The 108,412-nt window shown below is 47.2% G+C and carries 86 protein-coding genes, 1 tRNA gene and 4 pseudogenes; 46 read left to right on the top strand and 45 right to left on the bottom strand.

The features are described from left to right. Positions 1-441: 441 nt before the first annotated feature. Positions 442-1,713 carry an ATP-binding protein gene (locus tag CIK93_RS12975; RefSeq protein WP_094447593.1) on the top strand — a complete coding sequence of 424 codons (1,272 nt, stop codon included), beginning with the start codon at positions 442-444 and terminating at the stop codon, positions 1,711-1,713. Positions 1,714-2,143: 430 nt separating this feature from the next. On the opposite strand, the gene CIK93_RS12970 is transcribed toward CIK93_RS12975, so the two are convergent. From CIK93_RS12970 to CIK93_RS12900, 15 genes are all read right to left on the bottom strand, one after another. Further along, positions 2,144-7,510: a T9SS type A sorting domain-containing protein gene (locus CIK93_RS12970; RefSeq protein WP_144007588.1), complete on the bottom strand. Its 5,367-nt coding sequence runs from the start codon at positions 7,508-7,510 to the stop codon at positions 2,144-2,146. A 16-nt stretch (positions 7,511-7,526) separates the two neighbouring features. Next, on the bottom strand, positions 7,527-8,873 hold the full coding sequence (locus tag CIK93_RS12965; RefSeq protein ID WP_094447591.1) for a DUF4906 domain-containing protein: 1,347 nt from the start codon (positions 8,871-8,873) through the stop codon (positions 7,527-7,529). Positions 8,874-8,878: 5 nt separating this feature from the next. Further along, entirely contained in the window at positions 8,879-9,865 is a 987-nt protein-coding gene (locus CIK93_RS12960; RefSeq protein ID WP_094447590.1) for a FimB/Mfa2 family fimbrial subunit, read from the bottom strand. 106 nt (positions 9,866-9,971) lie between these two features. Continuing rightward, entirely contained in the window at positions 9,972-10,955 is a 984-nt protein-coding gene (locus CIK93_RS12955; RefSeq protein WP_158215526.1) for a FimB/Mfa2 family fimbrial subunit, read from the bottom strand. A 125-nt stretch (positions 10,956-11,080) separates the two neighbouring features. Next, positions 11,081-12,805: an Mfa1 family fimbria major subunit gene (locus tag CIK93_RS12950; protein ID WP_094447588.1), complete on the bottom strand. Its 1,725-nt coding sequence runs from the start codon at positions 12,803-12,805 to the stop codon at positions 11,081-11,083. Between the two features lie 34 nt (positions 12,806-12,839). Then, positions 12,840-14,162: a DUF3868 domain-containing protein gene (locus CIK93_RS12945; protein ID WP_158215525.1), complete on the bottom strand. Its 1,323-nt coding sequence runs from the start codon at positions 14,160-14,162 to the stop codon at positions 12,840-12,842. Between the two features lie 19 nt (positions 14,163-14,181). Continuing rightward, positions 14,182-14,757, bottom strand: a complete 576-nt coding sequence (locus CIK93_RS12940) for a DUF3575 domain-containing protein (RefSeq protein ID WP_094390240.1) — start codon at positions 14,755-14,757, stop codon at positions 14,182-14,184. 1,454 nt (positions 14,758-16,211) lie between these two features. Continuing rightward, positions 16,212-16,282 (bottom strand) — tRNA-Gln (locus CIK93_RS12935). A gap of 70 nt (positions 16,283-16,352) precedes the next feature. Beyond that, entirely contained in the window at positions 16,353-17,648 is a 1,296-nt protein-coding gene (gene tyrS, locus CIK93_RS12930) for a tyrosine--tRNA ligase (RefSeq protein WP_094447586.1), read from the bottom strand. Between the two features lie 53 nt (positions 17,649-17,701). Continuing rightward, on the bottom strand, positions 17,702-17,953 hold the full coding sequence (yidD, locus tag CIK93_RS12925) for a membrane protein insertion efficiency factor YidD (protein WP_094391030.1): 252 nt from the start codon (positions 17,951-17,953) through the stop codon (positions 17,702-17,704). A gap of 2 nt (positions 17,954-17,955) precedes the next feature. Continuing rightward, a complete protein-coding gene (locus CIK93_RS12920) occupies positions 17,956-18,348 on the bottom strand; it encodes a ribonuclease P protein component (RefSeq protein ID WP_094390947.1) in 393 nt (130 codons plus the stop codon). Positions 18,349-18,441: 93 nt separating this feature from the next. Further along, positions 18,442-19,191, bottom strand: a complete 750-nt coding sequence (locus tag CIK93_RS12915; protein ID WP_094447585.1) for a uroporphyrinogen-III synthase — start codon at positions 19,189-19,191, stop codon at positions 18,442-18,444. 7 nt (positions 19,192-19,198) lie between these two features. Next, entirely contained in the window at positions 19,199-20,227 is a 1,029-nt protein-coding gene (locus CIK93_RS12910) for a DUF4271 domain-containing protein (RefSeq protein WP_094447584.1), read from the bottom strand. A 9-nt stretch (positions 20,228-20,236) separates the two neighbouring features. Beyond that, the gene (gene metK / locus CIK93_RS12905; RefSeq protein WP_094447583.1) at positions 20,237-21,496 is read right to left on the bottom strand and encodes a methionine adenosyltransferase; all 1,260 of its coding nucleotides are present in this window, start codon (positions 21,494-21,496) and stop codon (positions 20,237-20,239) included. Between the two features lie 94 nt (positions 21,497-21,590). After that, entirely contained in the window at positions 21,591-22,511 is a 921-nt protein-coding gene (locus tag CIK93_RS12900; protein WP_094434997.1) for a site-specific tyrosine recombinase, read from the bottom strand. A 114-nt stretch (positions 22,512-22,625) separates the two neighbouring features. Between CIK93_RS12900 and CIK93_RS12895 the strand changes: the two genes are divergently transcribed. The 5 genes from CIK93_RS12895 (at position 22,626) to CIK93_RS12875 (ending at position 29,986) form a co-directional block, all read left to right on the top strand. Continuing rightward, the gene (locus tag CIK93_RS12895) at positions 22,626-24,476 is read left to right on the top strand and encodes a 2-oxoacid:acceptor oxidoreductase subunit alpha (RefSeq protein ID WP_094447582.1); all 1,851 of its coding nucleotides are present in this window, start codon (positions 22,626-22,628) and stop codon (positions 24,474-24,476) included. A gap of 6 nt (positions 24,477-24,482) precedes the next feature. After that, a complete protein-coding gene (locus tag CIK93_RS12890) occupies positions 24,483-25,490 on the top strand; it encodes a 2-oxoacid:ferredoxin oxidoreductase subunit beta (RefSeq protein WP_094390953.1) in 1,008 nt (335 codons plus the stop codon). A 690-nt stretch (positions 25,491-26,180) separates the two neighbouring features. Next, the gene (gene ychF, locus CIK93_RS12885) at positions 26,181-27,281 is read left to right on the top strand and encodes a redox-regulated ATPase YchF (RefSeq protein ID WP_094390954.1); all 1,101 of its coding nucleotides are present in this window, start codon (positions 26,181-26,183) and stop codon (positions 27,279-27,281) included. Between the two features lie 75 nt (positions 27,282-27,356). Further along, positions 27,357-28,175: a prolipoprotein diacylglyceryl transferase gene (gene lgt / locus CIK93_RS12880; RefSeq protein WP_094390955.1), complete on the top strand. Its 819-nt coding sequence runs from the start codon at positions 27,357-27,359 to the stop codon at positions 28,173-28,175. A 5-nt stretch (positions 28,176-28,180) separates the two neighbouring features. After that, positions 28,181-29,986: a HAMP domain-containing sensor histidine kinase gene (locus CIK93_RS12875; RefSeq protein ID WP_094447581.1), complete on the top strand. Its 1,806-nt coding sequence runs from the start codon at positions 28,181-28,183 to the stop codon at positions 29,984-29,986. Between the two features lie 63 nt (positions 29,987-30,049). On the opposite strand, the gene mutS is transcribed toward CIK93_RS12875, so the two are convergent. The 3 genes from mutS to CIK93_RS12860 are packed head-to-tail and all read right to left on the bottom strand — an operon-like array spanning position 30,050 to position 34,391. Further along, positions 30,050-32,671: a DNA mismatch repair protein MutS gene (gene mutS, locus CIK93_RS12870; protein ID WP_094447596.1), complete on the bottom strand. Its 2,622-nt coding sequence runs from the start codon at positions 32,669-32,671 to the stop codon at positions 30,050-30,052. 22 nt (positions 32,672-32,693) lie between these two features. Next, complete coding sequence (locus tag CIK93_RS12865; protein ID WP_094434989.1) at positions 32,694-33,119, bottom strand: SufE family protein; 426 nt, start codon at positions 33,117-33,119, stop codon at positions 32,694-32,696. Positions 33,120-33,140: 21 nt separating this feature from the next. Continuing rightward, on the bottom strand, positions 33,141-34,391 hold the full coding sequence (locus CIK93_RS12860) for a peptidase U32 family protein (RefSeq protein WP_094390958.1): 1,251 nt from the start codon (positions 34,389-34,391) through the stop codon (positions 33,141-33,143). 331 nt (positions 34,392-34,722) lie between these two features. On the opposite strand from CIK93_RS12860, the gene CIK93_RS12855 reads away from it, so the two are divergent. Both CIK93_RS12855 and CIK93_RS14120 read left to right on the top strand, forming a co-directional pair. After that, the gene (locus CIK93_RS12855; RefSeq protein ID WP_094390959.1) at positions 34,723-36,270 is read left to right on the top strand and encodes a YifB family Mg chelatase-like AAA ATPase; all 1,548 of its coding nucleotides are present in this window, start codon (positions 34,723-34,725) and stop codon (positions 36,268-36,270) included. A gap of 6 nt (positions 36,271-36,276) precedes the next feature. Further along, the gene (locus CIK93_RS14120; protein WP_094447580.1) at positions 36,277-36,672 is read left to right on the top strand and encodes a group II intron maturase-specific domain-containing protein; all 396 of its coding nucleotides are present in this window, start codon (positions 36,277-36,279) and stop codon (positions 36,670-36,672) included. A gap of 116 nt (positions 36,673-36,788) precedes the next feature. Here the strand turns inward: CIK93_RS14120 and CIK93_RS12845 are convergent, their stop codons facing one another. The 3 genes from CIK93_RS12845 to CIK93_RS12835 all read right to left on the bottom strand — a co-directional run bounded on the left by CIK93_RS12845 (position 36,789) and on the right by CIK93_RS12835 (position 40,214). Further along, the gene (locus CIK93_RS12845) at positions 36,789-37,184 is read right to left on the bottom strand and encodes a hypothetical protein (protein WP_216820899.1); all 396 of its coding nucleotides are present in this window, start codon (positions 37,182-37,184) and stop codon (positions 36,789-36,791) included. A gap of 39 nt (positions 37,185-37,223) precedes the next feature. Continuing rightward, positions 37,224-39,632 (bottom strand): TonB-dependent receptor, encoded by a 2,409-nt coding sequence (locus CIK93_RS12840; RefSeq protein ID WP_094447579.1) that lies wholly within the window; start codon positions 39,630-39,632, stop codon positions 37,224-37,226. A 282-nt stretch (positions 39,633-39,914) separates the two neighbouring features. Continuing rightward, positions 39,915-40,214 carry an integrase core domain-containing protein gene (locus CIK93_RS12835; protein WP_158215524.1) on the bottom strand — a complete coding sequence of 100 codons (300 nt, stop codon included), beginning with the start codon at positions 40,212-40,214 and terminating at the stop codon, positions 39,915-39,917. Between the two features lie 75 nt (positions 40,215-40,289). Between CIK93_RS12835 and CIK93_RS14115 the strand changes: the two are divergent. After that, a pseudogene (locus CIK93_RS14115) lies at positions 40,290-40,438 on the top strand (xylose isomerase); the annotation flags it as partial. Between the two features lie 23 nt (positions 40,439-40,461). On the opposite strand, the pseudogene CIK93_RS13505 reads toward CIK93_RS14115, so the two are convergent. Beyond that, positions 40,462-40,644: pseudogene (locus CIK93_RS13505) on the bottom strand (IS5/IS1182 family transposase); the annotation flags it as partial. Positions 40,645-40,719: 75 nt separating this feature from the next. On the opposite strand from CIK93_RS13505, the gene CIK93_RS13965 reads away from it, so the two are divergent. Next, a complete protein-coding gene (locus CIK93_RS13965) occupies positions 40,720-40,983 on the top strand; it encodes a tyrosine-type recombinase/integrase (protein WP_256387587.1) in 264 nt (87 codons plus the stop codon). 85 nt (positions 40,984-41,068) lie between these two features. Here the strand turns inward: CIK93_RS13965 and CIK93_RS12825 are convergent, their stop codons facing one another. Further along, entirely contained in the window at positions 41,069-41,635 is a 567-nt protein-coding gene (locus CIK93_RS12825) for a 6-carboxytetrahydropterin synthase (RefSeq protein ID WP_094380541.1), read from the bottom strand. 5 nt (positions 41,636-41,640) lie between these two features. Further along, complete coding sequence (locus tag CIK93_RS12820) at positions 41,641-42,057, bottom strand: Fur family transcriptional regulator (RefSeq protein WP_094447577.1); 417 nt, start codon at positions 42,055-42,057, stop codon at positions 41,641-41,643. Positions 42,058-42,238: 181 nt separating this feature from the next. Between CIK93_RS12820 and CIK93_RS12815 the strand changes: the two genes are divergently transcribed. Next, on the top strand, positions 42,239-42,559 hold the full coding sequence (locus CIK93_RS12815) for a hypothetical protein (protein ID WP_094447576.1): 321 nt from the start codon (positions 42,239-42,241) through the stop codon (positions 42,557-42,559). 61 nt (positions 42,560-42,620) lie between these two features. Here the strand turns inward: CIK93_RS12815 and CIK93_RS12810 are convergent, their stop codons facing one another. The 3 genes from CIK93_RS12810 to CIK93_RS12800 all read right to left on the bottom strand — a co-directional run bounded on the left by CIK93_RS12810 (position 42,621) and on the right by CIK93_RS12800 (position 45,169). After that, positions 42,621-43,364, bottom strand: coding sequence for a hypothetical protein (locus tag CIK93_RS12810; protein ID WP_144007586.1), 744 nt, complete (start codon positions 43,362-43,364; stop codon positions 42,621-42,623). A gap of 28 nt (positions 43,365-43,392) precedes the next feature. Next, positions 43,393-44,625 (bottom strand): C45 family peptidase, encoded by a 1,233-nt coding sequence (locus CIK93_RS12805; protein WP_094434973.1) that lies wholly within the window; start codon positions 44,623-44,625, stop codon positions 43,393-43,395. A gap of 289 nt (positions 44,626-44,914) precedes the next feature. Beyond that, positions 44,915-45,169: a Fur family transcriptional regulator gene (locus tag CIK93_RS12800; protein ID WP_254046808.1), complete on the bottom strand. Its 255-nt coding sequence runs from the start codon at positions 45,167-45,169 to the stop codon at positions 44,915-44,917. A 181-nt stretch (positions 45,170-45,350) separates the two neighbouring features. Here CIK93_RS12800 and CIK93_RS12795 point away from each other — a divergent pair, with 181 nt between their 5' ends. The 3 genes and pseudogenes from CIK93_RS12795 (at position 45,351) to CIK93_RS12785 (ending at position 47,278) form a co-directional block, all read left to right on the top strand. After that, on the top strand, positions 45,351-45,671 hold the full coding sequence (locus CIK93_RS12795; protein WP_094447576.1) for a hypothetical protein: 321 nt from the start codon (positions 45,351-45,353) through the stop codon (positions 45,669-45,671). A gap of 14 nt (positions 45,672-45,685) precedes the next feature. Next, positions 45,686-45,853 (top strand): annotated as a pseudogene (locus CIK93_RS12790) (magnesium chelatase); the annotation flags it as partial. Between the two features lie 102 nt (positions 45,854-45,955). After that, positions 45,956-47,278, top strand: coding sequence for an alpha-L-fucosidase (locus tag CIK93_RS12785; RefSeq protein WP_094440601.1), 1,323 nt, complete (start codon positions 45,956-45,958; stop codon positions 47,276-47,278). A gap of 736 nt (positions 47,279-48,014) precedes the next feature. Here CIK93_RS12785 and CIK93_RS12780 read toward each other — a convergent pair. Both CIK93_RS12780 and CIK93_RS12775 read right to left on the bottom strand, forming a co-directional pair. Further along, positions 48,015-49,388: an ATP-binding protein gene (locus tag CIK93_RS12780; RefSeq protein ID WP_094390965.1), complete on the bottom strand. Its 1,374-nt coding sequence runs from the start codon at positions 49,386-49,388 to the stop codon at positions 48,015-48,017. 558 nt (positions 49,389-49,946) lie between these two features. Next, a complete protein-coding gene (locus CIK93_RS12775) occupies positions 49,947-51,608 on the bottom strand; it encodes a nucleoside kinase (RefSeq protein ID WP_094435056.1) in 1,662 nt (553 codons plus the stop codon). 86 nt (positions 51,609-51,694) lie between these two features. Between CIK93_RS12775 and CIK93_RS12770 the strand changes: the two genes are divergently transcribed. The 7 genes from CIK93_RS12770 to ispG all read left to right on the top strand — a co-directional run bounded on the left by CIK93_RS12770 (position 51,695) and on the right by ispG (position 58,604). After that, positions 51,695-53,416, top strand: coding sequence for a Na/Pi cotransporter family protein (locus CIK93_RS12770; protein WP_094447574.1), 1,722 nt, complete (start codon positions 51,695-51,697; stop codon positions 53,414-53,416). Between the two features lie 72 nt (positions 53,417-53,488). After that, entirely contained in the window at positions 53,489-53,620 is a 132-nt protein-coding gene (locus CIK93_RS14040) for a hypothetical protein (protein WP_256387586.1), read from the top strand. A gap of 218 nt (positions 53,621-53,838) precedes the next feature. Next, positions 53,839-54,486, top strand: a complete 648-nt coding sequence (locus CIK93_RS12765; protein WP_094447573.1) for a hypothetical protein — start codon at positions 53,839-53,841, stop codon at positions 54,484-54,486. After that, a complete protein-coding gene (gene rpoN, locus CIK93_RS12760) occupies positions 54,483-56,000 on the top strand; it encodes an RNA polymerase factor sigma-54 (RefSeq protein WP_094447572.1) in 1,518 nt (505 codons plus the stop codon). Before CIK93_RS12765 ends, rpoN begins: the two co-directional genes overlap by 4 nt. Then, positions 55,997-56,617, top strand: coding sequence for a phosphatase PAP2 family protein (locus CIK93_RS12755; RefSeq protein WP_094390971.1), 621 nt, complete (start codon positions 55,997-55,999; stop codon positions 56,615-56,617). Before rpoN ends, CIK93_RS12755 begins: the two co-directional genes overlap by 4 nt. Positions 56,618-56,687: 70 nt before the next feature. Then, on the top strand, positions 56,688-57,194 hold the full coding sequence (gene purE / locus CIK93_RS12750; RefSeq protein WP_094447571.1) for a 5-(carboxyamino)imidazole ribonucleotide mutase: 507 nt from the start codon (positions 56,688-56,690) through the stop codon (positions 57,192-57,194). Between the two features lie 27 nt (positions 57,195-57,221). Next, the gene (gene ispG / locus CIK93_RS12745) at positions 57,222-58,604 is read left to right on the top strand and encodes a (E)-4-hydroxy-3-methylbut-2-enyl-diphosphate synthase (RefSeq protein ID WP_094447570.1); all 1,383 of its coding nucleotides are present in this window, start codon (positions 57,222-57,224) and stop codon (positions 58,602-58,604) included. A gap of 187 nt (positions 58,605-58,791) precedes the next feature. Here ispG and rnc read toward each other — a convergent pair whose 3' ends face one another. From rnc to CIK93_RS12725, 4 genes are all read right to left on the bottom strand, one after another. Continuing rightward, positions 58,792-59,832: a ribonuclease III gene (gene rnc, locus CIK93_RS12740; protein WP_094447569.1), complete on the bottom strand. Its 1,041-nt coding sequence runs from the start codon at positions 59,830-59,832 to the stop codon at positions 58,792-58,794. Next, positions 59,822-61,084, bottom strand: coding sequence for a beta-ketoacyl-ACP synthase II (fabF, locus tag CIK93_RS12735; RefSeq protein ID WP_094390975.1), 1,263 nt, complete (start codon positions 61,082-61,084; stop codon positions 59,822-59,824). Before fabF ends, rnc begins: the two co-directional genes overlap by 11 nt. A 110-nt stretch (positions 61,085-61,194) precedes the next feature. Beyond that, positions 61,195-61,431: an acyl carrier protein gene (locus CIK93_RS12730; protein ID WP_094390976.1), complete on the bottom strand. Its 237-nt coding sequence runs from the start codon at positions 61,429-61,431 to the stop codon at positions 61,195-61,197. 187 nt (positions 61,432-61,618) lie between these two features. Then, positions 61,619-62,617, bottom strand: coding sequence for an NAD(P)-dependent oxidoreductase (locus tag CIK93_RS12725; RefSeq protein WP_094434953.1), 999 nt, complete (start codon positions 62,615-62,617; stop codon positions 61,619-61,621). A gap of 287 nt (positions 62,618-62,904) precedes the next feature. On the opposite strand from CIK93_RS12725, the gene CIK93_RS12715 reads away from it, so the two are divergent. The 7 genes from CIK93_RS12715 to CIK93_RS12685 all read left to right on the top strand — a co-directional run bounded on the left by CIK93_RS12715 (position 62,905) and on the right by CIK93_RS12685 (position 69,747). Then, complete coding sequence (locus CIK93_RS12715; RefSeq protein ID WP_094390978.1) at positions 62,905-63,507, top strand: DUF4254 domain-containing protein; 603 nt, start codon at positions 62,905-62,907, stop codon at positions 63,505-63,507. An 8-nt stretch (positions 63,508-63,515) separates the two neighbouring features. After that, the gene (locus CIK93_RS12710; RefSeq protein ID WP_094447567.1) at positions 63,516-64,568 is read left to right on the top strand and encodes a glycosyltransferase family 9 protein; all 1,053 of its coding nucleotides are present in this window, start codon (positions 63,516-63,518) and stop codon (positions 64,566-64,568) included. 186 nt (positions 64,569-64,754) lie between these two features. Beyond that, positions 64,755-65,360, top strand: coding sequence for an FKBP-type peptidyl-prolyl cis-trans isomerase (locus tag CIK93_RS12705; protein WP_094390979.1), 606 nt, complete (start codon positions 64,755-64,757; stop codon positions 65,358-65,360). A 34-nt stretch (positions 65,361-65,394) separates the two neighbouring features. Further along, entirely contained in the window at positions 65,395-66,264 is an 870-nt protein-coding gene (locus tag CIK93_RS12700) for an FKBP-type peptidyl-prolyl cis-trans isomerase (protein WP_094447566.1), read from the top strand. 176 nt (positions 66,265-66,440) lie between these two features. Continuing rightward, positions 66,441-66,914 carry an Lrp/AsnC family transcriptional regulator gene (locus CIK93_RS12695; protein WP_094390981.1) on the top strand — a complete coding sequence of 158 codons (474 nt, stop codon included), beginning with the start codon at positions 66,441-66,443 and terminating at the stop codon, positions 66,912-66,914. A gap of 19 nt (positions 66,915-66,933) precedes the next feature. After that, positions 66,934-68,703 (top strand): membrane dipeptidase, encoded by a 1,770-nt coding sequence (locus CIK93_RS12690; RefSeq protein ID WP_094447565.1) that lies wholly within the window; start codon positions 66,934-66,936, stop codon positions 68,701-68,703. A 39-nt stretch (positions 68,704-68,742) separates the two neighbouring features. Next, entirely contained in the window at positions 68,743-69,747 is a 1,005-nt protein-coding gene (locus CIK93_RS12685) for a M28 family peptidase (RefSeq protein ID WP_094447564.1), read from the top strand. 266 nt (positions 69,748-70,013) lie between these two features. Here the strand turns inward: CIK93_RS12685 and CIK93_RS12680 are convergent, their stop codons facing one another. After that, positions 70,014-70,673, bottom strand: coding sequence for a DUF4294 domain-containing protein (locus CIK93_RS12680; RefSeq protein WP_094434945.1), 660 nt, complete (start codon positions 70,671-70,673; stop codon positions 70,014-70,016). Positions 70,674-70,679: 6 nt separating this feature from the next. Further along, a complete protein-coding gene (locus CIK93_RS12675) occupies positions 70,680-72,284 on the bottom strand; it encodes a carboxylesterase/lipase family protein (RefSeq protein ID WP_094447563.1) in 1,605 nt (534 codons plus the stop codon). Between the two features lie 463 nt (positions 72,285-72,747). On the opposite strand from CIK93_RS12675, the gene leuS reads away from it, so the two are divergent. From leuS to CIK93_RS12655, 4 genes are read left to right on the top strand one after another with little or no spacing between them, the layout of a single operon-like run. Further along, the gene (gene leuS / locus CIK93_RS12670) at positions 72,748-75,597 is read left to right on the top strand and encodes a leucine--tRNA ligase (RefSeq protein ID WP_094447562.1); all 2,850 of its coding nucleotides are present in this window, start codon (positions 72,748-72,750) and stop codon (positions 75,595-75,597) included. A gap of 16 nt (positions 75,598-75,613) precedes the next feature. After that, the gene (locus CIK93_RS12665; protein ID WP_094390987.1) at positions 75,614-76,570 is read left to right on the top strand and encodes a YitT family protein; all 957 of its coding nucleotides are present in this window, start codon (positions 75,614-75,616) and stop codon (positions 76,568-76,570) included. A gap of 21 nt (positions 76,571-76,591) precedes the next feature. Further along, entirely contained in the window at positions 76,592-77,212 is a 621-nt protein-coding gene (locus tag CIK93_RS12660) for a non-canonical purine NTP diphosphatase (protein ID WP_094447561.1), read from the top strand. Positions 77,213-77,224: 12 nt separating this feature from the next. Next, positions 77,225-79,279 (top strand): two-component regulator propeller domain-containing protein, encoded by a 2,055-nt coding sequence (locus CIK93_RS12655; protein ID WP_094447560.1) that lies wholly within the window; start codon positions 77,225-77,227, stop codon positions 79,277-79,279. A gap of 25 nt (positions 79,280-79,304) precedes the next feature. On the opposite strand, the gene CIK93_RS12650 is transcribed toward CIK93_RS12655, so the two are convergent. Both CIK93_RS12650 and CIK93_RS12645 read right to left on the bottom strand, forming a co-directional pair. Continuing rightward, positions 79,305-80,003: an HAD family hydrolase gene (locus tag CIK93_RS12650; protein WP_094435052.1), complete on the bottom strand. Its 699-nt coding sequence runs from the start codon at positions 80,001-80,003 to the stop codon at positions 79,305-79,307. A gap of 27 nt (positions 80,004-80,030) precedes the next feature. Further along, entirely contained in the window at positions 80,031-80,990 is a 960-nt protein-coding gene (locus CIK93_RS12645; RefSeq protein WP_094447559.1) for a hypothetical protein, read from the bottom strand. Between the two features lie 106 nt (positions 80,991-81,096). Here CIK93_RS12645 and CIK93_RS12640 point away from each other — a divergent pair, with 106 nt between their 5' ends. Further along, on the top strand, positions 81,097-81,933 hold the full coding sequence (locus CIK93_RS12640) for a C1 family peptidase (RefSeq protein ID WP_254046807.1): 837 nt from the start codon (positions 81,097-81,099) through the stop codon (positions 81,931-81,933). A 549-nt stretch (positions 81,934-82,482) separates the two neighbouring features. Here CIK93_RS12640 and cysS read toward each other — a convergent pair. Continuing rightward, positions 82,483-83,973: a cysteine--tRNA ligase gene (gene cysS / locus CIK93_RS12635; RefSeq protein WP_094390991.1), complete on the bottom strand. Its 1,491-nt coding sequence runs from the start codon at positions 83,971-83,973 to the stop codon at positions 82,483-82,485. 141 nt (positions 83,974-84,114) lie between these two features. Between cysS and CIK93_RS12630 the strand changes: the two genes are divergently transcribed. The 8 genes from CIK93_RS12630 to CIK93_RS12595 all read left to right on the top strand — a co-directional run bounded on the left by CIK93_RS12630 (position 84,115) and on the right by CIK93_RS12595 (position 93,737). Then, the gene (locus CIK93_RS12630; RefSeq protein WP_094390992.1) at positions 84,115-85,620 is read left to right on the top strand and encodes a succinate CoA transferase; all 1,506 of its coding nucleotides are present in this window, start codon (positions 84,115-84,117) and stop codon (positions 85,618-85,620) included. Between the two features lie 162 nt (positions 85,621-85,782). Next, positions 85,783-86,967 (top strand): SAM-dependent methyltransferase, encoded by a 1,185-nt coding sequence (locus CIK93_RS12625; RefSeq protein WP_094447558.1) that lies wholly within the window; start codon positions 85,783-85,785, stop codon positions 86,965-86,967. 76 nt (positions 86,968-87,043) lie between these two features. After that, positions 87,044-88,201 carry a GNAT family N-acetyltransferase gene (locus CIK93_RS12620; RefSeq protein ID WP_094434931.1) on the top strand — a complete coding sequence of 386 codons (1,158 nt, stop codon included), beginning with the start codon at positions 87,044-87,046 and terminating at the stop codon, positions 88,199-88,201. Between the two features lie 9 nt (positions 88,202-88,210). After that, positions 88,211-90,157, top strand: a complete 1,947-nt coding sequence (locus CIK93_RS12615) for a DNA topoisomerase IV subunit B (protein WP_094390995.1) — start codon at positions 88,211-88,213, stop codon at positions 90,155-90,157. Positions 90,158-90,167: 10 nt separating this feature from the next. Beyond that, a complete protein-coding gene (locus CIK93_RS12610) occupies positions 90,168-91,745 on the top strand; it encodes a S41 family peptidase (RefSeq protein WP_094447557.1) in 1,578 nt (525 codons plus the stop codon). Positions 91,746-91,766: 21 nt separating this feature from the next. After that, a complete protein-coding gene (gene prmC, locus CIK93_RS12605; protein WP_094440621.1) occupies positions 91,767-92,582 on the top strand; it encodes a peptide chain release factor N(5)-glutamine methyltransferase in 816 nt (271 codons plus the stop codon). Between the two features lie 5 nt (positions 92,583-92,587). Beyond that, positions 92,588-93,061 (top strand): regulatory protein RecX, encoded by a 474-nt coding sequence (locus CIK93_RS12600; protein WP_336410078.1) that lies wholly within the window; start codon positions 92,588-92,590, stop codon positions 93,059-93,061. Continuing rightward, positions 93,033-93,737, top strand: coding sequence for a ComF family protein (locus tag CIK93_RS12595; protein ID WP_094390999.1), 705 nt, complete (start codon positions 93,033-93,035; stop codon positions 93,735-93,737). The genes CIK93_RS12600 and CIK93_RS12595 overlap by 29 nt, the downstream gene beginning before the upstream one ends. Before the next feature lie 35 nt (positions 93,738-93,772). Here the strand turns inward: CIK93_RS12595 and CIK93_RS12590 are convergent, their stop codons facing one another. The 3 genes from CIK93_RS12590 to CIK93_RS12580 form a co-directional block, all read right to left on the bottom strand. Next, the gene (locus CIK93_RS12590; RefSeq protein WP_254046806.1) at positions 93,773-94,477 is read right to left on the bottom strand and encodes a septal ring lytic transglycosylase RlpA family protein; all 705 of its coding nucleotides are present in this window, start codon (positions 94,475-94,477) and stop codon (positions 93,773-93,775) included. A gap of 65 nt (positions 94,478-94,542) precedes the next feature. Further along, the gene (locus CIK93_RS12585) at positions 94,543-95,388 is read right to left on the bottom strand and encodes a dienelactone hydrolase family protein (RefSeq protein WP_254046805.1); all 846 of its coding nucleotides are present in this window, start codon (positions 95,386-95,388) and stop codon (positions 94,543-94,545) included. Positions 95,389-95,397: 9 nt separating this feature from the next. After that, positions 95,398-97,785 (bottom strand): TIM-barrel domain-containing protein, encoded by a 2,388-nt coding sequence (locus CIK93_RS12580; RefSeq protein ID WP_094447555.1) that lies wholly within the window; start codon positions 97,783-97,785, stop codon positions 95,398-95,400. Positions 97,786-98,210: 425 nt separating this feature from the next. Here CIK93_RS12580 and CIK93_RS12575 point away from each other — a divergent pair, with 425 nt between their 5' ends. The 5 genes and pseudogenes from CIK93_RS12575 (at position 98,211) to CIK93_RS12555 (ending at position 104,476) form a co-directional block, all read left to right on the top strand. Continuing rightward, entirely contained in the window at positions 98,211-99,704 is a 1,494-nt protein-coding gene (locus CIK93_RS12575) for a GH3 auxin-responsive promoter family protein (RefSeq protein WP_094434917.1), read from the top strand. Continuing rightward, on the top strand, positions 99,701-101,689 hold the full coding sequence (locus CIK93_RS12570; protein WP_254046655.1) for an Ig-like domain-containing protein: 1,989 nt from the start codon (positions 99,701-99,703) through the stop codon (positions 101,687-101,689). The genes CIK93_RS12575 and CIK93_RS12570 overlap by 4 nt, the downstream gene beginning before the upstream one ends. 9 nt (positions 101,690-101,698) lie before the next feature. Beyond that, entirely contained in the window at positions 101,699-102,541 is an 843-nt protein-coding gene (locus CIK93_RS12565; RefSeq protein WP_094391004.1) for a DUF3108 domain-containing protein, read from the top strand. A 25-nt stretch (positions 102,542-102,566) separates the two neighbouring features. Next, positions 102,567-103,334 (top strand): annotated as a pseudogene (locus tag CIK93_RS12560) (ABC transporter ATP-binding protein); the annotation flags it as partial. A gap of 125 nt (positions 103,335-103,459) precedes the next feature. Beyond that, positions 103,460-104,476: an aminotransferase class I/II-fold pyridoxal phosphate-dependent enzyme gene (locus tag CIK93_RS12555; protein ID WP_094391006.1), complete on the top strand. Its 1,017-nt coding sequence runs from the start codon at positions 103,460-103,462 to the stop codon at positions 104,474-104,476. A gap of 104 nt (positions 104,477-104,580) precedes the next feature. Here the strand turns inward: CIK93_RS12555 and CIK93_RS12550 are convergent, their stop codons facing one another. From CIK93_RS12550 to pyrE, 4 genes are read right to left on the bottom strand one after another with little or no spacing between them, the layout of a single operon-like run. Next, entirely contained in the window at positions 104,581-105,273 is a 693-nt protein-coding gene (locus CIK93_RS12550) for a hypothetical protein (protein WP_144007585.1), read from the bottom strand. Positions 105,274-105,298: 25 nt separating this feature from the next. Then, a complete protein-coding gene (gene argH / locus CIK93_RS12545) occupies positions 105,299-106,639 on the bottom strand; it encodes an argininosuccinate lyase (protein WP_094391008.1) in 1,341 nt (446 codons plus the stop codon). Between the two features lie 51 nt (positions 106,640-106,690). Next, positions 106,691-107,107 carry a polyketide cyclase gene (locus CIK93_RS12540; protein WP_094391009.1) on the bottom strand — a complete coding sequence of 139 codons (417 nt, stop codon included), beginning with the start codon at positions 107,105-107,107 and terminating at the stop codon, positions 106,691-106,693. Continuing rightward, the gene (gene pyrE, locus CIK93_RS12535) at positions 107,104-107,736 is read right to left on the bottom strand and encodes an orotate phosphoribosyltransferase (RefSeq protein ID WP_094391010.1); all 633 of its coding nucleotides are present in this window, start codon (positions 107,734-107,736) and stop codon (positions 107,104-107,106) included. Before pyrE ends, CIK93_RS12540 begins: the two co-directional genes overlap by 4 nt. Positions 107,737-108,412 lie beyond the last annotated feature (676 nt).

Here is a 108,412-nt window from a genome sequence, read left to right as displayed (position 1 = left end):
AACTTTGTCCTCGGTGATCATAGCGATTATTGTTTGTAAACTTTTGATTTTTTAGCACCTTAAAGTTACAACAATTTTCGCTAATCACCAAATTTTTAGACACTTATATTTCGTCGAACTCACGTTAAATATAGATTTCTGGCCATAGGCCATAGATTTTTTCAAAGATTTCCTCCAAGATTTACCTATGGTTTGTTTTGGCGTGACTCAACAGAGTGAACCGAGCTTCCCTCTGTCTTCGCTACTCCAAAACATCTTGCCGTAGGCAACTAACCCCCAATAAAATCTTTAATAGCGACATTATTCCGCCAACTAAGGAAACAAAATACAGCCAACTGAGGAAATAAAATACGGCCAACTGAGGAAACAAAATACGGCCAACCGAGGAAATATCAATAAAAAGTTGTATCTTTGCACACAAAATATCAAATATATGAAACTATGGAATACAAACATAGAATCGCAGATCAAATGCTAACCAAGAAACTGGCAAGCAAGGGAGCTATCTTGATAGAAGGCCCAAAATGGTGTGGAAAGACAACCACTGCAGAACAACAAGCAAACAGTATCTTGTATATGGATAATCCTGCCTCATTGGAAACTAATCTACAAATGGCAGAGATTGACGCTTCTGTTTTGCTGGATGGTGATACACCAAGACTTATTGACGAATGGCAACTGGCACCAAAACTATGGGATGCCATCAGATTTGAGGTTGACCATCGCCATGACGTAGGACAGTTTGTATTGACTGGGTCCGCAGTTCCTGCAGATGAAAAAGACATGCAACATTCTGGAACAGGGCGATTCTGTTGGCTGACTATGCGCCCAATGAGTCTCTATGAGTCTGGCGAATCAAATGGAAAAGTAAGTTTGGCACATTTATTTGAAACACCAGAAAAAATTGTTGCAGTTAACAAACTGAAGATAGACGATCTGGCATATCTGATTTGTCGTGGTGGCTGGCCATTTGCTTGTGGATTACAAGCAGAAGCTGCGTTGGAACAAGCCTTCGACTATGTGGATGCAGTCATCAAAAAAGATATTTCGCGAGTGGATGGAGTAAATCGCAACGCTACAACAACCAGATTGCTATTACGTTCATACGCCAGAAACCAAGGATCACAAGCTACCATCGGAACGATTGTGGCTGATATGATGACAAATGACGAAAATGAAATTAGTGTAAAAACAGCAGGTAACTATCTGGAAATGTTACGTAAGATTTTTGTAATAGAGGACTCTGAAGCCTGGAATCCTAACCTACGCTCCAAGACAGCTATCCGTACAGCGAATACCCGTTACTTCATAGACCCATCTATTGGAACGGCTGTTTTGGGACTTGGCCCTAAAGATCTTATTAATGACCTCAACACGATGGGACTCTTTTTTGAGACTCTATGTGTTCGTGATTTACGAGTTTTTGCTGATGCGCTGGACGGAGAGGTGTATCATTATCGCGACAAAAACGGATTAGAATGTGATGCCGTAGTACATCTGCGCAATGGAAAATATGGACTTATAGAAATTAAGTTAGGGGGTGATAAACTCATCAACGAGGGTGCTGAAAATCTATTAACTCTTGCGGGTAAAATAAATACAGAAAAAATGAATGAACCATCTTTCATGATGGTACTTACAGGAACAGGCGATTTCGCTTATCGAAGAAAAGATGGGGTTTATGTGGTTCCTATCGGATGCCTGAAAGATTAAAACCAAATGAATAAGCAGGAGTAAGATGTTAATTTTTGGGGGTAGCCTACGGCAAGATGTTTTGGAGTAGCGAAGACATAGTAAGAGCGCGCTTTTACTATGCTGAGTCACGACAAAACAAGCCAACTGAGGAAACAAAATACGGCCAATCGAGGAAATATCAATAAAAAGTTGTATCTTATTTTTGACTTTTCTGTATATATAGATACAGATCATTCATAAAGACTGCATGCAAAATGATACTTTCTTACCAAGAGAGCCTAATACCGAAAGGTCAGTCAATATAAATGGACGTTCTGTCCAAGTATTCTTGACTTCGCTTCCATTCGGAATGTACCTATTCAGCGTTGGCTCAACAAACAATGTCAACTTTGGTGCAAATTGATATTGTATTCCGATGTTAGTGTTTACAGCCCACTGCATAGGTGTATTATCTTACACTTAGCTTGAATGTCTTGCTCTGTCCATCCTTAGTTTCAGCCTTTACAATATACAAGCCACAACCAATATTCTTGGTCCAAGATGCTTGATTAATGCCTAAAGCCGATGTTACGAGCAAGCCTTCGAAATTGTATATACGCACATTAGCAATAGCTATATTAGGTGAACTCACCGTTATAGTACCGCTATTAGGCGAGAAACACTTGATATTAGCCTCATCATTATGTTGCTTCAAGTTGTAAGTAGATGTGGTGATGTAGTATCTACCATGCTCATTAGCCATAATGGATATTGGAGCATCGGCAGGAGTGAAAGTTCCCATCTTGGCATCAAACACAAACAGCTTATCAGTAACATAGCGGTTTGCTGATATTTCAACATTAACAGTTGCGCCATTACTCATCACATTTCCATCCACCTTAGCAATGATGCCCAACGGCAGGAAGTTGATGTTTGAGAGTTTGTTAAGAGCAACAGCCTGATTGCCCGCGACAGTATACACTTGCGGAACATCTTCAATATCAGAGTTGTTAAGCAACTCAACATCCTCATCATCAACAAATTCGTCGTCGGCATCATTGCAAACCACAACCTTAGCTGTAGAACACAGATGATCATCATTAACTACATTGATATATACTGCAGCAGGTTCCTGTACAGCAGTACCACCAGATATCCAGCGGTCTGTAGTCATCATCAAAGTAAAGTTAGCTTGACTAACCGTCTCGCCCTCCTTAACCTTAACAAAGAAGCCTTGCATTGGCTCAATGATATAATCTTGACTGCGGTTGTATGTACCCTCTGGCACACTATGTGCCTTAAGAACACCATCTACTAAAGTCCACACCTTACGCTCAAAGCTCGGGTTTCCATTTAGGAATTGATACATACTAAGCGATGCAGTATACGGATTGCCCACTATGTAGTAGCGATTATTGCTATGAGTATTGGATGTGAGCGGCTGAGAGATTTCGCCCAACAAGCCAGGCTCATTAGAGTATGGCACATTTAGCATATACTTTTCAGGCTTTGGCACAGAAACCTTCAAGTCAGAATACCCTCCATCTGGTTCAAAGTATTTATATTCCTCATCCTCCTTAGGCAGACGGAATAGCCATTTTGCCGACAGGGTTTTATATTGGTCGCCAGCCTTTAGAGCAAAGCCCTTGCCTTCAGAATAATTCTCGTTCAGCTTATTGTATACATGGCTCCAATATAGCGACTCTACATTCATCGAAGCATCTGATATGCTTTCTATGCTGATGTTATTGCCATCAAAATCGTGAACCTTATATTGAGTTCCGCCATCCACTACCTGCGTTTCGTTGCTATCCCAATTGCGCTGATACACTGGGGCTGCCACACGATTATCAGAAGTCCCATCGAAGTTCATTGCCGAGAAAGCAGTCTTCGATTCTTCCCTGCCTGTTGTTTTTGGCACAAAGAAGTCGCCAGCATAAATATTCTTCATTGGGGTCGATACGAGATTCCATTTGTTGCTCTCCACTTCCTTCTCCACGAAAGCCTTATTATATATAAGGTATGGCTGATTGAGCAGCTCAGCTTGTGCCTTGAAGAATATCTGGTCGCAGAGATTACCATGGAAAGTCTCACACTTAAACGTTCCGTTGCCGTCTGTAGAATGGTCGTCAGGGTCGGCAGTATTGTCGTTCCATGTCACCACAAAGTCGTATTCAATACCCGATGTAGCCTCCTCGCCCTTAAAGTTTGTCAACTTCGTAGCGATATTGTTACTCACACGATAAACGATATTGCCAAGTCCTGGATATACCAACTTATTTTCAGGTATAACAACCTTCGAGAATTTCATTGGCGTATAAGCCTGTTGTCTTGTCAATTTTGCATTAACCGGATTGCCACAAGTAGCCTCACCATAGTCTTCATAATTTTTGTCGTATAGCTCTGCTGCCGTAGATCTCTTCCAGTTCAGGTCGTTGTTCCAGTTGGCATTAAGCTTGTTTGCAACGGTAGGAAACCATGTAAGATACTCTGGCACCACCTTTAACGTTATGAACAAATCGCCAGGACATGCAGCTGTCGTAGTACTATTATGCAGTTCATACGAGAAGTTCAGCTCATACCAATATCCTTCATGCAGAATATCCAAGACATTATCGTCAAACACCAGTCCCAATGTCTTTTTTCCTGTTGCCAAAGTTTCTTCTTTCAACTTACCAACAATCTGTTTTGTTGAAGTGAAAGTAGGGTCGTTGCTGTCTGAGATAAATACCTTTTGATCATCAAGGAACTTAATCTCAATATTCTCGTCTTTTCCATTATTAAGTTCAACCACCGGCAATATCAGCATGCCATTGTCCGCCTTCTTCAGCATCTCCCTTATTTGTGGCAAACCGATGCGCACGGCACGGTCGTCGGTAGGATAAACCACTTTGTCGAAACCAAGAATAAGCTTCGGACCATCCTCCACAATACGAATAGTGAAGTACATAGGGTCTGAACATATTTCGTAAGTCACAGTTCCCTGCTTTATTGAAGTTGCAATAGGAACAGCCGCTATCTTGTATGTTCCCACCTGTTTAAACTTATACCCCGTAAGACTGTTGCTTACAGCCAATACCAATGTTCCCTCGCCTTCTACGCCAGCGATATATCTTTTAAGCAATGCATAGTCGGCAGGATTAGATGTTTGGAATGCTGCATTAAGAGAAGTTGCAGATTTATAAATAGCGCGATAGTTTCCTAACGCCTGCTGTAAGTCTGTGATAGAAGAAAACTTATTGTCTGCGCCATCTGGAGTTCCCACAAACCAGTCAAACTTCACGTTATTAAGCAAGATAGAGCCACCGCCCACTTTGTCGGCAGTCTCAAGCTTTGCATTAATATCCACATCAGGTGTACTATTGCCGTCGCACGACACTCTCACCGTAGTAACCACACTTCCGTTGGCATCAGATATAACCACCTTCTGCTGCACAATGCTGAACTCATCGCTATATGATGAGCATTCATCAGTAAACTTTCCCCATTCATCGGGATTGCCATCAGCATCAGGATAAGCCACCGAAACATAGAACTTCTTTCCCAAAGGCAAATCGAAGTGCCTGTTGTCAATCACCAATATTACATGTCCCTCAGGGTCTATCTCAAACGCCGAAGAAGAAGCATCATAGTTGGCAGGAATAGTTACCTCGCCATATTCGTCGGCAGTACCGTCGCCATTATAGTCGATGCCCGCAAACGGCTTGCCATCCATATCGGATATACGATAAAACAACTTCGACTCCTTGCCCACACCTGTTATAGCCTGCACATTTTCGTAGTGCGAAGTTATTTTAAGTGTAATCTCGTGGTTTGCTATGCTTCCGCTCTTAGCATCAGGACAAGCAGGCTGATTCTGCAGCACGTCCACCTTTGCATGCTGAATATATAGTCGAATATCGTCAATGGCATAGTCGGCACCATAAGTACTCGCACACATATTGTCGAGCACAATGCGGAAGTCGGAATAGTTTTCCACTCCCATATTCTTTCTCATCACTATTCGGCTATACACCTGAAACCAAGTACCTATCTGTCGTCCCTTTGTGTTAGAGGCAAAGTCGCCTGATGTGAATGATGTCAGCAGTCGCTGATGAGTCACCTTGTCGTTCTCATCCTTTATGATGCCATAGATTTTGAACAGCACCTGAGGTTGTACTGGAGCATTAGGACCTGTAAAGTCAGTAACCGCAGCCGAGAATATAAGACGTGCTCCCGAGCAAAAGTCAGCCTTAAAGTCGATAGAAGCTATCTGTCGGCTTTCGTCTGATGCATCCACATAGAGGAAATATCCATACTGCTTACCGTTAGTAATTGCATGTGTACGGTCATGGAGAACTGCGGAATTCCACCACTTGTACAAAGTCTTTCCTGTAGTTGAAGTTACTGAATTGTCAGAAATACCAGCCAAGTTAGCACTCTTAAACAGTCCATATTCGCCATGTATTAAAGCCTTCCCATTAGGACAAGCATAGTCGCGCAGCTCTGGATATACAAAGCTATATGCACGTCTGTCCCATCTTGAGGCATAATGTGCCATATTGTTCTCTACTGTAGGAGCTACCATGGTAAGCTTGTCGTTATCGTCGTCAAACGATATAGGCTTTGTGACTTGCTTATAATGCGATTCAAAATAGGCAAGTGTACGCTCATTATCGCCATCATCTGTCAGCTGCTTCATCGTCTTGGGATAAGTATTCTGATATAGAATCTCAAAACTGGCTATTGGAGCTTGGATAGAGTTATTATTATAGTAGGCGTAAGCCACAAGATACACTATACTACCGAATGTAATATTTGGTTTCGTAGTAGGAGTACCATCTAAGTTTTTCCAACCACTTCCGTTATTCATTAATGCGTTCATGGAAGTGGAATTGTGCAATTGTACAGTACCACTTGATATCAACACAGTATACTTTGTCTTTGTCTCGTCATAGGCAAGCCATACAAATCCATTGGCATTATAAAGTGTTCTCTTGTCGTAGTCGGCTTGTTTTATGCTATGCGCTTCGTCCGAAGAGAGAAGATGCCTTTGTTTACCATCTTTTGGTTTTAGAGGATAAAAGAAATAATTGCTCGGCTTATAGTTTACACGTACCGACATTTTTGCATTAGCATCCTTTGCACCAAACACAATACGGCGGTTGTCCTCTATCGTCAAGTCAGAGTCTGCGGTGCGAAGGTCGGTAGCTGTTGTTTTTATAATATTCTCTGCCATAGCCTTTGCAGGGCGAATATGGAAGATATAGCGTATCTGCAATGTAGGCTCGTGGGTGAAGTATTGGTCTTTGCCACTTACCATAGGTTCAAAGTCGGTATATTTGCTCACATCACATGCAACATCCTCACCTTTCCATGTAGCGTCATCGGCATCGGTAGGCGCTTTATACTTCACACCAACTTTATTACGGTTTGGACCGGAAGGTTCACTATTTGTCTTATTTTTCCATGCAAACAATCCACGTGCTTTGTCGTTATTGTCATTGACCTCTTTCAAGTTTGTAGTGTTATATACAGAGAGTCGTGGATTAGCCATGTCTGTATTATAGTCGTACCATCTGATGTAGCCTTTAGGCTCGATGTCTGTATCTTTTTCTTGAGTATAATTTTCAAACGGCAATGGTAAGTCTATCTCACGACCTCCCGTTACGTAGTAAGTATACTCATACTCATGCACCTGCTGCATCTCTATACCATATGGATTTCTGATATACGGCATGTCATTCACGCCTTTATAATGCGCAAACACACTCTTCTGGGCACTAACACTTGTGCTGACACAACATGCCAACACCGCTATCAAGCATACATATATATATCTAAACTTCTTTATCATATTATATCAAGCAGATTTATTCTTTTATTATTTCCACTCTGTACGGAATGGCATACTCCAAATCCTTTATGCCTATCAGTATCTGGTGAATGGCATAGCCATTGCGATTGCCCACCACGCCCTCTATGGTCTTTCGTGATGGCACAGCCACAGGCATGCGGTCGTAAATACATACTCCCTCAGCACCATCTGGCACCATCTTCTGCGTTTGCCATTCATCAAACCTCCATCCGTTTTCGCTATCGGTACCCGGAGTTAGCTCTACGCCATCGCTTAAGCGCACAACATAAGGGATAAGATGAAATTCGCCATAGCTCTTAAATCTTATGGTCAGCTTCTCGTCGTTTTGCTCCACTTTGGGCAATACGCCAATAGCTGTAAATTGCTCCACCTTAAATCTCACTCTATAGTTGTTTAGCTTTATAGGTATCTCCAAATAGTCATTGCGTGATATGGTATTCCATTTTGATAGTGCTGCACGTAGGTTCATCGTGGCATGGTCGGTCTTTACGCCCACTACAAAATAGTTTGGATTCTCTGCTACCGACTCGTTCACATAGAATGATATTATCTTCGGAGTCGTAGTCTTTGCCTCCACCACCACCTCAGGGTTGAAATTTATCACGTAGTCCTCCTTCGATGCCGATGGATTTAGATTTGGCTCCACGGCTGTGCCATTATCCCTGCCAGGCAGCAGATACAGATTATTTGCCTCGTTCTTGGTAATATCTGTTAGCGACACACTCCTCAACTTTATTTCGTTTGGCGTGTCGTTTGTTATCTTCAGCTTCACCTTAGCCACCATTCTTATCACTTCGAGATTCAGGTCGGCAGTAGTCTTCTTTATCTCTATGGTCTGCTTATTGCTCATAGGTATTCCCTTCGGAAAGTCGGCTGCCGTAAGCACATTGCCTTTCACGCTATATAGCTTGCTGTCAAAACCTGTAGGTAGAGGAGTGTTGGTGGTGGAATAGTCTATTTTCGAGTCTATTCCCACATCCTCCGGCTTTATATTGGCAAACGAATAAAAAGTAGTCTCGCCTGGATTTATTTTTGCCGTAAGCGTTCCAACCCAGCTTTTCTCCTCAGTATAGTCTTCGCTAACAAGCAGATTCTTGATAATGCCGTCCTGCACGATAATGACGAAGCAATTTTTCATCATCTCTCCCTTGTCGCTATTGTCGTCGGTCCATTCCAGCTCTCCGCTGCCTCGTGACAAAGCTCCGCCTGCAGATGCAAAAATATTTATGCGCACGCTCACAGGCTTGCTCTCCTCTGCCCACTCTTCATTAGTGTCAGCCGAGCAGCCACAAAACATCAAAGTTGCTATGAGTGTCAATATCGAAAGCGAAATATTCTTCATATTCTTTACATTATTATATCTTCGTCGTATATGCGCTTATTCCATTTCCTTACATGCAGGCTAACAATGATTTTTCCGTCCTCTTTGTATATCAAGAATGTATAGTAGTGGTTGCGCTGAATATCGTATGGTGTGCCTGTAGGCTTGCCGTCGGTATCATAATTGCGAAACTCCAGGGTGTAAGTGCCTTCGTGCTTACCATTTCTGTTCAGGTCAACGGTTATTGTCGATGGCGTAGCCCCAGTGCTGGTATTGTCGTATTCTGGTATGTATGTTGCTTTTCCATCCGTCAATCCTATGCTTGCCGCTCGGCTTTCAAGTACGTTTAGCGAATTGTCGAAGCGTAGCTCCTGAGTCTTATTTGCCGAGTTATAGTTCTTTGGCAAACAATATCCTTGAGTGTTATAGTTGTTGATGTGCATGCTACCTATGGAATATCCATACGATGCCATATCCGAGCGCATCTCCACTCTCACCTTCGCCATCGCTCTGAGCAAATATATCTGCTCTGTCATGTCTGTTTGTGTGCCTAATGTAAGTGCTGGCAGCGATGCCACACCCCACATAGGTATATATTTCCTTGTCTCAGTATCTATGTTGTATTTCAAGTCGGGTAGGGCGATTGTGCTTAGTTTCGCAGCATTGCAGTTAGCTACAATCATTATCTTCTTAGCCCTTGCAATATCGTCTTTAGCATTCTTCCATACTCCTGTTATTGCATATTTAGTGCCCGAAGGGTCGCTCATTGGCGTCACCGTTATAGTCTCCACATCTCCAATGATGTTGCCCATACCGTCGCAAATGGCTATACGTAAGTCGTCGGTGTTAATCATATTCTCATCTTCTATGCCTGGTTGCTTAGGGTCGTAGTTGTCCCACCCCTCGTTTGCGGCACGTGTAGATGCAGCGTCGGCAACCATCATTGTGAAGGCGACGCGCACATCGTTCTTGGCGATAGCGCCTACGCCATCGTCGTCCGAACATGCCGTCATTGCCACACACAGCAATGGCACAATAACTGTTCTAATTATAATATTTTTAATATGATAAAACATCAAGTGTCGATATCTTTTTCTATGATAATAAGTATCGTGTTTCTTACATTCCTACATTCTGCAACACCACTCTCCATGAGTTAACGAATATCGAGGCGCTAAGCCAGTTCATGCCGTCGTCTACAAAGAATACGAAGCTATATTCGTCTTGGCGGTCCAAATAGTCTTGGTCGGTCATATCCTTGTTGTAGTTGCCCTTAACGAGCAGCGCATAGTCTACGAGCGGAATGTTGAACACCAGTTTTCCATTTTCGTTGTTATAAACCTTTAGTCGTGGGTTTTTGTTTGCAAACAGTCTGTTCACAGTCATCTCAGCCACCACTGCCGACACCTGTGTTTCGCTCTCTTCTGCGCCCACAATGCCATCGTATTGCGACCATGGGCGATAAGTTATCGAGTCTTCTTTTATATTGTCGTTATAGCAATCAAGCCATGAGTTGTCGTCGTCAATCTCGAAGCTGAAGTCGCTTGCTTTCAACTTTTTGCCCGAGGCATTCTGTATCACCACTTTTATGTTGTTGGTATTCTTAGTCAGCGGCATGGCGAACGTCTTCACCCCGTAGTCGTCCATTCTCAGGTCTACGTTTCCCATCATACCGTGATACAGAGCGTTAAGGTCGTGGTCCACCTTTCTTCCGTCTCTGTTTATCTTGCAGTCCAGGTTTTCAATGCCATCTTCTGCCTTTCCTTTAGTTGAATATTTGTATGATCCGTCATACACGTTTTCGCCCTCTGCCCATACTTGTAGCGAGTATACGCATGGCTTTATGTCGAGAGTAATGTATCCTCCTGCAGCCTCTATGTCGCTTACAGCTTCCGTTTTGTCGAAAACCATTTCTCCGTTCTTGTTGTAAGCATGCAGCGATAGAGTCTTCACCTGTGAGCTGAAGGCATCGGCAAATTTCATATTCTTGTCGTATTTGAACTTCAGCCTTAGTTCTTGCTTACATTCGCCCATGTCTTCGTGCATCATCGAGCACGAGCATGCGATGATGGGCAATAGCATAGCCATAGATGCTACTTTCATTTTGTTCAATATATACGTCAAGTTTATCATAATTCGTTGTTTTGTGGGAGAATTATATAGGAGGTACGGCTCCCCCTCCATGTGTGAGAGCCATACCGCCTAAAAAAAAGAGTTGTTAATATTTACTATTTGCCAAGGCTTACATTCTGGTTTACTACGCGCCATTGCAGTACCTGAACGCGGGCAGCCAAAAATGTATTATCGTAAGAAGGCACAGTTGGGTCAATAACCTTATCAGGATTATATACTGGCGTACCAAAGCCTTTAATACCATTCAAAGTAATCTTGTAGAAGTGGTTGCGCACAACACCATATTCGCCAAGAGTTCCTGCAGTACCAAGGTGCCTTACTGGAACATAGTAGTATGCTTTACCATTTGTTCTGATTTCTGCCTTATCTGCTTCAATGGCTGCCAATACTGTAGCCTTATCTACTTCTGTGAAAGTAGGAGTGGTACCACTTGTTGTCTTGGTGTAATACTTCTTAGTAACACCTGCTGGGTCGGGTGCCAAAGTTGGAGTAACTTGATAATTCTTCATAGAAGTAGTAGGCTCAGCAAAGGTGATGTCGTCTTTAGCAAGCTGAGTATATGTAGAACCATTATCAGTACTTGTATAATACTTCGAGAATGTATTTGCCACCTGCGTCTTCAAGTTGTCTATTCCAAGAAACTCCACACCATTATATCTACATATCTCTGCTAAATGCCAATTGTTATACTCATCTTTGTATTTAAGAGTAGCTGCGACCAAGAATTTTGTCACATTGTTATCATATACATTAGTGATTGTGGCGTCTGGAGTGTTAGGCAATGTGTACAATACGTCATTCATCTTGGCCTTAAAATCGTTATACAAATGATTAACAGGCTGATTGCCGCCAATGCCTGCATCTAATGCTACAGATTGTTCCCAGAAACAACGGTGATAGTCGGATGTTGTCCAAGGGCTAAAGCCTAAATTTCCGTCAGTCCATGATTTGCTTACCTGCTTTTCTATCTCAGCCTTACCGTTCTCGTCAGCCAATCCCCAACCATCGATAACTGCATAAACGTCGTAAGCTCCGATTTTGCCTACAGCTGTTTTTGTACCATATTGGGTAGCATCCCAGTTTGTACCATTACCTTTCTCAAAGACATTAAGATCAACATTGGCAGTAACCTTAGCCACAACACGCTCTACATATAGGTCTACTGGCTTTGTCATGGCAGTTTCTTGCGAAGTTGCTATATGACCTGCAACAAGCGAAGCACAAACATCTTCACCTGTATTTACATATACTGAGTTGCTCATTACAAAGTCAGATAGAGCACCTGTTGACGCATCCTTTTTGTAGAAATTTTGACCTACTGCAGCTTTACGAAGTTCGCTCAATCTCATAGTTGCGCCATTCTTGAGAGTTGCAGGCTCAACAGTCTCTGGATTAACAACAGCCATAATAGCAGCAGGAGCAGCATTCTGTTCACCATTGATTACGAGTACGGTTTGCGTAATCTTCTCTACATTTGCTGATGAGCCAGGAGTAGTGGTATCGTCTCCAGGGGTAGCCTCAAGATAGTTTACGCTTCCACCACCTGTTACTCCTGTAACATTAGGATTCTTGATAAGATAAGGCGAACCATCACCATTGAAGAAGTAGAAACGCACCTTTTTGATTTTGCTTTCCTCCTCAGTTCCATTCTCATACTCTCCGGCACGGGTAGGAGTTGTTCCCACATTCACAATGTTCACAGCGAGATACTGCGGATCACTACCAGGTTTTGTTGCTCCACCTTCGATGTCGTTGTCCGAACTACATGCACTCATCATCAATGCAGCGCATGCCAAAGGGAAAAATTTAAATATCTTCATAATACTTTGAGTTTAATTATCAATGTTAATTATGTTATTTAATCTCTTCGTATACTTTTCGTGCAGCCTTAGCCTCCTCGCTGTCTCCAGCCTTGTCAAGATAAGGCTTTGCACCCTCGGCATCACCTGCGTTAAGACGTGTGCAAGCTGCATTAAGGTTGGCTGTTGGATCGTCAGGATACATACGTACCGCTATCTCCATTATCTCGCCAAACTCCTTTGAGCCAGGCTCGTAGGTTTGTGCCACCATATACATCTCGTTTTGCGATAGCAATTGTGGTCGGGTCTTTACCAAAGCCTTGGCCTCCTCAACATTGAATGGGCGCACCTTATATTTAATATGGTAGTCGGAGTGGCGCAGGGCTGGATAGCATACAGCCAGAAGGAATTTGTACTCGTCTGCAAATGCAGCCTTAATCTTAGCCTCGCGTTCGTCTTCCTTTAGCGATGTGTCGTTGGCAAGGTCAAGTATCTGCTGCTTGTGCTCGATGTTGCTCTCGGCTACAAACTTGCGCAGACCGTCCCAGTCTTCTGCCGTGTGCGACACCGTGAAGATGCCTTCGTCGAGCTGCACCATACGCTGCACATACTGTGTAAGGGTGTGCGCACGCTCCTTGGCAAGGCGGTCGTTGTTGTCGAAGCGTCCCTCTGGCGATGCAAATCCGTGGATATTCACTGCCAACACCGTTAGGTTGTTGTCTTCCTTTAGCGTGTTGATTGTTCGTATTATACTGTCGAGCTGTTCTGGATTGCGACGGTACAGAGGGTTAAGCTCGGTGCGGTTTACTGGGAAGTCGATGTAGGCACGCTTGTCCAGCTCGCGTATCTTCTCTGCCACCACCTCTGGTCTTACAAACTTGGCAGTTGGTCGGCGATATTCCATCAGTTCGTATTGTTTGTTGGCAAGGTTGTCGCCACATCCGCAAAGGTCCTCGTTAATACGCACCTTATAGTCAACAAACTTCTTGTCGTAGGCAACAGAGCGCAGATAGGCTATCTGCTGCGGTTTGCCGTTGGTGCGTTTCACGATGTAGGCATCAGCACCATAATTGTTGTGGCGGTTGCGCTGCTGCATAATGTGCTGTCGGTTGCCGTTAACCACAATCTTAGGCATAGCCACATCGCCATCGGCAGTTGTTATGGATGGAGAAAGAACAAACTGGTTGTTGGTGTGCATCTGCAGCTGGTCGAGGTTGAGGGTCATCGACAACGTAAGCTGCTTGTCGATATGGCTCACCCTTACATTCTCCACCTTTATGCTGCTGTTGGCTATGGATACACCCTTGCACTCTTGCCCTCGGCATGGACTGACGGCAAGTGTTAGAAATGTCAATATGTAAAGAAAGTTCTGTTTCATATCGTTTTTCAGCTTTGTTCTATAATACATATATCAGCGATAGTGCTGCCTTGGTAGGTCCAAAGTAGTTGGTGTGGCTGCTCTTAAGTTTTCTGCCACATGTGCCACATTTATATTTGTCGTACTTTATAAAGTCGTAGCCTATACCAAGTGATGTCTCAAGATTCCAATGTCTTGACAATGGCCATTGGTATCCGCCGCTTACGCCTCCGCCAATGAACCATCCCTCATAGCGGTGATTCTTCTGTGTGGACAGCAATCCAAAGGGAAAGTCTACCCCACTAACGTTAAACTCACCTCCCATGAGATGAGCTCCAACAAACCAACCGTTGAAACTCTGGCAGAACCAGTATCTATACTCGGGCGTAAACGACCAATGACGCAATGTAGAATGGTCGCCTCCCGACTGTTTCCAAGGGTTTAGTCCGAAAAACATTTGTGCTGTATGATTCTTGTCTATCGAAACCTCGGCTCCGATATTAGGTGTGGTAGTAGCCCAGTAAAGGAAGTTTGTCTTTACGGCTAAATTCTGAGCGGACAGTTGCGAGCTTGTCATTGACAATATGACAACAATGAATAATGCCAACTTTTTCATAAATATACATATTCAGGATATGAGTGTCTATGCCTCTATTTTTGTGTTTGTTGGGGTATACTTCAATCCTTAGTTGTTTTGTTTTATCTGTTGTTGTGTTTGGGGTGGTTATTTGTATTTTGTTATTTTATGTCTGAAGTGTGTTATTTATTTTATATTTTGAAGTGTGTTGTTTATTTTATATTTTGTTGTTAAATAAGTTATTATTAAAACTTGTGGCAAAGTTACAAATAATTGTGCAAACAGAAAAGAGTTAGGTCTGTAATTTTATGTTATTTTTCATCTGCCATCTGCCACCTTAAGGCAAATATCGCTGTAACACGATGAATGTCTGTGGGTTATAGGGTGGCAGATAGGGTGGCAGATAAACGAAAAACTTTGTTGTCGTGTAATGAGCTACGAGGAGCGTCGCCGCCTCGGCGACGAATTAGAAAAGGTTCATCCAGAATATGGAGTGACAGAAGTGTAAATTGCAGTTTATCAGGGAGGTTGGCGTGCTAATGTTCGTGTAATGAACGTATAATATATGGTTCGTATAATGGATGTATAATTTTACTTGTAGATATTTGCTTGGAGTTCCCTTGCTTATAGTTCCGTGGATAAAAAAAATTTCGTGTGCGACATAAAAATCACGACATTCATATATCTCAACACTACAAACGGTATATAAGGTAAGATATACATACATTTGACCGCAAATTTCATCCAACACCCAGCCATTTTTCGTTCGCTTCTCGATCACTTCTCGTTCGTCCCTCGTTCGTCTCTCGTTGTGCTTTCGTTCGTTATTCGTTAGCCGATCGAGGACATAACGAATAACGAACGAGAAAACAGCGAAAAAACAACGAAATGACGACGAGAAGACGACGAGAGCCAATCGAAACGGCGACGAGAGGCAAACAAAGCAATCTGCCAACTACAACCTCCAACCATTATGCCTGTTTTCAGCCATTTACAAGGCGCGTGCTGCAAATCAACCCACTGGATGGTACACCGCAAACAAAGACAAAGCAAATGGCTGTAATGACCTCTTTTTACCAATACAAAGTCTGAAACTACTCGCGCGCGTACCTTTTAATATCCGACAAAACCTTTCAAACCCCATCACATGTTGTCACCCCTGAACTGGAACACAACCGGACCATTTTCTCCATGCCACAACATCCAATCCAAACCTTCTGATATGCGCCACAAAGCAATATAACCAATTATATATCAAACACATACAGCACCAAACCACAGCCAACCAACAAGAAGATGATACAAAACCGCAGCAACAAAATTTGATTTACAGCCACAACAGAACAAAAACAACACAAACATTTACAACTCATTCGATTATCCTATCATAAAAGCACATAACCTTTTTTCTGCGAGTTAGAAACAGAAATAATCAATAGCAAAGGGCTGGACTCATTTGTGAGAGTCCAGCCCTTTTGCTATGGCTTGGAATGTTGTCCTAGGCGGATTCGAACCACCACAAACAGAACCAAAACCTGTTGTGCTACCATTACACCATAGGACATACATACCCGTTAGCGGCTGCAAAGGTACGCAAAATTTGGCGTTCCACCAAATTTTTCCTTCAAAAAATATTATTTTACTACCAACAGATAGTAGTTCTTCTTACCTTTCTGTGCCAAAAGATACTTTCCATCGATGAGATCTTCGGCTGTAATAGGACGATTCTGGTCGGTCAGCTTCTCCTTGTTGAGACTTACACCGCCTCCCTGAACCATTTTGCGCATCTCGCCCTTTGAAGGGAATACAGGTGCTGCAGCGGTAAAGAGTTCGATGGCAGGCTGCCCCAACTGGTCTTTGCCAATCTCAAACTGAGGAACTCCGTCGAATACATCGAGGAAGGTTTGTTCGTCGAGACGCTCCAGGCTCTCCTTGGTAGATTTACCGAAAAGGATAGACGAAGCCTCGATAGCGGTGTCAAGCGCCTCCTGCGAGTGAACCATGACAGTAACTTCCTCTGCCAAACGCTTCTGAAGAATACGGCGACCGGGGTCCTGTTTGTGTTCTTCGACCAGTGCATCGATCACCTCCTTCTCCAGTGAAGTGAAGATTTTGATATAGCGTTCCGCATCATCATCGCTCACATTGAGCCAGAACTGATAGAACTTATAAGGTGTGGTGCGCTTAGGATCGAGCCAGATGTTACCACTCTCGGTCTTACCAAACTTCTTACCGTCGCTCTTGGTGATGAGTGGGCAAGTGAGTGCAAAGGTCTCCACATCGTTGCCAAGGGTACGGCGGATGAGCTCGGTACCTGTGGTCATGTTGCCCCATTGGTCGTTACCACCCAACTGAAGTTTCACACCTTTGTGCTGATAGAGGTAGAGGAAGTCGTAGCCCTGAAGCAACTGATAGGTGAATTCGGTGAATGACAGTCCGTCGCGTGCAGTTCCATTGAGACGTTGCTGCACACTTTCCTTAGCCATCATATAGTTAACGGTAATGTGCTTTCCCACCTCTCTTGCGAAATCGAGGAAGGTGAAGTCCTTCATCCAATCGTAGTTGTTGACCATCTCGGCGGCATTTGCTTCTTTAGAATCGAAGTCGAGAAACTTAGCCACCTGTGCTTTGATGCACTCCTGATTGTGATAGAGTGTCTCATTGTTCAGCAGATTGCGCTCCTGACTCTTACCTGAAGGGTCGCCAATCATACCGGTAGCTCCACCCACCAGGATGAATGGTTTGTGGCCGCAACGCTGCAAATGGCGCAACATCATGATACCACAGAGGTGACCGATGTGTAACGAATCGGCAGTAGGGTCAGTACCCAAGTATGCCGAAACCATTTCTTTCTGGAGCAGTTCTTCTGTGCCAGGCATCATCTGTGCCAGCATTCCGCGCCAGCGAAGTTCTTCTACAAAGTTCTTCATATACTATATTGTTTTTAGATTTCCTGTATGTTGTTTCAAGTTGTGGGCATGGTTCACGGCACGGGGTCATAACCCGAACCGCCCCATGGATTGCATCTGAGGATGCGCCAAATGGCAAGTGCAAGTCCTTTGACAGGGCCATGCTTGATGAGTGCCTGACGTGCATATTCGCTGCAAGTGGGTGTGAATCGGCATGACGGCGGTGTATATGGTGTGATAGCCACCTGATAGAAACGGATGGGTAGCAGCAACAACCACACCAATATGCGCGATATAATCTTTATCAGACGACGTACCCACTGCATCATCATAATTTCTCTGCTATGCGGTTCAACAGTTTGTTTATCTTCTCTGCCACCACCTCAGAAGGGAAGAGTTCGTCGGCAAGCCATACAAATCCCACCATCAGTGCACGCCCCGACTGCTGTTCTACAGCCTCAACAATAATTTGCTTATTGAGTCGGTATGCTTCGCGCAACTGTCGTTTGACGCGATTACGCTTGACGGCCCGTTTGAAATGGCGTTTAGATACGCTCATCAGTACCTTGACAGGCGGTTCGCCCTCGTGGCGTTCAGTCTCTCTCCAGACTGCCCTGATAGGGAATGAAGCCACAGAGCGGCTGCCTGCCCTGTCGAAGAGTTGTTCTGTGAGTCGCAATCCACACAACCGCTCTTGCTTGTTGAGCGTATGGGTAGCCATGGTGATATCTGTCTATACCTTATTTATATATAGAGGCTCGGTCATCCACTAACGGATAAGACCTCGCCATTGGGATAGCGCAATGTTGCGCAGTTAGCCTTTGTGCTCTTCCAGATAGTGTTGAAGTGCACCAGTCATTGAGGGATATTGCTTTGAAGGAGCTTCCAAGTCGATGCGCAATCCAGCATCCTGAGCAGCCTTGGCTGTAGCAGGACCGAAGGTTGCGATAGCCACTTTTCCCTGATCGAAGCTGGGAAAATTCTTGGTGAGTGACTCAATTCCCGAAGGACTGAAGAACACCAACATATCGTAATCGAAGTCTTTTGCTTCCTGTTCGGTAAAGTCGTTGCTCACGGTGCGATACATCACGCACTCGCGATGCTGCAGTTTTTTCGACTCCAGCAACTTAGCTACCGATCCACTGTTTACATCACTCATTGGTACAAGATATTTCTCTGTCTTGTGCTTAACCATTGTAGGCAGCAAATCGTCAATCTTTCCAGTATTTCCGAAGAACACTTTGCGCTTGCGATACTGCACGTATTTCTGTATATACAGCGATATTGTCTCTGTCACACAGAAATATTTCATATCTTCAGGAATGGTGATACGCATCTGCTTTGCCAGCGTGAAGAAATTGTCGATGGCGTGACGTGAAGTGAAAACAATTGCCGTAAAATCGAGAATGTTTATTTTCTGCGCACGAAACTCTTTAGGTTCCAGTCCTTCAACCTTGATGAAAGGACGGAATACAAACTCTACGTTATATTTTTCCGCAATATCAAAATATGGCGATTTTTCACTTATTGGTTTCGGTTGCGAAATGAGAATCTTCTTGATCATCGGTGTCCTAAAAATTTATTTGCAGATAATTTCCTATGAATACCGCTATACTCCAAAAAACAAGCAACGGTACTATTTCAAGGGTGCAAAAGTACAAAAAAAATTGCAAATTAACGAGTTTTCTATTGAAAAAGATGGTCAGACACTTACTGAGCGACATGATTTTAACCAAAATGGCCACGACAGCAACGCACGTAATGCTGGTTTCCGGACTTAGACCGAAATAGGCATGCAGCAACACGACAGGGAACAAAAGCACTCCTTCTACCGATAAAAGAAACAAGGAGGACTTTATCCATTGTTCATTTTTTTTCTTTCCAAAGAACACCAGATTGACCCACGTACTAAGGAGGAGCTTACCTGTGAAATATGCCACTGTCAATCCAAAGAAGATGGCTATGAGTTGGTAGTTGGACTGAAGTGTGAAGGTGGTGCCGATAAAGTTTAGCGTATAGAAATAGCACACCAGTGCCACTAACAGGCTGGTGACTAATCCTAAGAAAAACTGGAAGCGCATCTCACTACTTGTCTCCTTCACCTCGGTGATTCCTTCTGCAGGTCGATAGAAGAACGCTTTGAATTGGCGAGCCACGAAACGACGGGCATGGGAGAATGCCACAACGGCAGCCAGGAAACATACCACCAGCATAGAGGTGATGAGGTCATCGTTATGGATGCTGTAGGGCACGGGTGAACCGGCAATACCGATACGTCCACCGGAGAGTTCGGGGTGGAACATGGCATTGTGGGAGAAGAATCCTTCGCGATAATACTGCGGGAGTTCTGCCTTCAACAGATCGTGACCCGCATCATGTCCCGGCAGATGCAGGGTGTCGGGGCGCGTACTCCATCGGATGGGTGCCGGCTTGAAATGGGCTTGAATGGCAGAGTCCTGCTGAGCAGGCGTAGCATTGCGAGGCAACCATCTGAGCACCTGAGCCGGTGTCAGTTGGCGCACGGGTGCAGCACCAGTTGCCAACGCAGTGTCGGCATGTGCCGTATGTTGACTATGCGCAATGCTGTCTGCCTGTTGCACGGAATAGAATTAAAGTGCGAATTCGCGTTTGATATCCTCTACCCGATCGAGCTTTTCCCAAGTGAAGAGCTCTACGTCGATGGTTTTTGTCTCATGATAACGACTGGTAAAGGTTTTCTTCACCACTTCGGGATGACGTCCCATGTGACCATAGGCTGCGGTCTCCAGATACATGGGCTGGCGCAACTTCAACTGGCGCTCGATGGCTTTTGGACGCAGGTCAAACAGTTTCTCGATGCGCTGTGCTATCTCGCTGTCGGTCATATTCACACGTGAACGACCGTAAGTATTGACGTAGATATTCATCGGACGTGCCACACCGATGGCATAGCTCACCTGTACCAACATCTCGTCGGCTACTCCGGCAGCCACCATGTTCTTAGCGATATGGCGTGCGGCATAGGCAGCAGAACGATCGACCTTAGAAGAGTCTTTACCAGAGAAAGCACCGCCACCGTGTGCACCCTTACCTCCGTAAGTATCTACAATGATCTTACGACCGGTAAGTCCGGTATCTCCATGAGGACCACCGATAACAAACTTACCCGTTGGGTTGACGTAGTACTTGATCTGATCGTCGAAGAGCTTGAGCACCTTCTCGCTCTTGATCTGTGCTTTAACGCGTGGTATGAGGATGTTGAGCACATCAGCCTTGATTGTGGCAAGCATGCGCTCGTCGTCATCGTCAAACTCATCGTGCTGGGTTGAAACGACGATGGTATCGATGCGTTCGGGTGTTCCGTCGTCGCTATACTGTACGGTCACCTGACTCTTAGAGTCGGGGCGGAGATAAGTCATCTCCTTTCCTTCGCGACGAATATCAGCCAAAGTGCTTACGATAAGATGTGAGAGGTCGAGCGAAACAGGCATGTAGTTCTCTGTTTCGTTAGTTGCATAGCCAAACATCATGCCTTGGTCGCCGGCGCCTTGGTCTTCGTCATCCTCACGGTCAACACCACGGTTGATGTCGTCGCTCTGTTCGTGGATGGCGGTAAGCACGCCGCAGGAGTCTCCGTCAAACTGATATTCGGCCTTGGTATAGCCGATTTTCTTGATGGTATTGCGGGCAATGGTCTGCAAGTCAATATATTCACTGCTTCTAACCTCACCCATGATAACCACCTGTCCGGTAGTTACAAAGGTTTCGCAAGCCACACGAGCATGCTCGTCGTAAGCCAGAAACTGGTCGAGTATGGCGTCACTGATTTGGTCAGCCACCTTATCGGGATGGCCTTCAGATACTGATTCTGATGAGAAAAGGTATGACATGTTTATCTTCTTATATTTTTGTTTTCGGCTGCAAAGTTACGCAGATTTCGGGATATGACAAAATAAAACGGCGGTGTTCTGCAAGCATTTATACCTATTTAACCTCGTTTTTGACGTTACGCGGATGATGTTCCAATATCTGCTGGCGTAGCGTACTCATATCCACATGGGTATAAATCTCGGTGGTGGCTATGGATTCGTGGCCCATCATCATTTGTATGGCACGCAAATCGGCACCTCCTTCCAGCAATGCCGTAGCAAACGAATGTCGAAGGGTATGGGGAGAGATGGTTTTCTGAATACCGGCAGCCACAGCCTGGCGCTTGATCATGATGAGTATCATGGTTCGGGTGAGATGCGCCCCACGTCGGTTGAGGAACACATAATCTTCCTCGCCGGGCTTGATATTCATCTGCCGACGGTCGGCAAACCAAAATTCAATTTCGTCGAGGGCTTTCTGCGAGATGGGTACGAGACGCTCTTTAGATCCTTTGCCCACCACTCTGATGTAGCGCTCTTGTATGAAGAGGTTGCTGAGCTTGAGTGTGACGAGTTCGCTGACACGCAGTCCGCAGGAAAAGAGCGTTTCGATAATCGCCCTATTGCGCTGCCCTTCCCATTTGGTGAGGTCTATGCTTGCCTTGAGCATATCCACCTCACGGGTGGAGAGTACCTCTGGCAGATGAGTGCCGAGCACCGGACTCTCCAACAGTTCCGACGGATCGTCGTCACGCCAACCGTCGGTCTGCATGAACCGAAAGAAGGATCGCACCCCACAGAGTATGCGACACTGGGAGCGTGGCCCGATGCCGATATCGTGGAGTGTCGCAGCGAAATGTTGCAGGTCGGGCAACTGCACGTCAAACACATCTTTGTTTTCATCGCGCAGATAGCCCAACAACTTCTGCAAATCGCGCTCATAGGCATCGAGCGTATTGTCGGAAAGTCCGCGTTGCAACCTCAGGAAACGCAAGTATGGACGTACGTAGTCTTTGCTATTTTTCTTCATATTCATTCACAAAATTACTGCAAAACGCGCAAAAAACAAAATATATATGCTTTTCTTTTTGTTATTCCGCTTTTAATCGTACCTTTGCAAACACATTTAGCAATTTAGATTTTTATTTTTATGGCTGAAGAATTAGAAATCAAGGAGCTCGACCAGGTAGTCGTACGCTTCTCGGGTGATTCCGGTGACGGTATGCAGTTGGCCGGAAACATCTTTTCTACGGTGAGCGCCACCGTAGGTAATGGTATTTCCACTTTCCCAGATTATCCGGCAGATATCCGTGCCCCACAAGGCTCGCTGACCGGTGTCAGCGGATTCCAGGTTCACATCGGTGCTGGCAAGGTCTATACCCCTGGTGATCAGTGTGACGTGCTTGTAGCCATGAACGCTGCAGCACTGAAGACACAGCTGAAGTATGCCAAGCCCCAAGCCACCATCATCATCGACACCGATTCATTCGGTCCAAAGGACTTGGAGAAAGCACAGTTTGCCACTCCCGACTATCTCGGCGAACTCCATGTAGATCCCGATCGTGTCATCCAGTGCCCGCTCACCACTATGGTGAAAGCGTGTCTGGCAGAAAGTGGCATGGACAACAAAGCCATTCTGAAGTGTCGCAACATGTTTGCGCTGGGTTTGGTTTGCTGGCTCTTCAACCGCGACTTGAACCTCGTTGCCAATTTCTTGCGTGAGAAATTCGCCAAGAAACCTGCCATTGCCGAGAACAACATCAAGGTGGTGCAGGCTGGTTACGACTACGGTCACAATACCCATTCATCCGTACCGGCTACCTATCGCATCGAATCGAAGACCAAGGTGCCCGGACGCTATATGGATATCACGGGTAACAAGGCTACTGCCTACGGTCTTATTGCAGCTGCCGAAAAGGCAGGTCTGCATCTCTTCTTAGGCAGCTACCCCATCACTCCAGCCACAGATATTCTTCACGAACTGTCGAAACACAAGTCATGCGGTGTCATCACCGTACAGTGTGAAGACGAAATCAGCGGATGCGCTTCAGCCATCGGTGCTTCGTTTGCCGGAGCATTGGCTGCTACCAGCACCTCCGGACCTGGTGTATGTCTGAAGAGCGAAGCGATGAACTTGGCAGTGATCGACGAGTTGCCACTGGTTATCATCGATGTACAGCGTGGCGGTCCTTCTACAGGTCTGCCCACCAAGAGTGAGCAAACCGACTTGCTGCAAGCTCTCTTCGGCAGAAACGGTGAGAGTCCAATGCCCGTTATTGCCGCACTGAGCCCCACAGACTGCTTTGACGCCGCCTACGAGGCAGCAAAGATAGCGCTCGAACATCTGACTCCCGTCATCCTGCTCACCGATGCTTTCATCGCCAACGGATCTGCTGCTTGGAAGTTGCCAACCATGGAGGGGCTCCAAGCCATTAAGCCTCACTACGTAACTCCTGAGATGAAGGGCCACTATACCCCATACTTCCGCGACGAAGAAACAAAGGTTCGCTACTGGGCAATCCCCGGACAGGAGGGCTACACCCATATCCTTGGCGGACTGGAGAAGGACGGTAATACCGGTGCCATCTCTACAGATCCTGAAAACCATGACCACATGTGTCGTCTGCGTGCCGAGAAGGTGGCTAAAATCCCCGTTCCCGACTTGCAGGTACTGGGCGACAAAGACGATGCCGATCTGCTCATCGTAGGTTTCGGATCTACTTACGGTCACCTTGTAAGTGCGATGCAGGAACTGCAAGCCAAAGGCTACAAAGTGGCACAAGCCCAGTTCAAATATGTCAACCCACTGCCTAAGAACACGGCAGAGGTACTCTCGAAATATAAGAAAGTGGTCATTGCCGAGCAGAACCTCGGCCAGTTGGCTACTTGGCTGCGTGCCAATGTAGATGGCTTAGTGCCCTACCAGTTCAATCAGGTAAAGGGACAGCCATTTGTAGTGGCAGAGTTGGTAAAGGCATTTGAGGACATTTTAAAGAAGTAAAGCGTTATGAGTGAATATACATTCCAAGACTATAAGAAGGGACAGCCACGTTGGTGTCCGGGTTGCGGCGACCATTTCTTCCTGGCGTCGCTCCATAAAGCCATGGCAGAAGTGGGTGTTGCACCCCACAACATGGCAGTCATATCGGGTATCGGTTGCTCCAGCCGTCTGCCCTATTACGTAAACACCTATGCCATGCAGACCATCCACGGTCGTGCTGCAGCTATTGCTACTGGTGCGAAAGTGGCTAACCCAGACCTCTGCATCTGGCAGGTCAGTGGCGACGGTGACGGTCTTGCCATCGGCGGTAACCACTTCATTCATGCCATGCGTCGTAACATCGACCTCAACATGATTCTGCTCAACAACCGCATCTACGGTTTGACAAAAGGTCAGTACTCGCCCACCTCACCCCGTGGCTTCGTTTCTAAGTCGAGCCCCTATGGCACGGTAGAGGATCCATTCCGCCCCGCTGAACTCTGTTTCGGTGCTCGCGGTCACTTCTTTGCCCGTAGCGTTGCCACTGATGCTGCCGAGACTCAGGACATCCTGAAGGCTGCTTACCAGCACAAGGGTGCTGCCGTTTGCGAGATTCTGCAAAACTGCGTTATCTTCAACGACGGTTGCCACGAGTCGGTATATACCAAGGAAGGCCGCAAGAAGAACGCTATTTATGTGCGCCACGGCGAGAAACTCGTGTTCGGTGAGAACAACGAATTTGGTCTGGTGCAGGAAGGTTTCGGCCTGAAGGTCGTGAAAATCGGCGAAAACGGCTATACTCTCGATGATGTATTGGTACACGATGCCCATTGTGAGGACAACACCCTGCAGTTGAAGTTGGCTATGATGTCCAACGAAAACGGCTTCCCCATCGCCCTCGGTGTTATCCGCGACGTTGACGCACCTACTTACGACGAGTCGGTACACGTACAGCTCGATGAGGTATCGAAGCAGAAGAAGTATCACAACTTTGCCGAACTGCTCGAAACCAACGACATCTGGGAAGTGAAATAAAACGCACTGACACCCTATAACCATCAACGATATGGGGCTGCAACAGCATTCGTGCCTGTTGCAGCCCTTGTTGTTGGACTGCATCCTCCCACCAACTACCGTAAGCACGGCATTTCCCGTGCTCTCCTATGGTGCATCGGTTTTCATCGTCTCTCCACAATCTTCTGCCTCCACATAACACAACAAGGCATAAAACAACCGTTTCCAAGTCATCTTTCAAAAGCCACATAATCTACTAATCACCACCGCTTTGCAACACTACAAAAGGCACATTCCTCAGCAAATCAATTTGAATTGCTCAGCAAATCAATTTGAATTGGTCAGCAAATCAATTTGAATTGGTCAGCAAATCAATTTGAATTGCCATCAAACATAAGTGACATGGGCAGGTAATGATGCCACCACACAGCAGCAATGTATAGGACAAAAACACGTCATGCCCTATTCCTTGCTTGACAGCACAACCTCTTCATGCAGAAAAAGTATTACCAAAACGCTTTATCTTGACATTTTTTAACCAGCATTTTCCAATAATTCCCCTGTTAACTTGAATTCACACCGACATATGACCACCATAATTGCGCCATCTGTTATACTATTTGTGCAAAATTGATAATTATTCCGTTTTTTGTTTGGCAATTAGCCGATTTATTGATAAATTTGCACTAAAATAGAAATAAACGAAGAACTATGTCTTTAAAATGTGGTATAGTGGGACTTCCAAATGTGGGTAAGTCCACGCTTTTCAACTGCCTGTCAAGTGCAAAAGCTCAGGCTGCCAATTTTCCATTCTGCACGATAGAACCCAACGTCGGAGTAATCACAGTACCCGACGAGCGACTCACCAAACTTGCTGAGATAGTACACCCAGGACGCATCGTACCCGCTACTTGTGAAATAGTGGATATTGCAGGACTGGTAAAAGGAGCATCCAAGGGAGAAGGACTCGGTAATAAATTTCTGGGCAACATCCGCGAGACTGATGCCATCATCCACGTGCTCCGCTGCTTTGAAGATGATAACATCACCCACGTAGATGGCACCATCGACCCCATCCGCGACAAAGAAATCATCGACACCGAACTGCAGTTGAAAGACCTGGAGACCATCGAGAGCCGTTTGGCAAAAACCGAAAAGGCTGCCGCTGCAGGCAATAAAGATGCAAAAATAGAGGTGGCTGTGCTCAAAGCCTATAAGGAAGTGCTCGACCAAGGAAAGAACGCACGCATCGTAGAGTTTGAGAGCAAAGACGAACAAGACTGCGCGCGCAACCTCTTCCTGCTGACTGCAAAGCCCGTGCTCTATGTGTGCAACGTCAGCGAATCGGATGCCAAAGAGGGCAACGACTACACCCGACGTGTTGAAGCACTGGCACAGGAGGAAGGTGCCGAAGCCATGGTGATAGCCGCCAAGACCGAGGAAGACATTGCCGAACTGGAATCATACGAGGACAAACAGATGTTCTTGGAAGAACTCGGACTGGAAGAGAGCGGTGTGAACCGACTCATCAAGAAAGCCTACTCCCTGTTGAACCTCGAAACATTCATCACCGCCGGAGAAATGGAAGTCAAGGCATGGACCTACCACAAAGGATGGAAAGCACCACAATGTGCCGGAGTTATCCATACTGACTTTGAGAAAGGATTCATCCGTGCAGAGGTCATCAAATACGACGACTATATCCAGTATGGATCGGAAGCCGCTGTACGCGAAGCCGGAAAAATGGGCATTGAAGGCAAGGAATACATCGTGCAGGATGGTGACATCATGCACTTCCGCTTCAACGTATAAGCCATGGCGCCCCTTTCCATGAAAGGTGGCGCAACGGACACTCACTCATTGATCACTTAAATTCATCTACGAGACATGCTTAACCTTATCAACTTCATTGTCTGGAACCCCAGCATCTCATTCGGACCATTCCGCTGGTATTCCCTATGCTGGCTTCTCGGACTGGCGCTGGCCTATTTCACCGTGCGCCGCCTCTATCGCGAACAGCACATCAAAGACGAGTATTTTGATCCGCTATTCTTTTACTGCTTCGTGGGAATACTTGTCGGAGCACGTCTCGGTCACTGCATCTTCTATCAACCCGACTATTTCCTCACCAGCGGAAAGGGATTCGTAGAGATGTTGCTGCCCATCCATTTCATGGCAGATGGTGGATGGAAGTTCACGGGCTACGAAGGTCTCGCCTCCCACGGAGGTACCCTCGGACTGATGATAGCCCTCTGGCTCTATGTGAAGCGCACCAAACTCAGCATCTGGACCGTACTCGACAATATCGCAATAGCTACGGGTGTGACCGCCTGCTTTATCCGACTCGGCAACTTGATGAACTCCGAAATCATCGGAAAGGTTACCGATGTGCCCTGGGCATTCATCTTTGAGCGTGTCGATTCAGCACCACGCCACCCTGGACAACTCTATGAAGCGATTGCCTACGCCATTCTCTTTGCCATCATGTGGGCACTCCATAAGCGCATGACAAACCGCATCGGAACCGGTTGGTTCTTTGGATTCTGTCTGACATACATATTCACTTTCCGTTTCTTCATAGAATACACGAAAGAAGTGCAAGAGGCTTTCGAAGCTTCGCTACCGCTCGACATGGGACAAATCCTGTCCATCCCCTTCATTATCATCGGCATCTGCTGCATGTTCAGAAAACCTAAAAAGGAATAGCCACTATGCGAAACCTGCTCCTTCTCATCATCCTGTCACTGTGTGGAAGTATCACTACACAAGCGTCACGCCATTCGCAAGATACTGCCTATGTAAAAATGACACTCCACTACTTTGACCTCTACCAAAAAGGCAAAGACGAGAAGGCGTATTACAATGCGGCAAAGCAGATGAAAGACTATCTGCTGGACCACAATGATAAGGAGCTATATTATACCATTCGCAGTCAGGAAGTGATTTTCGATGCCAATCTGGGCAAGACCTACAGAGCCTTGCAGAAGGTGAACACCATTCTGAAAGACATCGAACAGGAGAAAAACAAAGACTCCTATGTACAACTCATCGACTACACGCTCGGCAGCATTTACCACCTGAGAGGCAACTACCGACTGGCAGAATACTACTATAAGAAAGCCAATGAGAAATGCGCACCAACGGATTCACCGTCGCGCATGGACATCTATTCGCAGATGGCAGAACTAAAACTCGTTGGTTCGCCTAAAGAAGCAGACCAGTGGATAGAGAAACTGGGCGATCTCACCCGTGCCAGCCATAATCCAGAATACCACAAAGCCTATCTCATGCTAAAAGGAAAACTATACTTCTATCATAAAGACAGATGGAGCTTTGATAAAATCTATCGGGATTTCTTCAGTATTCAAAGAAAACATCCCGAATTTGACAACGGCGGTGTGGCACTCATGAAAGCCATGGATCTGGCTTTCTCAGGCGACTATCAATCAGCATTGCAGTTGATCAATGCCGAAAACAACGAGATTGAAGCAATCGACAAACCGGGATTGCGCATCCAAATCTACAAGATGATGGATCGCTATGACCTTGCCCTTGATGAATTTCGCAAGATTAAAATGCGTCGCGACTCGCTGGATACCGACATGCTCTTCGACAGTATGAGCGAAATAGATACGCAGATGTCGATCTATAATCGTACCAAACACATGGCAGACAAGAACCGCAAGATGTTGATAGCATCGCTCTTTACCATCTGCGTCATGCTCACTCTGGCACTCATATCCATCATCTACCACCATCTGATGCGCCGCCGCTATCAGAAAACCATCGAGCAAAAGAACCGTGAACTCAGTGTGGCACTGGAGCAAGCCACGGAGTCGGACCGTATGAAGACAGCATTTATCGAACATGTCAGCCATGAGATACGCACACCACTCAATATCATTACAGGATATGTGCAACTCATCGGCAATCCAGAATACGAAATATCGCCCGAAGAACATACGGAGATGGTGAACAGCATCAATGAGAATAGCAACATGATCACCACCATATTCAACGAATTGCTCGATATTGCACAATACAGCAGCAATAAAAAGTTTGTTTGTGAGGATATGGTAAACGTTGGAAGTTTCTTAAAAACCATCATCGGAGATGCTGAAGAAAAGAACAAGGGACGACTGCAACTGATTGCCGAGAACACCGAGCCAGACGACTTCACCATCAAGACCAATAAGATTGCACTGTGTCGTGTGCTCTCACAACTGATGGACAATGCCATCAAATTTACGAAGAGTGGATCGGTAACACTCGGTTTCCATGCCGACAAAGCGTCGAAGACCTTACAGTTTACCGTTACCGATACAGGTATCGGCATACCGTTGGCTCATCAAGAAAAGGTGTTCGAAAGATTCTACAAAGTAGATCTGTTCAAACAGGGATTCGGTCTCGGACTCCCCATTTGCCGCAAAGTCAGCGAACTGCTTGGTGGTACTATTGTGGTTGACAAAGACTACGTTGGCGGTGCACGCTTCATCCTTACACTGCCCATGCTGTAAGGATGAAACGCCACGGCTATGTTTTCAAACAAAGACTTTTCTGATTTTCAGATACGGAATCGTTTATTTCCCAGAAACGATTCTACGGATTTCGTTCAGTTTGTTGAGTGCCTCAACGGGGGTAAGGTTGTTGATGTCCAACCCTAATATCTCATCGCGAATCTGACAAAGCACAGGGTCGTCGAGTTGGAAAAACGACAACTGCATGCCTTCCCTGCTATCGGCAATAGCCGCAGTAGGCTTACCTGCCGTGCCCACTTGCGCATTGTCTGCCTCCAGTTGTTGAAGAATCACGTTGGCACGCTTCACAATGGACTTCGGCATACCGGCTATTTCTGCCACATGGATACCGAATGAATGTTCCGAACCGCCCTTCATCAGTTTGCGCAGGAATATCACTTTGCCATCCTTCTCCTTCACACTCACATTATAGTTGCAGATGCGTTTGAAGTTTTTCTCCATCTCGTTCAACTCGTGATAATGGGTGGCAAAGAGCGTGCGAGCCTGTGCGCGCTGGTTTTCATGCAGATATTCCACAATAGCCCATGCTATTGAGATACCGTCGTAAGTACTCGTTCCACGTCCCAGCTCGTCAAAGAGCACCAGTGACCGTGGTGTAACATTATTCAATATATTAGACGCCTCGGTCATTTCCACCATAAAGGTAGATTCGCCGAGCGACAGATTATCGCTGGCACCGACACGGGTGAATATCTTATCCACCAATCCTATATGTGCACTGTCTGCCGGTACAAAGCTTCCCATCTGTGCCATGAGCACGATAAGGGCGGTCTGGCGGAGCAAAGCCGACTTACCTGCCATATTTGGACCGGTGATAATCATAATCTGTTGACGTTCGCGGTCCAAATGAATATCGTTGGGCACGAAATGTTCGCCTATCGGGAGTTGCTGTTCTATCACAGGGTGACGACCCTGACGGATGTCGATCACATCGGTTTCGTCGATGACCGGTCGCACATAATGGTTTTCCTCAGCCACCTTGGCTGCCGACAACAGGCAGTCGAGATAGGCCACCACCTGTGCATTGGTCTGCAGTTGTGGGATGATATCCTGCAAGGCTGTGACCAGTTCGGCAAAGAGCTGTTGTTCGAGTGAAAGGATTTTATCCTCCGCACCGAGTATCTTCTCTTCGTATTCCTTCAGTTCCTGGGTGATGTAACGTTCGGCTTGCGCCAGCGTTTGCTTGCGAATCCAGGCGGCAGGCACCTTGTCTTTATAGGTGTTGCGCACCTCCAGATAATAGCCAAACACATTGTTATAGCCGATTTTCAACGAAGCAATTCCCGTCAATTCTGTTTCGCGCTCCTGTATCTTCATCAGGTAGTCCTTACCCGAATAAGCAATATTGCGCAAGTCATCGAGTTCGGTATCGACGCCAGAGCGTATCACCCCACCGCGTTGCACCAGTTGTGGCGGATCGTTGTTCACTTCGCGTTCTATTCTATCGCGCAGTTCTTCACACAACTGCAGTTGGCGCCCTACCCGCACAATAGCGTCATTGTCGGCAGACAGACAGGCCTGTTTGATGGGAGCTATGGCTTGCAAAGCAGTTTTCAACTGCACCACTTCGCGAGGTGAAACCTTTCCTGTAGCCACTTTGGAGGCAATGCGCTCCAAGTCGCCGATGCGCTGCAACTGATCATCCACACACAGTCTGAACTCCGGTTGACGGAAGAAATAATCCACCACATCAAGGCGTTCGTTGATGCGCTTAGGATCTTTCAACGGAAAGACGACCCATCTACGCAACTGGCGACCGCCCATCGGCGATACGGTGCGGTCTATCACCGACAGCAATGACTTACCGTCTTCCTGCATCGTGCCCAACAGTTCGAGCGACCGTACGGTAAACTTATCCAAGCGCACATAGCGGTCTTCCTCAATACGGTTGAGCGATGTGATATGTGAGATATGGTTATGGAGGGTCTGTTCCAGATACTGAAGGATGGCACCGGCAGCCACCATGCCGCTTTTCAAATGGTCAACACCGAAGCCTTTCATCGACTTCACATGGAAATGGCGCAGCAGTTTCTGTTGTGCAGCCTGTTCGGTAAACACCCAGTCTTCCATTTCAAAGGTACAAAGCCGCACACCGAAGTTGCGTTCAAATTCTGCTTTGCGGTTGTGGTTATAGAGCACCTCCTTCGGTTGGAAGTTGGACATGAGTTTCTCCACATAGTCGGCAGTGCCTTCACCGGTAAGGAATTCGCCCGTTGAGATATCGAGGAAAGCCACACCGCATAGTCCTTTACCGAAATGTACAGCAGCCAGGAAGTTGTTTTCCTTATAGTTCAGCACATTATCCTGCATGGCAACACCCGGTGTCACCAGTTCGGTAATGCCACGCTTCACCAGTTTTTTGGTCAACTTCGGGTCTTCCAACTGGTCGCAGATAGCCACACGCATACCTGCACGAATGAGTTTCGGCAGATAAGTATCGAGTGCATGATGCGGGAAGCCCGCCATGGCATCGCCTTTGGCGCCTGCACCGTTGTTTCGGTGAGTCAAAGTGATGCCCAACACCTGCGAGGCAGTGATGGCATCGTCGCAATAGGTCTCATAAAAGTCACCGCAACGAAACAGCAAGAGTGCCTCAGGGTGCTTTGCCTTGAGGTCGAAAAACTGTTTCATCATCGGTGTGAGTTCCTTTTCTTTCTTTGCCATCGCCGTCAGTCTTTTATAGTGTTTATCCTTGTTCTTTAGTGCGGAATGCCAATGCATACATACGCATCTGTTTCACCATAGCCAGCAAACCGTTGCTGCGAGTGGGTGACAGATGCTCTTTCAGTCCTATCTGCTCTATGAAATACAGGTCTGCATCGAGTATTTCCTGCGGTGTATGTCCGCTGAGCACACGGATGAGCAATGCCACAATACCTTTCACGATAAGTGCATCGCTCTCTGCCGTAAAGGTAATGATGCCGTCAGCATAGTCAGCCTGTAGCCACACACGGCTTTGACAACCGTCTATCAGGTTGCTTTCCACCTTATAGCGCTCATCGAGGGGTGCTTGTTCGTTGCCCAAGTCGATCAGCAGTTGATATTTGTCCATCCAGTCGTCGAAACCGGAAAACTCATCGATAATCTCGTCTTGAATTTCGTTGATGGTCATAAATATATATTATAGGTGTGTTTAATCTTCGTTGTTTTTGATAATCTTAAAGAGTTTATCGCTAGGGCGCACCTTCTCTGGAACTTTGAACGATACGCGAGTGCCTTTCTGTGCGGTTGTCACGGCATGGGTATCGTCATGGATTTCCTCTACCGTCACATAGAGTGCGCCAGTGGTAGGACCAGTGATGAGCATCTTGTCGCCTACTGAGAACTCGCAAGCCTCGCATGAGAACTCGGCAACACCAAGTTTCGAGAAGTATTTCATGCCCTTGCCCACATACACTTTGCGCTCTGTGGCACACGATCCGTAATGGCTGTTCCACTCTCCAAGGCGCTGTCCTTGATAGTATCCGTCCCAGAAACCGCGGTTGAAAACGGTAGCAAGGCGTTCGTCCCAGTCATCCTTCTTCTCCTCGGTAAATGTTCCGTCGAGGACACTCTGAATGGCTTCCTTATAACATTCCACTACGGTTTTGACATATTCGGGACCGCGGGCACGACCTTCAATCTTAAACACACGGACGCCACTCTTCATCATTCTGTCGATGAAGCGCACGGTCTTCAGGTCTTTCGGACTCATGATATACTTATTGTCTATCTCCAGTTCGATGCCTGTCTCCCGATCGGTCACCAGGTAAGAGCGGCGGCAGATCTGCATACACTCACCGCGATTGGCAGAGCGTCCGGTATTGTCAAGACTCATATAGCACTTGCCGCTGATAGCCATGCACAAGGCGCCATGACAGAACATCTCGATACGGATCTGTTGTCCGCTCGGTCCGCAGATGTGCTGTTCTTCTATCTGCTGATAGATTTCAGCCACCTGGTCGAGGTTCAACTCGCGTGCCAATACCACTACATCGGCAAACTGGGCATAGAATTTCAATGCCTCGATATTCGAAATGTTCAGTTGGGTAGAGAGATGTACCTCTTGCCCGATACGGTTGCAATAGGTCATCACCGCCACATCCGATGCTATCACTGCAGAAATGCCAGCCTCTTTGGCGGCATCCACAATCTCGTGCATGAGCGGAATATCCTCACCATAGATGATGGTATTGACCGTGAGATAGGTCTTTACCCCTTGTGCATTGCATGTTGCAGCGATTTCCCGCAGGTCGTCGATAGTAAATGCCGATGCGCTGTGAGCACGCATATTGAGTTTCTCGATGCCGAAATACACCGAGTCTGCTCCGGCTTTTAGTGCCGCAGCCAGCGAGTCATGGCTACCCACAGGAGCCATGATTTCATAGTCAGCTATCTGGTTCATGGGTGCAAAATTACAATAAAATAGGTGGATAACAAAATGAAAAGTCATTTTTATCCTCAATCGGTCATCAGATTTCAATTCTGACGGAACACACTTACGAAAGAAACGGAAAGATCATATCATCCTGCTATTTCAGCAGAAGGGTAGTTGGATAGGACTGACAAGGTACTTACCTACCACTTCTTGCTGTGTAACAATATTATGTGGGAAGAATATTGTGGATTTGCATAATTTTGCTTAACTTTGTGACCACAATCAGACTGTGCCGGATGATGACCGGCATGGCAACGTACTTTTCAGTACATCAATAACGCTACAAAGAACTATAAATATGTTAGTCAATACCTTTTGTGCCGCCGTCAACGGACTTGAAGTGACCACGGTAAAAGTAGAAGTGAGCATGACTCGCGGAGTGCAATTCCACCTGACGGGACTTGCCGATACTGCTGTGCGTGAGAGCTATGACAGAATCAGGGCGGCACTACAGAACAACGGACTGAAGATGCCGATGATGGACATCACCGCCAATCTATCGCCTGCCGATATCAAAAAGGAGGGTAGCGGCTATGACTTGCCATTGGCTATCGGTATTCTGGCGGCAAGCGGAAAGGTTGACGGGAGTCGGCTGAATGATTACATGATGGTGGGTGAGTTGGGACTTGACGGCAGGTTGCAACCCATACGCGGTGCACTTCCCATAGCCATTCGGGCACGCGCCGAACATTTCAAAGGTCTTATCGTGCCGAAACAGAACATCCGCGAAGCGGCTGTGGTCAACCAAATAGAGGTGTATGGCATGGAAACCCTCATCGATGTCGCCAATTTCTTCAATGGTTCATCGGAGATAGCCCCTACGGTTATCGATACGCGCAAAGAGTTTTATGAACAGCAATCACAGTTTGAACTCGACTTCGCTGATGTGCGCGGACAGGAAAGTGTGAAGCGCGCACTGGAAGTGGCGGCTGCCGGTGGACATAATCTCATCATGATAGGTCCTCCGGGAAGTGGTAAATCGATGATGGCGAAACGCCTGCCAAGTATTCTGCCTCCATTATCACTCAGCGAAAGTTTGGAGACCACACAGATTCATAGTGTGGCAGGTAAACTATCGCGCGACACCAGTCTCATCTCGCAACGACCATTCAGAGCGCCACACCACACCATCTCGCAGGTGGCATTGGTTGGTGGCGGACAGAATCCGCAACCCGGTGAAATCAGTTTGGCACACAATGGTGTGCTGTTCTGCGACGAGTTGCCTGAGTTCAACCGGTCGGTGCTGGAGGTGATGCGCCAGCCTTTGGAGGACCGCTGTATCACCATCAGTCGTGCGAAATACAGCGTGCAGTATCCCTGTTCGTTTATGTTTGTAGCCTCCATGAATCCATGTCCTTGCGGCTATTATGGCGACCCCACTCACAGTTGTGCCTGCACGCCCGGACAGATACAACGGTATATGAACAAGATCAGTGGTCCGTTGCTCGACCGTATCGACATCCATTGCGAGATACAAGCCGTGCCTTTCGCACAACTCTCGCAGATGGCTCCCGGTGAATCGAGCGAAACGATTCGCGCCAGAGTCATTGCCGCTCGCAAAATGCAGGAGGAACGGTTTATGGATTACAAGGGCATCCACTGCAATGCCCAAATGACGGAGCGCATGCTGCATCAGTTTGCCGAACCCGATGCCTCATCCATGGACATGTTGCGCATGGCTATGGAGCGATTGAAACTCTCTGCACGTGCCTATAGCAGGATTCTCAAGGTGGCACGCACCATTGCCGACCTTGATGGCAGTGAGCAGGTGCAACTTCCCCATATTGCAGAAGCCGTGGGCTACCGCAATCTTGACAGAAGCGACTGGTCAGAGAGGGGAATTTAATAATTGATGGAATTTTTAATATTACTGAAATCCATTACCAAGCGCAGTAACGGCAAAGGTTTATCGTGGTTGAAGAACCGCTTGACGGAATACATCCGTGGTTGGATAGGATATTACTATCTGGCAGATATGAAAACATTTCTCCAAAGAACGGAGGAATGGTATCATAGACGCATACGGTGTTATATCTGGAAATGTTGGAAACGAGTCCGTACTCGTTTCACGAACCTCATGAAATGTGGTATTGGCAGATGGAGGGCATGGCAATGGGCCAATACCCGCAAGGGGTATTGGCGCATAGCGACGAGCCCTATTCTAAAGTGTGCCATAACGAACGATGGACTTGTTAGGCAAGGTTATCCCTCACTTCTTGGCATCTATACCAATTTGCATAGCAATTAGAGAACCGCCGTATGCCGAACGGCACGTACGGTGGTGTGAGAGGTCGGAAAACGAAAATAGGAAGAAAACTGCTTCGTTTTCCTCCTACTCGATTTGCATGACGGGCATATCATACATTAGAACTTTATGGAAAGTTCTGCATTTGCCAAGCTGTAATTATGCTTGTCGAGCGTACGGTCGTTGACGAGCGCATACTCTACAGACAGCTTCAAATTCTTCGTGAACAAGTAGTCGGCACCCACTTCATAGAATGTTTTTGCTGCGTTCCATTCCCCATTGCTCCTATACAGATCATACCTTGCCTTTACGTTAATCTTGTTTGCAACGATCGGTGCTATGCCCAATGCATAGAATCCGTCAGCCTTATTGCCGTTTTTCGACAGATTGCAGTCTGTAGCACTTGCTTCATCGGAGTCTGTTAACGTTTTTGCGAAAGCATTGCCGGTGGAGTGGAGACACTCTGCACTCAGAGATAAATCAAAAATCTGACAAAGCGAATTAATAGAACCCATCTAAAGCCTTTTGACGGTGGGAATTAATAGAACCCACCATTAGAAGCTGATGCGGTAGTACACGTTTGGCAGTGAGATGCCTGAGTCGTAAGTTTCCACAGTGTTCTTCTTGTAGTTGTAAGTGTTCTCGTAAGGCACTTTTTTCTGCAAGAGGTTGAGACCTTCGAAGGCTATGGTGTGGTTGCACTTCTTGCCTGTTATCTTATAGCTGATGGTGAAGTCTACGATGCATGCAGGGGCGTACTGCTCAGAGAAAGCCTTTGTCTCGTCGTACACGACATCTGGTCTGCCAGCCTCGTAGTTCAGTTGGCTTGCCGCCACATCGGCAGGAGTGTATCTCTGCCCCCCTTGCAGGGTGACTTTGCCGTTGACACTCAGCACGTTCTGCCTTCTCTTGCCGAGCATCCACTCCTTACCGCCGAGCACCTTGACCATGAATGTGCGGTTGTAGCGTGAGTCGCGCCATATATTGTCGCCACCCTTGTACTCTGACTTGTAGAGCGAACCGTCCACCATCCAGTAGTAACCCTTGTGCATGTATTGCTCCAGTGCGACGTCTATGCCATAGTTGCGTCCCTTGCCTTTGCTCACGAGCTCGCGCTCCTCGTAATAATAGCGGCGGTTGATGGTGCAGTAGCTGCCGTCTTCAGTCACGGGAAGGTCGAAGAGGCTCTGGTAGTATGCCTCCACGCGTAGGTTGAGCTGGTCGTTGAATCGGTGGATGTACGAACCGATGATGTGGTGAGCCTTGCTCAGTTTGAGGTCCTTGTTTACAAAGCCCTCATTTTGGTCATAGACAAAGTATGTGTCCATCTTCTCTGTCTTGCTGTGCATGCCGTAACCCACAGAGAACTGGTTCTTCTCGTCCGGATTCCACTGGAAGGCTGCGCGTGGCTCAACTGACACGTCGTCGTTGAGGCGGAAATACTGGGTATTCAGACCAAAGGTGAAGGTAAGCCAGCGGCTCATGTTCCACGAGTTGGCTATATAGGCGTTGAACAGGCCAGTGTGGCTGTCGGCTGTATAGATTGATTGTGCAGGCATGGCGGCTCCTACCTTTGGGGCCATCTTGAGGTCGATGTCGAAGAAGTACTCTGTGTATGTGGCACCAATCTTGGACTGGAACTTAGGGCTGAAACGCTTCTGCACATTCGTTGTGGCTGTAAACTGCGAGTTGTTCTGGCGCATCCTTATGTAGGGCAGGCAGTTGCCGAGCTTGTTGGCCTGGTTGGGCTGTCCGTCATAGTAGCTCTGGTCTCCGTCGTTCTTGAAGTAGGAGGCTGCTATGGTGCTGTTGATGTTCCAGTTCTTGCCGAGGTACGCCTTGTGGTTGACGCCGCCAACGAGCATTGTCTGATTGCTGACCGTGTACTCCTGGTCATACATGCTCTCCCACTTTGAGGGGTCTTCGAGCTCGAGCCAGTACTTGTCCTTCAGTCCTACTCCGAAGACGGAGAATGTGCCAGCCTTCTTTGTCGGGAAGTTGAGCTTGAAGTTGAAGTCCTGGAAGTCGGCCTGGTCGCCGTCGAGGGAGAGGAGTCCTATCTCACGGGCGATGGTGGTGACGGAGTAGCGGTAGTTGACGAGGTAGGATGATCCTGTTTTCTTGCTTATGGGGCCTTCCGATGTGCCTTCGAGGCCCAGCGTGCCTATCTGGAGCGCATGGTGGTAGCTGTCGTTGTCGCCTGCGCGCATTCTCATGTCAAACACGCCTGAGAGGGCATTGCTGTACTCGGCTGTGAAGGCTCCGAGGTGGAAGTCGGAGTTGTCGAGAACATTGGAGTTGAGTGCGCTGACGAGTCCTGTGCCCATGTTGAAGGCGTCAGTGAAGTGGTTCGGGCTGAAGATCTCCACGCCCTCAAGTCGCCACTGCATGGCCTGCGGCGCATTGCCGTGCACCGACACGCCGTTGTCGTTGCTGTTGCCAGCCACACCGGCAAAGGCTGTGACGAGGCGCGCCGGGTCGCTGTATCCTCCTGCATATCGGCTTGCCTCTTCCATGCTGAGCATCCTCGCCCCGACAAGAGCCATCTTGTTCACAGCGCTTTCCTTGCTGATGCGAGGCTTTACCACTACTTCTCCCAGCTCGTTCAAGCTCTCGCTTATGGGGACGTTGATGACCACCTCCTTGCCCTCCGTAACGAGAATCTCGGGGATGACGGCTGGCTGGTAACCTATGTACGAAGCTTCAATGGTGTAACGGCCTGTTGTGAGACCTGTTATCGAATATTTGCCGTTCATATCTGTCACGACAGCTTTCGATGTCTCCTTCACCTTGATCGTTGCGCCGATGATGGGCTCCCCGTTGTCAGCGTCTGTCACAACGCCTTTGATGGTTTGTGCGTTCGCAGTTGCGACGAAGAGTGCAACAAAGGCCGCAAGCATTGATTTTTTAAGGTGGGTTATATTGATTACCACCTTCATTCGTTGTGTCTTTGAATTTCTCATATCGTTTATTTCTTTTGTATGTGAAATTATAAAATATTGTATTTACTTATTGTTTTTATCTAAAAACGATGTTTTTGTACAAAGTAACATAAATATATGAAGATGGAATGAAACAATAGTCCATTTCTGCTGTACGATATTGTTATTTTTTATAGTACTCCCAAATATTCGACAAGTGGTTGAACATTGGTTGCTGCGCCATCCAGAGCATGCGGACAATCCCGAGCGTTCTCTTGTCTTGGCGTCACAAAGTTAATACTATTAGTTGAATTGTGCAAGAGTTTATCCTACTTTCTTCTCTTTGTTGCCGTAAAATGATGCTGGTGTGAAGTTGTCCAGACTCTGATGAGGACGCTCATAGTCATAAAACTTCACGTAATCAGCAATTCCAGAACGGAGTTCACTAACGTTTTCCGCAGGGTTGAAATATATGTACTCCTGCTTGATGCTGCGCCAGAAGCGTTCTATCCATATATTGTCTTTACAACGACCTCTACCATCCATGCTTACTTGTATGCCATAGCTGGTCAGCAGATCCTGCCAGTCCTTGGTCGTATACTGGCTTCCCTGGTCAGAATTCACTATTAGGCCATAAATTTGTTGCGAATCATTTTTTCTCTATATTTGCAACCATATTTATTACTACAATAAAACAACTTTATTGCACATATCAGGGTATGGATGCCATGGCACGTGCCCTCTTGAATGCTGCTGACATTTTTATTCCCGAAATGCTCCACACGTGTTATGCAAGTTTCGACAGTGGTGCGGGTAAGGAGTTTGAAGAAGGCAAACTCAATCTTGAGCGTCCACGACCGTCCTTTCCCTTATTCCTGTCATCCTCCTCCTTCTTGCTGTCCTCCATGGCAAGATTGATGCGGATGCTTTCCTTGAGGATAAGCTCCACGCCCTCCTCTCCGATACGGTGACGGAAATGTACAAGCTCGGATGAGGCGCAAGGTGCGGATATGCTGAAAGCCTCAAGACCGCAAAAGTACTGATAGTAGGCAGACAGGTAATAATCCCTCTAAACCAATCGGCTTTGCATTGGTTACCTGAGCGAAACGGATGCAAGCCGAGCCAAAAGGTGTTTGAACTGACTATATTGGGAGTATGTAACAGGTATCTTAAAAAAATGGCTGCGGATGCAGGGATTACGAAAAATGTCAGTTTCCATACGAGCCGTCACACATTTGCCGTGCTGACACTGGCTGCCGGAGGTGACTTGTACACAGTAGGCAAGTTGCTCGGACATACTAGCATAAATTCAACACAGGTGTATGCCGATGTGGTTATGGAAACAAAGGTTGAGGCCATTAGCCGAATTTCAAATTATTTTTCTAACTTGTAAAATAAGAGGCTGCGCCGTAAACCTTAATTACGACACAGCCCCATATTTTCATCATTACTTTATTTTATATGCAGCTTTCCGTGGATTATTTTTTCCGATAACCACATTTTGGGCATACTCCATCCGCATTGAGGGCGACACCGCAAAGAGGACAACGGTCGATGTTATTCTTTGTGGTAAACTCGGCAGACGCGGCATTCACACCGCTTGTGAAAGTGATTTTAGCGATGTTCAGTTTGTCTTTCAACAAGTCATATACAATCTTAATCATACCTTCCACTGTCATGGTTTCTTTGGTAACAACCAGACGGGCATCGGGGTAAGCCGTTGCCAATTCTGTCTTGAAGGCCTCTCCTTTCATTTTGTTTTGCGGATGACCGTTTTTGATGCCTTGCTTTTCATACACATCAAGAATGGCAGGAAGCAAAGGGTCATCTTCGCGGAGCACCAAGGCATGGTCAAAATTCTTCAACAGGCTCCATGCCACCTTTTGGATTTCATTACAAGGGTACACCATGTTTACACCTTCTTCAACCGTATCTTCCACCTCAATGGTCAGTGTGCCAGTGTGACCGTGAAGATACTGGGCTTCGCCTTGGAAGCCATAGAACCGATGTGCATACTGCAAATCGAAAGTCGTGATACTTCTCATACTTTTTAATTTTTAGTGTTTAACTTTGGATTATTTATCGTTATCTGCACCTGTATTCGGCTAATGTCAACCGATGCAAAATTCTTTTCTTTCAAATACTGTCGTATCAATTCCGTAAGCTCTTCATCCATATAATCCAAGATGCTCTCGCCCTCGAATATGTGGTGATGCTCTGTCACGGTAATGTCATAATAGTTTTTCCCCACTTCGGGATGGAACACAAGTGACAACAGATTAGCCTTGCAAAACGAATCAAGAATGCGATAGATGGTTGAGATGGTTATCTCATTATCTTTGGATTGCACACACTTGATTATTTCATCAATCGCAGCATGACGCAATTCCATCATAACCTCATAAACCACTTTACGTTGCGGAGTGATTTTTAGGCCTGCGTTCTTTATAATCTCCGTACTTTCCATTCTTCTCGTATTTTGATGCTACAAAGTTAATGAAAATATTTCGCATTTGCAAATTTTTTACCAACAAAATTATTTTTTTTTAAGAAAAAAGCCGCATCACCTATTTATCTGTTCGAAGATAGTGGCATACTGGTGGGGGTTCACATATAATGATGTGGTTCCCGAGTGTTATATTATCACTATGGATGGTCTTGAATCGGAACCTTTCGCCGACGTTGCGTCCTACATTTTTGAGGATATGGGACGCGCCTATGCTGTCGTAAAGAAGCAATACCGCAATACAGACCTCAAAAAACATGTTATCGGACTCAACCTCGTCGAAATACATTCCTTAGATTCTGTCTATCAGAAATTCACCTGGCCCATGTGGGAATGTATAGAGTCTATGCACAATGGAGCAATTCTAATCAAAAAGGCTCGACTAATTAAACAAAAAGTGTTATCTTTGCATCGTGAACATAAACAATGGCCATTCACCTATGTCCTTGATAAATCATCGTAGGCGTAGTGCTAGATGGCATGGAGCGAGCCAAAAAGTGGGACAATCAGCGGCCCCTCTTTTCTTAGACCGAATAGACATCCATTGCGAGATACAAGCCGTGCCTTTCGCACAACTCTCGCAGATGGCTCCCGGTGAATCGTGCGAAACGATTCGCGCCAGAGTCATAGCCCTCATTGCCGTCGGTTTTATTAAAAGCATTGCCGTCCAGAAGGATATCGTCCTCCACCTGCACGTCTTCCCCTGCTCCTCCCTGGTCGGTATAGAGAATCACCGCAGGATGAATGGTGTCGCCTTCCATATACCGTGAGGATATATCCTCTACGAGATTAGAACCTCCGGCGCTAGTCCGTGATTTCGTGGCCTGGTGGTTGACATGCAACTTCGTATCAAAATTGAATTCCGCATCCTCTGGCAACACGTCGGCCAGTGATGCACTCTCGTCAACGGTCAGGATATAGCGGTTGTCCTCCAGGCGCTCAGAAGTGGCGCGCCTGATATATGGCAGACAGTTCACCTTCTGCCATACGGCCAGCGGCCGACCGGCAAAATGAGTGATGCCCAACTTGTCGGCTAAAGCCTTGCTGACAGAAATCCGTGTAGTGTCGGCATCCAGGATAATGACATCGTCAGAAGCAATAAAGTGGTGATAAGTCAGGGAAATGGCCGTCGTATCTGTCATCTCCTGTCCCCCTTGTCCTCCCATGGATGAATCATCATCATCTGAGCATCCCATGTTGAGGAGCAACGAGCAAATCAACATCGGTGCTGCCCATAGTATGGTTTTGACTTTTCTCAGTCGTAGCATTTTACCAAACATTGTTTTCATACCAGGACTATTCTACCTTAAAGTTGTAGATTTTCCCATATTCTCGCAGGATGGCCAGACGAAGTGTCTTTTCGCTGAGGTTGTAGAGGCACGACCATTGAGTCTGTGATGTGATATTTTTCAAGTCCGCTGGCTGTGAGACGTCTTGTAGCAGGGACATGGCTTGTTTGGAATCAAGACAGTAGTTGTTGCGCGCGAGACAGTTTCTTAACGTCCAATAGCGTTCCTTGCCATGCAGGGATCCCCATCCATCGTTTGTACCCACCATCGTGGGTGAGACATAGAAGTTGGTGACGCAGCGCAGGGTGTCATTGCCGGTGAACTTTTCCATTACAGTAGGTATAGTTTCGCCCTTTTCAAGAGTGTATTCCACGATGGCATAGTCTCCTGTGGCATCGGCCATGAAATAGTGGTAGTTGCTGCGTCCACTGCCCTGCATGTCCATATTATAGCCTGCAAGCATTGCCAGGGCTTCCTTGACGGTGGATGCACGGTCGAGCAGCATACGTATGGCTGTCGTTGTACCTATGCGCGGCTTGTTTTTGTCATTCTGTTTCGTCTGATTCTCTCTCAGCGCCAGGACACCAATGGCGAATCCGTCTTCGTTAATGCCGTCAAGGGCAGCGTAGGGCAATCCCATCAGCGGGGAGAGGTCGCTCTTGCCATCGGTATAAAATCCCTGGCCAAAACCTAATTGCATGCCATCCACCATGGAGATTGATTTCTTTCCACCCTCAGGAGCCGTGTGAACTATGATAGCCGCTATCGACTTGTAGCCTTTGCCGTCTTCTGTGGCATGACAGAAGTCGTAGTTGCGCCCCATCAAGAAATTACCGCTTTGCCTGTCGGGTACTGCAAAGGCACTGCATCCGGCATCGAACGAAACCTGTGCCTTTTTGCCGGGGAGGCTGTCGTAAAGTAGATAGGCTACATAGTTGAAGAGTTGGTTGGTTTCTGTGAAACCAGACTTTAACACGTCATCAAGTTTATAGTCGGCCGTATAATTGATTTCATACAACCTTCCGCTGCCATCCACATCTTTCATAGAGCGCAACATGGCCACTTTTTCTGCATCTTTTATAAAAGTAGTGGGATTCTTTTTGGTCACATCGGGTGGAACATTGTCATCATCGCTGCACGAAGCGGACAAAAGGAGGCTTGACACAGAGGCTACTGACACTAAAAAACATGTGGACAGTCTAAGGAACTTTGTTCTGAAAAATTCGTTGTTCTTTCTCATATTTATAAATTTTAGGTAATAGACATGACAAAGTTATAAAAAACGATATTCACTGATAATTTACATAGTAGTAAATCATTGGCTTTTGCCCAGAAAACAAAAACTGGAATACATACAGCAGCGGATACACGCTGTTGCACCTGCTCTTGCGTCCGAACAGTGTATGCTCGTTCATTTTAACTCCCTTTATCACGTTCATTATGGTAAACATTGCACCTTCGGCATTATCATTTTATGCGATATACGCAAGAAATCCTGTGCTTTTTTGTGCCTTAATTTATAGTGCCAACTAACTCCCGAAACTTAAATCATAATAGATTTTCCCCTCTTCGGGATGGAACACAAGTGACAACAGATTAGCCTTGCAAAACGAATCAAGAATGCGATAGATGGTTGAGATGGTTATCTCATTATCTTTGGATTGCACACACTTGATTATTTCATCAATGGCAGCATGACGCAATTCCATCATAACCTCATAAACCACTTTACGTTGCGGAGTGATTTTTAGGCATGCGTTCTTTATAATCTCCGTACTTTCCATTCTTCTCGTATTTTGATGCTACAAATTTAATGAAAATATTTCGCATTTGCAAGTTTTTCATCAACAAAATTGCTATTTTTTTAAGAATAAAGCCGCATCACCTATTTATCTGTTCGAAGATAGTGCATACTGGTGGGGGGTCACATATAATGATGTGGTTCCCGAGTGTTATATTATCACTATGGATGGTCTTGAATCGGAACCTTTCGCCGACGTTGCGTCCTACATTTTTGAGGATATGGGACGCGCCTATGCTGTCGTAAAGAAGCAATACCGCAATACAGACCTCAAAAAACATGTTATCGGACTCAACCTCGTCGAAATACATTCCTTAGATTCTGTCTATCAGAAATTCACCTGGCCCATGTGGGAATGTATAGAGTCTATGCACAATGGAGCAATTCTAATCAAAAAGGCTCGACTAATTAAACAAAAAGTGTTATCTTTGCATCGTGAACATAAACAATGGCCATTCACCTATGTCCTTGATAAATCATCGTAGGCGTAGTGCTAAATGGCATGGAGCGATTGAAACTCTCTGCACGAGCATATAGCAGAATTCTCAAGGTGGCACGCACCATTGCCGACCTTGAAGGATCGGCGCAAGTGCAGCAACAACACATCGCTGAAGCCATCGGTTACCGCAACCTCGACAGAGGTGACTGGGCTGAGCGAGGGATATAAATCACGCCTATAGGGATTTGAAAACCCAAGCAATTATCACACAATAGAAATATGCTGTTCACCAAACAGAACGGTGGAGCATAACAACTAAACAACTTGATGATGAAAAAACTATTCACAACCGTCATGCTGACGCTGGCATTGACATCGACAATGGCACAACAGACAGTGCAACAGTCGGCAGACTACGTACCTACCAAGGAGAACCTTGAGGCACGCAAACATTTTCAAGACGAGAAATTCGGCATCTTCCTCCACTGGGGACTCTATGCCATGCTTGCCACAGGAGAATGGACCATGCACAACGCAGACTTAAACTACAAGGAATATGCCAAACTCGCAGGCGGCTTCTATCCCTCTCGCTTCAATGCCAAAGAGTGGGTAGAGCAGATCAAGGCATCAGGTGCCAAATATATTTGCTTCACTACCCGCCATCACGAAGGCTTCTCCATGTTCGACACCAAATACTCTGACTATAATGTCGTGAAGGCTACACCCTTTAAGCGTGACATCGTGAAAGAACTTGCTGACGAATGTCACCGACAGGGTATTGACATCCACTTCTACTATTCACACATCGACTGGCAACGTGAGGATGCTCCGCTGGGACGTACCGGACACGGCACAGGACGACCCAAGGACAAACAAAATTGGAAGTCGTACTATAAGTTTATGAACAACCAACTCACCGAACTGCTCACCAACTATGGCAAGGTAGGAGCCATCTGGTTTGACGGTTGGTGGGATCAAGATATCAATCCATCATTTGACTGGCAACTGCCCGAACAGTATGCACTCATCCACAGTTTGCAGCCTGCATGCCTCATCGGCAACAACCATCACGTGACTCCATTCCCCGGCGAAGACTTCCAAATGTTTGAGCGCGACCTGCCTGGCGAAAACTCTGCCGGACTCTCCGGACAGTCTATTTCGCAGTTGCCACTTGAAACATGCGAGACAATGAACGGCATGTGGGGCTACAAGATTACCGACCAGAACTACAAATCGACCCATACACTCATTCAATATCTGGTGAAGGCAGCAGGCAAAAATGCTAATCTGCTCATGAATATCGGTCCGCAACCTGATGGTTGTCTGCCCGCTGTTGCGGTGGAACGTCTGAAGGAGATGGGCGACTGGATGAAGGTATATGGCGAAACTATCTATGGCACACGCGGTGGATTTGTTGCACCTCACGACTGGGGAGTGACCACACAGAAGGACAACCGACTGTTTGTGCATATCCTCAACCTGCAAGACAAGGTGCTCTATCTGCCCACTGGCAATAAACAGATGAAGAAGGCTGTAGATTTTGTCAGTCGTAAGGCGGTGAAGATGCAGAAGTGTCAAGGCGGTGTGATACTCACGCTGGACGCTGTGCCTACAGCTGTTGATCAGGTCATCGAAATAGGATTCATCCAGTAAACGGATTGCTGCTATCAGCAGAAACGACAGTTCATCTGAGATGAATGAATCTAATATATAAGGTTTGCGTGCGTACATACACGTGTACGCACGCACACGCGATGTCGTAAAAATCGACCACTCGACCACCGATATGTCATAACACGTTGTAAGATATACGGTTAAATGGGTGGTCGAAAATCTTACAACGGCGTTTTCGACCACACTTCGACCACCCGTGCAACGCCCTGCGGATACCAAACATAAACAATTAACTAACGTCCTGAAAGGACAAAGTAAAGCGTGATCCTATTTCCCTTATAAAATACAATCGTTTATCATCGTTTTTCCAAACCTTGATAATCTTTTTATCCAACGTTGGATAATACTTTTATCAAATATTGGATAATACCTTTACCAAATATTGGATAACACTTTTATCAAATATTGGATAACACTTTTATCAAATATTGGATAACACTTTTATCAAATATTGGATAACATCTTTATCAAACGTTGAAAAGACCTTTTTCAAACGTTAGACATTACTTTTGTCAAACGTTAGGTAATACTTATGCCAAACATTGGAAAAACACCTTTGCCAAACGTTGGGTAATACTTTTGCCAAAGGTTTGGAAACGCCTTGGCAAAATATCGGGCAATATCCCGCACATAGTAGAATTGCGCCTTAGCGTAAATTAAAGGTGGAATCTCGCACGGAGACTCCACCTTTACTGATATCTTACGATGCAGATGCTTATTTGTCTTTCAGTTCCACAACAAAGCGGATGCCATGACGGAACTCGTCGTCGAGACGGAGATGACCGTTGAGTTTATACGCCATCAGACTGCAAGTGGGGAAGGTAAGTCCGTCGTCTTCAGTCAGATCGGCAATCTCGGAGAATGCCTGGAAAAGTGTTTCGCGCTTCTCTTCGGGCAAGGTCATACCCACAGCCGTTACCAAGAAATTACCGGTATGGGGGTTGCGTTTCTTAAACTCAAGGTTGATGCGCTCCACGCCATCGGCCTTTACCACCTCTTCTACGATATTGAGCAATATGGTGCGCAAAGCGTCCTCGTTAGTAGCGAAAGAGATGGGTTGGGCAGTACAAGTCACTTCGGTAGTAGATTTGACCATAGCCTTTACCTCTTGGGTGACTTTCTCGCAGAACTGTCCCATATTGTGACTGGTGAGTTCGTAGTGTTCCTCGCGAGTCTGCTCAAGCATCATATAGTTTTCTATGTGTGCGATATAGTTTTGCAAAGCCTTGACCTGTCGTTTGGTATCGCCTTGCTCCATGGCATCGAGTGACGGGCGGATTTGTGCGCTGATATTATTGAGGAACTTGTTTTTCTGCTCGTTATTGCTATTTGCCAAATCGAGGCTGGTCTTCAAGCGCTTGATTTCTCTAACGTTTTTGAACATGACAAAGAGGAAGAAGAGAAGGCCGGCAGCCAGTCCTACACCAATAACTATAAGGATGACGATAAACGCCCATTGCGCAGTAATGGTAGTAGCCTTGGTGCTTATTTCGTCCTGTGCTTCAGCGTATTGTGCTTTGACAGTTTTCAGTTCGTTGACAGCTCTGATGCCTGCAATAGAGTCGGTCCATTCGTCATACATCTTGTTGATGATGCCCGCCATCAAGTCGTTATTGTCTTGTTTGGCTTTGGCAATAAGGTCTTTGAAGCACTTTTCCTTGCCGTTATCATCCTTGCCTTTTGCATTCATGGTGAAGATCTCCTTATAGCATACAGTAGCCAAAGGTGCGTTGCCAGTAGTACGTGCAAAGGCAGCTTTCTTCATGAGCATGTCTTCAATGACATCTTTTTTCTTGCTGGCACGCGCATAGTTTTCCATCAGCGCCATTTGAGCTTTACGTTCTGCCGACTTGTTCAGACGGGTGTAGAGGCGGAAGCGTTCGTTGCTGACAAGATAATGCAAATCGGGATTGCCGGCTCCAAGCATGGCATCGAGAGCTCTGCATGTGGCAAAAGCCTCTCGCCAGAGATGGTTTTCTGACTGTCGGATGCTGGTCTGTACACCGTTTTCTACGGTTTGTCGCAGGTTTTGTGCGACCGTTGTGAGTGTGCTGCAAGCAACTAGTAGGGCAAGGATTAACTTTTTCATAATCTGACAGGTGTTTAGGTTATCTTATGCAAAGGTAGTAAATGATATTCAAAAACGAAACACATCTGCTGTTTTTTTCGTCTATTTTTCACCTTTTTTCGTTGTTTTCAATAGTTTCTTTGGATTGAAAGACCATGCTCATTTCCGTTGTGTCATACTTGACAGGGCAACAAGGCCCTAAGAGGAAGGCCATAATTCCTTTCCTTAATTATCTTACGCACGCGTACATTATTATATAAGTAGGACGATTCGCTGTGGATGACCGACTGTTGAATGGCATTTCTTTCAAACATCAACAAGACCTTTTACCCAATATTGTATAGAAAAAGAGAGTATATGGCTTCGGGATGCGTTCGGGATGCGTTCGGGATGTGTCTTACTCATATTGGTGGCCGATGGGTGGTCGAAAACGCAGCAATTAAGCCATCGACCACCACCATAATGCCATATCTCTCAAAGGATTACATCATAGTGGTGGTCGTGTGGTCGAAATATTTCTGAAAACTAAATTTTCTGTATGTCAGCTGGTACGCTATCCTACCCGCTGGGAATGATGCATCAGTATTCAAACGAACTGCCGCCAAGAAACTCGCGAAGTAGCGATGTGGGCGGTATCTGGTCTTCCTTGATGGTGTGGATGTAGCGCAGAAACTTCATCAATCTATATGCCTCGGCATACTCTTCGCAGTTTTCAGGCACCTGTTCCAACAAGGGCAACGCCTGATTCTTCAGTACTGCCAGTTCGAAAAGCATGGCAGAATTGAACATGGCATCGGCATTTTCCTGATAAGGGAATATCCAGCGGTTCTCACCCCGGCGTACCGAAGGCCAACGACGGATGGTGTCGCATGCCGATACCCCACGGTATTTATAGTCGCGAACGATACGGCGCAACAGGCGGTTGTCGGTAGTCGGTATATAATTGTGCGTGTCGAGCAGGATGGTGGTCAATGCCGAAGCATAGACACGGAATATCTGATCGTTGGGGATAGATGCTGTCAGTTCGGGATTGAGCGCATGGATTCCTTCCAAGACAAGTACCTCGTTGCCCTGAAGTCGTAGGCGACGACCGCTTTTTTCACTTCTGCCCATCTGGAAATTATAGCGTGGCAGTTCCACCTCTTCGCCTCTGAACAGGGCATTCATCTGCTCGTTGAGCAAAGGAATGTTGAGTGCATGCAGATGTTCGTAGTCGTAGTCGCCAGTCTCATCGCGCGGTGTCTGTTCGCGGTTCACGAAGTAATCGTCGAGCGAAATGCCAATGGGATGGATGCCGTTGACCGCCAGTTGTACCGAAAGGCGCTTGCAGGTGGTGGTCTTACCGCTCGATGAGGGACCGGCTATGAGCACCATCTTCACATTCTTCCGTTTGGCAATCTCATCGGCTATCTGCGCTATCTTCTTCTCTTGCAACGCCTCGCTCAGTTGGATGAGTCCGTTCGACTTCCCCTCTTCCACCGCTTTGTTCAGGTCGCCAATGGTACTGATGCCGAGGATGTCCTGCCAATGGTGGTGCTCCATAAAGATGTCGAACATCTTGTCCTGACGCACCAGTTCGCCCAAGCGTGACGGATCTTGTGGTGACGGCACGCGCAGAAGGATTCCGCCAAAATACGGTTCGACGCCGAAAAGTGTCAGTTGCCCGGTATTGGTGAGCATCGAGCCATAGTAATAATCCGCATAGCCATCTATCTCATAATAGGTGGTATAGAGCGATCCCAACCCTTCAAGGAGCTTCACCTTCGATACGGTTCCCATCTCACGAAACATGCGGATGGCATCTTCGGTTGTTGCTTGATGGCGATGAATGGGGATGGCAGCAGCCACAATCTCCTGCATGCGCTTTCTAATGGCAGCCACATCAGCGTCGGTCACCTGATGCCCGATATGCAAATCGCAATGGTAGCCATTGCTCACAGGCACATTGATAACCACATGTCCCGTGCCGTAAAGGTCGTGGACAGCCTTACAAAGCACAAAAAACAAACTGCGAGTATATGCTCTTAGCGCAGAAGGATGGCGGAGACTGAGAAACTCCACATCCTTACAATTATACACGCGATAGTGCATTCCCTCTATCTTATTGTTAACACGTGCACTTATCGGACCGTACTCCATGGTAAGGCCCGAAAAAGAAAAAATATCAGAAAGTGTACTTCCGATGCTTACATTTAATATTTTTTTATTATTTTTGCAACGGATTTGAACCATTTGTTCCATAGGCATATTGTTTGCATTAGTCGTGGACAAAGTTAGTGAATATATTTAGAATACAATAAGAATTTAAACTTTTTAAACTTCCAAGTATGTCAATTTGGATTCTTTTCAAGCTTTTGGGATCACTTGCCCTGCTGATGTTCGGTATGAAATCAATGAGTGAGGCGCTCCAAAAAATGGCAGGACCGCAATTGCGACATGTCCTCGGTGCCATGACCACCAATCGTTTTATGGGTATGACCACTGGTATGCTTGTCACGGCAAGTGTACAGTCGAGCACCGCTACAACTGTGATGACCGTTTCGTTTGTAAACGCTGGTCTGCTGACTTTGGCACAGGCTATCTCAGTTATTATGGGTGCTAATATTGGAACAACCCTGACGGCGTGGATTATGTCGGCAGGGTTTTCTTTTAATATCACCGACTTCGTCTATCCGGCTTTCTTTTTCGCCATTATCCTCATCTATTCGAAGAAAAAGCGCTTCATAGGCGACTTCGTGTTTGGTATTGCCTTCATGTTCCTCGGTCTCGGCACACTCCGACAGACCGGTATAGACATGCACCTCGGAGAAAACCAAGCCGTGCTCGACTTCTTCGCATCGTTCGATCCCAACGCATTCAGCACCACACTCATCTTCCTGCTCCTTGGAGGTGTGCTTACCTTCTGTGTACAGTCGTCGGCTGCTGTCATGGCTATCACCATGATTCTCTGTTCGAGCGGAGTATTGCCCATCTACCAGGGTATCGCACTCGTCATGGGTGAGAACATCGGTACCACAGTCACCTCAAACTTGGCTGCCATGTCTGCCAACACACAGGCGCGGCGTGCAGCACTTGCACACATGTTCTTCAACGTATTCGGTGTGATATGGATACTCTTCGTATTCCGTCCTTTCGTCGATATGGTCTGCGGACTCGTTGGCTACGATGTGGATATGGACCGCGCCACTACCACAGCCAAGGCTTTTCTTGCCAATTCCGCCAAACTCAGTTTTGTGCTGGCTGCCTTCCACACCTGCTTCAATGTTGTCAATACCGCTATCCTCATCTGGTTTATCCCACAAATCGAACGCTTCGTATGCTGGGTGATCAAGCCTAAGAAAGTGGATGAAGAGGAGGACTTCCGTCTGCACTTCATTACTGCTGGCTTCATGAAGACTCCGGAGCTCTCGGTATTGGAGGCTCAAAAGGAGATACAGCAGTTTGCCATCCGCATACAGCGCATGTTCGGTTTGGTCAAAGAACTGTTGGTGGAGAAAGACGAGAAGACATTTAATAAGATGTACTCGCGTATAGAGAAGTATGAAGGAATATCCGACAACATGGAATTGGAAATTGCACAATACCTCGATGAAGTGTCGGACGCTCATCTCTCTGACGATACCAAAGCTAAAATCCGTGCGATGCTGCGCGAAATATCAGAGATTGAAAGTATCGGCGACGCTTGCTACAACATTGCACGCACCATCTCTCGCAAATATCAGGGCAAGCAAGACCACTTCAATCAAAAGCAGTATGAGCACATTTTCCAAATGATGGAACTCACAGACCAAGCCCTGACGCAGATGAATGCGCTAATGGCTGGCAGAAAAGTATCGTACGATGTCAACCGTTCGTTCAACATCGAGAACGAAATCAATAATTACCGCAATCAGTTGAAATCGCAAAACATCAACGACGTGAACAACCATGCATACACCTATGCCGTGGGCACCATCTATATGGATATCATCAACGAATGTGAGAAATTAGGCGACTATGTGGTCAACGTAGTTGAAGCACGCATGGGTACACGTCAAAAAAATGCATAAAAATGCAATTTTAACATTGGTGTAACATTTGAAGTAATCGCATATCTGACCAACAAGGGTGAAGGCGTTGACGTGAAGATTCCTGAGGAGGCTGAAAGCTGGCTCTCTATCAAGTCTATCAACACCAAGAACGGAACTTCTACCGTTGTGTTCAAGGCTAATGCCAACAAGGGTGGTGCATTCTATTTCGAACCTAAGAAATAATCAGACTATACAAGTCATACATCAAGGGGAACTCCTATCGGGGTTCCCCTTTTTTATTTATCCGCCAATCGGTTCTTTGATAAAGAAATGACCGATTTGTAATTAACAAATATCGCGAAGGTGAATAATATCACGGAAATAACCAAATTGCGAACCGATTATTTTGCACTTTCACCATTATTCGCTAACTTTGCACAAAAAGCAAAAGCTATAAGGCCATGGCAAAGAATCAGAACTGGAAAGACGACTGCTGGGTGTTGCTCATACAACTATACCAAAAGAAGCCGGCAGGGCTCAAACCCCTGTACTGCAAGGCTATGGTGGATCTCAGCCTCGAACTACACGTTCCGCCACAAACACTCCATCAGAAGATGAAGCAACTGGAAAGCCTCGACACGCCCCGTATCCAACAACTATGGCAACACTATGCCAACAACCCACAACGTCTGAACCGAGCAGTAAAGTTGCTGAGACGAATGGCAGGATTCGGCAATAGTGGCGAATTCTACGAAGGGGTGGAACTGCAAGAGTCGTTTGAACACGATTTCAGACCCATTGAAGGTGATAGTCAACTGATGCCTGCCACACTCATCATCATTCTCGACCAGTATTTCAGACTGACACCCATCACCATGGTTCCAGAAACTCCAGAAATACAAGACCTGGCCCGACTAATGCACATGTCTGCAGCAAAGATTGCTGACATCATGGAAGTATATCAACACTGCGACCCCTATCTCAATAGAAATGAGATGCTCTTTAGTCCCATCTTCCCTGCTTGTCAGGATATATGGCAGAGATACGGCAATAGCGATACCGAACAACTGGCTACGCTGGCCGAACAACTCAAGGCGTATTACCGATGAAACAAGAACAGACACAAGAACAACAACTGTCACAATCGCTCCGGCAAACCCAGAGCATCACACAGCAACAGTTGCTCCAAGCGCAACTCACAGAGATGCCTATGGCGCAACTCATGGAACGCATACGCACTGAAATGGACGATAATCCTGCGCTGGAATCATCGGGCACCGATGAAGAGAACGATTGGCACGACGATGAACCATCAGACACCGATACTGATACCAACGAAGACTACGAACAACGCAACGAGCGCGAAGAGCGGAACGATGCGCTCGATGCCGCTTTAGAACGCATTGGACGCGATGATGAAGACCTTCCCGTATATCACAGCGGACCATCTTATGACGAGGAACGCGAAGAGATGGTCTATGGCGAAACTCTCTCTTTCTATGATCAGCTCAAGGAACAAGTGGGGCTCTTGCCACTTGATGAGCGCCAACGATATATCATGGAATACATCATTGGCTCACTCGACGAAGACGGGCTACTGAGAAAAACGCTCGATAGCATAGCCGACGAACTGGCTATCTACCACAACATTGATACCAATGAACACGAATTGCAAAAGCTCTTGGAGATGCTCCAAGACTTTGACCCCGCTGGTATTGGTGCACGCTCATTGCAAGAATGTCTGCTCTTACAAATCAAAAGACGTGAACCATCACGGCTGACCATGCTAATGGAACAAGTGGTCACCAACCACTTCGAAGATTTTACCAAGAAGCACTGGCAACAAATCAGACAAAGCTTGCAATTGACAGAGATGCAAGTCGATACACTCATGGCAGAGATGCGCAAACTCAACCCCAAACCTGGTGCATCAATGGGCGAAGCCGTAGGGCGTTCACTCCAACAAATCACACCCGATTTCATCATCGATACACAGGACGACGGTACCGTGACCTTCCAACTCAATACTGGAGAATTGCCAGAACTGCATGTATCACCATCGTTTTCCGAAACACTCAATCAATATCAGACCAACAAAGAAAATATGAGCCGCCAAATGAAGGAAGCGCTGCTCTATACTAAAAAGAAAGTGAATGCCGCTCATAGTTTCATAGAAGCTATCAAGAGCAGACGCCGCACACTCACCATGACTATGAATGCCATTATACAATGGCAGCATCGCTATTTCGAAGAAGGCGACGAGGCACTGCTACGACCTATGATTCTCAAGGATATTGCGGAAAAGACAGGTCTCAACCTCACCACCATCTCCAGAGCCTGCAACGGTAAATATGCACAAACACGATGGGGTACTTTCCCCCTTCGCCACTTCTTCACCGAAAGCTATACCACTGCTGAAGGTGACCAACTCTCCACTCGGCAACTTAAGATGATTCTGCACGACCTCATAAACAGCGAGGATAAACAACAACCACTGAGCGATGATGCACTCTGCAAACTGCTCGCAAAGAAGGGCTACCCCATAGCACGACGTACCGTGGCAAAATACCGCGAACAACTTGGACTGCCTATAGCACGACTGAGAAAGGAGGAGAAAAAATGAAAAACGAAAAGCGCCTCATCATAGCTGCACGTGCGGTAAGCCTATTCTTCACACCATTCTATTTGCCCATCGTAGGCATGCTTGTACTTTTCACCTTCAGTTTCATGAGCATCTTCCCTACTGCCTACAAATTGCAGGTACTGGCAATGGTCTATTTCTTCACGATTCTGATGCCAACCATATCCATTCGACTCTACCGCAAATACCAAGGATGGACACTCATCGAACTAGGCCAACGTGAACGGCGCATGGTGCCCTATGCTCTATCGATAGCCAGCTATTTCGCTTGTTACTATCTCTTCCTTCGGCTTCACATGCCACATTTCATCGGTTCCATCCTTTTGGCAGCACTCTGCGTACAGATGATATGTGCGCTTATCAATGTAGTATGGAAGATATCTACCCACTCGGCAGCAATCGGAGCCGTAGGCGGTGCACTATTTGCCTTTGCCGAATATCTGGCATTCAATCCCATATGGTGGCTCTGCCTGGTATTCCTTGTCGGAGGAATCGTGGGCACCTGTCGCATGATATTACGACAGCACTCTCTCGGACAGATAGTAGGAGGATTCTGGATTGGCTTCTTCGTAGCAGCCATCATCATTCTCTTCATCTAACGAATCACAATAGATTATAACATACAGACAACAACATCGTTTAACAACAACAAGACATACAAATACGATTATGAAACCAATTGTCAGCATCATCATGGGCAGCACAAGCGATTTGCCCGTTATGGAAAAAGCATGTAAACTACTCGACGAGATGCAAATTCCCTTTGAGGTCAATGCGCTGTCGGCACACCGTACCCCTGACGCAGTAGAGGCATTTGCTGCAGGGGCTAAGGAGCGCGGTCTGAAAGTGATTATCGCAGCTGCCGGAATGGCGGCTGCACTACCGGGCGTCATCGCAGCATCAACCACACTCCCCGTTATCGGAGTGCCCATCAAAGGTATGCTCGACGGACTCGATGCCATGCTCTCCATCATACAGATGCCCCCAGGAATCCCTGTAGCAACAGTAGGTGTCAACGGTGCACAGAACGCAGCTATCTTAGCTGTAGAAATGCTTGCACTCTCCGATGAAACCATTGCCAAGCGCCTGGCAGACTATAAGGCTGGACTGAAAGCCAAGATAGAGAAAGCTAACCGCGATTTGGCCGAAATGAAATACGAATATAAAACCAACTGAAGCACTGCTTCACCAATCCATAAGAAGATGAGTTACAAACGAAGAGTATCATCCATTGCCCACGTAGGACAGCTCGGCATCGGAGGCGATAACCCTATCCGCATCCAGTCGATGGCCACCAAAGACACCAACGATACCGAAGGTTGCGTGGCACAAGCCAAACGCATCATCGATGCAGGAGGTGAGTTGGTGCGCTTCACTACACAGGGAACACGTGAAGCCGAGAATATGAAAAACATATCTCAACGGCTGAAAGCCGATGGCTATACAGCTCCATTGGTAGCTGATGTACATTTCACAGCCCGTGTAGCCGATGTGGCAGCATGTTACTGCGAGAAAGTTCGCATCAATCCCGGCAACTATGTTGACCCTGGCAGAGTCTTCAAACATCTCGAATATACCGATGCAGAATATGCCGATGAACTAAAAAAGATAGAAGCCAAACTAGTGCCGTTCCTCAATATCTGTAAAGAGCACCATACTGCCGTACGCATAGGAGTAAACCATGGTTCGCTCAGCGATCGCATCATGTCGCGCTATGGCGACACTCCCGCAGGTATCGTAGAAAGTTGCATGGAGTTTCTGCGCATCTGCAAACGTGAGAACTTCAACGATGTGGTCATATCCATCAAAGCCAGCAATACTGTGGTCATGGTTACTACGGTACGCCTCTTGGTGGAAACCATGGACCATGAAGACATGCACTATCCACTGCATCTCGGTGTTACCGAAGCTGGAGAAGGCGAAGACGGACGCATCAAGAGTGCCGTAGGTATTGGTGCCTTGCTGACAGAGGGCATTGGCGACACCATCCGTGTATCACTCAGCGAAGAACCAGAATGTGAAATTCCTGTAGCACGCCAACTTGTAGATAACATCGAAGCATGTGCTATTCTGCGTGAGAAAGCCGAGGCTTCCATCGCCGATGATACCATCACCATCACCTTGGATGATGAAGATTGGCAGACCATGCAACTCAAAGTTGCCATGGCAACAGGAGCCTTACTCATCGACCGTAAAGCTCATCAACTTGTCATCAACAATCCCCACTTCTCAGCAGAACGTCTCGTAGGTCTGTCAGATGCTATTCTGCAGGCTGCACGCATTAAGTTTACCAAGACAGAATACATCTCTTGTCCGGGTTGCGGACGCACACTCTACAATCTACAAGACACCATTGCCCGCATTAAAGCAGCAACCAGTCATCTGGTAGGACTAAAGATTGGCATCATGGGATGTATCGTCAATGGTCCTGGTGAAATGGCAGATGCAGACTATGGCTATGTGGGTGCAGGACGTGGAAAGATATCACTCTACCGACAAAAAGAGTGTGTAGCAAAGAATATCCCTGAGGCTGAAGCCGTAGAACACCTATTACAACTGATTGACGATGATCGAAAAAAACAATAATATCAGTTATTCGCATGGTGTGGCAACAATCGGTAAAGCCTACAGACTATTCCTTTTTGTCGTTTGACGATAAGGGCTAAAGAGCCCAATAACATCTAGCAGATGACATACACACCACTTCTATACAAATTGACAAAACCCTGCTTCAAATAATTTGAAGCAGGGCTTTGTCAGATATCAGTATCACTTATTCGGCAAAGGCAGCTTCCTCTGCTTCGGCAATAATCTCCTCACGGCTCTTTTCCCGTGGTGTTGCCGTAATATCATCAAGTGAAAAGTCCATATCATGACGGTCTGCCGACTGGTTATCATTATCCGATACATTCTTCTGCAGCGATTTCTGTGGACGAGGAAAATCTCTTTCTGTAGTTTGAGGCTGCTCCACAATAAAATCACGCTGATCTGCTTCTGGATCAGGTACAGAGAGTATCGGTTCCTCCTCCATCTTTGTACGTTCCGTCTTTGCAGCAAACACGCTGTCTATGAATTGTGGCTCGCGACGCAAACGCTGTAGCGTATCCTTGCAGGCATTCTGCTGACTCTCTTTTTTACTGTATCCTTTACCCGCACAACCTTCTACACCTTCAAGTATCACCTGATAGACAAAGACAGGACTGCTGTTCTCGTCTTTCGTCTGTTCCACTTGTTTAAACTCCAGCCGCACACGGTTTTTCTGACTCCATTCCAACAGTTTCGACTTGAAATTGACCTCCTTATAGGCCACTTTATCGATGTTGATAATCTGGTTGAGGATACGCTTCTGCATGAAACGCATGCAGGCTTCATAGCCGCGGTCGAGATAAATCGCACCGACAAGGGCCTCGAAAGCGTTTCCCCCCATGTAACTGTTATGAACTGTAGAGCGGTCAGACGTAGTGATCAGCCGAGTGATACCCATCTCTTTGGCCAATCGTCCGAGTGTTTCGCGCTGTACGAGTTTAGAGCGAGTATTAGTAAGAAATCCCTCGCGCTTGCCTTCAAAATGACGAAATACGATATCGCCCACCACAGCATCAAGTATGGCATCACCCAAAAATTCGAGGCGCTCATTATTCAAAGGACGTCCTTTCTCATTTCGGCGACGCAGACTCTTGTGTAGAAGAGCCTGCTTATAGAGCTGTATGTTGCGAGGATAAAATCCGAGAATTTTGTATAAAGAAGAATAAAGCTCCTTCTCCTTGCGGAAAGGGAGCCTTATTCTATCTATGAAATTATAATTATTCAGCATACTTCTTGAACACTACACAAGCGTTGTGACCACCAAAACCGAAAGTATTGCTCAGTCCGGCACGCACTTCGCGCTTCTGTGCTTTGTTGAAGGTGAAGTTGAGGTTGTAGTCAATCTCTTCATCGTTATCGCCTTCCTCATGGTTGATAGTGGGAGGAACGATGTCGTTCTTGACAGCCAATACGGTAGCCATAGCCTCTACAGCACCTGCTGCACCAAGGAGGTGACCAGTCATCGACTTGGTACTGCTGATGTTGAGCTTATAAGCAGCATCGCCAAACACTTCCTTGATAGCCTTGGCTTCAGAGATATCACCTACGTGGGTAGATGTTCCGTGTACGTTGATATAATCGATATCTTCAGGATTCAAGCCAGCATCCTCCAATGCGTTGCGCATCACGAGGCATGCACCGAGACCCTCTGGATGAGAGGCGGTGATGTGGTGAGCATCGGCGCTCATTCCTGCACCAACCATTTCTGCATAAATCTTAGCACCACGTGCCTTAGCATGCTCGAGCTCTTCAAGAATCAAGCAACCAGCACCTTCAGCCATGATGAATCCATCGCGACTTGCGCTGAACGGACGGCTTGCCTTTTCAGGTTCATCGTTGCGAGTTGACAGAGCGTGCATCGCATTGAAACCACCAACACCTGTTGCACAGATAGCAGCCTCAGCACCACCACTTACGATAATGTTGGCCTTGCCCAAACGGATAAGGTTGAAAGCATCAGCCAATGCATTGCTTGAAGAAGCACAAGCCGAAGCAGTGATATAGTTTGGTCCGTGGAAACCGTACATAATAGAAATCTGTCCGGCAGCAATATCGGCAATCATCTTCGGAATGAAGAATGGATTGAATTTAGGACCATCAGCCTCGTGAACACCATAGTATTTCACTTCATCCTCGAAGGTCTTAATACCACCGATACCTACTCCATAAACAACGCCAATGCGGTTTTTGTCTTCGGTATCAAGGTCCATTGCACTGTCTTCCACAGCCTGTTTAGCAGCAATAAGAGCCAACTGTGTGTAACGATCCATCTTACGAGCCTCTTTACGATCAAGATAATCATTGATGTTAAGGTTCTTCACTTCGCACGCAAACTTAGTTTTGAAGTTTGTGGTATCGAAGCTGGTAATGGGGGCTGCGCCACTCTTTCCCGCCAGCATGTTCTGCCAGGTCTCCTCAGAAGTGTTGCCCAGTGGCGTGACGGCACCGAGTCCAGTCACTACTACTCTTTTCAATTCCATATTTTAGATTTGGTTGTCTTAGTGATGTCCTATTACTGAATGGGTGTTGAACATTGGCCACCAAAAGGTACGCCAACACCCAACACCCAAAAGTCCATCACAGATGTGATTTATTTTTTGTTCTCCTCGATGTATGCGATAGCATCACCTACAGTGCCAATCTTCTCAGCCTTGTCGTCGGGGATAGAGATACCGAACTCTTTCTCAAATTCCATGATGAGCTCAACGGTATCCAAAGAATCAGCGCCGAGGTCGTTGGTGAAACTTGCTTCGGGCTTTACTTCTGCCTCGTCAACACCGAGCTTGTCAACGATGATTTCCTTTACTTTGCTTTCAATTTCTGACATAATGTTCTTTTTAAAATAGTTTATAATGTATTCTTTTTTTGTGTGCTTACTACCCCATAGGGCACTTAGCGGTTGCAAAGTAACTAATTTTTATTGAGTTACGCAAATAATTTCGGTAAAAAAGCGCTTTTCTTTGCACAAACACCTATAATCTGTGCACTTTTCAGCCCCTTTTCTGCATATTTTTTCAGATTTTTTCACGTCTAAGTGGGTAATTATTGCGCAAAGATTCAAACAGCGAAGGATCGTTTTTAAGTTTTTCACTATCCTTGATGGGGTTGTAAAGCTGTAAAGGATCACCTGTGAAATGAAAACCGTCAGGTAGAGACGGAGGATCTATACGACCGGGATTGGGCAAATGGAAATGATGACAAAGAGCTTGAATTACCATATTATCAGCATTAGTCTTGCCATCTGCAGAGTAGCCTGCAATATGTGGAGTGGCAATAAAAGCCTGTTTCAGGAGTTGGAGATTGATATCAGGTTCACCCTCCCATACATCGATAACCGCATCGCGCACTCGCTTTTCACACAATGCTGTCAACAGAGCGTTATTATCAACCACAGGCCCACGACTTGTATTAATTATATAAGGTACGCGCGAGAGTCTTTGGAAGAACGCTTCATCTGCCATATGCCATGTAGCATAACATCCTTCGCGGGTGAGTGGCACATGGAAAGTGATGACATCTGCCTCCCGCTCTATCACGTCTAACGACACATAGTCTGAGGAGCCCACTGGCGGATCGCATACCAAGACACGCATACCCATGCGTTCAGCTACGTTCTTCACTTTCTGTCCCACATGTCCACATCCCACGATACCGATAGTGGCACTATTGAGTTGAAGTCCTTTCTGTTGTTGAAGCAAAAGAAGTGACGATTCGAGATACTGTGCGACCGAGGCAGCATTGCATCCTGGACAACTGGTCCATGTTATGCCTGCACGCTCCATATAATCGGCATCAATATGATCAAATCCTATGGTTGCAGTAGCAACAAAAGTCACTTTCGAACCAGCCAACAGTTTTTCATCACATCGCGTACGAGTTCTCACTATAAGTGCATCAGCATCTTTCACATCGGCAGACGCTATTTTTGCTCCGGGAATAGCCACCACTTGGTCGGCCAGCATCTGGAGTTTCTCGCGGATATAGGGTATTTTATCGTCAACAACTATTTTCATAATTGGATGCAAAGATAATGAATCGGGATGGAAAAGAGAAAAAAATCACTGTTTTCTTTTGCATTTCACTCACTTATTCTACACCTTTGGCGCCATGCGCCCAAGGTACTCACGTTCGGAAATGCAAAAGAAAACGAGGTTTTCTTTTGTATTTCACTCACTTATTCTACACCTTTGGCGCTATGCGCCCAAGGTACTCACGTTCGGAAATGCAAAAGAAAACGAGGTTTTCTTTTGTATTTCACTCACTTATTCGTACCTTTGCACCAAACAAAAAAATATAGACTATGACATTTACTGAAAAAGCTAACCAAATCTTCAAGCAAGCTATTCGTGACTATCACTTGAAAGATCATGTGGACACGCCCATTTCTAATCCTTACGAGCGCGACTCTATTGAGTATAGCCTGTATCTGAAATGCTGGATTGATACCGTACAGTGGCATCTGGAAGATATCATCCGCGATCCACACATCGACCCAACAGAGGCACTGGCTCTGAAGCGTCGCATCGACCACAGCAATCAAGACCGCACCGATTTGGTAGAGGAAATCGACTCTTACTTCCGTAAGTTGTATAGTGACATCAAGCCTTTGACCGATGCACGACTGAACACAGAGAGTCCAGCATGGGCCATTGACCGTCTTTCCATTCTGGCTTTGAAGATCTGGCACATGCAAGAACAGACCGAACGCAAGGATGCTGACGTTGCCCATGTAGAGAAGTGTCAAGCCAAGCTGCAGGTTCTTCTTGAACAGCAGGTGGATCTCAGCACAGCCATCGACCAGTTGCTCGAAGACATTGAGCAGGGTCGCAAGTACATGAAGGTATATCGCCAGATGAAGATGTACAACGATCCTTCTACCAACCCTATTCTCTACAAGAAATAATTCAATTGGTGAAAAAGGAACATCTTCTCGTCATCCGATTCTCTGCATTAGGCGATGTGGCCATGACAGTGCCCGTCGTCTATGCATTGGCACAGCAGTATCCTGATGTGCGCATTACGGTATTGAGCCGTAACTTTGCACGTCCTTTATTCGATGATCTGCTACCCAACATCAATTTTATGGAGGCTGACCTCAAACGCGAATACCACGGTATCACTGGTTTGAACAGTCTCTACCGCCGTTTGTTGGCCAAACAGTTTACAGCCATTGCCGACCTTCACAGCGTACTGAGGTCAAGTTATCTGCGCATGCGCTTCAATCTGGACCACTATAAAGTGGCACACATTGACAAACATCGCAAAGACCGCCGTCGCATCACCTCTTCAAGCAATAAGCAACTGATTCAGTTGCCTACTTCATTCCAAAACTATGCTGATGTATTTGCCCGCTTGGGCTATCCCGTCAACGTACAGTTCCGCTCCATTTTTTCAGAAGATGGTGGTGACATGAATCTTTTGCCAGAGAGTCTTCCCCGTCCCACTGTCGGTCAACCATGTATCGGCATTGCACCTTTTGCCGCACACGAAGGCAAAATCTATCCAGTTCGATTAATGGAACAGGTAGTAGAGCAATTGCTTGCCAAACATCCTGATACTCGCATCTATTTATTTGGCAAAGGCCAGCGCGAAGACGAAACATTCCCGAAATGGTGTGCTGCCCACCCCCAGTGTGTGTATGTAAGCCAACATTTGAATAATCTGCGCGACGAACTCATCTTAATGAGCCACCTCCAAGTAATGGTATCCATGGATTCTGCCAATATGCACTTGGCATCGCTGGTAGCCACACCCGTAGTAAGCGTATGGGGCGCCACTCATCCTTTTACTGGTTTTATGGGTTGGAATCAGAACCCAGAGAATGCCATCCAGATACCGTTGGAGTGCCGTCCATGTAGCATCTACGGCCAGAAACCATGCTTACGAGGTGACTATGCCTGCATGCGCAACATCGCACCAGAGCAGATTGTCAATCGCGTAGAACTGATTCTGAACAAGCATTAAATCCCGTTTACGGATAGTTCTGCCAGCTATTTCCATGTAGCACTATCCGTCAATGGCTTTTCTTGATATGAGAAAAACCATGAAACACTATAATTTTTCATAAAAAAATAATGCGGTATCAGAAAATATGTGTACCTTTGCGCCGATTTTAAAACAGATACATTAATAATATTATAAAGACAAAAAATGGATAAAGTAAGTTACGCTATGGGCATCGGTATCGGCATGCAGCTGAAGCAGATGGGTGCCACAGACATGAACGTTGACGACTTTGCAGCAGCCATCAAAGACGTGCTTGCAGGCAACGAACTGAAGGTACCAAACCACGAAGCGCAGCAAATTGTGCAAGATTACTTCATGGCACAAGAGAAGAAACTCAACGAACAGCGCGCCGCACAAGGCAAGATTGCCAAAGAAGCAGGTGAGAAATATCTGGCAGAAAACGCAAAGAAAGACGGTGTGGTTACACTGCCCAGCGGTCTGCAATATCAAGTTATCAAGGAAGGTAACGGTAAAAAACCATCTGCCAAAGACACAGTACGCTGCCACTATGAGGGATTTCTCATCGATGGCACAGTTTTCGACTCATCAGTACAGCGTGGTGAACCCGCAGAATTCGGTTTGCAGCAGGTGATTGCCGGATGGACCGAAGGTCTGCAGCTGATGCAGGAAGGAGCTAAATACCGCTTCTTCATACCTTATATGCTGGGATATGGTGAGAGCGGAGCAGCAGGTGCTATTCCCCCATTTGCAGCACTTATTTTCGATGTAGAGCTCATCAAGGTGCTCTAAACCAAACAGAAAAGATACAAACATTAGTAATACAATGAAGAAATTTACCATTGCAGCATTCGCTGTAGCCGCAGTAGCCATGCTTTCTTGCGGCAATGCCGCTCCCAAGGCTAACCTGAAGAGCGACGTAGACACACTGAGCTACGCCATCGGTATGGCACAGACTCAGGGTCTGAAAGATTATCTCGTAACACGTCTTGACGTGGATACCGCCTATCTGGACGAGTTTATCAAAGGTTTGAACGAAGGAGCCAATGCCGGCGACGACAAGAAGAAAGCCGCTTACTACGCAGGTATTCAGATTGGCCAGCAGATTTCAAACCAGATGATGAAGGGCATCAACCACGAGCTTTTCGGTGAGGATTCTACCAAGACCATCTCTCTGAAGAACTTCATGGCAGGTTTCATCAGCGGAACAACTGGTAAGGGTGGCCTCATGAGCATCGACTCAGCACAGATAATTGCTCAGAAGATGATGCAGAGCATCAAGGCCAAGACCATGGAAAAAGCCTACGGTCCTAACAAGGCAGCTGGTGAGAAATTCCTTGCAGCCAATGCCAAGAAGGAAGGTGTGAAAACTCTTCCCGGTGGTGTACAGTATAAGGTTATCAAGGTAGGAACCGGTAAGATTCCTGCTGACACCTCAATGGTAAAGGTCAACTACGAGGGTCGCACCATCGACGGTAAGGTATTCGACAGCTCATACAAGCGCAACATGCCCGCAGACTTCCGTTGCAACCAGGTTATCAAAGGTTGGACAACCGCTCTGACCCACATGCCTGCAGGTTCTGTATGGGAGGTTTACATTCCTCAGGATCAGGCTTACGGTGAGCGCCAGCAGGGTGAAGACATCAAGCCTTTCTCTGCTCTCGTCTTCAAAATCGAGCTTCTCGAAGTGAAATAATCATCAGGGAAAACACCCCAACACAATAGTGTATATCGGTATCAAGGTCGATGAATCTGGCCATGATACCGATATTTTGTCTAAAAAAACATAAATTATCAAGCAAAGTGTTGCCTGTTTCAACAATAATAACTACTTTTGCTTACAAATAGTAAAATATCTAAAACCATATAAATATGGCAGCAAACGACAAGATTGATAATCTCGACAAAAAGATTCTGAATATTCTATCTAAAAATGCCCGAATACCCTTCAAGGATGTTGCGGCAGAGTGTAACGTATCACGTGCAGCTATCCACCAGCGCGTCCAGCATCTCATAGAGGGTCACGTCATCATGGGTAGCGGTTTCGACGTTAACCCCAAAAGTCTGGGATACACCACCTGTACCTACGTAGGAATCACCTTGGAACGTGGTTCGATGTATAAGGACGTAGTGGAAAGAATACAGCATATCCCAGAAATCGTGGAATGTCACTTCACTACAGGTCCATACACCATGCTCGTAAAACTCTATGCCCGCGACAACGAACAACTCATGCAGTTGCTCAACGGCCAACTGCAAGACATCCCCGGTGTAGTGGCTACAGAGACTCTGATATCGCTCGAACAAAGCATCAAGCGTGAGATTCCTATCGGACCTAACGAATAATCATCTATCAACACTGCGTATGAACCGTTTTGACTGGCAAGCACAGCTGGCCAAATGCCATGCGTCGTTTCCTGCAGCAACGCACAAACCTGTCATTGCCATCACGGGAAACTATGGCGAAGGAAACTGCAAGCTCGCTCAAACCTATTATAAATCGGTGGAAGATGCTGGTGGCGTGCCTATCATCATGCCTCCCTCTGCACAGACCGATACTATCATCAATACGCTTGAACATATTGATGGGCTTCTCATCAGCGGTGGCTCCGACTTCAATCCGCTGTTTGCAGGCGAGCAACCTGTTGTCAAGCTTGGAGGCATCAATGCCGAGCGCGACCTTGCCGAACTGCTCACTATACGGTTAGCCTACGATCGGCAGATTCCGATGTTAGCCATTTGTCGCGGCATTCAAGCATTGGCTATGGCTCTTGATGGCCATGTGGAACAGGATATCAGCCACAGAGCACAGGTAAAACACAGTCAGGACGCAGACCGTTCAGAGCCCACCCACTCCGTAAAGATAGAGCCCGACTCTATTCTCGGTAGTCTCTATGCCGATACGCTCAAGGACAACGACGGCATACTCTACGTCAACTCATTTCATCACCAAGCAGTAGATCACTGCGGACCACGTTTCCGCACCACAGCAGAATCTGCCGACGGTATCATCGAAGCCATAGAAAGCCGTGAATACAAGAGTATCATTGGCGTGCAATGGCATCCAGAGTGTTTGGTCGATGGAGCGCCACTTTTCCAATGGTTAGTGAAGGAGTCAGAACATTTCTACCAAGCCTGCAAGCTCCATGAGCGCATCATCACCCTCGATACGCATTGCGACACACCGATGTTCTTCCCTCAAGGCGTAGATTTCGGCAGTCGCGACAAGAAGATATTGGTAGATCTCCACAAGATGACCGAAGGTCATCAAGATGCCACTATCATGGTGGCTTATCTGCCACAACCCAAACCCGGCGAGGACTTCCCATCAATTGTTGATTTCGATGTGAAGAATCCTACGGAATATGCAGACCTCATCTTCGACAAGATAGAAACCATGGTGGCCCACAATAAGTCCTACCTCAGCATTGCACGGACACCTGCCGACCTCTATGCCAATAAGAAGAAAGGGCTGAAGAGCATCATGCTGGGCATTGAAAATGGTTTGGCCATCAATGGCGATCTACGCAAGCTGCGCCATTTTGCAGAGCGCGGCATCGTCTATATGACACTCTGCCATAATGGTGACAACGACATCTGCGACTCAGCACGCGGTTGCAATACCCATGGCGGTGTGAGCGACTTCGGCCAACAGGTCATTAGGAAGATGAACAAACTGGGCATCATGGTAGATATGAGTCATGCTGGTGAGCGCAGTTTCTACGATGCACTCGACATCAGCCAACAGCCCATTGTGTGTAGCCACTCCAGCTGTAGAGCCCTTTGCGACCATCCTCGCAATCTCACCGACGACCAGATGCGACAGCTGGCTGCTAAGGGTGGTGTGATGCAAGTGACGCTCTATAATGGTTTCCTCTGCAAAGATGGCGAGGCTACAGTACTTGATGCACTGGCACATCTCGACCACGCTATCAATATTATGGGTATCGACCATGTCGGTTTAGGTTCTGATTTCGATGGCGATGGAGGAATTCGCGGACTCTCCTGCTCATCGGAAATGATCAATTTCACCCGACATCTCATGGCCAAACGCTATTCCGAACGCGACATCCAAAAGATTTGGGGACGCAATTTCCTGCGTATCATGAAACAGGTGCAAAGCGCCAAATCGTAGAAATCATTATCATATAGACTACAGACTACAAACAGAAAAATGACGAAACACCACATACTCAATATCGCCATGCTATGGGCTGCAATAGCCACCATCATGGCTTGCGGTACTACCAACAAACAACCTGCAACTGAGGAAAAACCTGTCAATATTGAATTTCATGCTGATTCTGCCTATGCTTTCTGTGCAGCACAATGTACCTATGGACCTCGCACAATGAATAGCGAGGCGCATGAGAAATGCGGCAAATGGATTGCTTCACAGTTTCAGAAATACGGTTGCAGCATTGAACTTCAGTGTGCAGACCTCAAGGGATTCGACGGCACAATACTCAAAAGCACCAACATCATCGCCTCTATGCCCAAACGCAGCACCGACGAAACACGCATCATGATATGTGCACACTGGGACAGTCGCCCATGGGCAGATAATGATCCCGACTCTGCCAACTGGCACAAACCCGTCATGGCAGCCAACGATGGCGCATCGGGAGTGGCTGTCATGCTCGAACTGGCACGCCTGCTTCAACACAACGACTCACTACCTGTAAGCATCGACTTTGTCTGCTTCGATGCCGAAGACTGGGGCGTACCACAGTGGAGCGACGCCGCAGACGATGGCGACTCATGGGCATTGGGCGCACAACACTGGGCGAAGAACTATGCCGCAAGCGGTTCTAATAAGTATCGCTATGCCATTTTGCTCGATATGGTGGGTGGTCAGGGTGCCCGTTTCTACCACGAAGGCTTCTCACTGCAACATGCCGGACGCCTCGTTGACCGCATCTGGAGTGCTGCAAGTGCCGCAGGCTATAGCAGTTTCTTCCCTATGGAGGCTGGCGGCTATGTGACCGACGACCACATACCAGTGAATGAAGTGGCACATATCCCCTGTGTGGATATCATCAACCACTATCCCGATTGCCAACAAAGTTCCTTTGGACCGACGTGGCACACCGTCAGTGACGATATGCAACATATCGACAAGAACACGCTGAAAGCCGTAGGCCAGACCCTGCTGCAAGTGGTTTTCAACGACAAATAATCACAAGGTAGGTCAATGGGCTTTACTGTATTGCCAGACTATGAACCATTGCTCCATCCAACAAACCCCATTGCGATTGCTTGAGAACAAGTAATGCCGACGCCCAAGAAGGCATCACGCGGCAACACATATATTTTAGTTTTGCATTTTTTATCGAACACCGAACACCACTATAACGTAATTCATTATCGGATATAACTTTATAGTGGTGTTCGATGATGATAAGTTTAGGTTATCAAACACCTGTCAAACACTTACGGAACACATCAGAGTTGACCAGCTTCCACCATCAGCACGACTCGTTCGGTGAGTCTATCCACACCTTCCGGATCGTATTCTTTCTTCAAACTGGCGCCGAACGCCCATGCAAAAGCCTGATAGAATCCAGCACGCACAGGTCCGAGAAAGGCTTGAATCATATTGTAGGAAGATGAATGACTCTCGCGATAGATGAGTTTGATGAGGAGTTTTCCCTGTGAATACGTCAGTTTTTTCATCTTCGGCTGATACTCTTTCCAGATGCTTTTCTCTACGCGTTTCATATGTTCCTCCTTCGATTTCTTGTCAGGCAAAGTTTCCAGAAACTCCGCAGTCTCCATCATAATGGTGCGCGCCTCCTTGGCAATAGGCAGTACGCGCTTCACATTGCGCACCAATCTATTAAACGCCATCTGCTGTTTCTTGCTACTGAAGGAGATGGGGGGATAAACATAGACATTGTTCATCTCCATATACTGGATGCTGTCGCCGCCTTCCAGCACCTTTCCAACCTTGACCATCGGCATGAACGTAGGGCCAAACGGATCGTCGTCGGCCTTACTCTCGTTGGCAGGGTCGGTCTGTTGCGCATAGAGTGATAATGTCATAACGGCCATTAGCGACACCATCAGACATCGAAGCGTATCAGTTTTAAGGTATTGCAGCATGATGGTTTATTTCCAAAACAACTTGTCCATCAGCAAATAACGCTGTTGCATCGCCTCATCGGTCTTAACAAAAGTATGCACGTCAATCTGCAATACGGGTGGAACAGTTTTGCCGTTGACTGCCGGCCAATTCACCAAACCGAGTCCGTTGGGGTTTCCTGTCTTCACAAAATTAGCGTAATAGTTGCTGAACACATCAGAGATCATATAGTCATCGGGCTGCCAGTCATAGACTCTGTTTGTGGGCAACGTACCCATGGCATACTCAATATCGGCAGAATGTACCGCTCCTTTGTCTTGTGACACTGCTGGTTCTCCATCTTTTGCATCTAATATTCCACCAGCCAGTCCTGCCACTTTCCCCTTGACAGCCATTGCTGGGCGCGGATGGCAGTAGCGATAGCGATAAACTGGTTGTCCACTGGTCAACTGGTGCATGTGTCCCCACTTCCATGTGGAATAGTCGAGGAATAAATCAGAAGCCAAGTCAGTGCCCGGCTGTCCTGTCACATCGTTAGCAGTATAGATGCCATATAGACGGAACAGTTGGTCGGTGGCATCGCCAAACTTCTGACGTGCAGCTTCTTTCAAAACCTCTACAGAGGCTGGCTGACCAGCCAGAATCGCTTGAGGCGACATCTCTTGATTGTTTCCACCAATGAGCAAAGGAATGTGCAACTGCTTTCCGTCGGCATAAGTCTGTGTGGGTTGTTCTGTGAAGAAATAGCCATCGATGCAGTATTTCGGTACGTTTCTCACGTTGGCACGCTTCATGAGTTCTTCTGCCGGCATGGCACGCAACTGTTTAATAGTCTTACAACCCAGCGCTTTTGCTATTTCTACGCCAGCTGTCTCAGCCTCTTTGAGTGTAGCAACAGCGTTGAATCCCATGACAGAGCCGCTTGATCCGATGGCTTGTGCTATCAGTCCTTGACACAGTGGCGATGCCATCAAGGCACTTACCGACATTGATCCAGCCGATTCGCCTGCTATCGTGATGCGTTCGGGATCGCCACCAAAGTCTGCAATATGTGTTTTCACCCATTGAATGGCAGCCACTTGATCCATGAATCCATAGTTTCCCGAACCCTTATAGGCTGTTTCTTTCGACAGTTGCGGATGAGAGAAGAAACCGAAGATGCCTTCACGATAATTGGCAGTAATAGCGATTATGCCCTTTCGCGCCATGCTCTCTCCGGCATATCTGGGTTCGCTACCGCTTCCAGCCATGAGTCCTCCACCGTTGAAATAGATGAGCACAGGTAGTTTCTCCTTCATGGTGTGAGCAGGAGTCCATATATTCAGATATAGACAGTCTTCGCTGTTTTCCTTCGTACCGAAGTTCATGTCGCCAAATATATTCTCTTGCATGGGGTTAGGCCCAAAGTCTTTAGCACTACGCACACCCTCCCATGCTACAACGGGCTGTGGTGCTTTCCATCGCAGATCGCCCACTGGCGGTGCAGCAAATGGTACTCCGAGAAACACTTTCACACCAGAACGCTCCATTCCTTCAAGCGTTCCATCAGTTGTTTTCACCTGTGGGTTGCCTTGTGCCATCATTCCGATGGTACAGAAGCAAGCAGCCATCATCAGCAGCATCTTGTTCATCTGTCGTTTCGTTTTAAATTTGTTTCTATTCTATAGATTATCGGAAAAGGTAATTCTGTTCCTTCTTCGCGATGTTGCAAAGGTACGATTAAGTGAGCGAAAAGCAAAAGAAAAACTCGTTTTTATTATGTTTTTCCGAACGGGAGTACCTTGGTGATGCAATCACAAAGGTACGATTAAGTGAGCGAAAAGCAAAAGAAAAAACCATTTTTATTATGCTTTTCCGAACGGGAGTACCTAAGATGAGAAGCATCAAAGGTACGATTAAGTGAGCGAAAAGCAAAAGAAATTTCATTTTTTCTTATTTCTTCTCTTACGTGAGTCGCTTTACAAGGTCATCATAAAGATAGTGCTACACCTCTTAAATAAAAGAAAAACGGGGTTTTTCTTTGTATTTCGCTCGGTTTGCACTACCTTTGCAGTAATATTATATAAATAAGGAGAAAACAAAAAATACGAAAATATGGAATACAATTTTAGAGACATCGAACAGAAGTGGCAGAAGCGCTGGGTAGAGATGAAAACCTACCGCGTGACAGAAGACCCTACAAAAAAGAAATTCTACGTGCTCAACATGTTCCCCTACCCCTCTGGAGCCGGACTCCATGTGGGTCACCCATTGGGCTATATTGCCAGCGACATCTACGCTCGCTATAAGCGCCAGCAGGGCTACAACGTGTTGAATCCGATGGGATACGATGCCTATGGACTCCCCGCAGAGCAGTATGCCATACAAACCGGACAGCATCCAGAGAAGACTACTACAGAGAATATTGCGCGCTACAGACAGCAGTTGGACAAGATTGGATTCTCCTTCGACTGGGAACGCGAGGTACGCACTTGCGATCCTATCTACTATAAATGGACACAATGGGCGTTCCAACGCATGTTCAAATCATACTACAGCACTTCTTCACACAAAGCACAGCCTACCATCAAACTGATAGAACACTTCGAACTGATGGGTTCTAAAGACTGTGGTGCACTGGGAACAGAGGAATTGGACTTCACTGCTTCCGACTGGGCATCGTACTCTGAGAAGAAAAAGCAAGAAGTGTTGATGAACTACCGCATAGCCTATCTTGCCGACACCATGGTCAACTGGTGTCCTCAACTCGGCACGGTACTTGCCAACGATGAGGTAGTGGATGGCGTCAGCGTACGCGGTGGCTACCCTGTAGTGCAGAAGAAGATGCGCCAGTGGTGTCTGCGCGTATCTGCATACGCCCAGCGTTTGCTCGACGGTCTCGACACAATCGACTGGACCGACTCTTTGAAAGAGACTCAGCGCAACTGGATTGGACGCTCCGAAGGTACCGAAGTAGAGTTCAATGTGGCCGATTCCGACAAGCACTTCACCATCTTCACCACTCGTGCCGATACCATGTTTGGTGTAACCTTCATGGTTCTTGCGCCTGAATCAGATCTCGTTGCCGAACTCACCACCGATGCTCAGAAAGCCGAAGTAAGCGACTATATCGCCTATGTGAAGAAGCGTACTGAGCGTGACCGTATTTCCGACAAAAAAGTGACAGGTGTTTTCTCTGGTTCATACGCTATCAATCCATTCACAGACGAAAAGATTCCCATCTGGATTTCAGAGTATGTTTTGGCCGGATACGGCACTGGGGCCATCATGGCAGTACCTGCCCACGACTCGCGCGACTATGCTTTTGCCAAGCATTTCAACCTTCCCATCATCCCACTGATAGAAGGCGCCGATGTTTCTGAAGAGAGCTACGATGCCAAAGAAGGCATTGTCTGCAACTCTGCTTCAGCAAAGTTCAGCCTCAACGGATTGACCGTGAAGGAGGCCATTGCCGCCACCAAGAAATATGTGGAAGCCAACGGACTGGGCCGCGTCAAGGTGAATTACCGTCTGCGCGATGCCATCTTCAGTCGTCAGCGCTATTGGGGCGAGCCATTCCCCGTATATTACAAGGACAATATGCCCTATATGATTCCGAAGGAATGTCTGCCTTTGGAATTGCCTGAAATAGACGAATACAAGCCAACAGAGTCTGGCGAGCCCCCATTGGGCCGTGCCAAGTTGTGGGCGTGGGATACCAAGACCAACCAAGTAGTAGATAAGAGTCTGATAGACCATAAGAGCGTATTCCCTCTCGAACTCAACACCATGCCCGGATTCGCAGGTTCTTCTGCCTACTATCTGCGCTATATGGATCCTAAGAACGAGAAAGCCCTCGTAAGTAAAGAGGCTGATGAATACTGGCGCAACGTAGATCTCTATGTTGGCGGTACAGAACATGCCACCGGTCACCTCATCTATTCACGCTTCTGGAACAAGTTCTTGTTTGATTCAGGCTACAGTTGCGAGGACGAACCATTCAAGAAACTGGTAAACCAAGGCATGATACAGGGTCGCAGCAACTTTGTATATCGCATCAACGACGAGGGCGCAGACAAGGGCAAGTTTGTCAGTCTGAACCTCAAAGGCAGTTACAAGGATGTAACTCCCATACACGTTGACGTGAATATCGTCAGCAACGACGTGCTCGACCAAGATGCTTTCCGCGCTTGGCGACCAGAGTATGAGCATGCAGAATTTATCCTTGAAGACGGAAAATACATCTGTGGTTGGGCAATTGAAAAGATGTCTAAGTCGATGTTCAACGTGGTCAACCCCGATATGATTGTTGAGCGCTACGGTGCCGACACCTTACGTCTATACGAAATGTTCCTTGGTCCGGTAGAACAGTCTAAGCCTTGGGACACCAACGGAATAGATGGTTGTCACCGCTTCTTGAAGAAGTTCTGGGCTTTGTTCTATGGCAACAGCCGCGACAACGCCGATGGCAAACTGCTCGTTGACGATGCTGAGCCCACAAAAGCCCAGTTGAAGAGTGTCCACAAACTGATTAAGAAGGTGTCACAAGACATCGAGGAATTCTCTTACAACACGTCTATCTCTGCCTTTATGATTTGCGTTGGCGAGATGGCACAGTTGAAGTGTCACAACCGCGAACTTCTCCGCACCCTCGTTACACTATTGGCCCCCTTCGCACCCCATATCAGCGAAGAACTTTGGGAGGCTTTGGGCGAGACCGGCAGCGTTTGCGATGCCCCATGGCCCACATGGAATGAAGAGTTCTTGGTAGAAGATACCGTAAAACTTGGTGTTGCCTTCAACGGCAAAACACGTTTCGACATGGAGTTTGCTGCCAATGCTGACAATAAAACCATCGAAGAAGCCGTGATGGCAGATCCTCGCTCACCGAAGTATATCGACGGCAAGCAAGTGGTCAAAGTCATCATAGTGCCCAAACGCATGGTAAACATCGTTTGCAAATAAATATCAAATACGGCATATGACTATCAATCACAAAATGCTGTGGAACGAGATGAAGGACTATTTCTTCATCACCGTTGGCTTGCTGCTATATACCATTTCGTTCACCGTATTCCTCATGCCTTATGAGATTGTAGGTGGCGGAGTGACTGGCTTGTCGGCCATTATCTACTATGCTACCGGTTTCCGTTTGGAAAATACCTATATCATTATCAACGGCATTCTGCTGATTGTCGCGTTGAAGGTATTGGGCTTCAAGTTTCTAATGAAGACCATCTATGCCATCGTTACGCTCTATTTCATGCTGAAGTTTGCCCAAGACATCTTGCCCAAACAGCCCAACGGCCTGCCCATCAAGTTGCTGGGCGAAGGGCAGGACTTCATGTCGATGGTTATAGGATGTATGTTTGGCGGCATTGCCCTTGCCACCGTATTCTCCAACAACGGTTCTACGGGTGGTACCGATATTATTGCAGCATCTATCAATAAGTATCACAACGTATCGTTGGGTACTGTACTGATAGCCGCCGACTTCTGTATCATCGGTTCGTGTATGTTCTTCCCACAGTTTGGCACCTATATCGAGCGCGCCCACAAGGTAGTGTTTGGTTTCTGTGTGATGACGATGGAGAACTTTGTGCTCGACTATGTGATGAATGCACGAAGGGAGTCTGTGCAGTTTATGATATTCTCTCGCAAGTGGCAGGAGATTGCCAATGCCATCGGCACACAGATGGACCATGGTGTAACCATCCTCGATGGCCATGGCTGGTACACTGGTAAGGAACTCCGCGTATTGTGTATTTTGGCCAAAAAGAATGAGAGCGTCAACATCTTCCGCCTCATCAAGATGATCGACCCCAACGCCTTTGTAAGCCAAAGTGCCGTTATCGGTGTCTATGGCGAAGGCTTTGACGAGATGAAAGTAAAGATTAAAAAAGTAAAAAAGGCGGTGGAAGAAATCCCTAAGGAATGATGCCGCCGACAAACTATAACGATGAAAATTGTATTTGCAACCAATAACCAACATAAGTTGGAAGAGATTCGCAGCATCCTTGGAAACCGTTTCGAGGTGGTGTCGTTAGCCGACATCGGCTGCCACGAGGATATTCCCGAAACGGGCAAGACCCTTGAAGAGAATGCCCTGCAGAAGGCTCAGTATGTGTATGACCACTATCATGTGAGCTGTTTTGCCGACGATACCGGTCTCGAAGTAGAGGCTCTCAACGGTGCACCGGGTGTTTATAGCGCACGCTATGCTGGTGGCGAAGGCCACGACTCGGAGGCCAATATGCAGAAGCTGCTTGCCGAACTGGCAGGAAAAGACAATCGCCAGGCACGCTTCCGCACCGTCATTGCGCTGATAGAGCGACGCGATGTGTGCCCCTGCGGTTGCACTGCTGTGAAGAAAGTGACCGAGTTTGAAGGCATTGTCAACGGCACCATCACCAACGAGAAGCACGGCAGTGAAGGCTTCGGCTACGACCCCGTGTTCCAACCCGAAGGTTACAACCACACCTTTGCAGAACTCGGAGTGGATGTCAAAAACACCATCAGCCACCGTGCACGTGCCACTCAGAAGTTGGCCGACTATCTGCGTGCAACTCTTGGAAAATAAACTATAAGAAAAATGATACTATCCCCACGTCAGACAGCATCATGGCTCATGTCCCACGACATTAGCTTTGGTGCTGTCTGTCGTTGTGTATGTACCCTGCTATGCTGGTTTGCCATGACGACAGTCCATGCACAGCCCGGCACCTGGCAGTATTATTTAGCCTATGGCGAACCGCAACAAATAGAGAAAGCAGAGCAAGGACTCTTCGTCAAAGCGAGTGGCAATCTCTATCACTACAACCTCAACGACCAGTCGGTTACTACTTTCGACCGGTCCAACGGCCTGAATGGCGGTCAGCTATCCCATATCAAATGGTGTAGCGAAGCCCATCGCCTCATCGCCATTTATACCAATGCCAATATCGACCTCATCAATCCTGAGGGTGAAGTGACCAATATGCCCGACCTCTATATGGCAACGATGGCAGGCAGCAAGAAGGTTCACCGCATTGTTACCGACGGTAGCATCGCCTACCTCTGTGTGGGTTCCAGCATTGTGAAGATAGATGTGGCGAATGCCCATGTGGTAGAAACTTACACCTTAGGCAGCGATGTTTGGAATGTGATGCCGGTTGACGGCAACCTCTATGCCAATACCGCAGCGAGCGGCGTGATGGTTGGGCGGATGTCCGACAACCTCATCAATCCTGCCAACTGGCACTCGACAAGCCATTTCCCTGAATCCATTTACGATGCTTACCGGGGTGACTACGATGCCTATATATCCATCGTCAGCCAGATAAATGCCGGTGGACCGCACTACAACGAGTTCAACAATCTGTGGTTCGTCAACGGATGTTTGTATGGAGTAGGTGGCGGTTGGTACGACGGAGGACAGATGGATCGCACCGCACAATGGCAGCAAATGGACCGCGAGGGACATTGGCAGCGAATCGATGCTCCAATGAAAAAGGATGCGGTGAGCATGGCTATCGACCCTGCCGATGCCACACATCTTTATATAGCGACCTGTGGCAACGGCCTCTTTGAGTTTCGCAACGGGCAATCGGTGGCTCAATACACCGCAGGCAATAGTCTGTTGGCAAGTGCCATTCCGGGCAACAACAACTATGTGCGTGTTGATGGACTCTTCTACGACCGTCAGCATCGCCTTTGGATGACCAACAGCGAGACCCAGCACCCACTTATCCGCATGAACAGTGAAGGCACGATGGAGTCACTCGACCATCCCTCACTCTTCTATAACGGCACGCCCCTAACCATCTTGCGCAACCCTACGACCGACCATACGGGTAAGGTTTGGCTTGTCAACAGTCATCACCATCACCCTTGCCTGGTGCGCATCGACCCTGAAACAGACGAGGTGGACCGCTTTGATGCCTTGCGCAATCAAGACGAAACACCCTTGCGCGACATCTATAGCTTCAACTGTGTGGCTGAAGATAAAGATGGCAATATATGGGCAGGCACCAATCAGGGACCGCTGATGCTCACTCCACAACAGCAACAATCGCCCGACTACGGATATACGCAGATTGTCGTTCCGCGCAATGATGGCAGCGGTTATGGCGACTATCTGTTGGAGGGAATCAGTGTGACTGCCATGGCTATTGATGGCGGCAACCGCAAATGGATAGGCACAGAAAGCAACGGCGTCTATGTAATCAGTAGCGACAACACCACCGAAGTGGCTCATTACACCTCAGCCGACAGCGGTTTGCTGTCTGACCGCATAGAGAGTATCGCCATCGACGGACAGACCGGACGGGTGTATATCGGCACGGAAGAGGGGCTTTGCGCTGTGGTTTCCGATGCTACCGATGCCGCTGAAAAGATGGAGAAAGGTGTGGTGCGCGCCTATCCCAATCCTGTAGCCCCCGACTATACGGGACCTATCACCATTGAAGGACTGAGTTACGATGCGGATGTGCGCATTGTAAACACGGCAGGCATGCTGGTGGCACGTGGGCGCAGCACGGGTGGCACCTATATCTGGGATGGTTGCGACAGCAAAGGGCGCCGCGTGGCCTCTGGCGTCTATCATGTTTTGACCGCTACAAGCGACGGTCATCGGGGCACCGTTTGCCGCATTGCCATCATCCGATAAGTGGCAATGCATCAAGCGCTATAATTTAAAGACAGTCCATCAGCTGACTGAAATGTTCTATCTTCGTTAATCTTTCGTGTGGAAACTCTTGCGATTTCTCCAATGCCCATACTGCATGGAAGGGAATATGTACTGCCCAGGCGCCAACAGCAAGTGCCGGAGCAATGTCGCTACGGAAGGAGTTGCCCACCATGAGTGTTTCATGGGGATCCACACCAAGGGTGTCGCAGAGTGTGCGATAGGCGGTTTCGGTCTTGTCGGACACGATTTCCACATGCGAGAAATAGGGCAACAGTCCTGATCGCGACAGTTTATCCTCCTGTCCCATCAGTTCACCTTTGGTAAATACCACCAACCGGTAGCGTCCCGCTTCGTGGAGTTGGCGCAGCGTAGATTCCACTTCAGGCAACGGAGTAGCAGGGAAACGCAGCAGACGCTTACCCATTTCGATGATTTGGAGTAGCACATCGGCACCGATACGACCATCGGTCAGTTTGATAGCATTCTCCAACAGCGACAGGGTGAATGCCTTAGTGCCATAGCCGAAAAGCGGCATATTAGCGCGCTCGATGGCAAAGAGGCTGTCTGCCACGCGTTGTCTGTCGCTCACCCAAGGTTTAAGCATATCGGCAAGTTGCTCTTCGGCACGGTCAAACCAAGTCTGACAGTCCCATAGGGTATCGTCGGCATCGAAAATGATGGTCGTGATATCGGTCTTTGTCATTGTCATGTTGCGATGTTATTCAGTAAGTCACGGATTGGGATGGGTGCGGCGGTAGTGCCACAGTTCAGCTGAGTTGATGATGTTCTGCCACAGCACATAACAGCCTGCGCCTACCGATGCTACAGGATGCAGATAGAGGTAAGCCACCCAAATGGCTAACGAGGTGTTCTTCTGAAACAGGGCTTGACCGCTGCAGATTTCCTCGCCAAGGTGTCTGCCAATGGCGCGACCAATGCCGAACTGCACAAAGCAGACCACGAAACTCAATGCAGCAATAGCCGTGAGCAACCACAATGGTGCATTGCTGTGCAGGATATTCTTCACCGTTACACCGGCTACAATAGTGAGCGAGACGCCCCATAGATAGAAACTCAGATTGGGCATGGAGGCAATGCGACGGCAGACCGCCTTCACATAGTGCTGCATCAGCCAGCCCAAGACCAACGGCAACAGGAGCACCATCGATACTTTTTGCAGAATGATGAGGAAGGTTTCGAAGAATGTAAGATGCACCGTACTGGTCAGCGGAGGAAACACCAAGGGTATCATCAATGCCGATGCAAGGGCTGAGATGACGGTAAAGGTGGTCATCGTATTGATGTTTCCACCGAGCTTGCCCGTCACAACGGGCGCTGCCGATGCCGACGGGGCGATGGTACAAGTAAGCACTCCTTGCCAGATGAGCTGTTGGTCAAGGTCGTCACCTACCAGAAAGATGATGCCGAGATTGGAAACTACCAGCAATACCTGTGCTGCAAGCACACCAATATGCCAACGATGGGGGCGCATCTGATGGAAATCGACCTTGCAAAAGGTGGCTAACAGCGTGAGAAACACCGTCACCGGGAATATCACATCGATAACGGGGCCTAGCCTATTGCCCAGTCCGTCGAGCTGCGGCACATAGTAGAACAGCAGATAAACTGTTGCACCAAAAGCTATTGCCACAGGCAGCGTCCAGTCTTTCAGAAAGCGTATTATATTCATGTCTTACTCTCTTTTCATCTGCAAAATTACTGCTTATCGGGGGAATGACAAAAGAAAGTGGACGTTTCTTTTGTCATTCCGCCCATCTTTATGTACTTTTGCACGCATGAAACACGCTACTGCTATATTACTCATCGGTATCATCCTGCTGACGGGAGGATGCAGGAACCAACCGCCTGTGGATTTTCAAGAGGTGGTGAGTCTGCCGTTCACTCCTGTCAAAAACCAAGGCAACGAATCGCTCTGCTGGGCTTATGCCATGCTCGCCACCATCGAGACGGAACATATCTGCCGAGGTGACTCGGTAAACCTATCACCTTATTATATCAAGAGGCTGGTGGGAAAACAGCGACAGCGTGGTATGGGACACTCCTTGGTCCGCATGATGGCTAATAAAGGTATTGTGCCGTTCGACACCTATCCCGACTCTACGCACGACCAACTGCCGTTGCCACAGTGGGTGTTCATGCTCGGTGCACGTTATACGCCACAGGAGTTTGCCCACAGTGTGTGTGGACCAGAGGAATACATGGCGGTAACTTCCGACCCTACCCAGCCTTATGGCAAGATGATTGTGGCAGACTATCCCGACAACTGGGAGCGGGAAACCTTTCTCAACGTGCCTCAAGACTCGTTGGTTGCCATAGTCTTGCGTGCCCTGCACCATCGCCATCCCGTTTGTTGGGAGGGTGATATCAACAACAGTGGATTTTCTTTTCGTAGCGGCATAGCCGACCACACCACCTCGTCACGACCCGATGACGACCATTGCATGACGATAATAGGACTGGCGCGCCACCCCGACGGGCGGCTGTTCTTTAAGATGAAAAACTCATGGGGAACCGACAATCCCTATGGCGGAATGGTGTATATGTCGCAGGAGTATCTGCGCTGCTGCACCGTTGCACTATACCTAACGCGCGAAGCATATCTCGGTAAATAGCCTACCGATAGCACTTTACTTGTTGATGAAGGTCACTTGGTTCTGCAAATCAAATTGATTTGCAGAGTAATTCAAATTGATTTGCAGAGTAATTCAAATTGATTTGCAGAGCAATTCAAATTGATTTGCTCTGCTAACTGATTTTTATAAGAGACGAACGAAATATTCGTTGATGTGCAAACTCATTGAATTTGCGAAGTAAATTCATTGAAATTGCTGACCAAATTCATTGAAATTGCTGACCAAATTCATTGAAATTGCTGACCAAATTCATTGAAATTGCTGAGTAACGCAACTCGCATAGCACTATAATACACTATATACCATCATGTTACACAACTCTTAAGAGTAGGCGGAAAAACATGGTTTTTCTGGCTTCCAACGCTATACATGGTGCAGAGGACCTATACACACGTGATTGATGCTTCGTGCATTGCCCCAAAAACATGATCATAAAAAAACAGGGCGATATCACATCGGCCTGTTTAAACGATGATTTATAAAAAAAAACTTTTATCCAAAAAAATGTAAAAATACATCAAATTGTTCTCATTTATTAAGTTTCCAGGTGACACCATCCTTAGTGTCTTTTACCTCAAAACCTGCTGCTGCCAACTCATCACGAATCTTATCTGATGTGGCCCAGTCCTTATCTGACTTGGCCTTGGCACGCAGTTCAAGCACCATATCGACCACCTTTCCGAAGGCTTGCTCGCGCTCCTGGCTGGTTTCACTCGCCTCTTCACGCAGACCAAGAATGTCGAATGTGAACAGGCGCATGGTGTCGCTAAGCTCTTTCAGACAGTCGGCACAGATGGTAGCTTTATGGTCAACGAGCTTGTTGACTACCGAGCAAGCCTCAAACAGATGGCTGATGACCTGTGGAGTAGCCAAATCGTCGTTCATAGCATCGTAGCATTTCTGGCGCAACGACTTCACAATATGTTCGGTCTCACTATCACAATGTGCGCTGACATTGATGCGCTTCAGGTCGGCAATGCCTTGCAACAGTTTCTGTAAGCCCTTCTCCGATGCCTTCAATGCCTCGTTGGAGAAATCAACAGTGCCGCGATAGTGGGCAGAAAGTATGAAGAAACGGATGGTCATGGCGCTGTAGGCCTGTTCCAACAATGGGTGATTGCCGCTGAAAAACTCGTTGAGCGTAATGAAATTGCCCAGCGATTTGCCCATCTTCTGACCGTTGATGGTCAACATATTATTATGCATCCAGTATTTAACCATAGGGTGTCCCTGGGATGCAATGGCTTGCGCGATCTCACATTCATGGTGTGGGAAAATCAAATCCATACCACCACCGTGGATGTCGAAAGTATCGCCAAGATACTTACGGCCCATGGCTGTACACTCACAGTGCCATCCGGGGAAACCGTCACTCCATGGCGAAGGCCAGCGCATGATGTGCTCTGCCGATGCTTTCTTCCACAAAGCAAAGTCGGCTTGATGGCGCTTTTCACCCACACCTGCCAACTCGCGGCTCTCATCCTTCGTGTTTTCGAGCGATCGTCCACTGAGTTCACCATATTTATATTGCTTGTTGTAAGCCTCGATGTCAAAGTAGATAGAACCGTTCGACTTGTAGGCAAAACCATTGTCCAATATCTGCTGCACCAATTGCTGCTGTTCGATGATGTGACCAGTGGCATGCGGTTCGATGCTCGGAGGCAACACGTTGAGGGCTTCCATAGCCTGATGGTAGCGGTTGGTATAGTACTGGGCTATCTCCATCGGCTCCAATTGCTCCAAACGAGCCTTCTTTTCTATCTTGTCGTCGCCTTCATCGGCATCGTGCTCCAAGTGGCCCACATCGGTAATGTTGCGCACATAGCGAACCTTATAACCTAAATGGCGAAGATAACGAAACACCAAGTCGAAGGTAATGGCAGGGCGAGCATGGCCCAAATGGGGGTCGCCATAGACGGTAGGACCACACACATACATGCCTACATGAGGTGCATTCAATGGTTCAAAACGCTCTTTTTGACGAGTTAGCGTATTGTATATTACGAGTTTGGATTCCATTCTATTTTAAGTTTTACTTTTGCAAAATTACTAATAACACACCGAAAAACAAAGTTTTTGACTTCAAAATTTGACTTTTCAACAAATATTTCGTAATTTCGCACCCACTAACGGAATATAAACTACCCAAACGTAAAACAAATGGCTTATACACGCATGACCGCTGCAGAAGCTGCAGCGCTGATCAACAACAACGACAACATCGCCATGAGTGGCTTCACGCCTGCTGGTGTTGCCAAAGCTGTCACAAGAGAACTGGCAAAGAAAGCAGAGGCAGAACACGCTGCTGGACGCGAGTTCAAAGTTGGTATCTTCACCGGTGCTTCGACCGGACAGTCCACAGATGGCGTACTGGCCAATGCACAGGCCATTAAATACCGTGCTCCATATACCACCAATCCAGATTTCCGCAAGCGCGTCAACATGGGAGAAATCCCATACAACGACCTGCACCTGAGCCACATGGCACAGGAACTGCGCTATGGTTTCTATGGTGAGATTGACTGGGCTATACTCGAAGTATGCGACATCGAGGAATGTGGCAACGAGTATCACGTCTATCTGACCGCTGCTGGTGGCATCTCGCCAACGGCTGCACGCCTAGCCAAGCATGTGATTCTCGAACTGAACAGCTTCCACAACCCCAACGCAAAGTTCATCCACGACGTCTATGAACCTCTCGATCCTCCTTACCGCAAGGCTATCCCCATCGAAAAGGTTGGCGATCGCATCGGTGTGCCCTATGTAGTTATACCCAAAGACAAGCTCGTGGGCGTTGTAGAATGTAACATCCCCGACGAGGCAAGAGCTTTCAAAGACTCTGACCCCGTAACAGAAAAAATCGGTTTCCTTACTGCCGAATTCCTCGTTTCAGAGCTCGCCAAGGGACGTATTCCTAAGGAATTCCTCCCCTTGCAGAGTGGCGTAGGATCTACAGCTAACGCTATCCTCGGTGCGCTGGGACAAGACAAGCAGGTGCCCGACTTCAATATCTACACCGAAGTGATACAGAACTCTGTCATTGACATGATGCTCACAGGTCGCGTGAAAGATGCATCAGCATGCTCACTGACCGTGTCAAACGACTGCCTCATGCAGGTTTATGACAACATGGACTACTTCAAAGACCACCTCACACTGCGCCAGAGCGAGATTTCAAACAGTCCTGAGATCATTCGCCGACTGGGTGTTATCGCTATCAACACCGCTATTGAGTGTGACCTCTACGGCAATGCAAACTCTACACATATCAGTGGCGTGAAGATGATGAACGGTATTGGTGGTTCGGGAGACTTCGAGCGCAACGCTTACCTCTCTATCTTCACCTGTCCGTCAACAGCCAAAGGCGGCCTAATCAGTAGCATCGTGCCTTTCGTAAGCCATCAGGACCACTCAGAACACGATGTCAATATCATCGTAACAGAGCAAGGTGTGGCTGACTTGCGCGGTAAATGTCCGGAAGAAAGAGCGAAACTCATTATCGAGCAGTGCGTACATCCAGACTACAAGCAACTGTTGTGGGACTACATGAAGATTGCCAAAGGCGGTCACACACGCCACAATCTGCCCGCTGCATTCGCTATGCACGACTCATTGGCACGCAAGGGCGATATGCGACTGACCGATTTCGCGGAATATGTGAAATAACATCAGCGTGAAAAAATAACACTGGGAGGGGTCCGCACAACGCTGACTCCTCCTCGTTTTTACAGCCCACAGCCACCCCAAAAGAGCCGCAACCACCAACGAAGAAAGGCCGCAACCGTTACCGAAGCATCTCCTTCAGTCCTCCATCCCCCATTCCCAACAATGAACGACAGTACCCTAACCTTCATCAAGCAACATCGCAACGATGACATCCGCCAGTTGGCGCTGACGAAACCTGCGTCAGACATCGATCTGAAACTGGCTTTGCAACAGATTGCCGGATGGCAGACTGCACGCCGAAAACTGCCCGACTGGGCAGCTTGCGACAACATTCTATACCCACCACACCTCAACATGGAACAGGCATCGAGCCAACAAACGGCTCAATACAAAGCAAACGTCGTGGAGAGATGGGGCGGCAAAGACACTTCCTATGTGGATCTTACAGGCGGCATGGGTATCGATTTCTCGTTCATGGCAAGGGCATTCGACAAGCGAACCTACGTGGAACGCAATGAAATGCTCTGTCAACTGGCACACCACAACTTCCCCATACTGCAGTTGGAAGCCGCCGTTGCCAACGATGATGCAGAAGACTTTGTCAACAAGATGGCGCGTGCTACGGTCATATTCATAGACCCGGCAAGGCGCGACGAACATGGCGCACGCACCTACGGACTGGCTGATTGCACACCAGATGTCACGCTCATGATGCCTGTGTTGCGCGAAAAGGCTGAACATATAGTCATGAAACTATCGCCTATGCTCGACTGGCGAAAGGCGGTTGATGACCTGGGAGGTGCCAGCGAGGTACATATCGTCAGCGTGAAAAATGAATGTAAGGAGCTATTGCTTGTCATCGACCATCGCGCTTCGGCAAATCCAACACTCATTTGTATCAACGATGAACAACGGTTCTGCCCTTCCGACACAACAGAAACACCAACCTGCCAACCCACAGCAACTGACAACAGCGCTTTGGACAACACCTATCTCTATGAACCCAATGCCAGTATCATGAAAGGCGGATGCTTCACTGAAGTGGGACGTGCCTTCGCCATGCAACAGGTGGCTGCCAATTCACACCTCTTCCTAAGCAACACAGCAGTGAAATCATTCCCTGGTAGAAGTTTCATCGTCAAGCAACAATGCTCCTTAAACAAGCGCGAACTGAGACAAGCACTTGCTGGTATAGACCGCGCCAATGTGGCAGTGCGCAACTTTCCACTATCGGCAGAAGTACTGCGCAAGAAACTCAAGCTGAAAGACGGTGGAGATACATACATCTTCGGCACCACACTTCCAGATGGCAACCACGTATTGTTCGTATGCCGTAAAATAGGTTAAATGTTTGGCTTTTTGTCAGTTTTTCACTACCTTTGCATCAATTCTGGACGTTATTTATAGATAAAAAGAAGAAGAGATGTCATCAATAGAAATAAAGAGAGTAGATAGCCAGAAACTTCTGGAAGACTTCATACAATTCCATTATGACCTGTATAGAGGCAATAAATATGATGCGCCCAACCTATACAGCGACGAGAAACATACGCACAACAAGAAGGAAAACGCGGCTTTCGAATTTTGCGAAGCTGAATATTTCCTCGCCTTTAAAGACGGAAAGATTGTTGGACGCGTGGCTGCCATCATCAATAACCGAGCCAACGAACGCTGGCAGAGAAAAAGCGTGAGGTTCGGATGGATCGACTTCATTGACGATATCGAGGTTTCGAAAGCATTACTTGAGGCCGTTGAACAATGGGGGCGCACCAAAGGTATGACCGAAATGGTAGGACCACTCGGCTATACGGACATGGATCCAGAGGGTATGCTCATTGAAGGATTCGACCAATTGGGTACGATGGCGACTATTTACAACTATCCCTACTATCCAAAACACATGGAACAGATGGGCGGTTGGGAGAAAGACAACGACTACGTGGAGTTCAAACTTATTGTGCCAAAAAAGGGAACGATGCCCGACAAATACGCTAAAATCGCACAAATGGTGATGAAGCGATACAACCTTCACGTAAGAAAGATAAAACGTAGCGAGGTTTTTGGCAAAGAACAGGTGGGAAGAAAAGTGTTCGACGTGGTCAACCAAACATTCGGAAACCTCTACGGATACTCGCAAATGACCGAAGCGCAGATTGACGAATACCTCAAAATGTATTTCCCTGTACTCGACCTCAATCTCGTCACTCTCATAGAAGACTGGAATACGCCAGACCACAAACTGATTGGAGTGGGCATATCTATACCGTCGCTGACTAAAGCACTGCAGAAATGCCACAACGGAAGAATGTTCCCATTCGGCTGGTGGCACTTACTCAAGGCTCTGAAATTCCACAAAACAAAGATTGTAGATCTTATGCTGGTAGGCATTCTGCCTGAATATCAAAACAAAGGCGCTAACGCTTTGCTATTCTACGACCTCATCCCATGGTATCAGAAATATGGCTTTGAATGGGGAGAGACTAATGTCGAGATGGAAACCAACGATAAAGTGCAGAGCCAATGGCAGTATCTTGAACACGTACAACATAAGCGGCGCCGCTGTTATAAAAAGAATATCTAACCTGACAATATGAGCGAAGACATCAACACCAACGAGCAAACCATCAGATATGAAGATGACAATATCCGACATCTGTCGGATATGGAACACGTGCGAACAAGACCGGGCATGTATATCGGACGCCTGGGCGATGGTTCGCTGGCTGAAGACGGCATCTATGTATTGCTGAAAGAGGTCATAGACAACTCTATCGACGAGTTTAAAATGAATGCCGGAGACCGCATAGAAATCAACATCGACGACCAACTGCGGGTGTCGGTGCGCGACTATGGACGTGGCATTCCACAAGGAAAACTTATCGAAGCGGTCAGTATGCTGAATACGGGCGGTAAATATGACTCTAAGGCTTTCAAAAAATCTGTAGGACTCAATGGTGTCGGTATCAAAGCAGTCAATGCGTTAAGCAGTAGGTTTGAAGTGGCATCATATAGAGATGGACAGGTAAGAAGAGCGGTTTTTGAGCGCGGACAACTGCAAAGTGACGTGACAGAAAAGACCGACGACGAGAATGGAACATACATCTTCTTCGAGCCAGACAATACCTTGTTTGTCAACTACCAGTTCCACAATGACTTTGTGGAAAACATGCTCCGCAACTATACCTATCTCAATACTGGTCTCGCCATCATGTACAACGGCAGAAGAATACTCAGCCGACATGGTTTGGAGGACTTGTTGAAGGACCGAATGACCAACGATCCCCTATATCCCATCATACACCTCAAGGGAGAAGATATAGAAATTGCATTCACACATGCCAACCAGTATGGTGAAGAATATTATTCGTTTGTCAACGGACAACATACAACTCAGGGCGGTACACATCAAAGTGCATTCAAAGAGCATATCGCCAAGACAATTAAGGAATTTTTCGGGAAATACGAATATGGGGATATTCGAACCGGACTCGTTGCTGCTATTGCCATCAACGTAGAGGAACCGATGTTCGAAAGCCAGACCAAAATCAAGTTGGGATCACTCACTATGTCTCCTAACGATGGAGTCTCTATTAATAAATATGTGGGCGACTTCGTCAAACAGGAGGTGGACAACTACCTGCACATCCATACCGACGTGGCTGAAGTGATAGAGCAGAAGGTGAAAGAGAGCGAACGCGAGCGCAAAGCAATGGCGGGTGTGACCAAGATTGCACGTGAACGGGCAAAGAAAGCTAACTTGCACAACCGCAAACTGCGCGATTGTCGCATCCATTTCAGCGATGCTAAAAACGACAGAAAAGAGGAGAGTTGCATCTTTATCACTGAGGGCGACTCGGCAAGCGGAAGTATCACAAAGAGCAGAGATGTGAATACACAGGCGGTTTTCTCACTGCGCGGTAAACCTCTGAACTCGTTTGGACTGACCAAAAAGGTGGTCTATGAAAACGAAGAGTTCAACCTTTTGCAGGCTGCACTCGATATCGAAGAGAGCCTTGACACGTTGCGCTACAATAAAGTGATAGTGGCTACCGATGCGGATGTCGATGGAATGCACATCCGACTGCTGATCATTACATTCTTCTTGCAGTTCTTTCCAGAACTTGTCAAAAAGGGACACGTATATGTACTACAGACTCCTTTGTTCAGAGTGCGCAACCGTAGAACCAAAATAAAAAACAAAAAGGTGGTGGCAGAAGCTGACGCTAAGACGGAAGGAAAGAAGACTGACTTCATCACACGCTATTGCTATAGCGAAGAGGAACGCATCAATGCCATACAACAATTAGGACCGGACCCGGAAATCACACGATTCAAAGGTCTCGGAGAAATAAGCCCAGAAGAGTTTGCTGGCTTTATCGGACCTGATATCAGACTCGAACAGGTGACGCTGCATAAGAACGACCAGGTGCAAAAGCTATTGGAATACTACATGGGCAAGAACACTATGGAGCGACAGAACTTTATCATCGACAACCTCGTGATAGAGGAAGACCGACCAGAAGACGTTTACGAATAACAAAGAAAACATGATTTCAAAAAGAAATATACTATACCTCATGCTATTGTTGCCGTTGGCTGCCATAGCACAGTTGCGCATCAATATGCGAGGAGAAGCCTTGCGCAAACTGCAAATAGCAGAGATGGCTATCAACAACCTGTATGTGGACACCGTAGATGAACAGCGATTGGTGGAAGACGGCATACGAGGTATGCTCGAAAAACTCGATCCGCACAGCAGTTACCTTACCGCAAAAGAGGTGGAAGCAAGCAACGAATCACTGCAAGGCAACTTCGAGGGCATCGGTGTGCAGTTTAATATGTCGGAAGATACACTACTCGTGATACAACCCGTGGTAGGCGGTCCGTCTGAAAAGAAAGGCATCATGGCGGGCGACAGAATAGTCACCGTCAATGATACTGCGATTGCTGGCGTAAAAATGTCGCGCGAAGAAATCATGCGCAGACTGCGCGGACGAAAGGGAACATTAGTGCGCTTGGGCGTTGTACGCCGCGGTATCAAGGGCATGCTGCATTTCGATATCATCCGCGACAAGATTCCTGTGAAGACTATCGATGCCTCATATATGATCAGACCAACGATAGGATATATCCGAATCGGTAGCTTCGGGGCACAAACCCACGAAGAATTTCGCGAACGCCTCAAAGCTTTAAAGGCACAAGGCATGACCTCGCTCATACTTGACCTGCAAGGAAACGGTGGCGGATATATGCACGCTGCAGTGGAAATTGCCAACGAGATGCTTCACGCTGGCGACCTTATTGTATATATGGAAGGGCGACAAGCCTCACGCAAAGATTATAAAGCACGCGGAAAAGGACTCTTTGAGGAAGGTCAGCTCGCTGTGTTGATTGACAGTTACTCGGCTTCAGCCGCTGAAATCGTGACGGGTGCCATACAAGACCAAGATCGCGGCATCGTGGTTGGACGTCGATCATACGGTAAAGGTCTGGTACAACGACCTGTTGACCTGCCCGATGGATCAATGATTCGACTGACTATAGCCCACTATTTCACACCATCTGGACGCTGTATCCAAAAACCATACGTGAAAGGAAAAGCAGAAGATTACGCCATGGATGTATATAACAGACTGACCAGTGGCGAACTGCAACATGCAGACAGCATACATTTTGCCGACTCACTGAAATGCTATACACTGCGCCAACACCGTACGGTTTATGGCGGAGGAGGTATCATGCCCGACCATTATGTGCCACTCGATACTACAATCTATACTCCCTTCTACAGAGAGATTGCTGCCAAATCATATATCATCAATGCCAATCTGCGCTATGTGGATACACATCGCAAGCAGTTGCAAAAGCAGTATCCTGTGTTTGAGACTTTCAAAAACACCTATGAAGTGCCGCAAGATGTGATTGACCAAATGTTGGCAGAGGCTGCAAAAGACGGTGTCAAACCAAAAGACGATGCCGAATTGCAAAAGTCACTCCCATCCCTTCGTCTCCAAATGAAGGCACTTGTGGCACGCGACCTATGGAATATGGATGAGTATTTCTCTATCATGAATGAGCAAAACGACATCGTGATGAAGGCTATCCAGCTGTTGCAACACCCCTAACCCACTTCTATTGCAGTAGGAATGACGTACAATACGCTTTGTAAACAACTGGCATTGACCTACGACGAGGGTGAGGCAAAAGCCATTGCACGCTTGGTTTATGAAGTGCGCTATGGTTTATCACTCACCGATATCTGTCTCGGACGCGACGCAGACATCGATGACAGCGACCTCAAACAAGTGGCAGAACGATTGAAAAACCATGAGCCCGTGCAGTATGTATTAGGCAAGACGCAGTTTTGCGGACATACTTTCCATACCGACCGACGGGCTTTAATACCCAGACCTGAGACCGGAGAACTCTGTCAATGGATGCTTTCCACACCATTCAGCAGTTTGCTCGATATCGGAACAGGCAGTGGTTGCATTGCCATCACTATGGCATTGGCACAGCCAAAAGCACAGATTACAGCATGGGATATATCCCCCGATGCCCTTTCGCTGGCTTCAGAAAATGCACAAAACCTGAACGCACATGTTGATTTCATATTGCGCGATGCACTACAAAATCATGAAGATGATAATCAGCGCTATGACATTATCGTGAGCAATCCGCCATATATCTGTCAAAACGAGGCTGAAGCGATGGAGAAAAACGTACTCGATTACGAACCACACACAGCACTTTTCGTGCCAGATAGCGATCCGCTGCGATTCTATTGCGCCATTGCACGCTATGCCTTAACGGCACTTCTACCGCAAGGTTACCTTTATTTCGAAATCAATCCACTCTATGCCGATGATCTCTGCACAATGCTTCACAATGCTGGATTCAGCGAAGTGACGCCCCGTAGCGATGCTTTTGGCAAAATACGCTTTATCCGTTGCCGCCGATGAACACGATGACAGAACAAGAAGCCTACCTCCGCTTGGCTGCATTATGTGCTCAAGCTGAACACTGCGAATATGAGATGCAGGAGAAAATGCGCCGTTGGGAAATTGCTGACGATGCTCAGGCGAGAGTGATGCAACGGCTGATAACCGAGCGATATGTAGATGATGAGCGCTTTGCACGTGCTTTTGCCAACGACAAAGTGAAATACAATAAATGGGGACGACGCAAGGTCGAACAGGCCATGTGGCTGAAACACATTGCCGAAGACATACGCCAACGAGTGCTCGACAGTATCGACGACGAGGAATACATTGCCATTCTGCGCCCATTGCTACAACAGAAAAGACGCTCAGTAAAGGCCCGTAACGACTATGAACTGCGGCAGAAGCTCATCAAATTTGCCATCGGCAGAGGATTCACCATGGATATTATCAAACAGTGTATCAGTATCGATGACGAAGAAGAATACGATATGGAATAGGCTTCTCGACACCATTCTGCCCCGCCATTGCAGTATCTGCGACAGTCGGTTGGGCTTCGACGAGAAAGCCATTTGTGGCAGTTGTGCCACAAGACTGCCGCGTACCCACTACGAACTGACGGCAGACTATAATCCTATGACCGTCTTGTTTCAAGGTATCGTACCTATAGAAAAGGCTGTGGCATTCGTCCATTTCAATCCTCACAATGCTTCAGCGCGCCTCATTTATGCTATAAAATACTACCGGCATCCTGACTATGCGATGGCTATGGGGGAAATCATGGCAAAAGAACTATTATCCTCAGGGTTCTTTAACGATATAGATGCCATCGTTCCGGTACCACTTTCGCGCCGCCGGCTACATCAACGAGGCTACAACCAAAGCGAATACTTGGCACGTGGAGTCAGTAAAATCACCTCTATTCCAGTAATTACCAAAGCGCTCCGTCGCAAGCATTTCCTACAAAGTCAAACGATGTTGGGGCACACTGAACGCCAGAAAAATGTGGAAAACATGTTTGTATTGCGTGATGCCTCAGCACTTTCTGACCGACATATCCTATTGATAGACGACATCTGCACTACAGGTGCCACCGCCATGGCCTGTATTCAAGAGATGCAAGTAGCAAAAAATATACGCTTCAGCATACTGACGCTTGGGTTGACAGACCATTAAACAGCCATTCCAAAAAGATGATGAAGACCATGAAATCATCTCTTTTTCTGCTTCTCGACAGGTTGCACTTTGTGAACAGCCGACTTACTTGTATGTGCAGCAGACCTTCCGGAAGCCTTCCCCGTACCTTTACTATGAGATGTAGCAGACTTACCTGAAACCTTCTCCGTGGCTTTATTTGGATGCATTGCAGACTTTCCTGTGGATTTTCCTGCCGTTTTTTTCGCAGGAACAGCAACAGTTTTTTCATCTTCATCTTGCCATTGCGGAACGATTTTATCATCGCTTTCGGTCATTTCCAAATCGAGTTCAGGCACATCAAAACCGTCATCTGGCTTGAATGGTATCTCTACTTTTCGCTTATAAACCGATACCTCAACCATGGCAACACCCTGCGCTACGATGCCCAACTCACGGGCAGCGCGATAGGAAAGATCGATGACACGACCACGGGAAAAAGGTCCTCGGTCGATAACGCGTACTACAACTTCCTTGCCATTGGCAGGATTTCTCACTTTTAGGAGTGTGCCGAAAGGGTGTGTGCGATGAGCACAGACCAGACTGTCACTATGGATACGTTCTCCACTTGCCGTTCTTGAACCATTAGCGCGCTGCGAATAAAAGGTTGCTTTACCTTTCTGTTGAGCAGCCGAAGGCATCCCGATGGCAGCCAAAACAGCCATAAGGATAGAATACAGATACGATTCCAGAGTTCTTAGTTGCTTTGATAGACTTTTCATTGTTATAGTGATTGACCACCAACAGCGTCTCTTTGGTCAGAAAACAGATGTGTCGGTGGTACGAATTATTTGTCGTTATCAAGTTCAAGTTCGAGTTCATCAGTTCGCCGCTTTATATCGCGGTAAGCCTGTGACAGGTCGGTTTTGGTAATATCGATATTTGTGTTAATCGGTCGCAGTGGGTCGCTTAATGCGTGTTGAAACAACCAATCATACGTTTTGTCGGTATAGAAGAAGCGTGCCAAAGCGCCATGTGATGCTCCAGGCATCCAGTCATAACGCAAACGCTCGGTAGCTCCGAGTATTTTCATCCCTTCAACGACCTTCTGTGATTCGCGCACCGATACGGCGCGGTCTGCAGTTCCATGCACAATCCATAATGGTAATTCACCCAATCCACGATAGTCTTTCAGCGTAGAACCGCCACATAGTGCTATTGCGGCAGCTATTTTGTCGGGATAAGTACCTGCGAAATCCAGTGTACCATAGCCTCCGAGACTCATACCTATTACATATACGCGTGTATCGTCAAATGAATAGTTCTTCTTCATCCACTCCAGAATATTGTTAAGGCGGCGTGGATTCCATGCCCCGCCTGGGTTTTGTGGGGTAACTATAAGTGCGGGAATCTGTCTTCCCATCTTAACGGCATCAACAGGGCCATATTGCAAACAGCGTTTCATATCGCGTCCACAGCGACTTGCACCATGCAGGAAGATAATCAATGGAGTTTGTTCCTGCGAGAAATAATAGTCATCTGGCGTATATACCCAAAAGTCGTAGCCGTCTTTCACAACTCCTTTCTTTGCCGACAATAAGTCATACTGCGCCCATGTTGCTGTGTGTAACATCAGCAACAAGAGCGTCAGTATGGTTGTATGCAGCGTTTTTTTCGTTATATATACGCTCACTTTCTGATTTTATCGTTTAATTTTTACCGTTGTTTTCTTACCATTATAGGCCACTTTATAAATGGTATTATCGGGCATCTTCACCTCAAAGACACGCTTTTGGAGCATTCCTTTGAATTTTCCGCGACGCTGTCCGATAGTCAGCAAATGCTGTTTTTCGTTCCATGTCATAGGAATTTCGGCATATTGTCCACGTTGGTAGTTGAAGTTGTCGCCCTCATCTTCATAGAGTGTAAACGATGCATCACATCCTGGATAAACCAATAGTGTGAGCACATCCCATGGTCTTTCGTCGCTATACTGTCGGTCATCACCCATCGGCACAATACTTCCAGCCTTGACATAGAGTGGTGAGTGTGCTATTGGTGCATCAGCTTTGATGGTCTGTCCGCCTTTATATAACTGTCCTGTCCAATAGTCATACCAGTCAGCCCCTTGTGGCAGATAGACGTCAAACTGCTTTTTCTGACTCCAATCCACCGTTGGCCATCCGTTTGCATACTCATTGTTATCGTGTCTATCCCAGCCCGATTGCTCGTCGGTCTTTACTATTTTCTCCTCAGTAAATAGTGGATCAACCACCGGGCACACTAAGAAGCTGTGACCAAACATATATTGTCGTCCATTGTTCCACACATTTTTATCGTTGCGGAAGTCCATCACCAAGGGACGCATAAATGAATCATCGTTGGCACTTACTTGCCAGCTTTGACTATAGATATATGGCAATAGGCGATAACGCATCTTTACGGCATCAAGCAATGCATCATATACAGGTTCGCCAGGCTTGCCGTAGTAATAGAGTTCTCGATATACCTCAGTACCGTGGCTACGCATCATTGGTGTGAAAAGTCCGAACTGCATCCATCGCACGTATAGTTCTTGGAACTGTGGATTAGTTGTTCCAGTATTGTCGAGATAGGTGCGGTTGTATGCATTGGCAAAGAATCCGCCTATATCGGTATTCACATTGGGGTTGGCGCAAAGTGTGTGATTCAGACAAAGTGGCACTTGTGCGCGAAAAGACTGCCACGAACTGCCCACGTCTCCACTCCACGTATGTGCTCCATAGCGCTGTTGTCCGGCGAAGAAGGAACGTGTAAGAATGAAAGGTCGATGTATTGAATCCGCCTTACGCTGGTTTTGATCCACTCCTCCAACCGCCATCAAGGCAAATGCATTGCGTACAGATCGCCAGCTACCCATGCTGCATTTTTCGTCAAGGTCACTATCCTTAAACTGGCAATGGTCGGGATCTGTAGAGTCCATCCACCATGCATCGATCCCCATCTGATGGAGTTTTGATAGATATTTCCAATAGATATCGCGTGCCACAGGCGAGTAGCAGTCATAAACACGTACACCAGACGGATAGTCCTGACGTGGTGGCCACTGGGTAAGTCCCGACTCTGGCCATGTTTTGAAATGGAAGAGCAATCCTTTTTCATCGAGTTCACGATATGGTTTTGTATGTGGTCCGAACGATGCCCATACCGAAATGGTGAGATGTGCATGACGTTGGTGCACCTCATCTATCATAGCTTGTGGATTACTGAACGCATCATTAAGAAACTCCATAGCGTTCCAGTTGTAGTTACCACCCCAGTATTGCCAGTCTTGTATTATTCCGTCGAATGGTATTCCCATTTTGCGATAGCGTCTTACCACGTCGAGCAGTTCGTTTGCCGACTTGTATCTCTCACGACTTTGATGGAATCCATAGGTCCAACGTGGCACCATAGGAACTTTTCCGCTTAGCCACCGCATCTGTCGGATGACGCCATCAGCATCGTTACCATACATGAAATAGTAGTCAACAGCCTTTCCTACCTGACTCTCCAGTTGCAGTGTATCATCGTCGTTGATTGTTGTTGGCGAGTAATTGTCCCAATAGATGCCATATCCTTTAATGCTCTGGAAGAAATGAGTAAAGTCTTCCAGATTAGTTTGTATCATCAGTCTGTGTTCTCCTCTGAGATTCATTTTTCCGCTCTGCATCATTCCCAATCCATAGATGGGCTCATCTTTTTCCAGTGCAAAAGCTTGTTTTACGCGATACGATCCCTTGTCTATACCCTTTGTAATAGGCGTAAAGGCAAAGTCTCCTTCAGTCATAAGCGTTGTACCGTCGGCTTTTGCAAAGCTTACCTTTTGCAATTTATCATCCACGGTAACGGTCAACGCATTCGTCCGATAGACAGTTTTGCCATCCGCCTGCTTGACACTGACCGCCACTTTTTGCGGTGTAGCCGTTATAACAAGGCTTTTCTTTTCTGCAAACTGCCCATCTGTAGTCTTCTCCACACGTACCACAGTAGGTGAGAAGAAGGTGATTTTCTGTGCTTCCATGCTTTCGAAACAAAGCAATGCAAGAGTGATAGAGATAATTTTCTTCATTATTGTTAGTTGTTTTATTTGAAGTTGATAAGCGCCATCATTAGGGCTTTTTTGTTAGTATATTGGTTACAAAGGTAGTATATTTCTTTGATTTCTGATAAAAAAACATGGTTCTTCCATTCAAAAATAAGAATTTGTAACTATATTAAATACTATGAAACACACTAAGTTAAATTTTTATAAGCAACAAATGCAAGTTGCTCATGATTCTGTCAAACGCTGCGTATGTGGCTTGTAGAAGTCACATAGAAGTCTTGCAGATATAAGAAAAACTCGTTTTTCTTTTGTACTTCGCTCACTTAATCGTACCTTTGTGACTACGTCGCGAAGGTAGGCTGCACCTCGGAAATACAAAAGAAAATGGTCTTTTCTTTTGTATTTCGCTCGGTTTGCACTACCTTTGCACCTTGTATAATAATACAGATATGAGTTTAACAAATATTGTACGCCACATCTTCGTGCATCGCATGCATGAACTGGAACGCCATCAGAAGGAGGGCGAAGCCCTTCAGTGCGAGGTGTTGCACCGCCTGCTTGCTCAAGCATCCAACACCGAAATAGGACGCAAATATGCATTTTCAGCCACGAAAGACTATGATACTTTCGTGCGAAACTGCCCCGTCAACACCTACGAAGAACTGAAAGAACAGATAGATCGCATGCGCCACGGAGAGACAAATATCCTCTGGAACGGACGTGTGAAATGGTATGCCAAATCGAGTGGCACTACGAACGACAAGTCGAAGTTCATTCCTGTCAGCAGCGACGGTCTGAGAAATATCCACTACAAAGGTGGCTTCGACTCTGTAGCCCTCTATCTCCGCAACAATCCTCAATCTCGATTGTTTGACGGCCGCGCATTGATTTTAGGTGGCAGCCATGCTCCCAACTATAATCTGCCAGATTCTTTGGTAGGCGACCTCAGCGCCATTCTCATCGAAAACATCAATCCTTTGGCAAATTTGGTGCGCATTCCGAAGAAGAAGACCGCATTGCTTGAAGACTTTGAAGTGAAGCGCGACCGCATTGCCCACGAAGCACTCCACAAGAATGTGACCAACATATCAGGCGTTCCCTCATGGATGTTATCGGTATTAAACCGTGTCATGGAGATTTCTGGCAAGACCCATTTGGAAGAAGTATGGCCCAATCTTGAAGTATTCTTCCATGGCGGAGTGGCTTTCACCCCCTACCGCAAGCAGTATGAACAACTTATCACGTCACCCAAAATGCATTATATGGAAACGTATAATGCGAGCGAAGGATTCTTCGGCCTGCAGGATGACCCATCCGACAAAGCGATGTTGCTCATGCTCGACTATGATGTTTTCTACGAGTTCCAAGAGATGGGCACCGACAACATCGTTCCGTTATGGGGCGTTGAAAAGGACAAAAACTATGCCATGATAATCACTACATCATGCGGATTATGGCGATACATGATCGGTGATACCATCCGATTCACCTCCACCAACCCATATAAGTTTGTTATCTCAGGTCGTACCAAGAGCTTTATCAACGCTTTTGGCGAGGAACTCATCGTAGATAATGCCGAACAGGGTCTGGCTTATGCCTGTCAACAAACAGGTGCCGAGGTGCTGGAATACACCGCAGCCCCCGTTTTCATGGATGCCAATGCCAAATGTCGCCACCAGTGGTTGATTGAATTCAGCACCCCTCCTGCCGATTTGCAGCAGTTCTCCGACCTGCTTGACCGTCGCCTACAAGAGCTCAACAGCGACTATGAAGCCAAACGCTATAAGAATATCACCCTGCAACATCTGGAGATTATCCCTGCCAGAAAGGGACTTTTCAACGATTGGCTTAAGCAACGCGGCAAATTAGGCGGTCAGCACAAAGTGCCACGCCTAAGCAATTCGCGTGAACATATCGAACAGCTTCTCAAACTGCAATCATGAACAGACCCACAAACAGACACTTCCAGTTGATACTCATAGCAGCCCTATCCCTGCTGATGGTGGCATGCGCACGTATGGGACAACCCGATGGCGGATGGTTTGACGATGATCCACCCCGCATCATCGGCTCCAATCCAGCCGATCAGGCTGTCGGTGTGAACTCCAAAAGAATAACCATACAGTTTGATGAGTATATCAAGCTGGAGGATGCCACACAGAATGTTATCGTCTCTCCACCACAATTGGAGATGCCCGAGATTAAGGCAACGGGTAAAAAGATTGTTGTTGACTTGAAAGACTCACTAAAGGCCAACACCACCTACACCATCGACTTCAGCGATGCCATCAGCGACAACAACGAAAACAATCCGTTGGGCAACTACACCTTCACCTTCTCTACCGGTGAACGCATCGACACTTTCGAGGTGGCAGGAACGGTGCTCGACGCCTCAAACCTCGAACCTATCAAAGGCATACAAGTTGGGCTCTATGCCGATCTGGCAGACTCAGCGTTCCGCACCAAGCCCCTTTTGCGCGTTGCCCGTACCGATGGCAGAGGGCGTTTCGTCATCAAAGGTGTTGCACCTGGCGAGTATCGCGTCTATGCGCTACAAGATGCCGATGGCAATTATATGTTCAATCAGAAGAGCGAGATGGTGGCTTTCTCCCATACCACCTATAAACCGTCAGCCGGACCAGATATCCGACAGGACACCATCTGGCGTGATTCCTTGCGTATCGATAATATATTGCGAGTGCCATACACCCACTTCTATCCCGACGACATCATCCTTCTGGCCTTCCAAGAAGTTCAAACCGACCGCTATCTGCTGAAACAACCAGAGCGAAAAGATGCCGACCGCTTCACTTTATATTTCAGTTATGGCAACCCACAATTGCCAGAAATACGCGGCTTCAACTTCGATGAGAAAGACGCCTTCGTTCTTGAGGCCAGCGAAAAGAAGGACACACTGACCTATTGGTTGCGCGATACGGCACTGGTCAACCAAGATACGCTATCCATGCAACTCTCCTATCTCATGACCGACTCTACCGGAGTACTCGTCACACAGATTGATACGGTAGATGTGATAGCCAAAACCAGCTACGCCAAACGGCAGAAAGACCTGAAAAAACAGGTTGAGAGTTGGGAAAAGGAGCAAGCTAAACTCAAAAAGCAAGGCGAGCCCTACGACAGTATCATGCCGCGCGAGCCACTTAAAGTGCAGTATAACGTGCCCGGCACCATGGCACCAGACAGTCGTCCCACCATCAATATGCCCGCTCCACTGGCTCGATGCGACACCGCCTCTATCCACCTATATACTAAGGTTGATACCCTTTGGTATCGTGTGCCCGTTGATGTGCAGCGTCGCGACTCATTGCTCCGCACGTATGATGTGCTTGCCGAATGGACAGCCGGTAGCGAATACAGCTTAGAAGTAGATTCCGCCGCCTTCGAAGACATCTACGGCAACGTATCGAAACCCTTCAAACAAGGCATTAAGATCAGCACCCTCGATGAGTTCTCGACCATCGTCTTGCAACTCGCAGGCGTCACCGACACCACCTATGTGGTAGAGTTGCTCGACCAAAGCGAGAAGACCATCAAGCAAGTGCGTACCGAAGCCAATGGCGATGCCGTATTCTTCTATGTCAAACCCGGTGGCTATTACGCACGTGCCTTCCGCGATCGCAACGGCAATGGCGTATGGGATACAGGCAACTACGATGCCAACTTACAACCAGAGGAAGTATATTATTTCCCCGGACGCATAGACTGTAAGGAGAAATGGGACATCACCCGCCCTTGGAATCTTACCGCCACACCGCTCAACATGCAGAAGCCCGGCGAGATAACCAAGCAGAAACCGGATAAAGAGAAACAGAAGTTACTCAATAGAAATGCCGAGCGCGCACGTCGTTTGGGTATTTCCTACTACAAGAACGGCGTGTTGCAAACCGCTAACAACAACTCTAAATGACGATAAAAGATGAAACACCTGAATACCAACGGCAGACGCCTATTGCTCATGCTGATGCTCTGTCTGCCACTTTTCTCACACACCGTCACCACCTCGCAAGCGCAATGTGGCATCCACAACACCGCCTTCAAATCGGGCGAGTATCTCTCCTACGACCTCTATTTCAATTGGAAATTCGTATGGGTGAAGGTCGGCACGGCATCTATGTCCACCGTACAATCGACCCACAAAGGTGTGCCTGCCTTCCGGTCGAGCCTCATCACGCGTGGTAACGACAAGCTCGACAACATGTTTATCATGCGCGATACCCTGCTATGCTACACCACTACCGATATTACCCCACTTTATTACCGCAAAGGAGCACGCGAGGGCAAGCGCTATTACGTAGATGAGTTGTGGTATAGCTACCCTAAGGGAAACAGCCACTTGAAGATGCATCGCATCGATGCCGACGGTAAACACCACTGGAAACAAGCAGAGTATAAGGACTGCATCTACGACATGATGAGCATTTTCCTTCGTGCACGCAACTTCGACACATCCAAGTTGCGCAAGGGCGAGAATATCCCCATGCCCATCAGCGATGCCAGACACCTAAGCAACTCATGGTTGAAATACGGCGGAAAGACTACGCTGAAGATGAAAAACAGCAATGCGAAGTTCCGTTGTCTGATATTCTCATTTATCGAACGTGAGGACGGCAAGAACCACGAACTCATACGTTTCTTCGTCACCGACGATAAGAATCACCTGCCCGTACGCTTGGATATGTTCCTTTCGTTCGGATCTGCCAAAGCCTATCTCACAGGCATGAAGGGTCTGCGCAACGAACTCACTTCTAAAGAGAAATAATTCCCAGCATACAAAAGTCAACCTCATGGAAACCGTAGAACTCAGACATCTCACCATCGGGTATATCGTCAAAGGACAGCAACGCATCGTGGTCAGCGATATCAACGCAACCATCAATGCCAGCGAACTGACTTGTTTGTTGGGGCAGAACGGTATCGGCAAATCCACACTGCTGCGCACTTTGTCGGCATTCCAACCCGCCCTTTCCGGCGAAATCTATCTCGACGGCACTCCGCTGACAGCCCTTTCGTCGCGCCAACTCAGCAAGAAAGTGGGTGTAGTACTGACTGAAAAGCCCGATGTGCGCAATATGTCTGTAGAAGAAATGGTAGGCATGGGGCGTTCGCCCTATACCGGTTTCTGGGGTTCACTCGATGCTGACGACCACCAAATGATAGACGAAGCCATCCGTTTGGTAGGCATCGACCGGCTTAGACGCCGTCCAGTTCACACGTTGAGCGACGGTGAACGCCAGAAATGTATGATAGCCAAAGCCCTTGCGCAGCAAACACCCACCATCTATCTGGATGAGCCAACAGCCTTTCTCGACTTTCCCAGCAAGGTTGAGATGATGCAATTGCTGCGACGACTGGCACACGAACAACAGAAAACGATATTTCTTTCCACCCATGATGTAGAACTCGCCATGCAGTTGGCAGACCGCATTTGGCTGATGGAGCCCGACCGTTTGAGCATCGACACCCCTCACCAGCTCGCCGCCGACGGTTCGCTGAGTCGCTTCATCGAGCGCCCTGGCATACATTTCGATACTAACGATATGACCATACGGGTGGCACGTCAGACATGAACGAGCCGCCCTATATATATAAATAAGGTATAGCCCTACACCTTGACAGGCATTACTTCACTTATTACCAAACATCCAACGATTCCTAAACTCTCCAGAAGAATAAGACAATGATAGAAGGACACGGTGACGATCTCTACCGCTACAACAGTCAGGTACGCATCAATTTCAGTTCCAACATCTGCCAACAGACAGACCATACAGCCCTGAAAGCCCATCTTGCCAACCATCTTGACCTTGTAAACCACTATCCGGAACCTCAGCCTCGGAAGCTCGAAGAACAGTTGGCCGAGTATCACGACATCCCTGCCGAATGCGTGATGGTGACCAGCGGTGTGACCGAAGCCATCTATCTCATAGCCCAGATGACGCGTGGCGGCATGTCTGTCATCCCCCAACCCACTTTCAGCGAGTATGCCGATGCTTGTCGCCTCAACGAACATATCATCAGCTATGAGTATGAAAACGACCAGAAGTTGCTGCCTACGCGCCGCATCTACTGGCTCTGCAATCCTAATAATCCAACAGGAGGAGTGATGACCGAAGGCATCATCGACCATCTTATCGCCACCAATCCCATCCACCTTTTCGTGGTCGATCAGTCGTATGAAGGTTATACCGCCGCAAAATTAGTAGATGTGAAACAAGTGATGCGCTATCCCAACCTCATTCTGCTCCATTCGCTGAGCAAGCGTTATGCGGTGCCGGGCATGCGTGTAGGCTATGTGACAGCACATCCTGAGATATTGCGACACCTCCGCCAGTACCAGCGCCCATGGTCGGTAGGAGCCTTGGCTATCGAGGGTGCACGCTTTCTGATCGCTCAAGACAAGCCCGCCATCAGCGACCTTGAGGGGCTGTTGAAAGAGACCGCACGCCTTCGCGATGCTTTGCGTGCCCTCCCTGGCATCAGCGTTTACGACACCGACAGCACTTTTATGCTCTGTATGATAGAGCAAGCCAGCAGCCTTCAACTGAAGAATTGGCTGATAGACCATGAGGGCATTCTGATTCGCAACTGTTCAAACTTTGCCAATCTATCGCCCCACCACTTCCGCATAGCCACCCAGAGTCCTGAAGAAAACGATGTCCTCATCAGTGCTTTGCATCGCTTTCTGAACGAATAGAGTCATTGCGGCTGACCAGTCGCTATGTCTTGTCAGCACATGAGAATACTGGATAGAGGTCTATGCGACTTCCATCCATTGCCTATCGGATAAACCTTGGTAGATTATTGTCGTGAGAAAACAGAAACAACCCCCGTTGGCCCGGTACAATTGACCAGTGCGTATTGTTCCAGTTTATGGTCGTCTTTACCGCCATTGACCACTATGCCCCGATTGTTGAGCATATATTGTCGCTTGCAAGTGGGACAGGTCGCCATGCCTTTATGATCCATTTGGATGATATACTTGCTACTTCCCAGCGAATTGCCGTTTCTCACACAGTTTGGACACTGTGCATCATAAGCAATAAATCCGCCGTTTGGCGTCGTATTAAAAGTTTGATAGCCCACAATGATGCCGTTGCTGAGTCCGAGCTGATAGTGGCTCTCGCTCTCTGCCGCCGTTTCGCGCTGTGTGGATGAGAGTCCGTCAGAATTGGTAAACACGAGGTATTTCGCTCCTTGTCTTACGCTTTCGGTGATATGACAAAATATGCCACGCGACATGCTGTTGGTGGCTGTGGCGAGTGTTTGGTCGAGATGGAGTCCGTTATCATAGACAAAGCGACAGGGCCATGCACTGAATTCAGGATCTGTGGAGCATGCCGTTGCCATCAGCAGTACTGCCACACCTGCCGTAAGGCGCCTTGTCCAAAGAGAAAGGTGCCCTGTCCAAGCAGAAAGTCGCCTTCCCGTTGGTGTTGACACAACGGTAGGGCGACTATCCATATTATAATGTTTGCTATAGCCTTCAGCCATATTGTTCTGTTGTTTGCCTTATGGTTTAAGCGTTTTCCAACAGCGATTTTTCTGCATCGGTGACACGGTTGAAACCGAAACCTCCAAGCACTTGCTGCATCAGATCGGCTATCTTGTCGTTGCAGAGATTGCCTATCGAACCCTCATGCGTATGGTGTATGTCCTTGTTGGGTGTGAAAGTTCCAGCCTCGATATCGAGCCCAACCTTCTTATACGCATCGCGGAAGGGCATTCCGGCAGCAGCCAAACGGTTGACTTCCTCTACGGAGAACATCGGGTCGTACATGGGATTGTCGAGAATATCCTCGCGCACTTCAATCTTATTGATGATGTATGCCGCCATCTGCAAACAGTCTTTCAGTTCGTCGAAAGCAGGCAAGAACACCTCTTTGATAATCTGCAGATCGCGGAAATAACCCACGGGGAGATTGTTCATGATGAGTGTCACCTGTTGTGGCAAAGCCTGAATCTTGTTGCATTTCGCACGGATGAGTTCGAAGACATCGGGATTTTTCTTGTGGGGCATGATGCTACTTCCGGTGGTACACTCTTTTGGAAGTTTCACAAACGAGAAGTTTTGCGAGTTGAAGAGACACGCATCAAATGCCATTTTAGCAAGTGTTCCTGCTATAGTAGCCATGGCAAATGCCACGTTGCGCTCCATTTTTCCTCGTCCCATCTGCGCATAAACCACGTTATAGTCCATAGAATCGAATCCCAAGAGGTCTGTGGTCATCTGTCTGTTGAGTGGGAACGACGATCCATATCCTGCTGCTGAACCCAACGGGTTACGGTTGGTCATCTTGTATGCTGCTTGCAGAAAGAGCATATCGTCTGCCAACGACTCGGCGTAGGCGCCAAACCATAGTCCGAAGGATGATGGCATTGCCACCTGCAGATGGGTGTAGCCCGGCATGAGCACGCTTTTATACTGTTCGCTCTTGGCGAGCAATTCGTCGAAAAGCACTTTCACCCCGTCTGCCAGTTCCATGAGTTGATGGCGTGTGAAGAGTTTCAAATCCACCAATACTTGGTCGTTGCGTGATCGGCCTGAGTGTATTTTCTTACCCATGTCGCCCAGTTTTCGTGTCAACATGAGTTCCACTTGTGAGTGTACATCCTCCACTCCGTCTTCTATGCGAAATTCGCCGCGCTGGCAAATGGCATATATTTGTTTGAGTTCAGCCAACAGTTGTTTCAGTTCGTCGGCTTCCAAGAGGCCAATACTTTCAAGCATAGTGATATGCGCCATAGATCCCATCACATCGTAGGGTGCGAGATAGAGGTCCATCTCACGGTCGCGTCCCACGGTGAAGCGCTCTATTTCTGCATTCACCTCAAAGTTCTTCTCCCAAAGTTTATTCATCTGTCGTGTATAATATATAATCGGTGTAAGGGTTGATTGGCAGAGATGTGCCTACAAGGTGTAGGGCACCTGTGCCAAAGCAGTGGCAACTTTCTCTACTCCATCCTGCAGTGGACCGCTCACCATGCCTTTGAGCATGAATGGGATGTCGGCCTTTACGGTGACACGCATCTTGCTTTCGTGGTCGTTGACGGGCAGCACCTGTATCCAAAGGTTGAAGGGTACTGGCGATTTCTCTGCTTCAAACTTCACACACTTATTGTCTTCACGCTCTATGATGCGCAGTTTCAGGAGTCCTACCGGTGGCACATTGACCTGCACACTATCTTTGTCAAACTGAAAATCCTTCAGTTTGTCTTCGGGCACTCGGTCTTTAATACGCTCCAAGTTGGTGAGGTCGCTGATGTTGCGATAAACGTTTTCCACCGGATACGGAATCTGGTGTACGCTGCTTTCAAACTTTGTCATGCCTTCCAAGCAGCTGGGTCCTTACGCCACTCGTTCAACACTTCGATGTCTTCTGGCTTGATATATCCGGTGTCGGCAGCCTGTTCAAGCACGGCAGCATAGTTGCTCAGCGTAATCAGACGCACGCCAGCCTCCTTGAAAGCCTGTTCGGCAACGGGGAAACCATAGGTGAACGATGCCACCATACCAATGACTTCGCATCCATACTGGCGCAGTGCTTCAACGGCTTTAAGACTGCTTCCTCCGGTAGAGATCAGATCTTCTACCACGATAACCTTAGCACCTTTTTCGATGTGTCCCTCTACTTGGTTGCCCATACCGTGGTCTTTTGGTTTCGGACGAACGTAGGCATAGGGCAGTCCGAGCTGGTCTGCCACGAGAGCTCCTTGTGCTATAGCACCTGTAGCAACACCAGCCACAGCCTCTGCCTCAGGGAAATTCTCCTGAATGGCGTGGCACAGTTCGAGTTTTACAAACGAGCGCACGTCGGGATACGACAGTGTTTTGCGGTTGTCGGTATAGATTGGTGACTTCCAACCAGATGCCCATGTAAAGGGTTCGTTGGGTTGCAATTTGATGGCTTTGATATCCATCAGCTTCTTTGCGAACAGTTTTTTGATTGCGTCCATATCTTTGTTTATTTGTTTTTCGTTTTGCAAAGGTACGATTAAGTGAGTAGAATACAAAAAGAAAATACATTTTTCTTTTGTATTCTCGAACGTGAGTACCTTGGATGCGTAGCATCAAAGATAGTGCAAACCGAGCGAAGTACAAAAGAAAAACTCGTTTTTCTTTTGCATTTCCGAGGTGCAGCCTATCTTGGACGCGTAGCGTCAAAGGTACGATTAAGTGAGCGAAAAACGAAAGAAAATATTTATTTCTTTTGTTTTTCCGAACGTGAGTACATTGGATGCGTAGCATCAAAAATAGTGCAGACCGAGCGAAATACAAAAGAAAAGACCATTTTTCTTCTATTTTCCGAGGTGCATTTCCGCTTGAAAACAACATCATTTTCCCCTTGCCGACAACATTCTTTTACCCCATCTATATATTCCTTACGTTCAAAACGTTACGCGTACAGCTCAGCAATTTCAATGAATTTACTCAGCAATTTCAATGAATTAGCAGACCAATTTCAATGAATTTACTCAGCAAATCAAATTGAATTGCTCGGTAAATTGACTTTAACTGATTCTACTTTACACTTTTCTTGTTATTTTACTAAATTACTTCACTCTCATTTTATTCCTTTACTGAATCACTTTACAATGCAGGAAAAGTGTTACTAAAACGCTTTACATAGCG

This window comes from Prevotella sp. P3-92, assembly GCF_002251205.1.
Classification (GTDB): Bacteria; Bacteroidota; Bacteroidia; order Bacteroidales; family Bacteroidaceae; genus Prevotella.
This window is presented reverse-complemented; position numbering and strand designations above follow the sequence as displayed.

What these genes read in the sequence shown, in the direction of transcription:
- CIK93_RS12975 (WP_094447593.1), top strand. Translation starts at nt 442, where the DNA reads ATGGAATACAAACATAGAATCGCAGATCAAATGCTAACCAAGAAACTG.
- CIK93_RS12970 (WP_144007588.1), bottom strand. Translation starts at nt 7,510, where the DNA reads ATGATAAAGAAGTTTAGATATATATATGTATGCTTGATAGCGGTGTTG.
- CIK93_RS12965 (WP_094447591.1), bottom strand. Translation starts at nt 8,873, where the DNA reads ATGAAGAATATTTCGCTTTCGATATTGACACTCATAGCAACTTTGATG.
- CIK93_RS12960 (WP_094447590.1), bottom strand. Translation starts at nt 9,865, where the DNA reads ATGACGGCATGTTCGGACGACGATGGCGTAGGCGCTATCGCCAAGAAC.
- CIK93_RS12955 (WP_158215526.1), bottom strand. Translation starts at nt 10,955, where the DNA reads ATGAAAGTAGCATCTATGGCTATGCTATTGCCCATCATCGCATGCTCG.
- CIK93_RS12950 (WP_094447588.1), bottom strand. Translation starts at nt 12,805, where the DNA reads ATGAAGATATTTAAATTTTTCCCTTTGGCATGCGCTGCATTGATGATG.
- CIK93_RS12945 (WP_158215525.1), bottom strand. Translation starts at nt 14,162, where the DNA reads ATGAAACAGAACTTTCTTTACATATTGACATTTCTAACACTTGCCGTC.
- CIK93_RS12940 (WP_094390240.1), bottom strand. Translation starts at nt 14,757, where the DNA reads ATGAAAAAGTTGGCATTATTCATTGTTGTCATATTGTCAATGACAAGC.
- tyrS (WP_094447586.1), bottom strand. Translation starts at nt 17,648, where the DNA reads ATGAAGAACTTTGTAGAAGAACTTCGCTGGCGCGGAATGCTGGCACAG.
- yidD (WP_094391030.1), bottom strand. Translation starts at nt 17,953, where the DNA reads ATGCAGTGGGTACGTCGTCTGATAAAGATTATATCGCGCATATTGGTG.
- CIK93_RS12920 (WP_094390947.1), bottom strand. Translation starts at nt 18,348, where the DNA reads ATGGCTACCCATACGCTCAACAAGCAAGAGCGGTTGTGTGGATTGCGA.
- CIK93_RS12915 (WP_094447585.1), bottom strand. Translation starts at nt 19,191, where the DNA reads ATGATCAAGAAGATTCTCATTTCGCAACCGAAACCAATAAGTGAAAAA.
- metK (WP_094447583.1), bottom strand. Translation starts at nt 21,496, where the DNA reads ATGTCATACCTTTTCTCATCAGAATCAGTATCTGAAGGCCATCCCGAT.
- CIK93_RS12900 (WP_094434997.1), bottom strand. Translation starts at nt 22,511, where the DNA reads ATGAATATGAAGAAAAATAGCAAAGACTACGTACGTCCATACTTGCGT.
- CIK93_RS12895 (WP_094447582.1), top strand. Translation starts at nt 22,626, where the DNA reads ATGGCTGAAGAATTAGAAATCAAGGAGCTCGACCAGGTAGTCGTACGC.
- CIK93_RS12890 (WP_094390953.1), top strand. Translation starts at nt 24,483, where the DNA reads ATGAGTGAATATACATTCCAAGACTATAAGAAGGGACAGCCACGTTGG.
- ychF (WP_094390954.1), top strand. Translation starts at nt 26,181, where the DNA reads ATGTCTTTAAAATGTGGTATAGTGGGACTTCCAAATGTGGGTAAGTCC.
- lgt (WP_094390955.1), top strand. Translation starts at nt 27,357, where the DNA reads ATGCTTAACCTTATCAACTTCATTGTCTGGAACCCCAGCATCTCATTC.
- CIK93_RS12875 (WP_094447581.1), top strand. Translation starts at nt 28,181, where the DNA reads ATGCGAAACCTGCTCCTTCTCATCATCCTGTCACTGTGTGGAAGTATC.
- mutS (WP_094447596.1), bottom strand. Translation starts at nt 32,671, where the DNA reads ATGGCAAAGAAAGAAAAGGAACTCACACCGATGATGAAACAGTTTTTC.
- CIK93_RS12865 (WP_094434989.1), bottom strand. Translation starts at nt 33,119, where the DNA reads ATGACCATCAACGAAATTCAAGACGAGATTATCGATGAGTTTTCCGGT.
- CIK93_RS12860 (WP_094390958.1), bottom strand. Translation starts at nt 34,391, where the DNA reads ATGAACCAGATAGCTGACTATGAAATCATGGCTCCTGTGGGTAGCCAT.
- CIK93_RS12855 (WP_094390959.1), top strand. Translation starts at nt 34,723, where the DNA reads ATGTTAGTCAATACCTTTTGTGCCGCCGTCAACGGACTTGAAGTGACC.
- CIK93_RS14120 (WP_094447580.1), top strand. Translation starts at nt 36,277, where the DNA reads ATGGAATTTTTAATATTACTGAAATCCATTACCAAGCGCAGTAACGGC.
- CIK93_RS12845 (WP_216820899.1), bottom strand. Translation starts at nt 37,184, where the DNA reads ATGGGTTCTATTAATTCGCTTTGTCAGATTTTTGATTTATCTCTGAGT.
- CIK93_RS12840 (WP_094447579.1), bottom strand. Translation starts at nt 39,632, where the DNA reads ATGAGAAATTCAAAGACACAACGAATGAAGGTGGTAATCAATATAACC.
- CIK93_RS12825 (WP_094380541.1), bottom strand. Translation starts at nt 41,635, where the DNA reads ATGAGAAGTATCACGACTTTCGATTTGCAGTATGCACATCGGTTCTAT.
- CIK93_RS12820 (WP_094447577.1), bottom strand. Translation starts at nt 42,057, where the DNA reads ATGGAAAGTACGGAGATTATAAAGAACGCAGGCCTAAAAATCACTCCG.
- CIK93_RS12815 (WP_094447576.1), top strand. Translation starts at nt 42,239, where the DNA reads ATGGATGGTCTTGAATCGGAACCTTTCGCCGACGTTGCGTCCTACATT.
- CIK93_RS12810 (WP_144007586.1), bottom strand. Translation starts at nt 43,364, where the DNA reads ATGCTACGACTGAGAAAAGTCAAAACCATACTATGGGCAGCACCGATG.
- CIK93_RS12805 (WP_094434973.1), bottom strand. Translation starts at nt 44,625, where the DNA reads ATGAGAAAGAACAACGAATTTTTCAGAACAAAGTTCCTTAGACTGTCC.
- CIK93_RS12800 (WP_254046808.1), bottom strand. Translation starts at nt 45,169, where the DNA reads ATGGAAAGTACGGAGATTATAAAGAACGCATGCCTAAAAATCACTCCG.
- CIK93_RS12795 (WP_094447576.1), top strand. Translation starts at nt 45,351, where the DNA reads ATGGATGGTCTTGAATCGGAACCTTTCGCCGACGTTGCGTCCTACATT.
- CIK93_RS12785 (WP_094440601.1), top strand. Translation starts at nt 45,956, where the DNA reads ATGAAAAAACTATTCACAACCGTCATGCTGACGCTGGCATTGACATCG.
- CIK93_RS12780 (WP_094390965.1), bottom strand. Translation starts at nt 49,388, where the DNA reads ATGAAAAAGTTAATCCTTGCCCTACTAGTTGCTTGCAGCACACTCACA.
- CIK93_RS12775 (WP_094435056.1), bottom strand. Translation starts at nt 51,608, where the DNA reads ATGGAACAAATGGTTCAAATCCGTTGCAAAAATAATAAAAAAATATTA.
- CIK93_RS12770 (WP_094447574.1), top strand. Translation starts at nt 51,695, where the DNA reads ATGTCAATTTGGATTCTTTTCAAGCTTTTGGGATCACTTGCCCTGCTG.
- CIK93_RS12765 (WP_094447573.1), top strand. Translation starts at nt 53,839, where the DNA reads ATGGCAAAGAATCAGAACTGGAAAGACGACTGCTGGGTGTTGCTCATA.
- rpoN (WP_094447572.1), top strand. Translation starts at nt 54,483, where the DNA reads ATGAAACAAGAACAGACACAAGAACAACAACTGTCACAATCGCTCCGG.
- CIK93_RS12755 (WP_094390971.1), top strand. Translation starts at nt 55,997, where the DNA reads ATGAAAAACGAAAAGCGCCTCATCATAGCTGCACGTGCGGTAAGCCTA.
- purE (WP_094447571.1), top strand. Translation starts at nt 56,688, where the DNA reads ATGAAACCAATTGTCAGCATCATCATGGGCAGCACAAGCGATTTGCCC.
- ispG (WP_094447570.1), top strand. Translation starts at nt 57,222, where the DNA reads ATGAGTTACAAACGAAGAGTATCATCCATTGCCCACGTAGGACAGCTC.
- rnc (WP_094447569.1), bottom strand. Translation starts at nt 59,832, where the DNA reads ATGCTGAATAATTATAATTTCATAGATAGAATAAGGCTCCCTTTCCGC.
- fabF (WP_094390975.1), bottom strand. Translation starts at nt 61,084, where the DNA reads ATGGAATTGAAAAGAGTAGTAGTGACTGGACTCGGTGCCGTCACGCCA.
- CIK93_RS12730 (WP_094390976.1), bottom strand. Translation starts at nt 61,431, where the DNA reads ATGTCAGAAATTGAAAGCAAAGTAAAGGAAATCATCGTTGACAAGCTC.
- CIK93_RS12725 (WP_094434953.1), bottom strand. Translation starts at nt 62,617, where the DNA reads ATGAAAATAGTTGTTGACGATAAAATACCCTATATCCGCGAGAAACTC.
- CIK93_RS12715 (WP_094390978.1), top strand. Translation starts at nt 62,905, where the DNA reads ATGACATTTACTGAAAAAGCTAACCAAATCTTCAAGCAAGCTATTCGT.
- CIK93_RS12705 (WP_094390979.1), top strand. Translation starts at nt 64,755, where the DNA reads ATGGATAAAGTAAGTTACGCTATGGGCATCGGTATCGGCATGCAGCTG.
- CIK93_RS12700 (WP_094447566.1), top strand. Translation starts at nt 65,395, where the DNA reads ATGAAGAAATTTACCATTGCAGCATTCGCTGTAGCCGCAGTAGCCATG.
- CIK93_RS12695 (WP_094390981.1), top strand. Translation starts at nt 66,441, where the DNA reads ATGGCAGCAAACGACAAGATTGATAATCTCGACAAAAAGATTCTGAAT.
- CIK93_RS12690 (WP_094447565.1), top strand. Translation starts at nt 66,934, where the DNA reads ATGAACCGTTTTGACTGGCAAGCACAGCTGGCCAAATGCCATGCGTCG.
- CIK93_RS12685 (WP_094447564.1), top strand. Translation starts at nt 68,743, where the DNA reads ATGACGAAACACCACATACTCAATATCGCCATGCTATGGGCTGCAATA.
- CIK93_RS12680 (WP_094434945.1), bottom strand. Translation starts at nt 70,673, where the DNA reads ATGCTGCAATACCTTAAAACTGATACGCTTCGATGTCTGATGGTGTCG.
- CIK93_RS12675 (WP_094447563.1), bottom strand. Translation starts at nt 72,284, where the DNA reads ATGAACAAGATGCTGCTGATGATGGCTGCTTGCTTCTGTACCATCGGA.
- leuS (WP_094447562.1), top strand. Translation starts at nt 72,748, where the DNA reads ATGGAATACAATTTTAGAGACATCGAACAGAAGTGGCAGAAGCGCTGG.
- CIK93_RS12665 (WP_094390987.1), top strand. Translation starts at nt 75,614, where the DNA reads ATGACTATCAATCACAAAATGCTGTGGAACGAGATGAAGGACTATTTC.
- CIK93_RS12660 (WP_094447561.1), top strand. Translation starts at nt 76,592, where the DNA reads ATGAAAATTGTATTTGCAACCAATAACCAACATAAGTTGGAAGAGATT.
- CIK93_RS12655 (WP_094447560.1), top strand. Translation starts at nt 77,225, where the DNA reads ATGATACTATCCCCACGTCAGACAGCATCATGGCTCATGTCCCACGAC.
- CIK93_RS12650 (WP_094435052.1), bottom strand. Translation starts at nt 80,003, where the DNA reads ATGACAAAGACCGATATCACGACCATCATTTTCGATGCCGACGATACC.
- CIK93_RS12645 (WP_094447559.1), bottom strand. Translation starts at nt 80,990, where the DNA reads ATGAATATAATACGCTTTCTGAAAGACTGGACGCTGCCTGTGGCAATA.
- CIK93_RS12640 (WP_254046807.1), top strand. Translation starts at nt 81,097, where the DNA reads ATGAAACACGCTACTGCTATATTACTCATCGGTATCATCCTGCTGACG.
- cysS (WP_094390991.1), bottom strand. Translation starts at nt 83,973, where the DNA reads ATGGAATCCAAACTCGTAATATACAATACGCTAACTCGTCAAAAAGAG.
- CIK93_RS12630 (WP_094390992.1), top strand. Translation starts at nt 84,115, where the DNA reads ATGGCTTATACACGCATGACCGCTGCAGAAGCTGCAGCGCTGATCAAC.
- CIK93_RS12625 (WP_094447558.1), top strand. Translation starts at nt 85,783, where the DNA reads ATGAACGACAGTACCCTAACCTTCATCAAGCAACATCGCAACGATGAC.
- CIK93_RS12620 (WP_094434931.1), top strand. Translation starts at nt 87,044, where the DNA reads ATGTCATCAATAGAAATAAAGAGAGTAGATAGCCAGAAACTTCTGGAA.
- CIK93_RS12615 (WP_094390995.1), top strand. Translation starts at nt 88,211, where the DNA reads ATGAGCGAAGACATCAACACCAACGAGCAAACCATCAGATATGAAGAT.
- CIK93_RS12610 (WP_094447557.1), top strand. Translation starts at nt 90,168, where the DNA reads ATGATTTCAAAAAGAAATATACTATACCTCATGCTATTGTTGCCGTTG.
- prmC (WP_094440621.1), top strand. Translation starts at nt 91,767, where the DNA reads ATGACGTACAATACGCTTTGTAAACAACTGGCATTGACCTACGACGAG.
- CIK93_RS12600 (WP_336410078.1), top strand. Translation starts at nt 92,588, where the DNA reads ATGACAGAACAAGAAGCCTACCTCCGCTTGGCTGCATTATGTGCTCAA.
- CIK93_RS12595 (WP_094390999.1), top strand. Translation starts at nt 93,033, where the DNA reads ATGACGAAGAAGAATACGATATGGAATAGGCTTCTCGACACCATTCTG.
- CIK93_RS12590 (WP_254046806.1), bottom strand. Translation starts at nt 94,477, where the DNA reads ATGAAAAGTCTATCAAAGCAACTAAGAACTCTGGAATCGTATCTGTAT.
- CIK93_RS12580 (WP_094447555.1), bottom strand. Translation starts at nt 97,785, where the DNA reads ATGAAGAAAATTATCTCTATCACTCTTGCATTGCTTTGTTTCGAAAGC.
- CIK93_RS12575 (WP_094434917.1), top strand. Translation starts at nt 98,211, where the DNA reads ATGAGTTTAACAAATATTGTACGCCACATCTTCGTGCATCGCATGCAT.
- CIK93_RS12570 (WP_254046655.1), top strand. Translation starts at nt 99,701, where the DNA reads ATGAACAGACCCACAAACAGACACTTCCAGTTGATACTCATAGCAGCC.
- CIK93_RS12565 (WP_094391004.1), top strand. Translation starts at nt 101,699, where the DNA reads ATGAAACACCTGAATACCAACGGCAGACGCCTATTGCTCATGCTGATG.
- CIK93_RS12555 (WP_094391006.1), top strand. Translation starts at nt 103,460, where the DNA reads ATGATAGAAGGACACGGTGACGATCTCTACCGCTACAACAGTCAGGTA.
- CIK93_RS12550 (WP_144007585.1), bottom strand. Translation starts at nt 105,273, where the DNA reads ATGGCTGAAGGCTATAGCAAACATTATAATATGGATAGTCGCCCTACC.
- argH (WP_094391008.1), bottom strand. Translation starts at nt 106,639, where the DNA reads ATGAATAAACTTTGGGAGAAGAACTTTGAGGTGAATGCAGAAATAGAG.
- CIK93_RS12540 (WP_094391009.1), bottom strand. Translation starts at nt 107,107, where the DNA reads ATGACAAAGTTTGAAAGCAGCGTACACCAGATTCCGTATCCGGTGGAA.
- pyrE (WP_094391010.1), bottom strand. Translation starts at nt 107,736, where the DNA reads ATGGACGCAATCAAAAAACTGTTCGCAAAGAAGCTGATGGATATCAAA.